We start from the raw sequence: 114,646 nt of genomic DNA on the forward strand, positions 1-114,646 counted from the left end.
GGGGGGGGGGGGGGCCCCCCCCCCCCCCCCGCCCTTGGGCGACAGGGTTGCCCACTTCTCCGGCCCCACTTCCCCGGCCCCTCTCCCCGGGGGAGAGGGGGGCACACCATCGCCAGTCAGAACGGCAATGCCGCCACCGCCGACTGCGGCGGCACGGGCGGGAACGCAATCGCCCCGTTCTGTTTCTGGAGCGCGTACCGCACGTAGACGCCGGCATACCACTGCCGGTAGTCGCGCGCGTTGTCGATGCCCAGCGTGCCGCCGACGAACAGCTGCTGCGCGGCCTGGTATTCGACCGAGCCGACGAGGTTGTACGCGAGCCCCGTCTTGGACTGCCCCGGATACACGGCCGACGTCTGGCTCGTCAGGTTCTGCTGGTTGGCCACGGCCACCGCCGCGTTTGCCGCGGTCTGCTGGCCCGGGTTGGTCGGGAAGTAGTCGGCATCGTCCTCGCGGAACGCCTGGACGCCGAGCGCGCCGCGCACGTGGTACGCCACGCGGCCCGAGCGGCCCGACAGCGCGAGCGGCACGGTGACCGCGAAGTAGGTCTGCGGGCTGAAGTAACCGCCGTGGCCCAGTGTGAAGTAGCGCAGGTTCTCGCTATAGCCCATCGACGTGAAGTTGATGCCCGACGTGAGCCGCTGCACTTCGTCGTCGATCAGCCGCATGTAGAACCCGCCGCCGCCTTCCCACTTGTTGTTGCGCTCGACGTCGTGGCCCGCGAGCACGCTGTAGCCGCCGTACCCGTAGATGCCGAAGAAGCCGTCGTCCCAGCCGAGGTCGGCGCGGCCGCCGCTCTGCATGACGCCGCCCCATGTGGCGCCGGTGCGCTCGTCGCGCGCGCCCGCGTACGACAGCAGGCTGTCCGTGACCGGACGGCGCGAGCCCGAGAGGGCCAGCGTGCTGCGCTGCGTGAGCGGGAAGTTCACGCGGCCGCCCGCGGTGACGTCGGTGTAGCGGAAGCCGAGCGGCGTCGATCCCACGTCGAGGCTGAAGCGATCGCTTTCGTACGCGATGCCGAGGGCCACGCCGAATGCGCTTTGCGATCCTGCCGAAGTGGAGGGCAGGGTCTGGTTGAACAGGTTCCTGCCTGTGGAGGGCAGCGTGTAGGCGAGCGGGCCGCCGCCGAAGCGGCTGGCGGTGTTGTAGTCGCCGCCGAGGTTGCCGGCATCGAGCGCGACCGGCGTGACGCGGCCGATCAGCTTGCCGTCGCCCACGGCCTTCTTGCCTTCGGCCACGACCTGGAGCTCGGTCAGCTGGCTCATGCCCGAGTCGCCATTGCGGCCGCGGAGCATGGGGCCGCCGGCGAGGGTGGTCGTGCGCTGCTGCTCGATCTCGCGCAGCTCGTCGAGTGCGGTCTTGGGGCCGGTGCGCTGCGGCTGGCTGTCGTCGGCGTCGGCGAGCCATGGGAGGCGGGACTGCGCGCCGTAGGGTTGCGGGGCGCTTTGTGCCACGGGCTGCGCGGGTTGCTGGGCCGCGTAGGCCTGCGGCGAACCATAGCCGGGCTGCTGGGCGGGCGCGTTCTGCGCGTACGCCTGCGGTGGCGCATACCCTTGCGCGGCGGGCTGTGCATAGCCAGGCGGCGTTTGGCCCTGCTGTGGATAGCCGGCTTGCGGGTACGCGGACTGCGCATAGGCTTGCTGCGGGTACGGCTGCACCGTGGCTGGCGTCTTGCCGCGCGCCGAGGTGGCACCCGCGCGTGATGTCGTCCGCGCGGTGTTCGTGCCGGGCGGCAGCGCCGCACGCGCGCCGGCGGGATAGTAGGCCGACGGGGCCTGCATGCCGGCTTGCATGCCAGCCTGCATCTGCCCGCCGGTCTGGCCGGCCGAGACGGGCATCGGGATATACGGCTGGCCTGGCATCGCCGCCGCGACGGGCATCATGCCCTGCGGCTGCGCCGCGCTCGGCACCGCCGCGTAAGTGGCGCCCTGCGGCAGCGCGCCGGGACCGCCGGCATAACCGCCGCCGCCTTGCAACGCGGAAGCGGGCACGCCCGCGTAACCCAAGCCCTGCGGCGCGGCCGTCTGGGGCACGGCGGCGTACGGCGCCGCCGAACCCGGGGGTGGGAGCTGCGACGCGCGCCGCTGGCCGGGCATGCCGACGAAGGGGTTCGCGGGAACGCGGTCGAAGCCCGCGCCCGGGGGCCGCGTGCCGTCGGCGAGCGCGTTGCCCGTGGCCGCCTCCGCGGCGACAGCCTGCCGGAAGTACTGCTCGGCCTTCGCATTGCGGCCCTGCGCGCGGTAGAGGCGACCTGCCGCCGTGAGCACGGCGGCCGAGTTCGGCGACTGTTGCAGCGCGGGCTGCAGGGCCTGCTCGGCCCAGCGATACTCCTTCGCGGCCGTCGCGGTGCCGATCGCGGCGAGCCGCAGATCGAGGTTGTTCGGCTCGCGCGAAAGCACGCTCTGGTAGATATCGAGCGCCTGCTTGTTCTCGCCCGCCTGCGCATACATCCGCGCGAGGCTCGCGCGCACGGCGCTGCTGCCGCCGCGCTCTGACAGCGCGGGCGCCAGCATGTCGTAGGCCGCCACGAGGTCGCCCGCTTCGGTCAGCGCGTCGGCCTGCCGCACGATATACGCGACGCGCAGATCGTCGTAGTCGCGCCGCTGCCGCGTGGTCATCTGCGCGCCGGCGAGTTGCCGCAGCAGCCCCGCCAGTTCCATGTCCTGCCGCGTCTTGAGCAGGATGGCCGCATATTGCAGCTGCGTGCCCACGTCGGGCAGCACGGAACGGCTCATCGCGCCGCGCATCAGCGAAAGCGCGCGCTGGTCGTCGCCGGCATCGGCATAGCCCTGCGCCAGCGCGCCGATCAGCTCGGGATCTCCCTGCGCAAAGCGTTCTGCCTGTTGCAATACGCCGAGCGCGGCCGGCTGCTGGCCGGCACTGGCGAGACCGCTCGCGCGTTCCGCTTCGGCGTGCACCCACAGCCGGCGCTGCAGCGTGCCCATCTCGGCCGTGCGCTGCGCGGCGGGGATCTGCTCGAGCAGATCGAGACCGCGCTGCCACGCATTGGTCTCGGTCGCGAGCAGGGCGCTCGCGAAGAGCGCCTCCACGTTGTTCGGCGCGGAGGCGAGCAGATTGTCCATCACGTTCCGCGCCTGCTCGGGCATGCCCATCGCCACGTAGTTGCGCGCCACGTCGAGCCGCACCCATGGATTCATCGGGTCGGCGGCCATCGCGTCCTCGAGCAGGCGCCGCGCGCCGGCCGCATCGCCGGCCTGCAGTGCCTGACGCGCTTCGGCACGTGCCTGATCGGCGCGCAGGCGGCCCACGGAGCCCACCTTGTCGCGCTGCGCGGGCGTCATGCGATCGACGAGCGCGAGCGCCTCGGTGCTCTTGTTCTGCGCCGACAGCACGCTGACGAGGCCGCGCTGCGCATCGGGATTGTCGGGTTGGCGCTGCAGCACGCGGCGGTAGGCGGCCTCCGCCTGCGCGTACTGGCGGTCCTCGGCCAGCAGATCGGCGAGCGCGACCTGCGCGCTTACCTCATTGGCGTCGAGCCGCACCGCGCGCTCGAGCAGCTGGCGTGCCTGGGCACGGTTGCCGGATTCGCGCGCGGCCGTCGCCTGCTGCACGAGCAGCCAGTACTGCGCGCTGTTCTGCGCCTGCCGATAGCGCGTGCCCGCGCCATTGCGCGCCGCGCGTTCGAGCAGGTCGCTGGCCTCGGCGAACTTCTCCTGCTTCAGGCGCAGCACGCCCATGCCCGCGAGCGCATCGGGATCGTTGGGCCGCTGCGCGAGGACGCTCTGGAAGCGTTCCGCGGCACGCACCTGGTCGCCCGCATTGAGCGCGGCAAAGCCCTGCTGCGCCACCGCGCGCAACGGATCCGCGGCGGGCGTGGATGCGCGCTCGGTCTCGCTCTGGCGCGTGATCGCATCGAGCTTCGCGCGAATGGCGGCATCGTCGGCATGCGTGGCGAGCCATGCCTGATAGAACGGTGCGTCGGCGGGGCGGCCGCCGAGCCAGTTCAGCGCGCGGCGCCATGCCTCGGCCGCCTGCGCGCCGACGTCGGGACGCGCGGCCAGCGTCTCGAGCTGGCGAATGCCGTCGCGCCGCGTGGCATCGCGATAGGTCAGGTGTTGCGCGAGCGCGAGCTGCGCGCGCGCATCGGACGGGTTGTTGCGCGCGATCTGCTCGAGCCCACGTCGCGCCTGATCCCAGCCCTGCGCGGTGCCGCCGAGCGTCTGGTAGTACTCGAGCGCGAGGTCGCCCTGCGGCACGGCGCCGCCGGCGGCCTGCTCGTATCGCTTGACCGCTTCCTCGGCCTGGCCGCTGCGCGCGAGCTCGCGCGCCTGTTCCACCTGCTGGCGCGTGCCTGCCGAGCCACGCTGGATGGATTGCGCGAGCTGCCGAGAGAGCGCGGAATTGGGCTGCACGCGGTTGAGGCGGTCGAGGTAGCTGCGCGCGCTGTCCGCGCGGCCCGCCTCGAGTTCCGAGACGCCCATGCCATAGAGCGCCTCCGGCTGGTTCGGATCGAGCCGCAGGATCTTCTGCCACGACTCGGCCGCGCGATCGGCGCGGCCGCGCGCCTGCCAGTACTTGCCCTGATCGACGAGCACCTTGACGGGGTCTTCCTGCGCGCCGGCCGTCGAGGCCAGCGTGGCCAGCAGACCGAACATCAGTGAACGTGCGGGGGCCATCCTTCGTCTTTTCAGGCTGTCTTGCCGCGACATGGGCCCTCCCGTTTTTCCGATGGCTCCCACTCCATCTCCAGTCGCCCAGACGGGCCGAATCGATAGCGGCCTTCGATATGACCGAGGCCGAACAGTCCCAATACCGTGTCGTAGTACGCGGGTGCGGCAGGTCCCGCTGGGGCACCGACCATCGCCTCCGCGCGCGCGCGCTGCGCGGCGAGGGCGGGCGAGTCCGCCAGCTTGAGGAACGGCAGCAGCGCGGCCGAGAATCCCGGCGGGCCATTGCCTTCGAGCGCGCCCGTGTCCGCATGCATCTTCTCGGGCGGCGCTGCGCGGCCATCCATGCGCTGTGCGTTGGGCAGCAGCGCGCGCATCAGCGTGCGGCTCGCGCCATCGGCCGCGGGCGTCATGCCGGCCCACAGATAGACGCGGATGGCGTCGTAGCTGCTCAGGTCGCCCGTGGCCGGATCGGTGATGAAGCCCGACGCATCGCCACCCGTACCCCGCGCACCCCCTGCACGATAGGCGGACCAGTCCGGCACGATGCCCTGCCTGGCCACGGCCTCGATAAATTTCGGCGTCTGCGTCGCGAGCGCGCTCCATGGGCCGTTGCGATCGAACGCGGCAAGGCGGCGGAGCACGGGTACCGGCAGATAGCTGGCGTTGAGGCGCCATGTCCGTTGACCATCGGGCTTGCCCTCGACGAACCCCTGCGGGCCGGGCAGCAGCATCGTGCCGAAATCGGGCAGCGTCACCACTTCCTGCTTCGCGACGAGGGTCAGCAGCGCGCGCGCGGCATCGCCATAGGCCGGTGCTTTCCAGACACGCGCGGCCTCCGCCAGCGCGAACGCGAACCAGAGGTCGGCATCCGATGCCGGATTGGCATCGATCACGCCCCACGAATTGTCATTGCGGCGGCCCCATTGCCAGGCGGGCAGCTTGTCGGCGAGATTGCCGGCGCCGAGATTGGCCACGCTCCATTGCCACAGCCGGTCGAACGTGGCGCGGTCGTTGGCGATCAGCGCGAACACCATGCCGTACGACTGGCCTTCCGACGTGCTGTGCTGCGCGGGCGTGGAGGGATCCACCACGCGGCCGTCGGCCTGCACGAAGCGCGACAGGAACTGCTGATAGAACGGCCAGGGGCAGGGCGCCGCGGCCCGTGCCTTGCCCGCGGGTGCCGCGCAGGCGGCCAGCGGTGCCGCAAGCAGTGCGGCGCCCGCCGCGCCGAGGCGGGCGAGCTGGACGAGGTGGCGCCGTCGCGCGCGATTCGCCATCACGCCTGACCCGCCTTGCGCCGGCGCGCGAGACTGCGCAGCGACAGGAACAGCAGCGCCGCGAGCAGCAGCGTGGCGCCGCCGGCCATCAGCACGAGCGCGAGCGGGCGTTGCGAGAGCCACCATTGCAGCCATGTCCACGGCGACAGGCGTCCCACTTCATAGGTCTGCTGGGCGGCCAGGCTGTCCACTTCCTTGCCGCGCACGAGCACGAGGCTGCCTTGCACTTCCTTCAGGCGATCGGGGTCGAGCAGCGCGTCGGTAACGTTATGGAGACCGTTGGTCGCGTTGCTGGTGACCACGACGACGCTGCGGCCCGATTGCAGCGGCGACTCGAAGCCCGCGAGCGCGGCATCGGTACCCGCGCTGCTGATGGAGAGCTGCGTCTCGGCGCGCGCGTTGCGCGTGCCGTCGGCACCGTTCCACCAGCCGAGGATCGACGAATACACGTCCGTCAGCGTAAAGCGCTTGGCATTGCCCGTGAGCGAGACGGGCATGCGGTCCGCCCATTGCGTGAGCAGCGGCTGCCCCTGCGTGGTGCCGATGACGAGCAGATCCTTCGCCGCGACCTTGGCCACATCGTCGGGGCCGACGACGGATACGCCGGTGGCGGGGTAACCCGTGGACTCGCCCATGCGGCCGAGCAACGTGAGGTACGTCGAGTAATCGTCGGCGGAAGGTTGCGACGGCAGTACGACGGCGCTGTCGGACAGATCCGCCATGCGCGTGAACGGAAAGCCGCTGTTGCCGAACACCGCGAGGTCCGGCAGCGAGATGAAGTGCGGCAGGCCGGAGACGTCGATGGTGGAATCGGGATCGATCGCGCCCTTGACGTTGTCCAGCAGCACGTCCTTGCACGCGCCCTGCTTGAGGTAGTCGTAGTAGAAGTGGAACTGCAGCTGCGTCTGCGCGGGCAGCATGAACAGCGGCAGGTCGAGGCGATGCTGCGCGGGCGCGGAACCGTCGGGCAGCACGCTTTCCAGCAGGCGCGTCGCGCGGCCCTGTTCGTCCTTGAGCGCGCGCAGCGGGTAGGCACGCAGGAACTGCCGGTTCACGTTGATGTTCAGCGTCGATTTGTCGACGGTCGGGCGCGGCGTGTAGCGATACTTCAGATCGACCGGAATGCCCTTGCTGCGCCAGCCGAACAGATCGGGCGGCAGGCGGAAGCCCACGCGCACGAGGTCGGGGTTGTAGCCCGACACGTTGAGGTCCGCCACCGGCGTGAGCTCGCCGAAGCGGACGGGGCGGTCGCTGCGCAGCCAGTTCGGCGCGTCGTACGGCTCGCGCGGCTTGACGTCGTCGAGCTTGGTGATGGTCGCGCGCGGACCGGACAGCGCGCGCGCACCGAGCGTCAGCGCGCGCGCGGCCACCTTGAGGTCCGCGCTGTTGGCGCCCATCACGAGCAGCAGCTTGGCCGACGGATCGGACGGATTCGGCACGATCGCGAGCGACGGGCCGTCGATGGCCGGGAGCTCGACGCCAGCCGGGCGTTCCTGGCTCGTGGCGAACACCACCGCGTTGCCGGACGACGGCACCTGGTTGAGCGCGGCGGGGAACGTCGCGCCGCGATAACCGGCCAGGCCGCCGAACCACGACGATACGGCCCCCGCGGCCTCGAGCGTGGCCGGCGAGGGCGCACCCGCGAACACGAATGGCAGGTTCAGCTGGCGCACGTCGCGGCGGTCGAAGAACGGCAGCGGCAGCAGCGACAGTTCGTTGGCGAGCGCGACCGGCGTGACGGTCAGCTCGAGCACGCTTGCATTGCTGACCGTCGCCCAGAGACTCGAATGGAACGGGTCCTCGCACTCGGTCGTGTAGTGGCCGATCAGCTGCAGGTTCAGGCGGTTGAACTCGCTGATCAGACGCGGCTCGAGCGTGACCTCGCGGTCGAGGCTCGTGCCCGCCGTTTCCTTGGGCACCGGCACCGTGGCCGCGACTTCGCCATTGATGATCACGTTGATATGCGACAGCGCGGGAATCAGCGCCGGCGAATAGTTGTAGCGCAGCTTGAGCTTCGCGCCCGTCACCACTTCGTCGGCGCGCACCGAGAACGGCACGCCGTTGATGCCATCGACGCCGCGCAGCTGGAACGGGCCGTCGGCGCCGAGCTGCTTGAGCGTGACCGCGAGCGTGCGGGACGCGCCGCGCGCGGGTGGCGCGGCGGGAACCGGGGCGTTCGAGAGCGGGGCCATGACCGCGGCCGTCCCCGTGGAGCGCGGCGACGGATCGGGTTGCGGCTGGGATTGCGCGAGCAGCGTCTGCGCATGCGCGGGCATCGTCGCGGGCAGCAGCGTCAGGCAGACGAGGGCGGCGGCCAGTCTCGAAGGCTTGGCGGACTTGGCGGAGGAATCGGTCGTGCTAGACGTATCGGGCGTCATCGATCGGATGAAATCGGGTTTCCGGTTCCGGCGGTCACGGGACATGTGCGGCCGGTCATGCGTGCTGAATGCGAGCGTAACGGGTGTGGGTCAGCGTCCCGCCTGCCCGCCGGACGCGGCGGGCGTGGCGGACTTGCGGCGGAACAGATGCCGCATCTCCCGGCTCAGGTGGAACATCACGTTCTGGAAGCCCATGAGGCCGATGCGGAAGATCTGGCTCGCGGCCATGCGCGGCGCGTCGCGGCGCTTGTTCCCCCACGAGTCGATCCACGCATCGGCGCGCGAGAACGTGCACTGCACGAAGGCCATCTCTTCGCGCGGCGACATTTTCGCGAGCTCGAGCCCCGTGTGCCGCGCGCCATGGAAGACCACGCGCGCGGGGAACGTATGCTCGGCGTTCTGCAGGTAGAGCGAGATCTGTACCGAATCGCCGACGCTGGCCGGCACGCCCTGCGGCAGGCGGATACCGAGGCCGCCTTCGGCGAAGTCCACGGTCTCGCAGACGACCGCGCGGCCATCGGCGAAGCGCAGCGTGGCGGGGAGCTTCATCGCCACGCGATGGGCCACGCGGATCTGGCGCGATTCGCTGGCCACCGCGATGGATGCGCCGAGGATGATCAGGTTGTAGACGGTCCAGATCAGGTTCAGCACGACCGTGGTCGCCTCGTGCGTGTTCCATACCGTCAGCCGCCCGATGCCGATGCCCACGCCGATGAGGTTGGCGAGCAGCAGGATCAGGTAGGGCCGCGAAATGATCCAGTCGAAGTACGCTTCCTCGATCACGCCGCCCTTCGGCGTCACGTTGAACTTGCCCGCCGCGGGGTTGAAGAATGCGACCATCGTCGGCCGCATGATGTACCACGCGAGCACCGACTCGTAGACCTCGTTCCAGAACGAATGGCGGAACTTGCCTTGCACGCGCGAGTTCGTCATGTTCGCGTGCAGCAGGTGCGGCAGCGCGAAGATCGCGATCGTCAGCGCCGGGGCCTGGATCACGTGCGCGCCAAACAGCAGGTAGGCCAGTGGCGCGGTCAGGAACACGAGCCGCGGCAACCCATAGAAGAAGTGCAGCATCGCGTTGAGGTAGCACAGCCGCTGCGGCAGCTTCAGGCCGGGGCCCAGCAGCGGATTGTCGAGCCGGCAGATCTGCGCCATCCCGCGTGCCCAGCGAATACGCTGGCCCACGTGGCCCGACAGGCTTTCCGTGGCGAGGCCGGCCGCCTGCGGAATGGCGAGGTAGGCGGTGCCGTAGCCCTTGCGGTGCAGCTTGAGCGCGGTGTGCGCGTCCTCGGTCACGGTCTCGATGGCAATGCCGCCCACTTCCAGCAGCGGCGCGCGGCGGATGACCGCGCACGAGCCGCAGAAGAACGTGCCGTTCCAGAGGTCGTTGCCGTCCTGCACGAGGCCGTAGAACAACTCGCCTTCGTTCGGCACGTCCTGGAACGTATTGAGGTTCTTCTCGAACGGGTCGGGCGAGAAGAAGTAGTGGGGCGTCTGCAGCATCGCGAGCTTGTGGTCCTTGATGAACCAGCCCATGCAGACCTGCAGGAACGAGCGCGTGGGAATGTGGTCGCAGTCGAAAATCGCCACGTACTCGCCGTTGGTGCTCTTGAGCGCTTCGTTGATATTGCCGGCCTTGGCGTGGCGATTGTGATTGCGGATGACGTGCGTGACACCCACTTCCTCGCAGAACGCGCGGAACTCCTCGCGGCGGCCGTCATCGAGCACGTAGACGTTGATCTTCTCGCGCGGCCAGTCGAGCGACATCGCCGCGAACACGGTCGGCTTCACCACCGACAGCGGTTCGTTATAGGTCGGAATGAAGATATCGACCGTCGGCCACGTCGAGACGTCCCTGGGCATGGCCGCCGGCTTGCGGTTGAGCGGCCATGCGGTCTGGAAGTAGCCGAGCAGCAGCACGAGGAACGCGTAGATTTCCGCGAGCACGAGGCCGAAGCCGAACGCCGCGTCGATCCAGCTCTCGAAACCGACGGTCTCCGTCAGCCGCCAGTACATATAGCGGCTGGACGCGGCGATCGACAGCAGCACGAGCATCAGCGTGGCAAGGTGGCCGCGCACGCGGTTCAGGTAGATCGCGAGTGCGAAGCTGACGGCGGCGAACGCGATCTGCTGGTAGAAGTCCAGCGGCACGCTGATCACGAGCGCGAACATGAACAGCCCGAGCAGCAGCGCGATCGTGCGGACGATCGCGTTGTCCCAGAGGGGGAGCGCGATAAAGCGGTCGATCAGGCGATGGACCACGCCGCTGCCCGAACGCGCGCGGCGCCGGGCCGACGGTTTCGCGCCCGCCTTCGCTTTGCCCGTGTTGGCCTTGCCCGCGTTCGCCTTGTCTTTCGCCGTCGCGCTCACGCGGTCTCTCCCTGGACGGTGCTCAGTCGTTGCCGCAGCCACGCGGCGCATCGCTGGATATCGTTGCCCGCCTGGCTGTGCGGGCTGTACTCGAGCACGCTGCGGTCGTAGGCCAGCGCCTCGGGCACGGCCTGGTCCTGATGCACGACGCCGAGCACGCGGCTGCCGAGCTGGTCGCGCAGCACCTGCACGACGTCCTTGCCGAGCTGGCGGCTGACGTCGACCTGATTGATCACGTGCACCTGGCCGAGGAAGTCGGGGCGGCTCGCGCAATAGGTGTGGATGAGGTCTTCCATCAGCGGCAGCGTGGCGTACGACGCGGCATCGGCCAGCGTCACGGCCACGCAGAGGTGCGCGTTCGTCAGCGCCTGGCGCATATAGGGCGAGGGGCCCGGCGGCGTGTCGATGACGACCACGTCATTGCGGCCCAGGCCCAGTGCGTCCAGCTGGCTGCGCAGCCAGTTCGGATGCGTGGCCAGATGCTGTTCGAAGTTCGCGCGATCGATTTCGGTCAGGCTGCCGAACGGCAGTACGAGCACGCGCGAGCGGCCCTGATAGATACTCTCGACCCACCGCTCGCCGGCGAGCGTCGCGCGCGCATGGCCGGCCACGTCCTGCGGCGGCATGCCGAAGTGCAGGCGCAGCGCGTTCTGCGGGTCGAGGTCGACCGCGAGCACGCGTTCGCCGGCCTGGGCGAGCGACTCCGCGAGATTGGCGGACAGCGTGGTCTTGCCCACGCCGCCCTTGGCGGAAACAACGGCGATGATCTTCACGAGCGATTCAGACGGTCGAGGAAAGAACGGCGAACGGGGGCGCGCTCGGCCGTGGCCGGCGCCTCGGTACGGCCCTCGAGCCGTGCGAAAACGTTCTGCAGGGTGCCCGGCGCCGGGCTTGCCGCGCGCGGTGCGTGTGCGGGGGGCTCGAGCGGCGGCAGGGCGGGCGCGGCGACCGGCGATGCGGGTTGCCACAGCGGCTGCGCGGGGGATGCCGGGGCCACCGCCTGCGGCGCGGCAGCGACCGGTGCGACCGGGGCGGCCGGAGCGACCGATGTGGTAACGGCGTCGGGCGCCGAAGCCGCGAAGCGCGCACCGATCCCGCTATCGGCCTGGGCGGCGGACACGGGCTGGATGCCCGATGTCAGCGACGCTGCCTGCACCGGCGGCGTCGGCATCGACTGGTCCGCGCGCATCGCGGCAAGCAGCGGCCAGCGCTCGCGTGCCTCCTTGGCGGCGTCCTCGCGCACGATCTCGCGGTAGGTATCTTGGCGGCCGCCGAAGCGGTCGAACAGCTTGGTGAGATCGTCTGACTGGCTCATGGCAATTTACTTTCCTGGCGGCTGCCGCCGGATACGCTCCGGCTTGCGGGGCGCGCCAGTCATCGTCCGAAGCGAAACTCCACACTCCCTGTCGCATCCACGGCAGATTGCTGGGAAACCTGAAGCGTTTCCGAAGAGCCGAGCATGCGGAACCAGTGCTGATAGGCGCCTTGCAGAAACGCGCTGCTCCACGCGTCGGATGACTCGCCGAATGCCGTGCGCAGCGGCGCGCAATGGTGGCGGATGACGAGCGCGTCGCCGTTGTCCTCGATGCCGGTCCATCCCCAATCGACGTCGAGCCAGACCTGCGCGATCGCCCGCTCGAGTTCGGCGAGCGTGCCGCACGGGCCGAGGTCGAAGCGCTGGGCGAAACGTGCACCAATACGCGCCATGAATTCACGCGCGCCGTCGGGGCTCATCTGCGCGACGAGTTCTTCGCCGAGCGCACCCAGGAAGTCGCGCCACTGCGTGGCGCAGTGACGCTCGGTCAGGTATTGAAGAGCCGCTTCGTTCACTTGTGAGTTCCCATCTTTAGCCGATCGTTTCGCCACAGACGGGCGTTTTGATGTTGTCCGAATTCATTGCACGAAGCAAAGGAATTGAAATTAATACATAGGGCGTGCACTGGGCTCTGTTTCACGGAAGCAACACTCTCATCGATCATAGGCGGCGGTATCGCCACCCCGCCGTCTGAAACGCTTGTTCGAGCAGGAAACATGCCGTCTGCAGACCGGTCGCGCCGCACGGTTTCAGTGCATTTGCGAAGATTGCGGTCGCGCGAAAAAGGCATGCCGTTTTTGCATGGAGGCGCCCCGCGCGGTGTGGAAGAATCGTGGCATTCCTCCTCCTCGCCTTTACGCGAAATCGCCTCAGCCATGACCGAACCCGTCGTCTATCTCAATGGGGAAATGCTCCCCCTGTCCGAAGCGCGCATCCCCGTCCTCGACCGCGGCTTTATCTTCGGCGACGGCATCTACGAAGTGATTCCGCTGTACGACGCCAAGCCGTTCCGCGCGCAGCAGCATCTGGCGCGCCTGCAGCGCAGCCTGGCGTCGATCGGCATTCCCGATCCGTTCTCGACCGCCGAATGGCTGGCACTGATCACGCGCGTAGTGACTGCTAACGCACTGGGCGATCAGATGGTTTACATCCAGGTCACGCGCGGCGTGGCCAAGCGTGCACATGCGTTCCCGAAGGATGTGACGCCGACCGTACTCGTCATGACCAATCCGCTCGTGCTGCCCTCGGCGGAACTGCGCGAGAAGGGCGTGGCGTGCGTGACGATGGAAGACCGCCGCTGGCTCAACTGCCAGATCAAGTCGACGTCGCTGCTGGGGAATGTGCTGGCGGCGCAGAATGCGGCGAAGCACGGCGTGACCGAAACGATCCAGTTCCGCGACGGCTTTCTGACCGAGGCATCGTCGTCGAACGTCTGGGTGGTGAAGGGCGGCCGTGTCGCGGCACCGCCGAAGGACAACCTGATTCTGGAAGGGATCCGTTACGGCCTGATGGAAGAGCTGTGCGCGGCGATGGATATTTCGCTGGAGGCACGCCGCATCACCCGCGACGAAGTCTTCGCCGCGGATGAAATCATCATCTCGTCGGCCACGAAGGAGATCCTTCCGGTGGTCACGCTCGACGGCAGCACGATCGGCAGCGGCAAGCCGGGCCCCGTGTTCGCGAAGCTGTATGCGGGTTATCAGGCCGCCAAGCTGGCATCGAGCGACGAGCTGACCGCGTCCTGACCGATCGCGGCATGCGTGCTACGATGCCCGCGGACGAACCACCGATTGGAGGCCAGTCATGGCCAAGCGCGGACGTAGCTGCCGTGTCCTGAAGGAAGAAGTCAGCCGGCGCGTGCACCAGATCGACGAGATTGCGGACGACGGCGCGCATATCCGCGTGCCCGATCCCGTCCCCCATGCACGCGATGCGCGCGGCCGAAACTGGGACATGGCGCGCTTTGGCAATGCGCGCGGCTACGAAGCCAGCATCCGCGCCGTGGTGGATGACGTGCGCGACGAGTTCGACCTCGTGGACGAACCCGAGTCGCGCGTGCCGAATCCTTTCGAATAAGCGCGTTCGAATGATCGAACGCGTTCAGTCCACCGTCACGATGATCGCCACGCGCCGGTTCTCGGCGCGTCCCGCGGCGGTCTTGTTATCGGCCACCGGCCGCGACTTGCCGAGTCCGCGCACCTCGATGTGATCGCGCGCGAAACCCGCCTCCACCAGCAGCCTGACCACCGCCAGCGCGCGGCGTAACGACAGTATCCGGTTGTACTCGTCGGTACCGACGTCGTCGGTGTGCCCGTCGACACGCACATGCTCGATACCGGCCCGCGACAGCGCACGCCCGACGTCGAGCACCGAAAACCGGCGGGGGCCGCTGATGGTGTGCTCGTCGAAACCGAACAGCACCTTGTGCGGCATGCCCAGTTCCCAGCCCTGATCCGTCAGCGCGAACCCTTTCTCCTTGAGCACCGTGACCTGTGTCGGGCTCAGTTTCGGCGGTGGCGGTTCGGGCGGCGGCGCGGGCGGCACGGTCTGGCAGCCCGCGATCGCGACGGTGCAGACGAGCAGGGTCACGGCGAGCCGGGCGAGGCGCGCGAGCGGGAGCGGCATCGGCGAAGACTCCTCAGACCAGCGTGTCGGGCGGCGTCGGCTCGGCGCTGCGCCACGTGGCGCCCGAGTGCCGCTTGGCCCCGTACATCGCGACATCGGCCGCATGCAGCAGGCCCTTGGCGCTGCGCGCATGCACCGGGTAGATCGCCAGGCCGATGCTCATCGGCGCGACGATCGTGCCGCCGCTGGGGAGCAGCAGCGGCGATTGCATGGCCTCCAGGATATGTTCGGCGATCTGCGCGGCATCCTCGGGCTGACGCAGCCCCGTTGCAAGCACCGCGAATTCGTCGCCGCCGAGACGCGCCACGAGGTCGGTCTCGCGCATGCAGCCGCGGATGCGCTGCGCGATGCCGATCAGCACGGCATCGCCGGCCGCGTGGCCGTGGCGGTCGTTGATGTTCTTGAAGTCGTCACTGTCTAGATAGAGCACGGCGGTATGCTGGTTACGCGCGGCGGCACTGCGAACCGCGAGTTCCAGTGCCTCTTCGAATGCCGCGCGGTTGAGCAATCCTGTCAGACCGTCGTGCGTCGCACGGTGCGCGAGCGAACGGTTCTCGTGCTGCATCTGGCTCTGCCATGCCTCGAGCTCGTCGAGCAGGCCGTTGAAGTCCTCGCCCAGCGCGTTGAGTTCCGCGATACGCGCGGGCGGCATGCGCTGATCGAACGCGCGTTGGGAACGCACGGCATGGGCCACGCGCATCAGGTTACGCACGGGGTCGATGATATGGACGAGCATGCGGCTGGACATGTAGTGCGCGCCGATGGCCGTGAGCAGCAGGCAGGCGAGCAGTCCCAGCGTGCCCTGCACGAGGAAGTGCAGCAGCGCGACGGGATCGCCCGCCACCTGCACGCTGCCGACCTGCTGCGACTCGTGATAGATCGGCTGCTCTACGGGGCCCGACGTCAGCAGGTCCGTGGCCAGCCGCTGCAGCGCCGGAAAGCGGTGCGAGTCGGCGCGCTGCCAGGCCGCGAGCGGCTGATGGTCGCGATCGAAGATCTTCGCCATCGCCACGTCCTCGGTGGCCGCGATGAGCGAGAGCGTCTCGGTGGCGGCCGCGGTGTCGCGGAACACGACGGGCGCCTCCACCGTATAGGCAATGGATCGCGCGACCAGCCGCAGGTTGTGATCGGCATAGGCACGCAGCGCGGTGAGCCCGAGCGCGGTGAGCGAGATGCCGGCCGTGCAGACGGCGATCAGCGCCACGCTCAGGTGAATGCGTCGCAGCGTGCCATACAGGGTCGGCCGCGCATGCGTCTTTCGGACGGGGCGCGCCTTGGGCGTCGTCACCGGAGACGACTGTGACGAAGACGGCTGTGACGAAGACGGGTTGCGCGGCGCGTTCATGATGCGGGCGCCTTGCGCCGGCCGAGCTGCAGCACGCCGGGATGGACATGGATGCCGCTGCGCGCGATCGAGTCCAGATTCACGCGGAACGACACCTGGTTGTCGCGGATATTGAGGCAGAACATGCTGCCCGCCTCGCACTCGAAATCTTCCTCCGCGATCACGAGCACCGGCTTGCCCGCCAGTTCGTCCGCGAGGCGCTTGCGGCGGGCGTCGGAGACCGTGCCGACGTACAGCGCGTCGCACGCGGGCGCGATGGCTTCGGTCATCAGGTCGATCCGGCGCGACTCGACGAAACGGCCCGTCGTCAGCGCGCCGCCTTCCATGAGCTTGCCCGCGTAGCGCGTGCCGGTGTCGACGCACAGCCGCACGGTATCGCGCTCGGTGGGCCAGCGCGCGTAGCTGAGCAGGCTCAGGACCACGCGCGCCACCGCGTCCTGCCGGGAGCCGGGCGCCGAGGGAGACGCAGAGGGGGGCGCCGGCGGCAGTCCGGTGACGGCGGAGCCCTGCGCGAACGCGATCGGCGACGGCATTGCCGCCTGGGCGGTCACGAGTGCCAGCGCCAGCCCGGCGCGGCAGAAGAAGTGGGCGGCCATGTCGAAGTGAGGGCGCGCGGCGCCGGGGCGAGAAAAGGCGATAGCAGTCAACGAATGATCGACATCGATGATCGACACTAAACGGCACGGCGTGATGGATACGGTAGTCCGCTCTCATGGCGGCGTCGGTGGTCCAGGGCACGCAGGGCCTCACTACTTTTCGGCGCGACTCGCGGGAACTGTAGACCTAAATGTCTGCGCCCGGCATCGGTCAAACGCCTGCGGCTTCGTAATTTCCCGATACCCTTTCTTACATAGAAGCGGCGAAAGGGTGGCTAGACTGCGATCAAATGCTTCCCGCACAAGACAACAACATGAGGGTTTATATGCTTTGTCGCCGTTTCAATCGCCGCATCCTCGCGCTGGCGGGTCCCGTAGTGGCCGCCGCCGCAGCCCTGCTGGCCATCGCGTACGTGCCGTCGGCGCAGGCGCAGGTCAACGTCGCCATCGGCATCAACACGCCGCCGCCGGCGCCGATCTACGAGGTGGTGCCCGGCCCGCGTCCCGGTTACGTCTGGCAGCCCGGTTACTGGGGGTGGGACGACCACCATCACCGCCACCACTGGCGCAAGGGCCGCTGGGCCCATGCGCGGCCCGGGTATGTCTACCAGTCGCCGCACTGGGTGCATGGCGGCAATGGCTGGGTCATGCGGGGCGGCGGCTGGGACCGCGGGCATGGCGGCTACTACGGCGGTCCGCGGCATGGCTACGGGCCGGGATACGGCCATCCGCCGCGCCATCATCCGGGCCATGGTTTCCACGGCGGCCCCGGGCGGGGGCATGGAGGCGGTCATGGGGGCGGCCACGGCCACGGCGGGGGACACCGCGGCGGCGGGCATGGCGGCCATGGTGGGCATGGCGGCGGTCACGGCCATCGCTGACCGCGCCATGGCGCCATGCTAGGATGCCCGCAGCGGTCCGAACATGGAGGCATGACATGGCGAAGCAGGTCTTCTCGCGCGCGCAGTACCTCGATATTCTCAACGACAGCCTGCGCAAGCATCCGGGCTGGCAGCCCGGCATGGCGTTCGTATTCCTGCCCCCGGGCGCGGATGCGAGCCAGGCTTCAGGCGTCGGCTGCACGGGCCCGCTCGAGGCCATGCCCGTTTATTGCGAGATCGAGCGCGTGGCGTCGGGACTCATCGAGGTCCGCGCCGGGTAGAATGGCGCCCTTTATTGGCTCTGCTGGGAATATACGGTCGTGAAAAAGACGGATCTCGAAAAGAACAAGGGTCTCAAGATCAACAACGACATGAAGCACGCGGCAGCCGTGCGCGGTGGCGCCGGTGGGCAGGGCGAGAAGATCGACCGCCGCGAACAGCGCCGGCTCGATCAGGCCGCCGGCCTCGTGCCCTTCGCCTGCAAGCTGGACGGCAAGCTCGTCGCCCGGCTGCAGGAACTGGCCAAGGATCACCCGGGCGGGATCAATGGCCTGATGGGCGAAGTGGTAACAAAAGGTCTCGGAGACTGATCAGTCTTCCTCTTCCTCGTCGAGGAATTCGCGGCGCAGCATCCAGTTGGCGATGGCTTCGTCGCAGACCTTCTTGAGCTTGTTCTTCTCCGGCAGCTTGTCGAACAGCTGGAAGTTCACGAGTGCCATGCCGGCATCGGTGATGTAGAACAGGCGGTCGGGCTCGTCGTAGTGCACCACGCGTCCGTCGATGCCGCTTTCGTCGCTGTCGGCGGGCATGTCCTCGAGTTCGACCACGCGGCACGTGAAGCGCGGGCTGCGCGTGTGCGTGAGGTACTCGAATTCGTCGTGCGTGATGTCGCCGCCCTTGTCGGTGGCGATGGCGAAGCCCCAGATAAAGCGGGGCATCGGCAGATCGGACAGATCGTCAATCTCGTCCATCTCGTCCATGGTGTTCTCCGTGATGCGATAGCCCGCATTATCGCCGAGTTATCTCGCCGCGTGGCAGTTCGCGAACACGGGCGGCGCGTCCTGCGCGGCCATCAGGTCGCGCAGGTTGCCTTCCTCGCCCTTGGTCCACCATTCGTAGCGGCCCGCCGCGTAGCGCGCGCCCGATCCGCTCATCACGTTCACGAACAGCATCGGCTTGTCCTCGATGCGCATCAGCGCCAGCCTGTTGTCGGCGCTGTTGAGATACCGCACGGCCAGGCGCCGGCCGCCGTCGCACTGGTAGGACACGGCCCGGTTGTCCTGGAACCGCAGATTGTCGAGCCGCGGCTGGGCGGCCGCGGGGGCGATTCCCGCGATGGCCAGTGCCGCCAGCATGGCCGGCATGACCGGTTTGAGCGTCGCAAAGCATGGGCGTGCGTGCATGGTATCCCCCCCCTTCTTTCGTTACGACTCGAGCATGTACCCCTTGGCCAGCGCCCCGAACGAGGCCACTTCGGTTTCCTGCCATGCGGCATCGTGGCCCAGCTCCTCCGCGAGGATTTCCGCGACGCGCGGCGCGCCGGCCACGGCCGCGCGGGCATCGAGGAACAGCGCGCGGTTGCGGCGGGCGAGCACATCCTCCACGCGGCGCGCGAGTTCATGGCGCGCGGCAAAGCGCACGTGCGCGGCCGTCAGCCCCGCCGCGGGCACGATGATGTCGTCGTTGCCCGGCAGCGCGCGCAACAGCGGCAGATCGGAACCATAGTAGCGGTCCGGGGAGCCGGAGTTGGCCGCGGGCAGGTCGGCCGGCAGGTCGGTCGCGCCATGCAGCGGCAGCTCGGCCGTCACGCCCGGCGCCGCCTTGAGCAGCTGGCGCTGGATCGCGGTGCCGATCACGTCTTCGGCCATCTTGCGATAGGTCGTCCACTTGCCGCCCGTCACCGTGATCAGGCCGGCCTTGGACACGAGGATCGTATGTTCGCGCGACAGCGAGGCCGTCGACGATTCGCCCGTGGCCTTGACGAGCGGACGCAGGCCCGCCCACACGCTGGTGACGTCCGCGCGCGTGGGGTCGCGCGAGAGATAGCGCGAGGCCGTCTCGAGAATAAAGTCCACGTCGTCGCCGGTCGCGCGCGGCTCCAGCGGCAGGTCCTGTCGCGGAGAATCGGTCGTGCCGACGATCGTGTGGCCGTTCCAGGGCACGATGAACAGCACGCGGCCGTCGTCGGTCTTCGGCACGAGGATCGCGCGATCGCCGGGCAGGAAGCTGCGCGGCAGCGTCAGGTGCACACCCTGGCTCGGCGCGACCATCGTGCGCGCCTGGCCGTCTTCCATCTGGCGGATGGCATCGACCCACACGCCCGTGGCGTTGATCACGCAATCCGCGCGGAGTTCGAACGTGCGGGTTTCGTCGATGGGGCCGATGGCATCCTGCGCGGTCACGCCCGTGATCACGCCGTTCTTCTGCTGCAGGCCCGTCACACGCATGTAGTTGAGCGCCACGCCGCCGACATCGAACAGCGTGCGCATCAGCGCCGTGGCCAGCCGGGAGTCGTCGAACTGCCCGTCGAAATAGAGATTGCCGCCACGCAGCGGCCGGCCGCCGACATGTTCGGCCAGCGTCGGTGCCGCAGCGAGCGCCTCGCGATGGCTGAGCCAGCGGCTGCCCGAGAGGTTGAGCCCGCCCGCGAGCATGTCGTAGACCTTGAGGCCGATGCCGTAGAACGGCTGGTCGAACATCTGGTAGGCCGGCACCACGAATCCGAGCGGCCAGACGAGGTGCGGGGCGTTGCGCGCGAGCAGGCCGCGCTCGTGCAGCGCCTCGCGGACCAGGCTGATATTGCCCTGTGCGAGGTAGCGGACGCCGCCGTGTACGAGCTTGGTGGCCTTGCTCGAGGTGCCCTTGGCGAAGTCGGCCGCTTCGAGCAGCAGCGTGCGATAGCCACGGGATGCGGCATCGACCGCGGTGCCGAGGCCGGTGGCGCCGCCGCCAATGACGATGACGTCCCAGCGCGGTTCGCGCTCGAGCGTGGCGAGCAGCTCGGCGCGCGAAGGTGGCTGGACGGAAGGTACGGGATTCTGCATGACAGTAGGGATCAACGGTATTCAGGAGGGCCGGGCGGCAGGGCGGCTGTCGCCGCTGTCGTGCTCGTCATCGTCGCGGGCCCAGTCGCGTGCGCGCGCCACCGCGCGATGCCAGCGGCGCAGGCGCTGCGCGCGCTCGTCGGCGGAGAGCCGCGGCTCGAAGCGCTGCTCCACCTGCCATTGCTGGCGAATCTCTTCGGTATCGCTCCAGTAGCCGGTGGCGAGGCCGGCCAGGTAGGCGGCGCCGAGGGCCGTGGTTTCGGTCACGCGCGGGCGTACCACGGGGGTGCCGAGCAGGTCGGCCTGCATCTGCATGAGCAGGTCGCTGCGCGACGCGCCACCATCCACGCGGAGCTCGGCCAGCGGCAGGCCCGCGTCTTTCTCCATGGCCTGGAGCACGTCCACGCTCTGGAACGCGATGGACTCGAGCGCCGCGCGCGCGATATGCGGACGGCCCGTGCCGCGCGTGATGCCGACCATCGTGCCGCGCGCGAACGCATCCCAGTGCGGCGCGCCGAGGCCAGCGAAGGCGGGCACCAGCACCACGCCCCCGGTGTCGTCGCACTGGCGCGCGAGCGCTTCCGCCTCGGGCGCGCTCTCGATGATCTTCAGGCCGTCGCGCAGCCACTGGATCGTCGCGCCGCCCATGAACACGCCGCCTTCGAGGCAATACTGGGTATCGCTCCCGATCTGCCAGCCGATGGTCGTGAGCAGACGGTTCTGCGATGCCACGGGTTTGTCGCCCGCGTTCATCAGGATGAAGCAGCCCGTGCCGTAGGTGTTCTTGGCCATGCCCGGCGACAGGCAGACCTGCCCGAACGTCGCCGCCTGCTGGTCGCCCGCGATGCCCGCGATCGGAATCTCGGTGCCGAACAGCCGCGCCGAGGTCCGCGCGACTTCGCCGCTCGATGGCGCCACGTCCGGCAGCAGGCTCTTTGGAATATCGAGCACGGCCAGCAGGTCGTCGTCCCAGCGGAAATCGTTGATATTGAACATCAGCGTGCGCGCCGCGTTGGACACGTCGGTCACGTGGCGGCGGCCCTCGGTCAGCTGCCAGATCAGCCAGCTATCGACGGTGCCGAACGCGAGCTCGCCACGCTCGGCGCGCGCGCGGGCGCCTTCGTAGTTGTCGAGCATCCAGCGCAGCTTGGTGCCCGAGAAATAGGCATCGATGATCAGGCCAGTCTTCTGCTGGAACAGCGGGCCATGGCCGTCGTTCTGCAACTGCTCGCACAGCGGGGCGGTGCGGCGGTCCTGCCAGACCAGCGCGCGGCCGACCGGTTCGCCGGTCTTGCGGTCCCATAGCACCGTGGTCTCGCGCTGGTTCGTGATGCCGATGGCGCGCACCTGCGTGCCGCTGACGTTGGCCGCGGTCAGCACCTCGTGCGCGACGGCGAGCTGCGACTGCCAGATCTCGTACGGATCGTGCTCGACGTGGCCGGGATGCGGATAATATTGCCGGAATTCGCGCTGGGCGATGCGCACCACGTTGCCCGCGTGATCGAACAGGATGGCGCGCGAGCTGCTCGTGCCCTGATCGAGCGCCAGGATGAAAGTTGGCTGTGAAGACGTGGTGCTCATGCGTGCCCCGTCGAAATCGAATCGAACATGTCAGAAATGAATGAAGTCGCCGCGCGAGCGGCACGCGCCGGTCTGGTGGAACGTACGGCGGCCGGCGTGGCCGCGCGCAGTCCATTCGATGCCGATTCGCATCTGCGGCTGATCGTCGAAGGCTGCCACGTCGGCTGGCTGCCGCGCGCGCACGCCATCGTGCTGCGGTCGATGCAGGCCGAGGCGGCCGCCGAGGGCACCGGGGCCATCGAATGGGTGGGGGCGGAAGCCCATGGCACCATCGCGCTGCTGCCCGGCCGCCACGACTTTGCGAGCCGCAGCGCCGCGCTGGCCCGGCTCGCGAAGCGGCTCGCGGACGCGGGCCACGTGCGCGGCTGGCGCAACGAGCTGTTCGCGGTGACGCCCGCGCTCGACGCGCCCGCGTTCGCGACCATCGAGCGCGCCGCGGCCCGGTACCTGGGCCTGCTGACGTTCGCCTCCCATATGAACGGGATCATCGACACGCCGCCCGGGCAGCCGCCCGCGCTGTGGGTGTCGCGGCGCAGCCCGTCCAAGTCGGTGGACCCCGGCATGTGGGACAACCTCGTCGCGGGCGGCATGCCGCATGGCAGCGCGCCGCTGGAAACGCTCGTGCGCGAATGCGACGAGGAATCGGGCATTCCGCAGGCACTGGCCGCGCGGGCCGAGGCCCACGGCATGATCGAGGTCCTGCGCGAGATCCCCGAAGGCGTGCAATGGGAACAGGTCTTCGTGTACGACCTCGTGCTGCCCGCGGACTTCGTGCCCGTGAACCGCGATGGCGAGGTGGCCGAGCATCGGCGGATCGCCCCGGCGGCATTGCTTGCTATCATGGCGGACCGCGCGATGACCGTGGATGCCACGCTGGTGACGCTCGATGCGCTCCGGCGGCGAGGCTGGGCCTGAAATTTCAGGTACCCATCCCAGCCCCGCGTCCCCACGGCCTGCCCTGAACCCAATCGCTTACGATGAGCAACACCGGATTTATTCTCACCATTTCGTGCCCGGACCAGCCGGGCATCGTCCATGCCGTTTCGGGCCTGCTGTTCCAGCACGGCTGCAATATCGTTGACTCCGACCAGTACGGCGACGCCTTTACGGGCCGCTTCTTCATGCGCGTGCATTTCAGCACCGCCGCGGGCGGTCCGGACCTTGCCGCACTGCGCACCGCGTTCGCGCCGGTCGGCGATCAGTTCGGCATGCAGTGGGAAATGTTCGACGATTCGGTCAAGCCGCGCGTCATGATCATGGTGTCCAAGATCGGTCACTGCCTCAACGACCTGCTGTTCCGCGCCAAGGCGGGCGGCCTGCCCGTCGAGATCGCGGCGATCGTCTCGAACCATCGCGATTTCTACCAGCTGGCCGCGTCGTACGACGTGCCGTTCTTCCACCTGCCGCTGATGAACGCCTCGGGCGAGCAGAAGGCCGCGCAGGAAGCCCGCGTGTTCGAGGTCGTGCGCGACCAGAACATCGACCTCGTCGTGCTCGCGCGCTACATGCAGGTGCTGTCGGACGATTTGTGCCGCAAGCTGGCCGGCCGCGCGATCAATATCCACCATTCGTTCCTGCCGAGCTTCAAGGGCGCCAAGCCATACTACCAGGCGCACGACCGCGGCGTGAAACTGATCGGCGCGACGGCCCACTACGTGACCGCGGACCTCGACGAGGGCCCGATCATCGAGCAGGAGATCGAGCGCGTGGACCACAGCATGGACCCCGACCAGCTCACGGCCGTGGGCCGCGACGTCGAGTGCGTGGCCCTTGCGCGTGCCGTCAAGTGGCACGCCGAACACCGCATCCTGCTCAACGGCCACAAGACGGTCGTCTTCAAGTAAGCGGACCGCCGCGGGCCCCATCCCCTTACTCGGGGTCCGCGACCACACAGCTCACTCCACTGTCGCCCAGCATCTGCACGAACGGTTCGCGCAGCGGTTCGTCCGTGAACAGGCGATCGACGCTCGAGAGCGGCGCCAGTTCCACCATGGCCTGGCGATTGAACTTGCTGGCGTCGGCGGCCAGCCAGATCTCGCGCGAATGTTCCATGATCGTGCGCGCGACCTTCACCTCGCGGAAATCGAAATCGCGTAGCGTGCCGTCGGCCTCGATGCCCGAGATGCCGATCAGCCCGATATCCACCTTGAACTGACGGATAAACTCGACCGTGGCCTCGCCGATGATGCCGCGGTCGCGCGAGCGCAGCACGCCGCCCGCGACGATGACCTCGCAATCGGGATTGTCCGCAAGGATATTGGCCACGTGGAGGTTGTTCGTGATGACGCGCAACCCGCGATGGTGGATGAGCGCGCGCGCGATTTCCTCGACCGTGGTCCCGATATTCAGGATCAGCGAGCAGCCATCCGGCACCGCCGCGGCCACCGCGCGGCCGATGCGCGCCTTGCCGTCGGCATTGAGCAGTTGCCGCTGCCGGTAGGCAATGTTCTCCGTCGTGGAGTTCTCCATCCGCACGCCGCCGTGGAAGCGCGTGAGCATGCCATTCTCGGCCAGCAGATTGACGTCGCGGCGCACCGTCTGGAGGGTCACGCCGAACTTGCGCGCGAGCGCGTCGATGGAGGCGAAGCCCTGGCTGCGTACCTCTTCGAGCAGGGCAGTCTGGCGGGGATTGAGGATCATGCGGGCATTCTAGAACAAACAGAAACGAAAACAAATGATGCGCCGCACAGTTGTATTACGTTCGCTTTTTTGCTAAAACGAGCAGGACACAGAAAATAGTGCATTGCAGCGCCCACAGCGGTTACGCGTGAGAGTGCTGAATAAGGCATAAGAACATATTGGAGACTGGATGCAGCTCAGCCTGGAAGGCGTTGCGCAGCAGGTCGGTTCGCAACCCTATCTTTATCCGATGTCGCTCGCGCCGGTACCCGGCGCCGTCACGATTCTGCTTGGCGCCACGCAGGCCGGCAAGACTTCGCTGATGCGCGTGATGGCCGGGCTCGACCGGCCGACCGCGGGCCAGGTGCGCGTCGATGGCACGGACGTGACCGGCGTGCCGGTGCGCGACCGCAACGTGTCGATGGTGTACCAGCAGTTCATCAACTACCCGTCGCTCACGGTCTTCGACAACATCGCTTCGCCGCTGCGCCTGCGCAAGACCGGGCGCGACGAGATCGCGCGGCAGGTGCGCGAACTGGCGGCGCGGCTCCATATCGATCATCTGCTGCAGCGCTATCCGGCCGAGCTGTCGGGCGGCCAGCAGCAGCGCGTGGCCCTCGCACGGGCGCTGGCGAAGAACGCGCCGCTGATGCTGCTGGACGAGCCACTCGTCAACCTCGACTACAAGCTGCGCGAGGAACTGCGCGAGGAACTCACGCAGCTGTTCGCGCATGGCGACGCCACGGTCATCTACGCGACCACCGAGCCCGCCGAAGCGCTGCTGCTGGGCGGCTATACGGCCGTGCTCGATGCGGGCGAACTGCTGCAGTACGGGCCGACGCCGCAGGTCTTCCACTATCCGGACTCGCTGCGCGTGGCGCGCGCGTTCAGCGATCCGCCGATGAATCTGATCGCCGGGACGTTCGCCGCGGGGCGCGTGACGCTGCCCGGCGGGATCTCGCTGCCCGTGCCCGAGGCCGCGGGCTACGAGGGCGCGGTAACGATGGGCGTGCGCGCGGCCGCGCTGCGGCTCAAGCCGACCGCGTCCGCGGACGGCGAGGGCGCGAGCGTCGATGTGCCGGGCCGCGTGGCGCTGGCCGAACTGTCGGGTTCCGATACGTTCGTGCACGTGGACACGGCCGCCGGCAACCTCGTGGCGCAGTTCGCGGGTGTGCTCGACTTCGCGCTCGGCGCGCAGCTGTCGCTGTATCTGGACCCCGCGCAGATCTATCTGTTCGATGCCGCCGGCGCGCGCATCCACGCGCCGCGCCGGCCGGGCGCGCTGGCCGATGCGGTCAGCACGCCGCTGTCCGCCGCGTTGTCACCCACGGCAAGCGGAGGCTGAGATGGCACGTATCGATCTCGACCTCGCCCATGCCTACGGCCCGAACCCGCAGCGCGACGAGGACTATGCGCTGCTGCCGCTGCAATTCACGTTCGAGGACGGCGGCGCCTATGCGCTGCTGGGCCCGTCGGGGTGCGGCAAGACCACGCTGCTCAACTGCGTGTCCGGGCTGCTGCGCCCGTCGCATGGCACGATCCATTTCGATGGCAGGGACGTGACCGCGGCCTCGCCGCAGGCGCGCAATATCGCGCAGGTGTTCCAGTTTCCGGTGATCTACGACACGATGACCGTCGGCGAGAACCTCGCGTTTCCGCTGCGCAATCGCGGCGTGCCCGATGCGCAGGTCAGGGAGCGCGTGGGCCGCGTGGCGGAGATGCTCGACCTCTCGTCGTCGCTGGACCGCCGCGCGAGCGGGCTGGCCGCCGATGCCAAGCAGAAGATCTCGCTCGGGCGCGGCCTCGTGCGGCAGGACGTCTCGGCCATCCTGTTCGACGAACCGCTGACCGTGATCGACCCGCACCTCAAATGGCAGCTGCGGCGCAAGCTCAAGGAAATCCATCACGAGTTCCGGCTCACGCTGATCTACGTCACGCACGACCAGACCGAGGCGCTCACGTTCGCGGACCAGGTGGTCGTGATGTCGCGCGGCAAGGCCGTGCAGGTTGGTTCGGCCGATGCGCTGTTCGAAAAGCCCGCGCACACGTTCGTCGGGCACTTTATCGGCTCGCCGGGCATGAATTTCCTCTCGGCCACGTGGCGCGACGGGGCGATCGAGGTGGAAGGGGGCCATGACGGGCGCCGCTACACGCCGGCACTCGAACCGCATGTCGCGGCCGCGCTGCAGGCCGCGGGCACGTTCCGCATCGGCGTGCGGCCCGAATACCTGGGCCTGTCGGGCGAGGGCGATCCGTTCGCGATGCCGGTGCGCGTGACGCGCGCGCAGGACATCGGCACGTACTGGCTCGTCACGGCGGGCGTGCGCGGCGCGGAAACCGCCACGCTGCGCGCCCGGCTCGGTACCGAAGCCGCGGCGCTGAACGCGGGCGATGTCGCGTGGCTCACCGTGTTCAACCGCCACACCTGCTACTACGTCAACGAGGAACTGGTCCAATGAAGCCCGTCAACCAGAAAGCCTGGCTACTGGTCCTGCCGGTGGTGATCTGCGTGGCGTTCTCCGCCATCCTGCCGCTGATGACCATCGTCAACTACTCGGTGCAGGACATCATCTCCCCCGAGCGCCGCGTGTTCGTCGGCACCGAATGGTTCGCCACCGTGCTGCGCGACGCGGAGCTCCATGACGCGCTGCTGCGTCAGCTCGGGTTCTCGCTCGCCGTGCTGGCCGTGGAGATTCCGCTCGGCATTCTTCTGGCGCTGGCGATGCCGGCCGCGGGCTGGCGCGCGTCGGCGACGCTCGTGGTCATCGCGCTCTCGCTCCTTATTCCGTGGAACGTGGTCGGCACGATCTGGCAGATCTTCGGCCGGACCGATATCGGCCTGCTCGGCGCCTCGCTGGCGGGGCTCGGGTTCGACTACAACTACACGGGCAGCGCCGTCGATGCGTGGGTCACCGTGCTCGTGATGGACGTATGGCACTGGACGCCGCTGGTCGCGCTGCTTTGCTACGCGGGCCTGCGCGCGATTCCCGACGCCTACTACCAGGCCGCGCAGATCGATGGCGCCTCGCGCTTCGCGGTGTTCCGCTTTATCCAGCTGCCCAAGCTGCGCGGCGTGCTGATGATCGCGGTGCTGCTGCGCTTCATGGACAGCTTCATGATCTACACCGAGCCGTTCGTGCTGACCGGCGGCGGGCCCGGCAACGCGACCACGTTCCTGTCGCAGTATCTGACGCAGAAGGCAGTGGGGCAGTTCGACCTCGGCCCCGCCGCGGCGTTCTCCATCGTGTACTTCCTGATCATCCTGCTGACCTGCTTCGTGCTCTATAACTGGATGCAGCGCGCCGGCACGGCCGGCAGCGAGGAGGTGTCCCATGGCTGAGAAGCAACCTGGCCAGCGCACCAGCGTATGGCGTCCGGTGTTCCTCACGATCTACCTGCTGTTCGCGATCGTGCCGATCTACTGGATGGTGAACATGTCGTTCAAGACCAACGAGGAGATCGTGTCCACGCTGTCGCTGTGGCCCGCGAGCTTCACGTTCGAGCATTACGTGACCATCTTCACCGATGCGTCGTGGTACTCGGGCTATATCAACTCGATGATCTACGTCGCGCTGAACACGGTCATCTCGATCTCCGTCGCGCTGCCGGCCGCGTACGCGTTCTCGCGCTACCAGTTCATCGGCGACAAGCACGTGTTCTTCTGGCTGCTGACCAACCGCATGACGCCGCCGGCCGTGTTCCTGCTGCCGTTCTTCCAGCTCTACACGACCATGGGGCTCATGGACACGCACCTCGGCGTGGCGCTGGCGCACCTCGTGTTCAACGTGCCGCTGGCCGTATGGATTCTGGAAGGCTTCATGTCGGGCGTGCCGCGCGAGATCGACGAGACCGCCTACGTGGATGGTTATTCGTTCCCGCGGTTCTTCCTGACCATCTTCCTGCCGCTGATCAAGGCCGGCGTGGGCGTGGCCGCGTTCTTCTGCTTCATGTTCAGCTGGGTGGAACTGCTGCTCGCGCGCACGCTGACGTCGGTGGAAGCCAAGCCGATCGTGGCGACGATGACGCGCACGGTGTCCGCGTCGGGCATGGACTGGGGCGTGCTGGCCGCGGCCGGCGTGCTGACCATCGTGCCGGGCGGCATCGTGATCTGGTTCGTGCGGCACTACATCGCGAAGGGCTTCGCGATGGGTCGCGTCTGAGGGAGGGCGATCGATGCTGAGCTGGATGGTATGGACCACCCCCGTGGCGGTGTTCTTTGCAAGCGTGGTCGTGATGCTCGTCGGCATGACGATCTGGGAAATGCGCGCGCCCACGGTATTGCGCAAGGGGTTCCTGCCGATTGCCACCACGCGTGGGGACCGGCTGTTTATCGGGCTGATGTGCGCGGCCTGGATCAACCTCGCATGGGTGGGTCTCGGCGAAAAGATGCAGGCGTGGTTCTCGCTGGCCGAGGAACCGTCGGTATGGATCAGCGCGGGCATCTCGCTGCTGGTATTGCTGGTGATCATGCGCAAGGGCTGATTCGTTCGTTCTTGCCGCAAGTTGTCCCATTCGATGGGCTGTGCCGCCTGTTCTCTTCCCCGGGGCGCCATCCCAGAAACAGAAATCCGGGGAGGGGGTTCCTGAGGAGACATTGATGAAACAGCACGTAAGGTTGGGGATGTCGGCCCTGGCGTTTGCGGCGGCGCTCGCGTGCGGGCACGCGTCGGCAGGGGAAGCGGAAGCGAAGAAGTGGGTGGACAACGAGTTCCAGCCGTCCTCGCTGAGCAAGGACAAGCAGCTCGCGGAGATGAAGTGGTTCATCGATGCCGCGGCCAAGCTCAAGGCCAAGGGCGTCAACCAGATCAACGTGGTGTCGGAAACCATCACCACGCACGAATACGAGTCCAAGACGCTGGCCAAGGCGTTCGAGGAAATCACGGGCATCAAGGTCAACCACGACCTGATCCAGGAAGGCGACGTCGTCGAGAAGCTGCAGACCTCGATGCAGTCCGGCAAGTCGATCTACGATGGCTGGATCTCCGACTCGGACCTGATCGGCACGCACTACCGCTATGGCGCGATCCTGCCGCTGTCCGACTATATGTCCGGCGCGGGCAAGGAGTTCACGAACCCCGATATCGACCTCAAGGACTTTATCGGCACCAAGTTCACCACGGCCCCGGACGGCAAGCTCTATCAGCTGCCCGACCAGCAATTCGCCAACCTGTACTGGTTCCGCGCGGACTGGTTCGCGCGCAAGGACCTGCAGGACAAGTTCAAGGCCAAGTATGGCTATGACCTCGGCGTGCCGACCAACTGGTCCGCATACGAGGACATCGCCAACTTCTTCTCGAACGACGTGAAGGAGCTCGACGGCAAGAAGGTCTATGGCCACATGGATTACGGCAAGAAGGATCCGTCGCTGGGCTGGCGCTTCACCGACGCGTGGCTCTCGATGGCGGGTACCGCCGACAAGGGCCTGCCGAACGGGATGCCCGTCGACGAATGGGGCATTCGCGTGGGCGCCGACAAGTGCACGCCGGAGGGTGCGTCGGTGTCGCGTGGCGGCGCCACCAACAGCCCGGCCGCGGTCTATGCGCTGACCAAGTACATCGACTGGATGAAGAAGTACGCGCCGCCGCAGGCCATGGGCATGACGTTCTCCGAAGCCGGCCCGGTGCCCGCGCAGGGACAGGTCGCGCAGCAGATCTTCTGGTACACGGCATTCACCGCCGACATGACCAAGAAGGGCCTGCCCGTGGTCAACGCCGATGGCTCGCCCAAGTGGCGCATGGCGCCGTCGCCGTATGGCCCGTACTGGAAGCAGGGCATGCAGAACGGCTATCAGGACGTGGGTTCGTGGACGTTCTTCAAGAACACCGACCCGAACCGCCTGGCCGCCGCGTGGCTCTACGCGCAGTTCGTGACCGCGAAGACCGTGTCGCTGAAGAAGTCGCTGACGGGGCTGACCTTTATCCGCGACAGCGATATCAACAACGAGTACCTGACCAAGAACGCGGCCAAGTACGGCGGCCTGATCGAGTTCTATCGCAGCCCGGCGCGCGTGGCGTGGACGCCGACGGGTAACAACGTGCCCGACTATCCGAAGCTCGCGCAACTGTGGTGGAAGAACGTGGCCACCGCGGTGACGGGCGAGAAGACGCCGCAGGCGGCGATGGACACGCTGGCCGAAGAGATGGATCAGGTGATGGCACGGCTGCAGCGCGCGGGCATGAGCCACTGCGCGCCGAAGCTCAACCCGAAGAGCGATCCGTCGAAGTGGCTGTCGTCGGAACACGCGCCGTGGAAGAAGCTCGACAACGAGAAGCCGAAGGGCGAGACGATCGCGTACGACAAGCTGCTGCAGGCGTGGAAGGAAGGTAAGGTGCGGTAACCTCAGGACATCGTCGCCGGCGCCGGACTGGCCGGCGACGCATGTCGCGCCTTCCCATGGCGCTTGGCCTCGTACAGCGCCATATCCGCCCGCATGAACAGCTCGCTGATCGAGCTCCCCGTATGCGGATGGTGCAGGGCACTCCCCACACTCGCGGTCGCCACGAACGGCTGGTCGCCGATGACGAGCGGCCGCATCGCGGCCTGCACCACGGTGCGGGCCAGCCGATTGACCGTCGCGGGCGTGCCCACGTTCTCCAGAATGATCGCGAACTCGTCGCCGCCGATGCGCGCGACCGCGTCGCCCTTGCGCACGCAATGGGTCAGCCGCTCCGCAAAGGCCACGAGCAGACGGTCGCCGACGGCATGCCCGTAGGTATCGTTGACGGCCTTGAAGTCGTCGAGGTCCACCAGCAGCAGCGCCGCGCGCTGGCCGCCGGCATCGGCGCGCGTCATCACCTCCGCCAGCCGGCGATCGAACCCCTTGCGGTTGAGCAGGCCGGTCAGATGGTCCGATAGCGTCTGCGCCTCGAGTTGCCGCAGCCGCGCGCGCTCGTCGGTCACGTTGCGCGCGAACATATGGAGCCCGGTCAGCGCATCGCGCGCTTCGTTCCACGCCGGCTGGTAGGTGACCTCCACCCATTCCCCATCGGCACACTCGCGCGTCACGGTCACGGCCTCGCCCGCGCGGGCCTGCGCGAGGTAAGGCTCGTTGGCCACGTACTCCGTGGTCCCCCACAGCTCGCGCAGCGTCAGCCCGACGATCTGCTCCGGCGCCACGCCGAAGTGATTCGCGTAGGCCTGGTTGACGTAGGCAAAGCGTTCGGTGGCGTCGATAAAGGACACATAGTCGGGCACATGGTTGGCAATGGCCTCCATGCGCTTCTCGCTCGCATCGGCGCGGTCTTTCGCGGCCTCGAGCGCGCGCTCGCGCTCGGACAGCTGATGCATGACCTCGCGGAACGCCGTGGCCAGCTCGCCGATCTCGTCCTCGCGCCCGATCGGCAGCTCTTCCACCGCGGTGGGCTGCGTCGTCACCTGCCGCACGGCGCGATGCAGGCGTTCGAGGGGCGCAAGCATCTGCCTGATCAGCAGCCACATCAGCACGCCCGCGATCAGCAGCGAGATGACGGCGGCCGCCATCGCGCGCTGGCGAATCTCCATCAGCGGCGCAAACGCTTCCTTTGCCGGCAGCACGGCAACCACCTGCCATCCGTTGGCCTCGAGCAGATGCCGCGCGACGATCGGCTGTCTGGGCGACAGCCATTCCCATGCGGACTCGGGCTGCTCGGCCCCGCACGACTCGCCGGCCGCGCGCGCGGGCTGCAGGACGTTGCTGGCCACGGGATGGAGCGCGTAGCGCGGGCTGGCCGTCGAGGACACCAGGCAGTAGTAGCCGGTGACGCCGACCCGGCTGCGCGCGACCTCGCGCAGGAAGTTATGACCGCTGAGATTCAGCACGCCGCCGACCACGGCGAGCAGTTCGCCGTTCGGCCCGCGCAGCGGTATCGCGAGAATCACGCCGGGCGAGTTCGAATAGCGGCCCTGGATCAGATCGGAGACGACGAACGGCGCGCCTTTCAGAACGGCCTGAAAGTATTCGCGTTCGCCGACGTTGGGCTTGTACCCCTCGGGCACCGCGGTGCTGAAGGCCAGCGTGCCGTCGGGCCAGGCCATGAGCACCGCGTTGAAGCTTTCGGGCATGTCCACGGTGTCCGTGGCAATGCGACGCAGTTCCGAGGTGGGGCGGGAAAGGGCGGGGGCGAGCTGCTTCGCCAGCCGGCGCAGCACGATCTCTCGCGACTCGAGCTTTTCGTCGAGCTGTTCGGCGACCATCTTGACGAGCGTGTCCTGCTGGTCTTGCAGCAGGCCCTTGAGGCTGTCGTACGCGTAGTACTGGGAAAACCCCGCGCGAACCACGAGGACCAGCGTGACCACGAGCGCAGTCGCGACCGCCATCCGGTACTTCAAAGAGTGCCGCATGTTCATGTTCTTTTTCATGCACGCTCGCGTATCGCCTGGGATATCGCAATACTGGCGCGCACTGACCCGTTCTCGGTGCCTGGGCTTTTGTCCGGCAACCCCGCCCATTTTTCGGCAACCGGTTCGCAGCGTAGCAGATGTGCACCCACGTAAACGCGGACTAATCCAAATGGATGTGTTCAGCCGTACGTGATGTGATGCGTACGGAACGGTGAAGCCGCGCGTGAAGTGGATTAGTATCGACGTTTTGACGAAAGGACCCGTTTATCATGTCCGCTCCCTTCACCCTGCTCGACGCCGCCGGCGCGAGCCGCAAGCCCGCTGCCTGGCAGGACGCCGTGCTGGTCGTCGTCGACCACCAGCAGGAGTACGTCGATGGCCGGCTGCCGCTGGTCGGCATGCCATCCGCCATCGCGGCCTGTGCCGAACTGCTCGCGCTCGCGCGCGAACATGGCACCCCCATCGTGCATATCGTCCATCACGGCAAGGCCGGTGGCGCGTTCGACCCCGGCACCCGCTTCGCGCAGATCATCGACGGCCTGACGCCGCAGGGCGACGAGGCGACCGTGGTCAAGCATCTGCCCAACAGCTTTGCCGGGACCGAGCTCGCGGCGCGGCTGGAGGCGCTGGGCCGCAAGGAGCTGATCGTCGCGGGCTTCCAGACGCATATGTGCGTGAGCGCCACCGTGCGGTCCGCGCTCGACCACGGTTACCGCTGCACGGTGGTGGCCGCGGCCTGCGCCACGCGCGATCTGCCCGATCCGCTCGGGGGCGAGCCGGTGCCGGCCGCCGCGCTGCACCGCGTGACGCTGGCGGCGCTGCACGATCGCTTTGCCACGGTGGTGCCGGACGCCTCCGCCTGGCGGTAAGCGTTGCCAGTCCGGAGAGGCTGGAGGTGACGAGTGCGCGCGCGCGCTCAGGCATACTAGCGGCTTCGCCAATTTCACCGGTTCCAGCCGCCGCCCCCGCATGAAGCGCATCCTCGTCATCAAGATCACCTCGCTTGGCGATATGGTCCACACGCTGCCGCTGATCTCCGATCTGCGCCGCGCATATCCGGAAGCGAAGATCGACTGGGTCGCGGATGCTTCCTGCGCGGACATCCCCCGCTGGGCCGTCGGGGTCGATCGCGTGATCTCGCCCCCGCTGCGCGGCTTCAAGAAGCAACGCAGCCTGAAGAACCTCGGCGGCATCCTCAAGGCCATCCGCCAGCTGCGCCGCGAGAAGTACGACGCGGTGGTCGATGTGCACGGCGTGATGAAGAGCGCGATCGTCGCGCGGCTCGCGCGCGCGCCGCGCCGCTACGGCTATGCCGCCGAATTTCTGGGCGAGCCGCAGGCCGAGGTCTTCTACACCGATATCTACGGCCCGCATGGCGACGCCACGTGCCGCCACAAGATGCGCATGGTCGTGGCCAACGCGCTGGGTTACGAGATCGAGCCGCGCGAGACCAACGCGCTGCGCGTGCCGGCGCCCGCGACGCCGCTCAATGCGGACGGCGTGCCGCGCTGCATGCTGTTCCATGCGACGTCCGCCGAGATCAAGAAGTGGCCGCAGGCCAGCTGGGTCCGCGTGGGGCAGGCCCTGACCGCGCGCGGCTACCGCATCCAGCTGCCGTGGGGCTCCGACAAGGAGCGTCAGGAATCGGAGGCGCTGGCCGCCCAGATTCCGGGCGCCGAAGTGCTGCCGCGCATGTCGATCACCGAAGTCGCGCAACGCGTCGATGCCGCCGCGCTCGTCGTGGGCATGGACACGGGCTTCGTGCACCTGGCCGATGCGCTTGGCAAGCCGTCGGTGATGCTGTTCACGGCCACGGACCGGCAGCATTTCGGCATCCATACGGAAGGGCAGTCGCTGTCGATCGGCGATCGCGGCGCGCCGCCGACGGTCGAGGACGTGATGGCCGCGGTCGATAAGGTGACGGCGCCTCATGACGCCAGCCCGGCCCTCCATCAGGCGGCCGGCGCAAGCGCGATGCAATCCCCCGCGTAGTGCCAGTATTCGAAGCGCAGCACCGTCAGGCCGTCCGCGCTCGTCATCACGTCCAGCACATGCGGCACCTGCCGCAGCCACATCAGCGATGAGAATCGGGCCACGCCGGTCAGCCCCGCCGGCGGCGGCAGCCGTTCGCCATGCCGCAGCGCCAGCCGCAGGATATGCACGGGCACGAAGTGCGCGCGGTCCTGCATGCGGGCGATGGCGGGTTCGGTAAAGAACAGCGGTTCCTGCGCCATGGCCATGAAGTGCCGGCGCAGCGCGCCCACCGCGTCGGGCCCGACCGGCGCGCCGCTGCCGATTGTGCCCAGCGGCGTCATGCCGCGTACCCGCGGCGTCCAGAGCCCGCCCGTGACCAGCACCGTGTCGGCGATATCGGGTTCGGGCAGGAACGCATTGCAGGCCCATACCGCAATGACGTCGCCATCGAGGTTCATCAGCTGCACGCGCCGCGCGTGCGCGCGCAGGTAGCCGACCATGCAGCCAAGTTCGTCGTCGTAGACGGGCAGCGCATCGCGAGGCAGCCGCGGGGGCCGTACCTCGAAGGGACCCGCCGACGCGGGATATCGCCCCGCCCAAGCGCGCGCGTGCGCGCAGGCAACATCGATCGCCCACATCCGGTCACCACTCCGTGGCCATTGGAAAGCTCGTACGCTATACCGGCGCGGCGGCGCTGACGATCGCTGTCTTCTTATTTCGGGCGAATCATCTCGAACTTGTCCCCGGTCTGTGCATACTCGGCGCGATAGCCGGCGCGCATGATCGGCTGGGCGCGGAACGTATCGAACAAGCCGTCCGTGAGGAATTCGTCGCGGATATGCACGCCGACCACCTGCCCGAGCACGAGCCAGTTGGACATGGGCTCGCCGTCGATATTGGTTAGCCGGATCACCTGCATGACCTTGCATTCGAGCGCGGCGGGAGACTCGGCCACGTGCGGCACATCGACGGCCTGGCCGGGCACGGGCGTCAGGCCCGCAAGCGCGAACTCATCGACGTCGCTCGGCACGCTGGCCGAGGTCGCGTTCATCTTCTCGGCCAGCGACAGGCTCGCCATGTTCCAGACGAATTCCCCGGTGGCCTCGACATTGCGCACGGAGTCCTTGTAGCCCTCGCTGGAGAATCCGATAACGGGCGGATTGCCCGCGAACGCGCCGAAGAAGCTGTACGGCGCCAGATTGAAGCGGCCCTCCGCGTCGCGGCTGGAGATCCAGCCGATCATGCGCGGCGCCACGATGGCCTTGAACGGGTCGTGCGCGAGCCGATGGCCCGCTTCGGGGCGATAAAAATGCACACCCGCGGTGCGTGTGGAATCTGTCATGGAGATCTGCCGAAGCGGCGGCCCGAGTGAATAAACCGCTAGTCTCGCATGGCGCGCGAAGGCCTGCTTGACGAGTCAACGGCCGCAGTCGACACTCACGCAACCCGAGGGCGGTTACTTCAAGAAAATCAGGCAGCGTCTCATGCCGGAGATGGCGATGAACAAACATAGGAGTTATCCGCTTCATGTCTATCTGTGGGCGCTGTTCGGCTCGCTCGTGCTGCTGGTCTGCGCGCTGACCTCCGGCATCAATTTCCTGATGACCAAATCCGCGCTCGAGGCGTCGGCTTCGGAGGCGCGGCACCGGCTGAGCCGCGAGACGCTCGACGACGTCGAAGCGCTGCTCGGGCCGGCCCAGCTCGCGGTCCGGCTCATCGCGCACAGCTCGCTCGCGGAGGCGACGACCGTGACCGAACGCCTTGGCCGGCTGCCGCTCGTGCGCGATGCGCTGGAGACATCGCCGGTGCTGCAGGCGCTCTACGTCGGCTATGGCGACGGCGGGTTCTTCTTCGTGCGGCCGCTGCGCGATGACGCGGAACGCGCGCTGTACCAGGCGCCGCGCGAGGCGGCTTATGTCGTGCGCAGTGTCGAGCGGACTGGGTCGGGGGAGGGCGCGCGCCGGGTCGGTCAGCTCTACTTTCTCGCCGACGACCTGTCCGTGATCCACACGGCCGCGATTCCCGAATTCGCCGAGCGTTACGACCCGCGCACGCGCCCCTGGTACCGCTCGGCCATGGCCGCAGGCGCGATGGTACGGACCGAGCCCTACACGTTCTTCTCCGATCAGGATTCGGGCGCCTCGCTGGCCATGCCCGTTGGCGGCAACGCGGTAGTGGGCGGTGACTTCCGGCTCAATGCGCTTGGGCAGATGCTGGCCATCAAGAAGACCACGCCGCGGTCGATGCTCGCGCTCGTGGACCAGCAGGGCAGGTTGATCGCGATCGACCGCAAGGTCGACAGCGTCGGCGGCTCGTCGCCGGGCGAGGTCGGAGATTACGCGCTGCCGGTGCTGGCGCAGCTCGTGGCGCGCGTCGGTCAGCTCGGCACCGCCACCGGCCTGCAGGAGACGCTCTCCGCCGGCGGCGAGTCGTGGTACACGACCATCGACCGGCTGACGCCGAACGGCGGCAAGTCGCTTTACCTGCTGTCGGCGATTCCGCAGGACGAACTGCTGCAGGCGGCCATGCGGCAGGCGCTGACCGAGATCGGCGTTTCGGCCGTCATCCTGCTGCTATCGCTGCCGCTGATCTGGTTTGCGGCGCGCGCGGTGGCCCGGCCGCTGCAGTCGCTCGCGCGCGAGGCCGATGCCACGCGGCGCTTCGATTTCGTGCAGCCCTTCGTTATCCGCTCGCGCGTGCGCGAGCTCAACGAGCTCGGCGTTCGCATGAACGAGATGCGCAGCACGATCCAGCGCTTTCTGTCCGTCATGCAGACCGTGTCCGCGGAGACGCGCCTCGAAGACCTGCTGCCCAAGCTGCTGCGCGAGATGCTGACGGCCGCGGGCAGCCACTCGGGCGTGCTGTATCTCGTCGATGACACCGACATGCGCGCGGAGGTGGCGTTCGATCGCGAAGGCCGCGAAGTGGCCGGCACCATCGCGCGCACGACGCTCGCGCGGACCGTGCCGCTGATCCGCACCGCGGCGGGGGATGGCACGGCGCACGCGCAATGGCTCACGCAGGACGTGCTGGAGGAAGCGGCGCTCGGTGGCCTGACGCCATCGGCCGCCTGCCATGCGGCGGCCATTCCGCTGATCAACCATCAGCGGGAACTGCTCGGCATGATCCTGATCTTCCGCGACACGCCGATGGAAGATGCGCAGCTCGCGTTCGTCAGCACGCTGGCCAATCTCTGCGCGGGCGCGCTCGAGGTCCAGGCGCTCACGCGCGCCCAGCACGATCTGTTCGATGCGTTCATCAAGCTGCTGGCGGGTGCGATCGATGCCAAGAGCCCGCACACCGGCGGGCACTGCGCGCGCGTGCCGGAGCTCACCAAGATGCTGGCGCGCGCGGCCTGCGATGCGCGCGAGGGGCCGTACGGCACGTTTGCGCTCGACGAATCGCAATGGGAGGCCCTGCACGTGGCCGCGTGGCTCCATGACTGCGGCAAGGTCACGACGCCCGAGTACGTCATCGACAAGGCGACCAAGCTGGAGACGCTGTACGACCGCATCCACGAGGTGCGCATGCGCTTCGAGGTGCTCAAGCGCGATGCGGAGATCGCGTATCTGCGCGGCGTGGCGGCCGGCGACGACGCGCAGTCCGCGCGCGAGCGCCGCGATGCCTTGCTGCGCGAACTCGACGACGATTTTGCATTCGTCGCGGCGTGCAATCTCGGGGTCGAGAAGATGGAAGAGGCGGACCGGGACCGTCTGCGCGCGATCGGCGCGCGCACATGGCTGCGCACGCTCGACGACCGGCTCGGCGTCTCCTACGAGGAACGCGCGCGCAAGGGGCGTACGCCGCCCGCGCCGTTGCCGGTCGTGGAGCCGCTGCTTGCGGATCGTCCCGACCATATCATCGAGCGCGGCCCGCGCGACGTGATTCCGCGCGACAACCCGTGGGGCTTCCGCCTCGATACGCCGGCCAACCTGTATGATCGCGGCGAACTGCACAATCTGCTGGTCTCGCGCGGCACGCTGAGCGAGGAGGAGCGGTTCAAGATCGAGGACCATATCGTCCAGACGCAGATCATGCTGTCGCGGCTGCCGTTTCCCAAGCATCTGCGGCAGGTCCCGGAGATCGCGGGCGGCCATCACGAGAAGATGGATGGCACGGGATATCCGCGCGGCCTGCGCCGCGAGGAAATGAGCCCGCTCGCGCGCATGATGGCGATTGCCGATATCTTCGAGGCGCTGACGGCGGTGGACCGGCCCTACAAGCGGCCGAAGTCGCTGTCCGCGTCCGTGGAGATCCTGTACCAGCTCAAGCTGAAGCAGCATATCGATCCGGAACTGTTCGACCTGTTCATGACGTCGGGCGTGTACCGGCAGTATGCGGAACGTTTTATGGCGCCCGAGCAGATCGACGAGGTCGATGTCGGACGCTACGTAGGAGAAGGTGTTGTCATCTGAAGCAGGACCGCCGGGCGGCGCATTCAACGAATCCGAGCGCGACGCGCTGTATCGGATTATCGCGGCACGACGCGACTGCCGCCATTTCACGCCGGGCCCGCGGCTGCCCGACGCGCAGCTGGAACGCCTGCTTCATGCCGCGAACCAGGCACCGTCGGTCGGCCTGATGCAGCCCTGGCGCTTTATGCGGCTGAGCACCGCCGCATGGCGCGAACGCCTGCTGCCGATCGTGGAGGCGGAACGCCTCGCCACTGCACAGGCGCTCGGCGAACGCGAGGCCGAATTCCTGCGGATCAAGGTGGAGGGCATCCGCGACTGCGCGGAACTGCTCGCCATCGTACTGCCGCCCGACGACGGCACGATCTTCGGCCGCCGCACCATGCCACAAGACATGGCGCTCGCTTCCGCATCCTGCGCGGTCCAGAACCTCTGGCTCGCCGCCCGCGCCGAAAACCTCGGCCTCGGCTGGGTCTCGATGTTCGACCCCGCGGCCCTCGCGCGGGCGCTGCAACTCCCCGAAGGCGCAAGACCCCTCGGCCTGCTGTGCCTGGGGCCGGTGCCATCGTTCTACGACGCCCCGATGCTGGAACAGATCGGCTGGCGCGAACGGAGGCCTCTGGGGGAGATGCTGTGGGACCGCCACGGCGACGCGCCTTGATCTCGAGCGCTGCGGCAAGCTTCGGGTACGAACGCAAAAAAGCCAGCGCGAGGCTGGCTTTTTTATCGAATTCTGGTGGGCGGTGCAGGGTTCGAACCTGCGACCCCTGCCGTGTGAAGGCAGTGCTCTACCACTGAGCTAACCGCCCAATCGGATGCTGCAAGACTGGTTGCAGACCGGTTGGGTTTCCCCGGGTCGTTCGCCGCGGCGCTGCGTTTGACCGCTGTGCGTGCTGCGAAGAAACGAGATTATGCAGACCGGACAGTATCTTGTAAAGCCCTTTTTCGAACTTTTTTACTCGAATCTGTCACTGCACCGAGGCAGGTGCGGTCATTGGTGCGCCCATTTCGCCGGGCATGTCTTTCCACACGGTCTTGCCGCCGCTGGCCTTGTCCAGTTCCTTCAGCACCGACGCATGCGCGGTGAGCTCGTCGTCGGTAGCCAGCAGGACCGGCAGCGTCAGCACGGAGAGGTCGGCCGTGGAAGCCGCCACGCCTGCGCCCGCGTTCGTGTCGATCATGTCGATGACCAGCGAGTTCTGGCCGCGGGTCATGGCCAGGTAGACCTCGGCCAGCAGTTCCGCATCGAGCAATGCGCCGTGCAGCGTGCGGTGCGCATTGCTCACGCCGAGCCGGTCGCACAGCGCATCGAGCGAGTTCCGCTTGCCGGGGAACATCTGGCGCGCTTCGCGCAGCGTGTCCACCACGCCGCCCACGCACTGGCGGAACGACGGCAGGCCCGCCAGCTGGAATTCCATTTCCAGGAAGCCCATATCGAACGCGGCGTTGTGGATGATCAGCTCGGCGTCCTGCACGAACTCGCGAATCTCGTGCGCGATCTCGGCGAATTTCGGTTTCCCGATCAGGGACTCGAGCGTGATGCCGTGCACGGCGATCGCTTCCTCCGGAATATCGCGTTCCGGATGCACGTAGTAGTGCAGGCGGCGCCCCGTCAGGCGCCGGTTGACCATTTCGACGCAGCCGATTTCGATCAGGCGGTCGCCGGCGTTGGCATTGAGGCCGGTGGTTTCGGTATCGAGAATGATCTGTCGCATGGGCGGCATTCTACTGGATGGGTCAGCTGCCGATGGACGCCACGCCGCGATTGGCGAGCGCGTCCGCGCGTTCGTTGCCCGGGTGGCCGTTGTGGCCCCGGACCCAGTGCCAGCTGATCTCGTGCGGCTGCACGAGCTCGTCCAGCTGCTGCCAGAGGTCGGCATTCTTGACCGGTTTCTTCTCGGCGGTCAGCCAGCCGCGCGCCTTCCAGCCGCGGATCCACTCACTGATGCCTTTCTGCACGTACTGCGAATCGGTATAGACCTTGACCACGCACGGCCGCTTGAGCGCGCGCAGCGCCTCGATGACCGCGGTGAGCTCCATGCGGTTGTTCGTGGTCGGGTTTTCACCGCCAAACAGTTCCTTTTCGTTGCCGCCGGCAACGAGCACGGCGCCCCAGCCGCCGGGGCCGGGGTTGCCCTTGCAGGCGCCATCTGAATAGATCGTGACTTCTTGCATGAATTCTCGAATAAGACGCGGACACCGCGATCAGCGGTCCTCGCCGGGGGTCTTGCCATGGGTGCCGGTGGGCGTGGCCACCGGCGCGGAGACGGGCGCCAGCGCGGGCTTGGAGGTCTTCCAGGCCGGGCCCACCAGCCGGATATTGCGCACGCGCTTGACGGCCGAGATCATGTAGACCGAGCCGAAGATCGGCCACCAGCGGTCGCCGGCCTTCTCGAGGAAGGCCATGCGCTGGAGCCAGCGGTCGGTCCGGTAGGGCGGGCAGTAACAGCCGAAGCGGCCGCGGATGATATCGAAGCCGAGCAGCTTGAGCCAGTCCTTGATCCGGACGAAGCCGATCGTCTGGGCATCGCTGGGCAAGAAGGGCGACGCGCCGAGCCGGTTCAGGCCCTGCCGCGCGCCCCACAGGCTCATCGGATTGAAGCAGGTGACCACCACGCGGCCCTCGGGCATCAGCACCCGCGATACCTCGCGCAGCACTTCGTGCGGGTCTTCCGAGAACTCGAGGATGTGCGGCAGTGTCATCAGGTCGATACTCTGGGTATCGAACGGCAATTCGTCGAAGCGGCACAATAGCTGGCGCGCGTCGATATGACCCTCGCGCGGGCCGTGCGGCCCCGCGCGGCCGTCGAGCGCGAGCGCGGAGAACGGCATGCGGTTCTCGCGGAGCGTGTCGATCGCCGGCAGGCCCATCTGGACCGCGTGGTAGCCGAAGATGTCCGCCACGGTCCGGTCATACTGCCGGCTTTCCCAGTCGAGCATGTACTGCCCGGGAGGCGAGGCCAGCCAATCTTCCCAATTTATAATCGGACGGTTGGACATAAGGAGCACACATGTTGAAGGTGGAGCCAATCCCCGCATTCCAGGACAACTATATCTGGGCGATCCACGATGGGCATAGCGCCGCGATCGTGGACCCGGGTGAAGCCGCGCCCGTCGAGCGATTTCTCGCGGATCGGGGCCTGGCCCTGGGCGCTATTGTAATCACCCATCACCATGGGGATCACCAGGGCGGGGTCGCGGACCTGCTGGCCGCGCATCCGGACGGTCCCGATGGCGCCCCCGTTCCCGTGGTCGGCCCGGCCGGCGAACGCATCGGCGGCCGCACGCAGGCGGTGCGGGAAGGCGATACCGTCGCATTGCGGCATCCGGCGCTGACGCTGCGCGTGCTCGACGTGCCGGGCCACACGGCCGGCCACGTCGCGTACGTCGGCGAGGCGGACGGCCCCGCGCTGTTCTGCGGCGACACGATGTTCGCGAGCGGCTGCGGGCGGCTGTTCGAGGGCACGCCGGCCCAGATGCTGGACTCGCTGGACAAGTTCGCCGCGCTGCCGGGCGACACGCGCGTTTATTGCGCGCACGAATACACGCGCAGCAACGTGAAGTTCGCGCGCGCCGTGGAACCGGGCAACGCCGCGCTGGCCGCGTGGTCCGATCGCGTGGAGGCGCTGCGCGAGGCGGGGCAGCCGACGCTGCCGACGACCGTGGCGCACGAGCGCGCGGTCAATCCGTTCCTGCGATCGCGCGAGGCGTCGGTGCGGCAGGCCGTGCAGGCGCAGGGCGGCCAGATCGCCGATGACGCGTCCGCGTTTGGCGCGTTGCGGGCCTGGAAGGACTGCTTCCGCTAAGCGGCGGCCAGCAAAAAACGGGGTCTGGCGGGCGTCGATGGGGAAAATCTCATTGACGCGTCCCCGTCATTTCCATAGCATCATGCAAACTTTTTGGCGTCACTTTCCGAGAACTTAATGAAATTTGGTCGTCTTCTGGCGGTTTTTGCATGTGCCGCGCTGTTAGCAGCCTGCGCCAGCACACCGACCCCGCCCACCGGCAGCAGCGCCGGCGCTTCGACCGCCCTGGTGGACAGCAGCAAGAAGGATCCGCTCAACACGCTCAACAGCACCGGCACTGCGGGCAGCCTGTCGAGCAGCACCGTGATCAATGTCGATGAGGTCAGCGTGGACTGGATGCGCGGCCCGTCGACCGATATCTGGGACCGCATCCGCCGTGGCTTCGCGATGCAGGACCTCGAAGGCACGCTCGTTGACGATCGCACGCAATGGTATGCGGCGCGGCCCGAGTACATGGAGCGCATGGTCGGCCGGTCCAGCCGGTACCTGTACCACATCGTCGAGGAGCTCGAGCGGCGCAAGATGCCGACCGAGCTTGCTCTGCTGCCGTTCGTCGAAAGCGCGTTCAATCCGCAGGCGGAGTCCACGGCCAAGGCGGCCGGCATGTGGCAGTTCATCCCGAGCACGGGCAAGACGTACAACCTCAAGCAGAACATGTTCCGCGACGAGCGGCGCGACGTGCTCGCGTCCACGGACGCGGCGCTCGACTACCTCGGGCGGCTCTACGACATGTTCGGCGACTGGCACCTCGCGCTGGCGGCGTACAACTGGGGCGAGGGCGCGGTCTCGCGCGCGATCGCGCGCAACCAGGCGCGCGGCCTGCCCACGGACTACGCCAGCCTGACGATGCCGAACGAGACGCGCTATTACGTGCCGAAGCTGCAGGCGGTGAAGAACATCATCGCCAACCCGGCCGCGTACGGCGTGAAGCTGCCCGATATCCCGGACCATCCGTACTTCGTCACGGTGACCACGTCGCGCGATATCGACGTGGCGCTGGCGGCCAAGCTCGCGAACATGCCGATCGAGGAATTCAAGGCGCTGAACCCGTCGTTCAACAAGCCCGTGATCCTTGGCGCGGCGAATCCGCAGATCCTGTTGCCGTTCGATAACGCGGAACGCTTCCAGTACAACCTCAATACGTACCGGGGCGGCCTCTCCAGCTGGACTGCGGTGACCGTGGACAGCCGCGAGCGCGTCGAATCGCTGGCCGCGCGGCTCAACGTGGATGCCGACACGCTGCGCGAGATCAACCGGATTCCGAAGGGCATGCGCCTGAAGGCCGGCTCGACCGTGATGATTCCGCGCACGGGCCCGCACGATCAGGACATCAGCGCCACGCTGGCGGAGTCCGCGATGATGCTCGTGGAACCGGATGTGCCCGACGCGCAGCGCATCGTCGTCAAGGCGGGACGCCGCGATACCGTGTCCAGCGTCGCGCGCCGGTACGGCGTGTCGGTGCGCCAGGTGCAGTCGTGGAACAAGCTGTCCGGCAGCAAGCTCGTATCGGGGCAGAGCCTCGTGCTGATGGTGCGGCCGTCGGTGGCCGCGCGCGCGGCGGCCGAGCCCGATCCGCCCCCGCGCGTCGATGCACCGGCGGCAAAGGGCCGCTCCGCGCGCGCCGCGCACGAGGTGCAGGCCCATGGCAAGGCGCGCGCCGAGCCCGTGCGCCGCGTCGCCGCGGAACCCGCCGCGCGCAAGTCGGCCAAGCCGACCGGCAGCGCCAAATCGGGCGCGACCAAAGCGGCCGCGCCCGCGCCGGCCAAGCCCGCGCCGAAGGCGAGCGCGAGCAAGCGCGCGCATTGAATTTCGGCGAACGACGATCTGAAAAGCTGCACGATATGCGCCGCGCTTGATTGGGATCAAGCAAGTGCGGCGCGCCGGGGCGAAACCGGGCACCGCCGCACGGGGTTGCACTCTGACGAAGACCTCGTCAACGGAGTCAACCATGTCGCGCAGACGTTTCACCACGTTGTTGCTGATGTCCACGAGTGTCACGATGGCGGCGTCCTGTTCGCCCACCGTGGTGCTGCCGGCAGCGGTGCCTTCCACCGTGCCTTCCACCGCGCCTTCGACTGCAGCGGGATCTCCGGCGCCGTCCGGCAAGACGTCCGTGTCCCCCGACACTTCTGCCAACGCGAGTCCCCCGGCCCCACCAAGCTTCCCCCGGCTCGTCGCCCACCGCGGCGGCACGCAGGACCGGCCCGAGAACACGCTCCTGGCCATCGAGACCGCGCTGGCCAATGGCGCCGACATGATCTGGCTCACGGTGCAGCTGAGCGCGGACGATGTGCCCGTGCTCTACCGTCCCGCCGACCTGTCCAGCCTGACCGAGGGCAAGGGCCCCGTGGCCGGCATGACGTTCGCGCAGCTGCAGCAGCTGAACGCCGGCTGGAACTTCACGGGCCCCGTTGCCACACAGCCCCCCATCTATCCCTATCGCACGCGTCCGGTCCGCATCCCGTCGCTGCGCGAGGCCTTGCAGCGCATTCCCGACGCGGTGCCCGTGGTGCTCGACATGAAGGCGCTGCCGGCCGCCGCGCAGACGGTGGCCGTGGCCAAGGTGCTCGATGCGGAGCGCGCCTGGGGGCGGGTGCTCATCTACTCGACGGAAGCCGACTATCAGCGCACGTTCGGGTCGTATCCCAGGGCGCGCCTGTTCGAGTCGCGCGACGCCACGCGGCAGCGGCTCGTCGATATGACGCTGGGCGGGCGCTGCGATGCGCCGGGCAACGGCACCTGGGCCGGGTTCGAGTTGCGGCGCAAGGTCACGGTCACCGAGACGTTCACGCTCGGCAAGGGCGAGACGACGACGAACGCGGCGTTCTGGAATGCGCGGACCGTTGCCTGCTACCGTTCGCGCAGCGCGGTGAATCTGGTTGCCTTCGGGGTAAACGACGAGGCCGGATATTGCGAGGCGATGCGTCTCGGCGTGGATGCAGTCATGGTAGATTCTCCGACACGAATGCGCGCGATACGCGCCAGGCTCAAGACGTTGCCCGCACCCTGCGTGCGGGACGCGGCGAGTGCCCTGAATACCCCTGGCGCCCCGGTCACACCGAACAAGTAGCCGGCCGGCCCGCCATCCCTCGGGCGTTGGCAGGCACGTGCCGGCAGGATTTGCAGGCAACGCAGGAGGAGACGACATCATGACGGCAAGCCGTGCCATGCACGCGCGGTCGCTCGCCGACCCCCAGGGGTTCTGGGCCGAGCAGGCGGCGCGTATCGAGTGGGAAACACCGTTCGAGCGCGTGCTCGACGACAGCCGCGCGCCGTTCGCGCGCTGGTTCGTCGGCGGGCGCACCAATATCTGCCACAACGCGATCGACCGGCACCTGCCCGAGCGGGCGCAGTCGCGCGCGCTGGTCTACGTATCGACGGAGACCGGCGACGAGCGTGTCTACACGTACGCGCAGCTGCACGACGAGGTGCAGCGCATGGCCGCGATACTTCAGGCGCTCGGTGTGCACAAGGGCGATCGCGTGCTCGTCTATATGCCGATGATTCCCGAGGCGCTCTTTGCGATGCTCGCCTGCACGCGCATCGGCGCGATCCATTCGGTCGTGTTCGGCGGGTTTGCCTCGGTCAGCCTGGCCGCACGCATCGACGATGCGCGGCCGGCCGTGATCGTCAGTGCCGACGCGGGCTCGCGCGCGGGCAAGGTCGTGCCCTACAAGCCGTTGCTGGACGAGGCCATTCGGCTGGCATCGCACAAGCCCGAAAAGGTGCTGCTCGTGGATCGCAAGCTGGCGGACATGCCGCGCGAGGCGGGCCGCGACGAGGACTACGCAGGCTGGCGCGAGCGTGTGGCCGGCACCGAGGTGCCGTGTGTCTGGCTCGAATCCAGCGAGCCGTCGTATGTGCTCTACACCTCGGGCACCACGGGCAAGCCCAAGGGTGTGCAGCGCGATACCGGCGGCTATGCGGTGGCGCTCGCGACGTCGATGGAATACATCTTCTGCGGGAAGCCTGGCGACACGATGTTCACGGCGTCCGATGTCGGCTGGGTGGTCGGCCACAGCTATATCGTCTATGCGCCGCTGCTCGCGGGCATGAGCACGGTCATGTACGAGGGCACCCCGGTCCGGCCCGATGGCGGCATTCTGTGGAAGCTCGTGGAGCAGTACGGCGTGAACATGCTGTTCACCGCGCCGACCGCGATCCGCGTGCTCAAGAAGCAGGACCCGGCGCTGCTGCGCAAGTACGACCTGTCGAGCCTGCGGCTGCTGTTTCTGGCCGGCGAGCCGCTCGACGAGCCGACCGCCCGGTGGATTCAGGATGGCATCGGCAAGCCCGTGGTGGACAACTACTGGCAGACCGAATCGGGGTGGCCGATCATCGCGATCCAGCGCGGGGTGGAGGCACTGCCCGCCAAGCTCGGTTCGCCCGGGGTGCCGGCCTATGGATATGACCTGCGCATCGTCGACGAGACCACCGGCGAGGAGTGCCCGCCGGGGCAGAAGGGCGTGGTGGCGATCGACTATCCGTTGCCGCCGGGTTGCATGAGCACGCTATGGGGCGATGACGACCGCTTCGTGCGCACGTACTGGACCGCGGTGCCCAATCGCCGCTGCTATTCCACGTTCGACTGGGGTGTGCGGGACGAGGATGGCTATGTGTTCATCCTTGGCCGGACCGACGACGTGATCAACGTGGCGGGGCACCGGCTCGGCACGCGCGAGATCGAGGAGAGCCTGTCCTCGCACGCGGGCGTGGCCGAGGTGGCGGTGGTGGGCGTGCAGGACGCGCTCAAGGGGCAGGTGGCGATGGGCTTCTGCATCGCGCGCGATGCCGGGCGCACGGCAACGACCGCGGACCGGATGGCGCTCGAGGGCGAACTGATGAAGACCGTAGACCAGCAACTGGGTGCCGTCGCACGGCCGTCGCGCGTGTATTTCGTGAATGCGCTGCCGAAAACGCGCTCGGGCAAGCTGCTGCGGCGCGCGATCCAGGCGGTGGCCGAAGGGCGCGACCCCGGCGATCTGACGACGATCGAGGATCCGACGGCGCTGGAGCAGATCAAGGCGGCGATGGCAGAGTAACGCCGCTTGGGGGGGGGGCAAGGGGGAGGGGAGATCCCCCTTGCCACGCGCCGAACCCTGTCCTAATATTTTAGGCATCAACTATTTAACCCTAATAAAAACAGCGGCAGGAGGCGGAGCAATGCGCGTGCTGTGCATCGGCGGTGGCCCGGCCGGCCTGTATTTCGGGCTGCTGATGAAACTGCGGAACCCCGCCAGCGAGGTGGTGGTGGTCGAGCGCAACCGCCCGTACGACACGTTTGGCTGGGGCGTCGTGTTCTCCGATGCCACGGTGGACAACCTCCGGCAGGCCGATGCCGCCAGCGCGCGCGATATCGATGCCGCGCTCAACCAATGGGACGATATCGATATCCATATCGCGGGCCGCACGATCCGCTCCGGCGGCCACGGCTTTATCGGTATCGGCCGCAGGAAGCTGCTCAATATCCTGCAGGCGCGCTGCGAGGCGCTTGGCGTGCGGCTGGTGTTCGAAACCGACGTCGCCGACGACCAGGCGCTGGCCAGGCAGTACGGCGCGGACATCGTGATTGCCGCCGACGGTATCAACAGCCGCATCCGCGCGCGTTATGCCGAAACGTTCGCGCCCGATATCGATACGCGCCGGTGCCGCTTCGTCTGGCTTGGCACGCACAAGCGCTTCGACGCGTTCACGTTCGCGTTCGAACGTACCGAACACGGCTGGTTTCAGGCCCACGCCTATCGCTTCGACGACGACACCTCGACGTTTATCGTCGAGGCACCCGAGGCGGTCTGGCAGGCGGCAGGCATCGACCGCATGAGTCAGGAAGAGGGCGTGGCGTACTGCGAGCGTCTGTTCGCGCGCTACCTCGACGGGCATCGTCTCATCAGCAACGCCACGCATCTGCGCGGCTCCGCCAACTGGATCCGCTTTCCGCGCGTGATCTGCAAGCGCTGGGTGCACTGGCATACGTTCGACGACGGCCGTCGTGTGCCGGTGGTCCTGATGGGCGATGCCGCCCATACCGCGCATTTCTCGATCGGGTCCGGTACCAAACTCGCGCTCGAAGATGCCATCGACCTTGCGGCCGAGATCGCGCGCGAGGGCGGTGACGTGACGGGACTTGCCGCGGCGCTCGCGCGCTATGAGGCCACGCGCGGTGTCGAGGTGCTCAAGATCCAGAACGCCGCGCGCAACTCCACCGAATGGTTCGAGAACGTCGAACGCTACGCGGGGCTGGCGCCCGAGCAGTTCGCCTACTCGCTGCTGACGCGTTCGCAGCGCATTTCGCACGAGAACCTGCGCGTGCGCGATGCCGCCTACGTCGGCGGCTACGAGCAGTGGCTCGCGGGCCGCGCGGGCGTGGACGGCCGCGTGCCGCCGATGTTCACGCCGTATCGCGTGCGCGCGCTGACGCTGAAGAACCGTGTGGTGGTGAGCCCGATGGCGATGTATTCGGCCGTGGATGGGGTGCCCGGCGATTTCCACCTCGTGCACCTCGGCGCCCGCGCGCTCGGCGGTGCCGCGATGGTCATGGCGGAGATGACGTGCGTGTCGCCCGATGCGCGCATCACGCCCGGGTGTCCGGGTTTGTGGAACGACGCGCAGCGCGATGCATGGCGACGGATCGTGGATTTCGTGCATGGCGGTAGCGACGCGCGCATGGCGATCCAGCTGGGGCACGCGGGGCGCAAGGGATCCACGCAGGTGGGGTGGGAGCGCATGGACCATCCGCTGGCGCATGGCAACTGGCCGTTGATATCGGCCTCGGCACTGCCGTATCTGCCGGGCATCTCGCAGACGCCGCGTGCGATGACGCGCGCGGACATGGACCGCGTGCGGGACGACTTCGTGGCCAGTGCGCGGCGCGCGGCGGAGGCGGGATTCGACTGGCTCGAGCTGCATTGCGCGCACGGATACCTGCTGTCGAGCTTTATCTCGCCGCTGACGAACCGGCGCGACGATTCGTACGGTGGATCGCTGGCCAACCGGTTGCGGTATCCGCTCGAGGTATTTGCCGCGGTGCGGGCCGTGTGGCCCGAGGCGCGGCCGATGTCGGTGCGGATCTCCGCGCACGACTGGGTGGAGGGCGGCATGACGGCCGACGATGCGGTGGAGATCGCGCGCGCGTTTCGGCTTGCGGGGGCGGACATGATCGACTGCTCTTCGGGGCAGGTGAGTCCGGATCAGGCACCCGTGTATGGGCGCATGTACCAGACACCGTTCGCGGACCGGATTCGCAACGAGGCGGGCATCCCGACGATCGCGGTCGGGGCGATCTTCGAGGCCGATCACGTGAACGGCATCATCGCGGCGGGCCGCGCGGACCTGTGCGCGATCGCGCGGCCGCACCTCGCCGATCCCGCGTGGACGCTGCACGAAGCGGCCCGCGCCGGCGTGCGCGACGTCGCGTGGCCCCGGCAGTATCTGGCCGGCAAGCAGCAGCTGGAAACCAACCTCGCGCGGGCGTCGGCGCCCACGCCGGATCATTGAGCGTGACGATGGACTCGCCAAGGGAAGCTTCCACTCTGGCCGGCCGCCACGCCCTCGTCACCGGCGGCAGTCGCGGGATCGGTGCCGCGATTGCGCGGCGGTTGCTGGCCGATGGCGCGGTCGTCACGCTGCTCGGCCGCAATGCGAGCGCGGCAGCCACGCTCGAGGCGACCGCACACGCATTGCGCGCCGACACCGGTGGCCGCGTGCATACGGTGACGGCCGACGTGACCGATGCCGACAGCATCGTCACGGCGATGGCGCACGCCGCGCGGCAGGCGGGCCCCGTGCAATTGCTCGTCAACAACGCCGGGCAGGCCGCCAGCGCGCCATTCGGCAAGACCGGCCTCGACACCTGGCGCCGCATGCTCGACGTCAACCTCACCGGCACCTTCGTCTGCACGCAGGCCGCGCTGCCCGCCATGCTCGAAGCCGGCTGGGGCCGCATCGTCAACGTGGCGAGCACGGCCGGCCTCGTCGGCTACAGCTACGTCAGCGCGTACTGCGCGGCCAAGCATGGCGTGATCGGCCTGACGCGCGCGCTCGCGCTCGAACTGGCCACGAAAGGGGTGACCGTCAACGCGGTCTGCCCCGGCTTTACGGAAACCGACATCGTGCGCGATGCCGTCGCGACGATCGTCGGCAAGACCGGCCGCACGGCAACGGAGGCCCGCGCCGAGCTCGCCGCCCGCAATCCGCAGCGGCGCCTCGTGCAGCCCGAGGAAGTCGCCGACGCCGTCGCGTGGCTATGCCAGCCCGCCGCCGCCGCGATCACGGGGCAGGCCATTCCGGTGGCCGGCGGCGAAGTGATGAGCGGCTGAACATTCGAAAAAACGAGCGAGACCCGACATGAGCGACCTCCCATCCCTCGCGAAAGCGGACACGGATCCCCCGATGCACCATCACAAGCGCGACCTCGCCGCCTATCGCGCCACCCACTTCCTGTGGTCCGCGTCCCCCGACGGCAAGATCGGCACGATCACGCTGAACCGCCCCGAGCGCAAGAACCCGCTGACGTTCGACGCCTACGCGGAATTGCGCGACCTGTTCCGCGCGCTGGCTTACGCGCGCGATATCAAGGCCGTGGTGGTGACCGGCGCGGGCGGCAACTTCTGCTCGGGCGGCGACGTGCACGAGATCATCGGCCCGCTCACGCGCATGACGATGCCCGAGTTGCTCGACTTCACGCGCATGACGGGCGACCTCGTCAAGGCCATGCGTGCCTGTCCGCAACCGGTGATCGCCGCGGTCGATGGCGTCTGCGCGGGCGCCGGCGCGATGATGGCGCTCGCATCGGACCTGCGCCTCGGCACGGCGCGGGCCAGGACCGCATTCCTGTTCGTGCGTGTCGGCCTGGCCGGCGCGGACATGGGCGCCTGCTCGCTGCTGCCCCGCGTGATCGGGCAGGGACGCGCGGGCGAGTTGCTCTACACGGGCCGATCGATGTCGGCGGAGGAGGGCCTGGCATGGGGCTTCTTCAATGCGCTGCACACGCCCGACACGCTGCAGGAGGCCGCCTGCACGCTGGCCGCGCAAATCGCGTCCGGCCCGACCTTCGCGCATGGCGTCACCAAGAAGCTGCTCCATCAGGAATGGAACATGGGACTCGACGAAGCCATCGAAGCGGAGGCCGAAGCGCAGGCCATCTGCATGCAGACGCGCGACTTCCGGCGCGCCTACGATGCATTCGTCGCGAAGCGGCAGCCCGTGTTCGAAGGCGATTGACCCACCGAGGCGCATCGATGGCTGACCGAACCTATCTCGACCTGCCGTTTCTCGACGACGCCCACCGCGCGCTCGAGCGTGACCTCGATGCATGGTGCGAGCACGCGCTGCGGGATATCGATCATGCGGACACCGATCGTGCCTGTCGCGCGCTCGTGCGCGCGCTCGGGGAAGCGGGATGGCTGCGCTACTGTGTACCCGCCGCGCACGGCGGCGCGCTGCCCGCGCTCGATTCGCGCGCGCTGTGCATCGTTCGCGAAACGCTCGCGCGGCACGACGGGCTTGCCGATTTCGCATTTGCGATGCAGGGTCTGGGCTCGGGGGCGATCACGCTTGCGGGCGACGACGCGCTGCGCGCGCGCTATCTGCCACGCGTCGCGCGCGGGGAGGCCATCGCCGCGTTTGCGCTGTCCGAGCCCGATGCGGGTTCCGATGTGGCCGCCATGCGGTGTCAGGCCACGCTGTCGGCCGACGGCAGCCACTATGTGCTCGACGGCGCCAAGACGTGGATCTCCAACGGCGGGATTGCCGACTTCTACTGCGTGTTCGCGCGTACCGGTGAAGCGCCGGGCGCGCGCGGTATCACGGCCTTTGTCGTCGACGCCGATACGCCGGGACTGACGATCGCCGAACGCATCGCGGTGATCGCGCCGCATCCGCTTGCCACGCTGCGGTTCGACCGGTGCCGCGTGCCGGTCTCGCAGCGGCTCGGCGAGGCGGGGCAGGGGTTCAAGGTCGCGATGATGACGCTCGATATCTTTCGCGCGTCGGTGGCCGCCGCCGCGCTGGGCTTCGGGCGTGCAGCGCTCGACGATGGGCTGGCGCGCGCGACATCGCGCGAGATGTTCGGCGGCAAGCTGGCCGACCTGCAGCTGACGCAGGCTGCCATCGGCGAGATGGCCACCGCGATCGATGCGGCGGCGCTGCTCACCTATCGCGCGGCGTGGCTGCGCGACGTGCGGCAGGTGCGCACGTCGCGCGAGGCCGCGATGGCCAAGATGGTCGCGACCGAGAACGCGCAGCAGGTCATCGACCGCGCGGTGCAGATCTTCGGCGGGCTCGGCGTCAAGGTTGGCACGCGGGTGGAACGGCTATACCGCGAGATTCGCGCGCTGCGCATCTACGAAGGCGCGACCGAGGTCCAGAAGCTGATCATCGCGCGCGAGACGCTGCGCGCGTTCGCCGACCCACGTGCCGCGGCGGCAGCCCGCCCGCGCGCCGGGGCGCAGACCGAAGCGCCAGTCCCCACCGGGAGGCCCGCATGAGCGCCACCACCGACACCGCCCACTACGACACGTTCGCGCGCGACCGGCTGCCGCCGCGCGACGCGTGGCCTGCGTTCCGGTTCAATGCCGACACCGGCTATCCCTCGCGCCTCAACTGCGTAACCGAACTGCTCGACCGCCACATCGCGGAAGGGCGCGGCGCGCGCGTCGCCATACGGCATGCGCAAGGCACCGTCACCTATGCCGAGCTCGCCGCGCGCGTCGACCGCATCGCACACGTGCTCGTCGGCGAGATGGGGCTCGTGCCCGGCAACCGCGTGCTGCTCCGCGGCCCGAACAACCTGATGATGGCCGCAAGCTGGCTCGCCGCGGTCAAGGCCGGCATGATCGTCGTGCCGACCATGCCGCTGCTGCGCGCGAAGGAACTCAGGCAGATCATCGACAAGGCCCGGGTCTCGGCGGCTCTGTGCGACGCCCGCCTGCGCGAGGAGCTCGAAGCCAACCTCCGGCCCGACAGCGAGTTCCACTGCCCAACCCTCACGGCCGCGCCCGGCAAGGTGCGCTACTTCAACGGCGAGGGCGAGGGCGCGCTCGAAACCTCGATGGCCCGCGCGGCGCAACAGGGCCCGTTTCCCGCATGCGACACCGCCGCCGACGATATCTGCCTGATCGCGTTCACCAGCGGCACCACGGGCCAGCCCAAGGGCTGCATGCATTTCCATCGCGATGTGCTCGCGATGTGCGACACGTTCCCGCGCCACGTCCTGAAGCCCACCCCCGACGACGTGTTCTGCGGCACGCCGCCGCTGGCCTTCACGTTCGGCCTCGGCGGCATGCTGTGCTTCCCGTTGCGTATCGGCGCGAGCGCGGTGCTGGCCGAGCGCCTCACACCCGAGACGCTGCTCGCACTGATTCAGACGCACCGCGCGACGATCGTCTTCACCGCGCCCACCTTCTATCGCCAGATGGCGGCACTCGCCCCGACATTCGACCTGCGTAGCCTGCGCAGGAGCGTGTCCGCCGGCGAGGCGCTGCCCGATGCCACGCGGACCGCATGGCGCGCGGCCACCGGCATCGAGATGACCGACGGCATCGGCGGCACGGAGATGATGCATATCTTCATCTCGAGCGCGGACGCCGACGTGCGCCCCGGCGCCATCGGCCGCGTGGTGCCCGGCTACGAGGCACGCATCGTCGATGAGGACATGCAGCCCGTGGCGCCCGGCACGCCGGGCCGGCTCGCGGTGCGCGGCCCCACAGGCTGCCGCTATCTGGACGACCCGCGCCAGCAGGCCTATGTGCGCGACGGCTGGAACCTGCCCGGCGACACGTTCGTCGCCGACGCCGACGGTTACTACTTCTATCAGGCGCGCTCGGACGACATGATCATCTCGGCCGGCTACAACATCGCGGGCCCGGAAGTGGAGGGCACGCTGATGCAGCATCCGTCCGTCGCCGAGTGCGGCGTGGTCGGCGGGCCCGACGCGGAACGCGGCCAGGTGGTAACGGCCTATGTGGTGCTGCGCGAAGGCGTGCCCGCGAACGAGGAGACGCGCGCCGCGCTGCAGGACTACGTAAAGCGGCATATCGCGCCGTACAAGTATCCGCGCCGGCTCGAGTTCGTGAGCGCGCTGCCGCGCACCGAAACCGGCAAGCTGCAACGATTCCGGCTGCGCCAGATGGCGCAGGGGCAGGCATGAGCGCCGTCGTGGGCAATGCTTTCCGCAGCACGGTGCGCGTGCGCTTCGGCCACTGCGACCCCGCGGGCATCGTGTTCTACCCGCGCTACTTCGAGATGCTCAACGATTTCGTCGAGGACTGGTTCGCGCAGGCGCTGCACTGGCCGTTCGACGTCATGCACGCGACGGACCGCGCGGGCGTGCCCACCGCGAGCCTCGAGTGCCGCTTTCACGCGCCGAGCCGGCTCGGCGAACCGCTGACGCGCGAACTGCGCGTCGCGCACGTCGGGCAGTCGAGCTGCGTGCTCGATATCCGCTTTGCCGGTCCCGCCGGCGATATCCGATTGACCGCGGCGCCGCGGCTGGTCTGCGTGGACCTCGACAGCCTCGCGCCACGGCCGCTGCCCGCAACCGTCCGTGCCGCCATGGACGCCTTTCATATGACGGAGACCCGCGCATGAAGACGCTGCAACCGCCCGGCTGGGCGCCCCCGCGTGGCTACGCCAACGGCATCATGGCCGAGATGCAGGCCGGCAGCCGGTTACTGTTCGTCGGCGGCCAGATCGGCTGGAATGCCGACCACGTGTTCGAGACCGACGATTTCGCGCAGCAGGTCGCGCAGGCGCTGCGCAATGTCGTGGCCGTGCTGGCCGCGGGCGGCGGCAGGCCCGAGCACATCGCGCGCATGACGTGGTACGTGACGGACCGTGACGAATACGTGGAAGCCTACAAGGCCGTCGGCGCGCATTACCGCGAGATCATCGGTCCGCATTACCCGGCCATGACCGCCGTGGAGGTGTCGGCACTGGTCGAGCCGCGCGCGCGGGTGGAGATCGAAGTGACTGCTATCGTGCCGCCCCCAGCCGCGCCATGAGCGCCGCCAAGTCCTTGAAAACTTGAGAAATTGGGCGGCGCAGGATATAATTCGAAAGTTTCGCTTTCAGAACCCTTCACCCTAGCGCCTACCGCCAACTACCGGAACTCCAACCTTCCGCCGTCCTCGGTCGCCCGTGACTCAGGCGAGCATTTTCCACATCGCACGATTCGGTTATTCGATATGTGCCAATGTGACGAAAACGCTGCCCACCGTCGCGACCCCGGGCAGGATGCGTTGAGCAGGTCGGTCACGGGGTGAATCCAGCAGGAGCCTACCCGTGTTACCGTCTTTTCCGTCCGCCATCCTCGCGCTTGCAGACGGCACGGTCTTTCGTGGCTATTCCATTGGCGCTTCCGGCCATACCATCGGCGAAGTGGTGTTCAACACCGCCATCACCGGTTATCAGGAAATCCTCACCGATCCCAGCTATTCCCGGCAGATCGTCACGCTGACGTATCCGCATATCGGCAATTACGGCGTGAACGTTGAGGATGTCGAAGCCACGAAAGTCCATGCCGCCGGCCTGATCATCAAGGATCTGCCGATCCTGGCCTCCAATTTCCGCAAGCAGCACACGCTCGGCCATTACCTCAAGCAGGAGAAGGTCGTTGCCATCGCCGGCATCGACACGCGCAAGCTCACGCGTATCCTGCGCGAGAAGGGCGCCCAGAACGGCTGCATCCTGGCCGGCGAGGACAATGTCCAGAAGGCCATCGACCTCGCGCGCTCGTTCCCCGGCCTGGCCGGCATGGACCTGGCCAAGGTCGTGTCCGTGCGCGAGCCGTACGAGTGGACGCAGTCGGAATGGTCCATCGAGTCGGGATACGGTACGCAGGACAAGCCGCAGTTCCACGTGGTCGCCTATGACTACGGCGTCAAGTTCAACATCCTGCGCATGCTCGCCGCGCGTGGCTGCAAGGTAACCGTGCTGCCCGCACAGGCCACCGCCGCCGACGCGCTCGCGCTGAATCCGGACGGCATCTTCCTGTCGAACGGCCCCGGCGATCCGGAGCCTTGCGACTACGCGATTGCCGCGACGCGCGAGTTCATCGCGCGCGGCATTCCGACGTTCGGCATCTGCCTGGGCCACCAGATCATGGCCCTCGCGGTGGGCGCCAAGACGCTGAAGATGAAGTTCGGCCACCACGGTGCGAACCATCCGGTCAAGGACATGGACGACGGTCGCGTCGTGATCACCTCGCAGAACCATGGCTTTGCCGTGGATGCGGACACGCTGCCGTCCAACGTGCGCGTCACGCACACGTCGCTGTTCGACGGTTCGCTGCAGGGTTTCGCGCTGACCGACAAGCCCGCGTTCTGCTTCCAGGGTCACCCGGAAGCCTCGCCGGGCCCGCACGACGTGGCGTACCTGTTCGACCGCTTCATCAAGCTGATGAAGGACGCGAAGCAGTAAGCCACCGGACGAGAACGAGACGAAAAGAGACGCGATGAACGCCTTCATGCACGCCAGCCTCGGCATTACCGATTTCTGGACCTTCCTGCTCGGCACGATCTTTATCGTGCTGCTGCCGGGGCCGAATTCGATGTATGTCCTGTCGGTCGCGGCCCAGCGCGGTATCCGCGCCGGCTATCGCGGCGCGTGCGGCGTGTTTCTCGGCGATGCGATCCTGATGGTGCTGTCCGCCGCGGGCGTCGCGTCGCTGCTGAAGGCGAGCCCGGGCCTGTTCCACGTCGTCAAGTACGTGGGCGCGGGCTACCTCGCGTGGATCGGCCTGCAGATGCTGCGCGGCGCGGTGCGCGCGTGGCTGCGCCGCGGGGAGCCCGCGGAGGCTGCGGTGGAGCAGGTGCCGGCGGTGGGTGCATCGCCAAGCCCGTTCCGCAAGGCACTCGTCATCAGCCTGCTCAATCCGAAGGCGATCCTGTTCTTTATCTCGTTCTTCATCCAGTTCGTCGATCCGCAATTCGGCTACCCCGCGCTGTCGTTCGTCGCGCTGGGGCTCGTGTGCCAGGTCTGCAGCTTCGCGTACCTGACCACGATCATCCTCGTGGGCGCGCGGCTTGCCGACGCGTTCCGCCGGCGGCGCCGCCTTTCGGCGGGCATGACGAGCGGCGTCGGGGCGATGTTCCTGGGCTTCAGCGCCAAGCTGGCCACGGCCACCCTGAACTGACGAGCGGCCATATCCTGATATCCGGCGCGGTGCGCGACAGTTTCGCGCCACCGGCCAACAAAGAGAGCGTGCAATGCCAAAGCGCACAGACATTCAAACCATCCTCATCATCGGCGCGGGCCCGATCATCATCGGCCAGGCGTGCGAATTCGACTATTCGGGCGCACAGGCCTGCAAGGCGCTGCGCGAGGAAGGCTTCCGCGTGGTGCTGGTCAACTCGAACCCGGCCACGATCATGACGGACCCGAACACGGCCGACGTGACCTATATCGAGCCCATCACGTGGGAAGTCGTGGAACGCATCATCGCCAAGGAGCGCCCCGACGCGATCCTGCCGACGATGGGCGGCCAGACCGCGCTGAACTGCGCGCTGGACCTGCATCGCCATGGCGTGCTGGACAAGTACAAGGTGGAGCTCATCGGCGCGTCGCCCGAGGCGATCGACAAGGCCGAGGACCGCCAGAAGTTCAAGGACGCGATGACCAAGATCGGTCTCGGCTCGGCCAAGTCCGGCATCGCGCATTCGATGGACGAGGCGATGGCCGTGCAGGGCCGCATCGCGCAGGAAACCGGCACCGGCGGCTACCCGATCGTGATTCGCCCGTCGTTCACACTGGGCGGCACGGGCGGCGGTATCGCCTACAACCGCGAAGAGTTCGAAGAGATCTGCAAGCGCGGCCTGGACCTGTCGCCGACGCGCGAACTGCTGATCGAGGAATCGCTGCTCGGCTGGAAAGAGTACGAGATGGAAGTCGTGCGCGACCGCAACGACAACTGCATCATCATCTGCTCGATCGAAAACCTGGACCCGATGGGTATCCACACGGGCGACTCGATCACCGTCGCGCCGGCCCAGACGCTGACCGACAAGGAATACCAGATCCTGCGTAACGCCTCGCTGGCCGTGCTGCGCGAGATCGGCGTCGATACCGGCGGCTCGAACGTGCAGTTCTCGATCAACCCGGTCGATGGCCGCATGATCGTCATCGAGATGAACCCGCGCGTGTCGCGCTCGTCGGCACTGGCCTCCAAGGCCACGGGCTTCCCGATCGCGAAGGTCGCGGCGAAGCTGGCCGTCGGCTACACGCTCGACGAGCTCAAGAACGAGATCACCGGCGGCCAGACCCCGGCATCGTTCGAGCCGTCGATCGACTACGTGGTGACCAAGATCCCGCGTTTCGCGTTCGAGAAGTTCCCGCAGGCCGACAGCCACCTGACCACCCAGATGAAGTCGGTGGGCGAGGTGATGGCCATGGGCCGCACGTTCCAGGAGTCGTTCCAGAAGGCGCTGCGCGGCCTCGAGGTCGGCGTGGACGGCCTGGACGAGAAGTCCACCGACCGCGACGAAGTGATCGAGGAAATCGGCGAAGCCGGTCCGGACCGTATCTGGTACGTCGGCGACGCGTTCCGCCTGGGCATGTCGCTGGAAGAGGTGTATGCCGAGACCGCGATCGACCCGTGGTTCCTGGCCCAGATCGAAGACCTGGTCAAGACCGAAGGCGCGGTGCGCGCGCGCACGCTGGAAAGCCTGTCGGCCGCCGAGCTGCGCCACCTGAAGCAGAAGGGCTTCTCGGACCGCCGCCTGGCCCGCCTGCTCAAGACCGACGCCAAGGCCGTGCGCGAAGCGCGTATCGCCAGCAACGTGCGTCCGGTCTACAAGCGCGTGGACACCTGCGCCGCCGAATTCGCGACCAACACCGCGTACATGTACTCGACCTACGAGGCCGAGCATGGCGAGTGCGAAGCGGATCCGACCGGCAACCGCAAGATCATGGTGCTGGGCGGTGGCCCGAACCGGATCGGCCAGGGCATCGAGTTCGACTACTGCTGCGTGCACGCGGCGCTCGCGCTGCGCGAGGATGGCTATGAAACCATCATGGTCAACTGCAACCCGGAAACGGTTTCCACCGACTACGACACCTCGGACCGCCTGTACTTCGAGCCGCTGACGCTCGAGGACGTGCTCGAGATCGTGGACAAGGAAAAGCCCGTCGGCGTGATCGTCCAGTACGGCGGCCAGACCCCGCTGAAGCTCGCGCTGGATCTGGAAGCCAACGGCGTGCCCATCATCGGCACGAGCCCGGACATGATCGATGCTGCCGAAGACCGCGAGCGCTTCCAGAAGCTGCTCAACGAGCTCGGCCTGCGCCAGCCGCCCAACCGCACCGCGCGTGCCGAGGACGAAGCGCTGCGCCTGGCCGAGGAAATCGGCTACCCGCTCGTGGTGCGTCCATCGTACGTGCTGGGCGGCCGCGCGATGGAAATCGTGCACGAGCCGCGCGACCTCGAGCGCTACATGCGCGAGGCCGTCAAGGTATCGAACGACTCGCCGGTGCTGCTGGACCGCTTCCTGAACGACGCGATCGAGTGCGACGTCGATGCGCTGAGCGATGGCCAGCGCGTGTTCATCGGCGGCGTGATGGAGCATATCGAGCAGGCCGGCGTCCACTCGGGCGACTCCGCGTGCTCGCTGCCCCCGTACTCGCTGTCGCAGGAGACCGTGGACGAGCTCAAGCGCCAGACCGCCGCGATGGCCAAGGCGCTGAACGTGATCGGCCTGATGAACGTGCAGTTCGCGATCCAGCAGGCCGACGGCAAGGACACCGTCTACGTGCTGGAAGTGAATCCGCGCGCCTCGCGTACCGTGCCGTACGTGTCCAAGGCCACGGGCCTGTCGCTGGCCAAGATCGCCGCGCGCTGCATGGCCGGCCAGACGCTGGACTCGCAGGGCGTCGGCGCCGAGGTGGTGCCGCCGTATTTCAGCGTCAAGGAAGCGGTGTTCCCGTTCAACAAGTTCCCGGGCGTCGATCCGGTGCTTGGACCCGAAATGCGCTCGACCGGCGAAGTCATGGGCGTGGGCAAGGTGTTCGGCGAGGCGCTGTTCAAGAGCCAGCTCGCGGCCGGTTCGCGCCTGCCCGAGAAGGGCACCGTGCTGATCACGGTCAAGGACAGCGACAAGCCGCGCGCGGTGGGCGTGGCCCGCATGCTGCACGACCTGGGCTACCCGATCGTGGCGACGCGCGGCACGGCTTCGGCGATCGAGGCGGCCGGCATTCCGGTACGCACGGTCAACAAGGTCAAGGACGGCCGTCCGCATATCGTGGACATGATCAAGAACGGCGAACTCGCGCTGGTCTTCACGACCGTCGATGAGACGCGCACGGCCATCGCCGATTCGCGTTCGATCCGGATCGCCGCGCTGGCCAACCGCGTGCCTTACTACACCACGATCGCCGGCGCCCGCGCCGCGGTCGAGGGGCTCAAGCACATGCAGAGCCTCGAGGTGTACGACCTGCAAAGCCTGCACGCGTCGCTCGCCTGACGGGGCCTTCCCGCCGGTTCCCATTGCAACCCAACGTTGCACCGGGTTGATACCGGCGGGCGTAATGGCCTACACTACGTCGAATTCGCCGTTCGGTGAGTGTTGCGCCTGCGCATCACCCCGAACCTTCATCTGAAAGCCGCGGTCGAGCGGAAGTGCCTCTGGGGGAGCATCCCGGATGCATGGTTCCAGCTCCGCTGCGGCTCATTTTTTTGTTGAACGAGACATGAGCACCATTCCGATTACCAAGCGTGGCGCGGAACTCCTGAAGGAAGAGCTGCAGCGCCTCAAGGCCGTCGAACGCCCCGCGGTGATCAACGCCATCTCCGAAGCGCGCGCACAGGGCGACCTGTCCGAAAACGCCGAGTACGATGCCGCCAAGGAAAAGCAGGCGTTCATCGAGGGCCGGATCCTGGAAGTGGAAGCCAAGCTGTCCGCCGCGCAGGTCATCGACCCGACCCAGCTGGACACCGACGGCCGCATCGTCTTCGGCGCGACCGTGGACCTCGAAGACCTCGAGTCCGGCAAGAACGTGAGCTACCAGATCGTCGGCGACGACGAGGCCGATATCGACTCGGGCAAGATCTCGGTGAGCTCGCCCATCGCGCGCGCGCTGATCGGCAAGTTCGAGGGCGATGTGGCGACCGTGCTGGCCCCGGGTGGCGAGCGCGAATACGAAGTCGTGACCGTCCGCTACGTCTGACGGGCGCCCGGCTGTGTTCTCGTCTTCCTATTCGAACCTGCCCCCGCTACCGCATCGCATCTTCCTGCTGTTGACGGTGGTCTGGGCGGGCAGCCTGTGGACCGTCGGGTACATGGTCGCGCCGACGCTGTTTTCGGTGCTGCCCAGCCGGGAGACCGCCGGCATGATTGCCGGCCATCTGTTCCGTACCGAGGCGATTCTCGGCGTGACGATCGGCGTGCTCCAGCTCGTGCTGTGCAACGTGATGATCCGCCGCGGCGCGGCACGCTACCGCGCGCTGCGCTGGATCGTGCTGGCGATGCTGGTGTGCGTGCTGGCGGGGTATTTCGGCGTGCAGCCGTTTATGGAAAGCCTGCGCGCGAAGGCCCAGGCTGCCGGCGTGGGCGTCTCCGAATCGCAGTACAAGTCGCAGTTCGGCATGCTGCACGGCGTGTCGAGCGTGATCTACCTCGTGCACAGCGTGCTGGCGCTGGTGCTGGTGTGGCGCGCCTCGGCGCCGCGCTCGGCAGGGGAGTAGTGCATGCCCCTCTCCCGTGGGGAGAGGGCGAGAAGCATCGGTCCGGCGGAATCAGCCGAGCGACTTCTTCTTCTGGCTGGCGGGACGGGCGCGCGAGCGCTTGACCGTGCCGCCCGCGGTAACGCGTTCGTTGCCCAGTACGGTGACTTCCTTGCGCGTCGGGCGGCGATTCGGTGCCGCGCTGGGCTTGCGGATGGTCACGGTACGCGGCGCGGAGCCGCCCGAGCGCTTGAGCAGGCGGCGGCCGGTATCGTCGGCCTGGTTTTCCTTCAGGCGGGCCGGACCCGGACGCCAGACGACCAGCAGCTTGCCGATGTGCTGGATCGGGGCGGCGTCGAGCTCGTCGCAGATCGCTTCGTAAATGGCGATACGCGCGTCGCGTTCGTCGCCGAACACGCGGATCTTGATGAGATCATGTGCCGCCAGGCTGCGGTCGATCTCGGCCAGGACCGCGCGCGTGAGGCCTTCGCCGCCGACCATCACGACGGGATTGAGGCCGTGGGCACGGGAGCGGAGTTCGGAACGCTGGGCGGGAATCAGTTGTAGTGCGGGCATGGGATCTGCAAAGGCAAAGTGGCGCGTATTATCCGCCAAAACCGCGTCCGCAGGCGGTAAACATCAGGAAAAAGGGACAGATTCCTGCGCGAGATCATGAAACCTCGCACGGGGAACGGCACAGCATGGCCAAGAACAAGTTCAACCAGTCGTGGCTGCACGACCATATCAACGACCCTTACGTGAAGATGGCCCAGCGCGAGGGCTATCGCGCCCGGGCCGCCTACAAGCTCAAGGAAATCGACGAGCAGGACAAGCTGATCAAGCCGGGCAGCGTGGTCGTCGACCTCGGCGCCGCGCCGGGCAGCTGGAGCCAGTACGCCCGTAACCGGCTTGCGGCCTCGCCGCGCGCCAGGGACGGGAAAATCGACGGCGCCGTGGTGGCCATCGATATCCTGCCCATGGACCCGGTGGCCGACGTCACATTCATTCAGGGCGATTTTCGGGAGGAGTCGGTTTTCCGGCAGCTCGAATCGGTCGTGCTGGAAGCGTCCGGCGGGTCGAGAATCGACCTTGTTATCTCGGACATGGCCCCCAATTTGTCCGGTGTGGCCTCGGCCGATTCGGCGCGCATCGAGTATTTATGCGACCTGGCGCTGGAATTTGCCCAGGCGCACCTGAAGCCTGATGGTGCTTTGCTGGTAAAGTGTTTCCACGGTAGCGGCTACAGCCAGATCGTGGAAAAGTTCAAACGCCAGTTCAAGGTGGTCGCAAAGCGCAAGCCCAAGGCGTCGCGCGACAAATCGTCGGAAACCTTTATTCTTGGGCGGCATCTGAAATCGGTTGATTGAGGGGTCGATTGCGCCTATCCAGGCACTATCGCCCCGATAGTTTTGCGTTTCACCCCCAGGAACGGGCACTGCATTACAATGCAATGCAGCTATCCCGTTGGCAAGGCAATTGCAAAGGAGTTCGGCCTTGAATAACAACCTGTTTCAAAAGGCGGCAATCTGGCTCGTGATCGCGCTGGTATTGTTCACCGTCTTCAAGCAGTTCGACAAACCTCGCGCCCAGGACGGCGTCACCTATTCGCAGTTCATGGATGACGCAAAGAATGGCAAGGTGAGCCGCGTCGACGTGCAGGGCCGGAATCTGGTGGTGACACCGAAGGAAGGCACCAAGTACACCATCATCTCGCCGGGCGACATCTGGATGGTCGGCGATCTGATGAAGTACGGCGTGCAGGTCACCGGCAAGGCAGACGACGAGCCGAATGTCCTCGTACAGGCGCTCTATTATCTCGGGCCCACCCTGCTCATCATCGTGTTCTGGTTCTACATGATGCGGCAGATGCAGGGCGGCGGGAAAGGCGGTGCCTTCTCGTTCGGCAAGTCGCGCGCGCGCCTGATCGACGAGAACCAGAATGCGGTCACTTTCCAGGACGTTGCCGGGTGCGACGAATCCAAGGAAGAAGTGGTCGAGCTGGTCGACTTCCTGAAAGATCCGCAGAAATTCCAGAAGCTGGGCGGCCGTATCCCGCGCGGCGTGCTGCTGGTGGGCCCTCCGGGTACCGGCAAGACGCTGCTGGCGCGTGCCATCGCCGGCGAAGCCAAGGTGCCGTTCTTCAGCATCTCGGGTTCGGACTTCGTTGAAATGTTCGTCGGTGTGGGCGCCGCCCGCGTCCGCGACATGTTCGAAAACGCGAAGAAGCAGGCCCCCTGCATCGTGTTCATCGACGAAATCGACGCGGTCGGCCGCCATCGTGGCGCCGGCATGGGCGGCGGTAACGACGAGCGCGAACAGACGCTGAACCAGATGCTGGTCGAGATGGACGGCTTCGAGGCGAACTCGGGTGTGATCGTGATCGCCGCGACCAACCGTTCGGACGTTCTCGACAAGGCGCTGCTGCGTCCGGGCCGTTTCGACCGCCAGGTCTACGTCGGTCTGCCGGATATCCGCGGCCGCGAGCAGATCCTGAAGGTCCATATGCGCAAGGTGCCGATCGGCAACGACGTGGACGCATCGGTGATCGCGCGCGGTACCCCGGGCTTCTCGGGCGCCGACCTGGCCAACCTGGTCAACGAGGCCGCGCTGTTTGCCGCCCGCCGCAGCAAGCGTGTGGTGGACATGCAGGACTTCGAGGACGCGAAGGACAAGATCTACATGGGTCCGGAGCGCAAGTCGACGGTCATGCGCGAGGAAGAGCGCAAGGCCACGGCTTACCACGAGTCCGGCCACGCGGTGGTGGCAAAGCTGCTGCCGAAGGCCGATCCGGTGCACAAGGTCACGATCATGCCGCGCGGCTGGGCGCTGGGCGTGACCTGGCAGCTGCCGGAGCATGACAAGTATTCGAAGTACAAGGACAACATGCTCGAGGAGATCGCGATTCTCTTCGGCGGCCGTGCGGCGGAAGAGGTGTTCCTCAACGCCATGAGCACGGGGGCGTCCAACGACTTCGAGCGCGCCACCAAGATCGCCCGCGACATGGTGACCCGCTTCGGCATGAGCGACTCGCTCGGCGCGATGGTCTACGTCGATACCGAGCAGGACGGCATGTTCGGCAAGCTGTCGTCGAAGACCGTGTCCGAAGCCACGCAGGTGAAGGTCGATAGCGAGATCCGCCGCATCATCGACGAGCAATATGCGCTGGCCAAGCGCCTGCTCGAAGAGAACCGCGACAAGGTCGAAGCGATGACCAACGCGCTGATGGAGTGGGAAACGATCGACGCCGACCAGGTCAACGACATCATGGCCGGCAAGCCGCCGCGCCCGCCGCGTGGCGTGTCGGGTCCGAACGGTGGCGGCAACACGCCTTCGGGCGGTTCGCCGGTGACCCCGCCGAGCAACGCGCCCGCGACGGCCTGATCGTCCGCGACGCTGGAAAAAAAGCCGGTGCCTTTGGCACCGGCTTTTTTTCTTTTCGTTTTTTGGTACTCTCCCGTCGATGAGCACTTCCGTATTCCAGTGCGGGCGCTATCGCTTCGCCCGCGACCGCCGCCCGCTCGTGATGGGCATTCTCAACGTCACGCCCGATTCGTTTTCCGATGGCGGCCGCCATGCCTCGCGCGACGCCGCGCTGCGCCATGCGGAGCAGATGATCGCCGAGGGCGTGGACATCATCGATATCGGCGGCGAATCGAGCCGGCCCGGCTCCGCGGCGCTGCCGCTGGACGAGGAGCTCGCGCGCGTGATGCCGATCGTCGAGGCGCTGGCCGACTGCGGCAAGCCGCTGTCGATCGATACCTACAAGCCCGAGGTCATGCGTGCCGCGCTGGCGGGCGGAGCCGATCTGATCAACGATATCTGGGGGTTCCGCATGCCGGGCGCGGTGGAGGCCGTGGCCGGGGGCGACGCAGGGTTGTGCGTCATGCACATGCAGCGCGATCCGCAGACCATGCAGGAAGACCCGCAGTACACGGACGTGGTGGGGGAGGTGGCCGATTTCCTGCGGGAACGCGTGTCAACCCTGCGGACGGCGGGCGTGAGCGAGGCGCGCCTCTTGCTCGATCCGGGCTTTGGCTTTGGCAAGACACCGGATCATAATCTGCGTCTGCTCGCACAGTTGCCGCGGCTCGCGATCGATGACCTGCCGATTCTGGCGGGATTGTCGCGCAAGTCGACGCTCGGTGCGATCATCGGGGGCAAGCCGCCGATGCAGCGCGTGGCGGCGAGCCTGGCGGCCGCGGTCTGCGCCGCGGAGCGCGGCGCCTTTATCGTGCGCGTGCACGATGTAGAACAAACGGTGGACGCCCTCAGGACGTGGTGGGCGATCCGTCACGAATCGGTTGCCGCCGCACGCTGAGTGGCCTTGCACGGCGGTGGCACTGGGAGAACGAGAACACATGACACGTAAATATTTCGGGACCGATGGAGTACGTGGCCGGGTCGGCGAGTCGCCGATCACGCCGGATTTCGTGATGCGCCTCGGCTATGCCGCGGGCAAGGTGCTGGCGCTGAGCCAGAAGACCACGCAGGGCAAGCCGACGGTGCTGATCGGCAAGGACACGCGGATCTCGGGCTATATGCTCGAAGCCGCGCTGGAGGCGGGCTTCACGTCCGCCGGCGTCAACGTGCTGCTGACGGGGCCGCTGCCCACGCCGGGCATCGCGTATCTGACGCGCGCGCTGCGCCTTGCGGCGGGCGTGGTCATTTCGGCCAGCCACAATCCGTACTACGACAACGGCATCAAGTTCTTCTCGTCGAACGGCGACAAGCTGCCCGATGCCGTCGAGTCCCAGATCGAGGCCGCGCTCGAGGAGCCCATGGTCTGCGTGCGCTCGGACGACCTGGGCCGCGCGCGGCGCATCGACGATGCCGCCGGCCGCTATATCGAATTCTGCAAGAGCACGTTCCCGTACGAACAGGACCTGCATGGCCTCAAGATCGTGGTGGACTGCGCCCATGGCGCCGCCTATCACATCGCCCCGCACGTGTTCCATGAACTCGGCGCGGACGTGGTATCCATCGGCAACCAGCCCGACGGCCGCAATATCAACGCCGGTTACGGTGCCACCGCGCCGGACAAGCTCGTGGAAGCGGTCAAGACGCATGGGGCGGACCTCGGCCTCGCGTTCGACGGCGATGCCGACCGCCTGCAGGTGGTCGATGCCACGGGCCGCCTCTACAACGGCGACGAGCTGCTGTACGTGATCGTGCGCGATCGCCAGGCCGCGGGACAGAAGGTGGAAGGTGCGGTGGGCACGCTGATGACGAACATGGCCGTGGAGCTCGCGCTCAAGCGGCTGGGCGTGGCGTTCGTGCGCGCGAACGTCGGCGACCGCTATGTGCTGGAAGAGCTGAACCGCAACAAGTGGACGCTCGGCGGCGAAGGCTCCGGCCATCTGCTCTGCCTGGACCGGCATACCACGGGCGACGGCATCGTCTCCGCGCTGCAGGTGCTGGCGGCGCTGCGCCGCAGCGGCAAGACGCTGGCGCAGATGCTCGAGGGCGTGAGCCTGTTCCCGCAGACGCTGATCAACGTGCGCGTGGAGAAGGGTTTCGACTGGAAGACCCACGCGGGCCTCGCGGCCGCGCGCGCGACCGTGGAGCCCGAACTGGAAGGCCGGGGCCGCGTGCTGATTCGCGCGTCGGGCACCGAGCCCGTGGTGCGGGTGATGGTGGAAGCGGAGCAGGTGGAGACCGCCGAGCGGGCGGCACAGACGCTCGCCAAGGCGTTGCAGTCGTGATGCGCTGATTTTCCGCTCCCTCCCGAAAAGGCCAGCCTTGCGCTGGCCTTTTTATTTGCCAGTTTATCAATTAACCGCCTCCATATGGCACCCAACCGCGGGGTTGCGCCTGGGACACTGGCTACCCGCAAACGGCCAGCTGAAGCCACTTTCAAAGAACATTGCGTGATGTCACGGAACTGTCATACAGACCGCATACAGTTCGACTTGTCAAAAATTTGTCATTCCCCAACCATGTTCTCTGGAGGACATATGAAGCTGGTCAAGACTGCCGTGGCAGGCATCGTTTCGATGGTGGTAGCGGGCACTGCGTTCGCGGCGGAAATTACCGGTGCAGGCGCCTCGTTCCCGGCGCCCGTGTATTCCAAATGGGCAGACGCCTATCAAAAAGCAACGGGTAACAAGGTCAACTATCAATCCATCGGTTCGTCGGGCGGCCTGAAGCAGATCGGCGCCAAGACGGTCGATTTCGGTGCTTCGGACGCGCCGCTGAAGGACGACGAACTGGCCAAGCAGGGCCTCGTCCAGTTTCCGACGGTGATCGGCGGCGTGGTGCCCGTGATCAACCTGCAAGGCGTGAAGCCAGGCGAGCTCGTGATTACCGGCGAAGTGCTGGCGAACATCTACCTGGGCAAGATCAAGAAGTGGGACGATCCCGCCATTGCCTCGCTGAACCCGAAGGTCAAGCTGCCGAACCAGGACATCCTGCCGGTGCGCCGCGCCGACGGTTCGGGCACGACCTTCATCTTCACGAACTACCTGGCCAAGGCCAGCGCCGACTGGAAGAACACGGTGGGCGAGGGCACGACCGTGAACTGGCCGGGTGGCGGCACGGGCGGCAAGGGTAACGAAGGCGTCGCCGCGTTCGTGCAGCGTCTGAATGGCGCGATCGGCTACGTCGAGTACGCGTACGCCAAGCAGAACAAGATGACCCACCTGAACATGAAGAACACGGCTGGCGAAACCGTGCAGCCGAGCGACGACGCGTTCCGCGCGGCCGCCGCCGGTGCGGACTGGAGCAAGACGTATTACCAGATCCTGACCAACCAGCCGGGCAAGGGTGCGTGGCCGATCGCCGGCGCGACCTTCATCCTGGTCCACAAGAGCCAGGAGAAGGCCGCGCAGGGTACGGAAGTGCTGAAGTTCTTCGACTGGGCCTACAAGAGCGGTGGCGCCATGGCCACGGACCTCGACTATGTGCCGCTGCCCGAGTCGGTCGTGACGCAGATTCGCAATACGTGGAAGACGTCCGTGAAGGACGCTTCGGGCAAGGCGCTGTACTAAGCCCTGTCCAACGGCCGGGCCGCGGCGGTATCGCGGCCCGGCCGGGTTCCTCCGGGTCTCATCGCTTCATCGGTTTCAACGCAACCCCAATTCCACCATGGCGACTTCGTCCGATCTACCGGCCGTACGGCCACCAAGCCGCACCGGCGACATTCTGTTCGGCGGGCTGACACGCGGCGCCGCCATCGTGACGCTGCTGCTGCTGGGCGGCATCATCGTTTCGCTGGCCATCAGCGCGTGGCCGTCGATCAAGCAGTTCGGCATCGGCTTCCTGTGGAACGCCGAGTGGGATCCACCCGCGGACGTGTACGGTGCACTGGTGCCCATCTACGGCACGATCGTGACTTCGCTGATCGCCCTCATCATCGCCGTGCCGGTCAGTTTCGGCATCGCCCTGTTTCTTACCGAGCTGTCCCCGGCGTGGCTGCGCCGACCGCTCGGTACCGCCATCGAGCTGCTCGCGGCCGTGCCGTCGATCGTGTACGGCATGTGGGGCCTGCTCGTGTTCGCGCCGCTCTTCGGCGAATATTTCCAGAAGCCGCTGGCCGCGACCATCGGCCAGGTGCCGGTGATCGGCAAGCTGTTCCAGGGCGCGCCGCTGGGCATCGGCCTGCTGTGCGCGGGCGTGATCCTCGCGATCATGATCATCCCGTATATCGCGTCCGTGATGCGCGACGTGTTCGAAGTCACGCCGACGCTGCTCAAGGAGTCCGCGTACGGCGTGGGTTGCACGACGTGGGAAGTGATGTGGCGCGTGGTGCTGCCCTACACCCGCGCCGGTGTCATCGGTGGCGTGATGCTCGGCCTGGGCCGCGCGCTCGGTGAAACGATGGCCGTCACCTTCGTCATCGGCAATACCAACCTGATCGACAGCGTCTCGCTGTTCGCGCCGGGCAACAGCATTACCTCGGCACTCGCCAACGAGTTCGCCGAAGCCGGCGCCGGCCTGCATACCGCGGCGCTGATGGAACTGGGCCTGATCCTTTTCTTCATCACGTTCGTGGTGCTGGCCCTGTCGAAACTGCTGCTGCTGCGCCTTGCCAAGAACGAGGGGGGCAAATGAACCAAGCTAGCAACGCCATGGCGACGTCTTCCATTCCCGCAGTCCGGCCCGATGCCGACGCAGTGCGCATGCGCCTGCAGGGCTCGCGCCGCCGCATGAACCTGTATGCGCTGACCGCCTCGCTGGCCGCGATGGGGTTCGGCCTTTTCTGGCTGATGTGGATCCTCTGGACCACGATCTCGCTCGGTATCGGCGGCCTGTCGCTCGATCTGTTCACGCAGATGACGCCGGCCCCGAACACCGCCGGCGGCGGTCTGGCCAACGCGATCTTCGGCAGCTTCGTGATGGTGGGAATCGCCACGCTGATCGGCACGCCGCTGGGCGTGCTGGCGGGCATCTACCTCGCCGAGTACGGCCAGAAGAACATGCTGGCCAGCTTTATCCGCTTTATCAACGACATCCTGCTCTCGGCGCCGTCGATCGTGATCGGCCTGTTCGTCTACGCGCTCGTGGTGACCCGGATGGGCCATTTCTCGGCCTGGGCCGGCATCTGCGCGCTGGCGCTGCTCCAGGTGCCGATCGTCGTGCGGACCACCGAGAACATGCTGAACCTGGTGCCGAACGCGCTGCGTGAGGCGGCCGTGGCCCTCGGCACGCCGAAGTGGAAGATGATCATGTCGATCACGGTCAAGTCCTCGTACGCGGGCATCATCACCGGCGTGCTGCTGGCGGTGGCGCGTATCGCGGGCGAGACCGCGCCGCTGCTGTTCACGGCGCTCTCCAATCAGTTCTGGAGCACGGACCTCGACAAGCCGATGGCCAACCTCCCCGTGACGATCTTCCGCTTTGCGATGAGCCCGTTCACGGAATGGCAGCAACTGGCGTGGGCTGGCGTTTTCCTGATCACCGTCGGTGTGCTGGCGCTGAACATCGTCGCGCGCATGCTGTTCAAGAAATAACCGAATTCAAGCGAGACATGAGCATGACCTCTACCGTCATCGACATTCCCGATACCGTCCGCGCCAAGATCGATGTGCGCGACCTGAACTTCTACTACGGCCAGTTCCACGCGCTCAAGCACATCAACATGTCGATCCCGGACCGCAAGGTCACGGCGTTCATCGGCCCGTCGGGCTGCGGCAAGTCCACGCTGCTGCGCACGTTCAACAAGATGTTCGCGCTGTACCCGGAGCAACGCGCCGAGGGCGAGATCAACATGGACGGCGAGAACCTGCTGACGAGCAAGCAGGACATCGCGCTGCTGCGCGCGAAGGTCGGCATGGTATTCCAGAAGCCGACGCCGTTCCCGATGTCGATCTACGACAACATCGCATTCGGCGTGCGCCTGTTCGAGAAGCTGTCGCGCTCGGAGATGGACGACCGCGTGGAGTGGGCGCTCTCCAAGGCCGCGCTGTGGAACGAGGCCAAGGACAAGCTGCACCAGTCGGGCTACGGCCTGTCCGGCGGCCAGCAGCAGCGGCTGTGCATCGCGCGCGGTATCGCCATCCGCCCCGAAGTGCTGCTGCTGGACGAGCCGTGCTCGGCGCTGGACCCGATTTCCACGGGCCGTATCGAGGAACTGATCGCCGAACTCAAGGACGAGTACACCGTGGTGATCGTGACCCACAACATGCAGCAGGCCGCGCGCTGCTCGGACTACACGGCGTACATGTACCTGGGCGAGCTGATCGAGTTCGGTGAAACCGAGAAGATCTTCATCAAGCCGCACCGCAAGGAAACGGAAGACTACATCACCGGCCGCTTCGGCTGACGCAACCGACGGCGCAACTGCCGACGCAACATCGCGCGTAACATACGCATAGCGGCCAGGAGAACACCATGACTGACAAGCACCTGTCGACGCAGTTCGACGCCGACCTCAACGCGATCAACACCAAACTGCTGCAGATGGGCGGCCTGGTGGAGTCGCAGATCGAATCGGCTATGCGCGCGCTGGCAGATTTCGACGGCGAAGTCGCTGATCGCGTGATCGCGCGCGAGCTGCAGCTCAACGCGCTGGAAGTGGAAATCGACGCGGATTGCGGCAATATCATCGCGCGCCGCCAGCCGACGGCGCGCGACCTGCGCCTCGTGATGGCGATTTCCAAGACGATCACGAACCTCGAACGCGCGGGCGACGAGGCCGAGAAGATCGCCAAGCGCACCAAGCACATCATGGAAGACGCCGCCGCGCACACGATCAACTATTCCGAGGTGAAGCTGTCCGGCGAGATGGCCATCTCCTTGCTGCGCCAGGCGCTGGACGCGTTCGCGCGGCTCGATACCGTGGCCGCCGCCCGCATCGTCAAGGACGACAAGGCGATCGACGACGAATTCCGTGCGTTCGTGCGCAAGCTGATTACGTACATGATGGAAGATCCGCGATCCATCTCGGTGGCGCTCGATTTCCTGTTCATCGCCAAGGCGGTGGAGCGGATCGGCGATCATGCCAAGAACATCGCGGAGTTCATCATCTATATCGTGAAGGGTACCGACGTCCGCCACGCCTCCCGTGAAGACATGGAGCGGGAAGCGCTGAGCTGACGCGGTACTGGACTGACGAAGAGCGGAGAAAAATTACATGCCAAGCAGTATTCTCGTTGTCGAGGACGAACCGGCGATCGCGGAACTGATCGCCGTCAACCTGCAGCACGCGGGACATTATCCGATCCGGGCATACAACGCCGAGCAGGCCCTGTCGCTGATGAGCGACGTATTGCCGGACCTCGTGCTCCTGGACTGGATGCTCCCGGGCAAATCGGGTGCGACCTTCGCCAAGGAGCTGCGGTCCAACGACCGCACCAAGCAGATTCCGATCATCATGCTCACCGCGCGCAGCGAGGAGCAGGACAAGGTCATGGGTCTCGAGGCGGGGGCCGACGACTACGTGACCAAGCCCTTCTCGCCGAAGGAGCTGCTCGCGCGCATCAAGGCCGTGCTGCGCCGCCGCGCGCCGCAGCTGACCGATGACGTGGTGGCGATCAACGGCCTGCGCCTGGACCCGGCCACGCATCGCGTGACGGGCCAGGACGACGCGGGTCCGCTGAAGCTCGACCTCGGTCCCACCGAGTTCCGGCTGCTGCACTTCCTGATGACGCATCCGGAGCGCGTGCATAGCCGCTCGCAGCTGCTGGACCAGGTGTGGGGCGATCACGTGTTTGTCGAGGAACGCACGGTGGACGTCCATATCAAGCGCCTGCGCGCGGCGCTCACGCCGGGCGGCTACAGCAACATGATCGAGACCGTGCGCGGCAGCGGGTACCGTCTGGCCCGCTCGCCGAGCCACTGAGATGCATCCGGTGCCATCGCATCCGCCCGGCGGCGATGGCATCTGCGGGGAATCCGCCATGTGCCACCGGTTTGATTCCGTGGCACACTCCGTCGCAAACGCGGTCCAATCTCGCATGAGCGCCGTCTGAAGCCGTTCGATTCCCTTACCTCCGCATGAATATCATCTGGGCCCGATCCGCGGCCGCCCTGATCAGCCTTGCCGTCATCGCCGCCGGAATCTACCTGTTTGCCGGCGCATTGGCCGCACTGCTCGCGCTGTGCGCGATGCTGTTCCTGCTGCTGGGGTACTACCTGTTCCAGATCAACCGGCTGTGGAAGGTGCTCGACGCGCCGGCCTACGGCGAGATTCCGAGCGCGCTGGGTATCTGGGGCGAGGTCTATTACCGCCTGCACCGGCTGGTCAAGCGCTGGCGCACGCAGGTGCTGCAGGTGGAGCAGCAGCACACGCGCTTTATCCAGGCCATTCAGGCATCGCCTTACGGCGTGCTGATGCTCGACGATGCCGACCAGATCGAATGGTGCAACGGCGTGGCCGAGCATCATTTCGGGCTCAATGCGCGGCGCGATGTGCGCCAGCGCATCACGCACCTGATTCGCCGGCCCGAGTTCGTCCATTACCTGACGCGCGAGCGCTACGACGAGCCGCTCGTCATGCGCGACATGGGCGAGCACAAGCGCAACGTGACGGCCGTGCAGATCCTTCCCTATGGCGAGAACCGAAAGCTCGTGCTGACCCAGGACATCACCAAGGTGGAAAACACCGAAGCCATGCGGCGCGATTTCGTGGCAAACGTCTCGCACGAACTCAAGACGCCGCTGACCGTGCTGACCGGCTTTCTGGAAACGGTGCGGGACCTGCCGGTCTCCGAGGAGGATCGCCATCGCTATATCGACATGATGCTCGTGCAGTCGATGCGCATGCAGCGCATCGTCGAGGATCTGCTGGCGCTGGCCAAGCTCGAGAGCGATGCGCAGGCGCCGACGTTCGACCGCATCAACGTGGCCGCGCTGGCCGCGCACCTCGTGCACGACGCGGAGGCGCTGTCGCAGCAGCGCCATCGCATCGAGGTGGAGATCGATCCCGCCGTGGTGCTGCGCGGTGCCGAGCAGGAACTGCTGTCGGCGCTCGGCAATCTCGTCTCCAACGCGGTGCGCTACACGCCGGACGGCGGCCGTATTGCCATCCGCATGAAGTTCACCGACGGCCATTCGGTGTTCTCGGTCAGCGATACGGGGCTGGGCATCGCGCCCGAGCATATCCCGCGGCTGACCGAGCGGTTCTATCGCGTCGATCGCAGCCGCTCGCGCGACACGGGCGGCACGGGCCTGGGCCTCGCCATCGTCAAGCACGTGCTGTCGCGCCACCACGCCGATCTGCGCGTGACCAGCGAGCTCGGCCGTGGCAGCACGTTCCGCATCATCTTCCCCGCGGACCGCAGCGGCTACGAGCCCGAGGACGCCGCGCGCCAGGTCGCCTAGCGGTAGTCGAGCGTCACGGTCACCTCCGCGCGCACGGCCCCGGCCGTGACCACGCTCCCGGTCTGGTAGAGGCGCGCACCGAGCGGAATCGCGTAGTCGGCGTCGCGGCGCGTGTCGTAACCGGGCACGTCGATCGGCGTGCCGAGCCGCATGGGGTCGCCCGCGGCATCCAGCAGCTGCACACCGACGCCGGTGGCGCCGGACGCGGCATTGAGCGCGACCACGGCCTTGTCGGCGGCCACGATGGCGGAGCGCGCATCGATCCGGTATGTGATGCCGTTCAGGCCGGCCGGGCAATCGTTGAGCGCGAACTGAAACAGCCTGGGTGGCGTCGTGGATCCGGGGCCCGTGAAGCGGTGCGTCATATGCGTGCCGAGGTCGACGACCACATCGGGCGTGCGACACGTGGATGGCTGCACCGCGGTGGCCGATATCCGGAAGGTGACCGGTGGCGGCGTCGTCTGCGCGACGTCGCCGATCACGGCGGCGCCTTCCGCGACGAGCTCGGACGGCAGCGTGCCCGCCGTGACGGGGCCGGTCTTGACCAGCATCACGCCGAACCGCACCCCGGTCGTTTCCATGCCGCCTGGCTGTGTCGCTGTGCCCTGTGTGCGCGTGCGGTCGACCTGCCATGACGCGGCATTGCCCGGCGTGCCGGCGCGGTGCCAGCCCGCATAGACCCGGTCGCCGATCTTCACGTCGCGGCGGATGGCCATGCCCACGCCCGCAAGCCCCGTCCGATAGACGGCATATGTGACACCGTCCGACTGGATATCGAGGCCAGCTTCGCGCACGCCGGGCAGGCGCGAGCCGATGCCGGCGTCGGCGCCTGCCGCGCAGGTGTAGTGGTCGTTCACGGCGGGCGAATCGATCCAGCCCGTCAGCGCGGTGCCGACCGACGCCGTAGGCAGGACGCGGATCGTGGCGGGCAGCATCAGCACGTAGGTCTGCCCGCCGCCTGTGCATGCGGCGGACCACGCGACGCCCGGCAGGGACAGCAGCCCGGCCAGCATGGCCACGGCGCGCGCGCGCATGTCCGGTGGGCCCGGCGATCTCATAGCGGCGCGGCACATCGGCCTTCTCCGACGGCGAGGTCGCTGGTGGCGCGCGTCAGCGCGGCATCGCGCGTGCATTGCCTATGCGGATCGCCGTCCGGCGGGGATATCATGGCCACGACGCGCGCGCGCATGTCCGGTGGGCCCGGCGATCTCATAGCGGCGCGGCACATCGGCCTTCTCCGACGGCGAGGTCGCTGGTGCCCCCCGTCAGCGCGACATCGAGCGCGCATTGCTGATGCGGATCGGCGCCCCACGTCACGGTGAGCGTTCTGGCGTCCGCCGGCAATCCGCGTACGAGCGCGCGTCCGCCCTGCGCGACAGTACCGATCCGGCGGCCGTCGGCGGCGAAGACCTCGGCGCCGAAGGGCAGCGGCTGGCCGTCCGCCATGCGCGCGCGGATCAGCGCCGCGCGGCCCATGCGATGGGTCTCGAAGCGCGCGCGGACCACGGCGCCTTGGGTCGGCGCCACATGACGGGTGTCCTCCCCGAGTTCCACGCTCAACGGCAGTCCGCGCGGATCGATCTCGATAGCATTACGCGCGAACGGCTGCAGGTTCGAGACCACCGCGCGTCCCCATGGACCGATGCGCGTGCCGCTTGCCGAGGCAATGCGCGCGCCGGGAATATCGTCCGCTTCCACCACGGCCAGCGTGTCGCCCTGCGCGGGCGACGCGGCCACGCCACCGGCGTAGCCGACGATCACCCCCGAGACGCCGCCGCCTGCCTGGCGATAGCCCGATGCCGCGCCCGCGTTGCCATTGACCGTCGCCATGGTACCGAAATAGGTGGCGTTGGCGCTGGCGCCATACGCTTCGCCGGGGTCGTTGCCGTCGGCCGTGCGGCTCGCGCGGGTCGCGTTCGCGGTCAGCCCATAGGTCAGCGTCGGCGCGTCGCCGATGCTGCCGGTCAGGCTCTGCTGCGCGATCGTGCGGCCGCGCGGATCGTAGGTCAGTGCGGCCGCCGCGCTCGCCGTCGTCGCGCCCTGGCCGAGCGGCATGCCGAGCGTCAGCATGATGCGGTGGTTCCATCGGCCGGTGTCCACGCTGAAATCGCGCGATGCCGCGAGGCTGTAGCGCAGTCGGCCGAACGCATGGGTGTAGCCGAGCTGGAACTGCGTGCCGAGGCCACCGCGATGCCGCTGGGCCTGTACCGCCGCGGAGACATACAACGCGCCGAAGCGGTCGCCCAGCGGCTGATTGACGAGCGCCTGCAGGCGCCGGACCGGCCTCGGCGACGGGGCTTCGCGACCCGCGGGGACATGCCGAAGCATGACGGCATCCGCGAGCGAGAGATAGTTACCGCCCATCTGGTGATCGCCGGACACCGACACGCTCGTGCCGATGCCGGGGAACAGGCGCTGATAGGCCAGCCGCAGGCGCTGGCCGCGTACGGACCCCGCGAACGTCTGCACGAGATCGGCGGAGAGCGCGCCATACGCGGTGTTGAGCGCGATGCCGCCCGCGAGGGCCGCATAGTCTCGCGAGGCTGCCACGCCGCCCTCGAGCGTCACGACGTTGTTCAGCCCATGCCGCAGCACGCCCTGCGCGAGCCAGGGCGTGTCGGCGACCGATGGATGGCGATACTGGCCGGCGGTGACCGAGAAGCGCGTGACGCCCGGCCGCAGCGCCTTGACCGTGGCGGAAAACGGCACGCGCCAGGTTCGCACGCTGCCGTCCGCCTCGGTGGCGATGACCTCGAGGTCGCCACCGTAGCCCGTGGGGTACAGGTCGTCGATCTCGAATTCGCCCGGCGCGACGGTGGTCTCGAGAAGCAGGTTGCCACCCTGGCGGATCTGCACGCGCGCATTGGTATTGACAATGCCGCGCACGATGGGAGCAAAGCCGCGGCGCGAGTCGGGCAGCATGCGGTCGTCGCTCGTCAGCTGCACACCGCGGAAGCCCGCGCTATCGAACAGCGTGCCTTCGGTAAAGCCGTCGCCGAGTATCAGCAGGCTGTCGAGCGGCGCGATGGCGCGTTGTACGTAGGTCAGCGTGGGCGTGTAGCGCGCGCTCGCACCCGCGTGCGTGCTCGTGCTCAGGTTGCCGACATGGCGCAGGCGCCAGGGGCCCAGGTTGATGCCGCCGCGAAGGCCGAGGTAAGCCTGCATGGCGGAGCCGGCGGCGGAGGCCTGTGTCGTCCGCGTGGCGAAGACACTGCCGTCATAGCGCAGGATGGCCGCGGGCACTCCATCATCCCAGTACGCCGGATCGGTGTAGCCCCGCGCGTGCCGCGCGAGCGCGATCTGCGGAACGCCGACATCGAGGCGGAAGTCGCTCATGTCGTAATGCGCGGTGGCGCCCTCGACCAGCGCGCCCACGGGATCGCAGCGGTCGTCTGCGCTGACGAGGGCGGCGCTCGCAGCCGCGGACAGGCGGGCCAGATCGACACCGATCCGCTGCAGCAACGCGCGATCGAAACACGGCAGCGGGAGGGCACCGTGGTCCGCGACGGTCGCGAGCCGGATGGCCGCGCGGCCCACGCGCTGGCCATTCACGTAGAGCGTGAGCGTGTGGACACCGGGCTGGACGGGATTGCCGTACGCAAATCGCGAGCCGTCGATGGGCGGTCCGTCACCATGCAGGAATCCCATGTTGAACTCGACCGCGGCAAGCGTCGTGGTGGCGTCGCCTGCCGCGAGTGACGGCGCGGATGCGGCGATCGCGACGAGCGCGGCGGGTGCGAGGGTCAGTGCCGCGGCGCGGCTCACGGCAACACTTGCGCAGGCAACACCAATCGTCCCGATGCGCCTACTGTGCCTATTGCACCGACGCTTCGCCGTACCATGTGCCGCCCTGATCGTTGATGGCACCGAACCTGACGCGCGTTCCCGCAGCGGGATCGACCCCGTTCCGCACGACACCCTCCAGCCGGAATTGCCGGGATGCACCGGGGCCGAGCATGCCGCCGACGCGGTGGGGCGCCGGGGCGGCGTGCTTCGGTTCGGCAAGCGAAATGTCGATGAGCGTCACGTGGTAGGGCGTGGGATTCGTGGCCTCGAGCGTCAGCCCGCGGTCGCCGTCCACCGCGCGGCCGGTCACGCGCCATGTCACGCGCGTGGGGGCCTCCGCGGCAGCGTCGGGAAGCGATGCGGGGCGAAAGAACAGCTTCAGGCGCGTGCGGAACGCCATCTGCAGCAGATTGCCCTGTGCCGCTTCGCCCGTGGGCCTGGGGGGCACTTCGAGGACGTTGAGATAGAACAGGGACTCGCGATCGTCCGGCAGCGGTTCGCCCGTGTACACGATACGTAGCGTCTGCCCCTTGTCCGGGTCGATACGCGCGATGGGTGGCGTCACGACGAACGGCGCATCGGCCGAGGCGGGCGACGCGGTGGCGTCGCCATCGTCGATCCAGACCTGCGCGAGCGAGGGGTGCCTGCCGCTGTTGGTGAGGCGGACCGTCGCCTCCGCCTCCGCCGCGCGATAAACCACGCGCGTGTTGTCGATGACGATGGAGGCGTGCGTGAGCCCGCTGGCGAGAAAGCCCGCGACGGCCGTGGCAACCTTCGCTACTCGCGCGAATCGGAACGACATGACTGCGATGGATGTCCGCGCTTACTGGTAGACGATCGTAAAGTTCACGCGTGCCGTGGCCTTGCCACCCTGGGCCTTGCCCGTGGCCACGTATTGCGCGGCGTAATGCAGCGTGGCCGAGCCGTCGGTACCGATCGGCACCGCGGTGGGAATGGGGGCGTTGCCATTCAGGGGAATGGAGTTGCCGCTGGCATCAAGGAGGGCGATCTGTACATTCTTGGCGCCGGCGGTGGACTCCAGTTTCAGATGGCCGGACTGCGGATCCGCATCGTTGCTGCCTTCGAAATGCACATACGCGCTGCCGGCAGGATCTGTATTGCAGTCCGAAAGACGGATATCGAATCGCGTACGCCCGGCCGTCGCGCCGCTGGTGGAAAGCGCATCGGCCGAGACATGCGGGAGTGGCACCGTGAAGTTCGCGGCGCTATCCTTCAGGTCGTTGATCTTGCAGGTGTTCGTCTTGACCTCGCCGCTGAACGTGATCGTGCCGCTGACGGCATGGGCCCGCGTGGCGAGGAGTGCGCTACCGGCGACGAGCAACAACGGAATGAGCTTGGCTTTCATGAGATGGCAATCGCTGATGAGGATTGCGCCAGTCTAGGAACGTGAGCGCTCCCGCTGGCCGATCCCAACACATCTTTGCCATCTCCGCGCCGCCGGCGCGCGCCGCGAAACTAGCCGCCAAACATGCCGAGCAGTTCCACCTGGCTCACGTACGCCTTCTTCGCGCGGGAAGGCTTCCGCGCATACTCGCCGTCGGGCTGCATGATCCACGCCGACGCGTTGTCGCGAAGATGGACCTGCAGGCTTTCCTTGATGACGCGGGCCTTGAGCGCGCGGTCGAGAATCGGGAACGCGACCTCGACGCGGCGGAACAGGTTGCGGTCCATCCAGTCGGCGCTGGACAGGTACAGCACGTCCTCGCCGCCCGCGCGGAAGTAGTAGACGCGGTGGTGCTCGAGAAAGCGGCCGACGATCGAGCGCACCGTGATGTTCTCGGACATATCGGGCACGCCGGGCCGCAGCGCGCAGACGCCGCGCACGATCAGGTCGATCTTCACGCCCGCGCGCGACGCCTTGTAGAGTTCCTCGATGATCGAAGGCTCCAGCAGCGCGTTCATCTTGGCGATGATGCGCGCGGACTTGCCGGCGCGCGCGTTGCGGGCCTCGTTGCGGATATGCTCGACGAGGTTGCTGTGCATCGTGAACGGCGACTGCCACAGATGATTCAGCCGGATCGTGCCCGCGGTGCCGGTCAGCAGCTGGAACACGTGATGCACGTCCTCGCAGACCTTCTCGTTGGCCGTGAGCAGGCCGAAGTCCGTATAGAGCCGCGCCGTGCGCGGGTGATAGTTGCCCGTGCCCAGATGGGCGTAGCGGCGCAGCTGAACGGACTTCCCCTTGACCATGCTCTTGCCGTCGCTGGGCTCGCGCCGCACGATCAGCAGCATCTTGGCGTGGCACTTGTGGCCGACCACGCCGTACACCACGTGCGCCCCCGCCGATTCCAGCCGCTCGGCCCAGTTGATATTGGTCTCTTCGTCGAAACGCGCGAGCAGTTCCACCACGACCGTGACTTCCTTGCCGTTGCGCGCGGCGGACATCAACGCTTCCATTACCGCGGACTCGTTGCCCGTGCGGTAGACGGTCTGCTTGATGGCCACGACGTTCGGATCGGCCGCCGCCAGCTGCAGCAGGTCCAGCACCGAGCTGAAGCTTTCGTACGGGTGGTGCAGCAGCACGTCCTGATGGCGGATCACGTCGAACATCGGCGCGCCGGGCGGAAACGCCTTGACCGGCGCGGCCACGTGCGGCGGATACTTGAGCAGCGGCCGGTCGATCAGGTCGGGAATCTGCATCAGCCGGACGAGGTTCACCGGCCCGCTCACGCGATACAGGTCCTGCTCGCCCAGTCCCGATTCCAGCAGCAGCCGGCGCGCGAGCGGGGCGGGGGTGTCGGACGAGACCTCGAGCCGCACCGTGTCGCCGAAATGGCGCGCGGGCAGCTCGCCCTGCAGCGCTTCGCGAAGGTCGGTGATGTCGTCCTCGGAAACGAACAGGTCCGAATTGCGCGTGACGCGGAACTGGTAGCATCCCTGCACGTCGATGGCGGGAAACAGCTCGTGCACGAACGCCTGCATGAACGACGAGAGCATCACGAAGCCGTAGGGGTAGCCCGACAGCTTCTCCGGCATCTTGACCACGCGCGGCAGCGCGCGGGGCGCCTGCACGATGGCGAGGTCCGCGTCGCGGCCGAAGGCGTCCTTGCCGGACAGTTCGACCACGAAGTTCAGGCTCTTGTTGAGCACGCGCGGGAACGGATGCGCGGGATCCAGGGCGATCGGGGTGAGGACCGGCCCGAGTTCGCGCACGAAGAAGTCGCGCGCCCAGCCGCGCTGCGCGTCCGTCCACGTGCCCATGAGGTGGAAGTAGACGCCTTCCCGCTCGAGCGCGGGGAATATGACGTTCTGCAGCATGTCATACTGCGAGGCCACGAGGCGCTGCGTGCGCTCGGTGACCAGGTGATAGGTCTGCAGGAACGAGAGGCCGTCGGGCGTCGTGCCCGATGCATTGTCGCGGATCTGCTCCTTGAGACCCGCCATCCGAATTTCGAAGAACTCATCGAGGTTGCTGGAAACGATGCAGATGAACTTGAGCCTTTCCAGCAGCGGGACGTTGGGGTCGGCGGCTTGCGCCAGGACGCGCGCGTTGAATTCTAGGATGCCCAGCTCGCGGTTAAGCAGGGTGCCGGGCGCAGTCGTCGACATGGTCATGAATGTTCTTTTTCGGAATGTGGCGACTTTTCCATAGTTGTGTGTCATTTACATGACACTGTGGATTTGTCATGCTCCGGACATGACGAAGACATAATTTACGGGGTTTGATGCGGTGGCGCCACCCGGTCGATCCCGCCACCCCCGTGCTTCACACTAGCAATGACACAGACACCACGCCTGCTGGCCGCCGTAGACATGGGCTCGAACAGCTTCCGCCTGATGATCGGGCGCGTTGACGAGACCCCGACGGCGTCCGGCCCAGCCAGCCAGATCTTTCAGGTCGATGCCCTGCGCGAACCCGTGCGCCTCGCGGCCGGCCTGACCCCCGACAAGTACCTCGACCAGCCCGCGCGCCGCCGCGGCATCGACGCGCTGCGCCGGTTCGGCGACCGGCTGCGCGACTTCGCGCCCGAGCACGTGCGCGCGGTGGCCACCAATACGCTGCGCGTCGCGCGCAATGCCCCCGAGTTCCTGATCGAAGCGGAGCATGCGCTCGGCTTCCCGATCGAAGTGATCGCGGGCCGCGAGGAAGCGCGCCTGATCTACCTCGGTGCCTCGCACGATGCGCCGGCATGCCAGGGCAATCGCCTCGTCGTCGATATCGGCGGCGGTTCGACGGAATTCATCATCGGCAGCGGCTATCAGTCGAAGCTGATGGAAAGCCTGTATATCGGCTGCGTCTCGCACAGCCGCCAGTTCTTCCCGAGCGGCAATGTCGACGAGTACGCGATGAAGCAGGCCGAACTGGCCGCGCGCCGCGAGATCCAGGTGCTCGTGCGCCAGTACCGCGCCGCGGGCTGGCAACAGGCCGTGGGGTCGTCGGGCACCGCGCGCGCGCTGGCGGAGCTCATCGAGCTCAATGGCATGAACGACAATCCCGCCGAGCATGGCATCACGCGCGAAGGGCTCGAGCGACTCAAGCGCGCGCTGATCAAGGCGGAGAACGCGAATCGCGTCAAGCTTGCGGGGCTCAAGGCCGATCGCATCCCGGTGCTGCCGGGCGGGTTGTCGATCATGCTCGGCGTATTCGCCGAACTCGATATCGACCGCATGGACGTTACCGACGGCGCGCTGCGTCTCGGCGTGCTGTACGACCTGCTGGGCCGCAGTCATCACGAGGACATGCGCACGGTCACGGTCGATCAGTTCATGCGGCGCTACGCGGTGGATCGCGCGCAGGCGGACCGCGTGGGCGCGGCCGCGCGCGAACTGCTGGCGCAGTTTCCGGAGCCGGCGCACGAGCGCCGCGAGGACAACCTGGCGCTGCTCGGCTGGGCGGCGAGCCTGCACGAGATCGGCATGTCGATCTCGCACGGCGGCTATCACAAGCACTCGGCCTATATCGCGACGCACGCGGACATGCCGGGCTTCTCGAAGACCGATCAGGCGCGGCTGGCCACGCTGTTGCTCGGCCATGCGGGCAAGCTCGGCAAGCTGTCCGGCAGCGGCAAGTTCCTCGACTGGCGCATGCTGTTCAGCCTGCGGCTGGCGTTCGTGCTGTGCCGCCGCCGTTCGGATGCGAAGCTGCCGGACATCCGCGTGAGCCAGCGTTCGGAAGCGCTCGACGAGGGCTTCGAGGTGCGCCTGCCGAAGAACTGGATCGACGCGAACCCGCTGGTCGAGTACAGCCTCGCGCAGGAAGCCGACGAGTGGGAGCGCATCGGCAAGCGCTACAAGGTCGTGTACGTGTAAAGAAAAAAGCCGCGCGACGCGCGGCTTTTTTTACTTCAGACCCAGAAAGTGCCGCGCATAGCGCGGGTTCATGTCGCGCACGCGCAGCAGCGTCAGGAAGTCCGCGACGTTGAAGTCCGGATCCCACGCGGGCAGGCCGCAGATCTTCGCGCCAAGGCGCAGATAGCCCTTGATCAGCGCGGGCGGATCCACATCCAGCGTCTGGTTCAGGTCGTCCACGGGCAACGGCACGCGCGGGAACGCGTGGTACTCGATGGGGGCCAGCGAACGCTCCGCGAACTGGCGGTAGAGGCTCGCGGCGTAGTGGCCGCCATCGCTCATCGGCACGCTCGCGCAGCCGAGCAGCGACTCGAGGCCGTAACGCTGCAGGTATTCGCCCAGACCGCCCCACAGGGCCATGATCACGCTGCCGCTGCGAAAGTCGCGGTGCACGCACGAGCGGCCGACTTCCAGCATCTTGGGGCGCAGGTGGTTCAGGCGCACGAGGTCGAACTCGGATTCCGCATAGAGGCAGCCGATGCGCTTGGCCTGATGCGGCGGCAGGGCGCGGTAGGTGCCCACCACCTTGAGCGTTTCCTGGTCGCGGACGATCAGGTGGTCGCAATAGGCGTCGAACATGTCCACGTCCATGTCCGGCGTCGAGGTCTGGAGGCGTGCTCCCATCTCCTCGGCAAACACCTTGTAGCGCAGGCGCTGCGCTTCTTCTACTTCGTCCTGATGGCGTGCCCACGCCACGCTGAAAGCAGGCGCTGCATTTGTTGCATCTTGCTGACGAGGAAGACGCCTCCGCGCCGATTGGCCGGTCTGGCCAGTCGGCAAAGAGTCGAAGAGCGGCTGAGTAGGCGTCGGAAGGTCTCGCATTGTGTGTCCTTTCGGTGTCCTTTCGGTGACGAAACGGCTTCGAAACAATGTAGGCAATGTAGGGACGCCCAGTGACAACGCCGTGGCACGAACATGACGATTCCGTGACCAGAACGGTGTTGCGTGGGTGCTGGAAATGACTCTAACCGGCTTGGAAGCCACGCGCCATAAGCTTTACGTGAAATGTGAAGCTTACGATACAGATTTATGACACGTGCAACGTGCGAAGTCGAACACTGCGTGGCAGTCAGAGAAAATCGGGATGGATGACGGCGCGCAGGGCGACTTGCGCGTCCGAGTCGCGCGTCCGTCCGGTGAGCCACCAGACGCCGCTCTTGCGCACGCTCCAGGGCATTTCGCGGCCGGCCAGCACGCGGCTGGCCACGCGGCCGAGCCACGGCTGGTGGCCCACGACTACGACGGTCTGGGTGGCCACGTCCTCCGTGCCGGGCCAGCCGACCGTGGCCAGCACCTCGGTGACGCTGGCGCCGAGCCCGAGCACGTCCAGCACCTCGGCATCGCTGCAGAGCGCGGCGGCGGTTTCGCGTGCGCGCACGGCGGGGCTGCAGACCACGCGATAGGGGGCGGGGAGGTGGTTGCGCAGCCATTTGGCCGTGGCTTCGGCTTGCTTGTGCCCGCGCGGGGTCAGCACGCGCTGGAGGTCCGCGTTGCGGGACAGGCTCATTGCCGAAGGCAGGTCTTCCGCTTCGGCGTGGCGCCACAGGATGAGATTCATGAGCGGACGGTGGCTGGTCGAGTCCCGAGTATGGTCAGGCACCCAGCGGGGCGCAAGAGGGGAGACCATGAGGGACCCGGCGGGTGGAGGCCAAAAAACAAAACGGGCTGCCGGAGGCTCGAAGAGCCTGCGGGCAGCCCGTCAGTCTGCGGCGCGGGGATGACACCACTGTGGTCACATCGGTGACATCCCCGCCCGAAGGGCGGACAACTCAGGACAACTCAGGACTTGTGGCGGAAATTGATGCGACCCTTCGTCAGATCGTAGGGCGACATTTCCAGCGTCACACGGTCGCCGGCCAGGATCCGGATGCGGTGCTTCTGCATCTTGCCCGAAGCGTATGCCCAGATTTCCACGCCGTTTTCCAGCGTCACGCGATAACGGTTGTCGGGGAGGGCTTCCGACACCACGCCGCCAAATTCGATGAGTTCTTCCTTAGCCAATCTTGTAGTCCTTTGCTTGCAGCCAAAGGCTGCACGAGTTGAGTGAGATCCTGCGACGCGCGCACCGGACGTGAAAACGCGGTGTCGCGCGGGTTCAGGCATCGCCGAGGGAATCGTGGAGGGGAGGTCTTGATGGCCGCCGATCTTGACGTGCCTGGCTTCCGGGAGTGCTCACGTACCCCGGAACTGACCTCCGTATTGTATCACGACGGGGGCAAACACGCCGTGGCGGCGTCGTGCGGCGGGCACAGCGCGCGTGCCGGCGCGCGTCCCAAAGAAAAAGGGCTCACGTCGCTCGACGCAAGCCCTTGTCCGGTCTGGCTTTACTACTGCAAAACTGGTCGGAGCGATAGGATTCGAACCTACGACCCTCTGATCCCAAATCAGATGCGCTACCAGGCTGCGCTACGCTCCGAAGCCGGCGATTGTAGCGCCTTGTTACCGCGTGGGTCAAATGCGACGGTGAGGGCGGGCGGAGTGCGGGCTTCGCCGCTGGGAGGCACCCTGCTTCAGACGGGGTGGGATTCGGCTTGACTTGGGGCGTCGCGCTGACATAATCCGCACACCGCCAGGGTCCGACGCTCCGTTCGCCACGGGGCCAGGGCAGATCTCTTCCGGACCCGGTCCCGACAATCACAACAATGGCACGCCAGTCTTCGCGAGCGACGCGGGGGCACGGCTGTAGCCTGAGCATCGTTCGCTCGCGCGCCGCCCGGCGCGTTCGGCGGACCGCATCCGGAACCTGCGGAACAACAATAGGACGGCCCATCGCAGGCCGCAACATCAGGGCATCATGGCCGTGCGGAGCCATGCAGGGCCCTTGTGAACGGGAAAGAAGATGTTTCAGTCGCAGGTGGTGGTGCTGATCGCAGGCTTGTTCGCGCTGCAGATGGCGGTCGTCTGCGCCGTTCTGCGGCGCTCGCCGGGGATGGATCGCAGTGGCCTGAGTTCGTGGGCCGCCGGCGATCTGATCGTGGCCCTGGCAGTCGTGCTGCTCGCGGCCCACACGATGCGTCCGGCCTTGCCGCTCGAGGCGGTGCCCGAGCTCGTGCTCACGGCCGGCCTCTCCATGATGGTCTATGGCATGCGCCATTTCGTCGGCCGGCCCGGGCGCGGCCTGGTGCTGCTCGCGCTCAATGTGCCCGGCCTCGCGGCCCGCGGCGCGCATGCGCTGGAGCATGGTTTCACGCCGGCGGCCCACGGCATCGCCGTGCTGAATGCCACCGCCGAGCCCGCGGTGGCGTCGCTCACGCTTGCCGCGTCCGTCGTGCAGATCCTGCTGTTGCTCGAACTCGTGCGCATCACGGTGCCGTGCGTGCCGATGAAGCGCGGCACGGGCCGGCTTGCCGCGTTGTCGCTGGTCCTGGTGGCGCTGGCGTGCACGGCGCTGATCGGCATGCTGATCGCGCCCGCGGTCGTCATGCTCGTGGATCTGCGCCATCTGCCGGCCCTCGCGCAGAGCGCGCCGCATGACGGCATCCTCGTGCTGCTCGTCTTCGGCATGGTCGGCCTGTCGGTCAGCTTCGCGCTGATGGCGCACGATCGCCTGCGCCGCATGCTCGAGCGCCGCGCGCGCCATGACGACCTGACCGACGTGCTCTCGCGCGGCGCGTTCTGGGAGGAACTCGAGGCCGCGTGCAGGAAGGCCGAGCGCGCGCAGCAGCCGCTGACGGTCGCGTTCATCGATCTCGATCACTTCAAGGCCATCAACGACGTGTACGGCCATCTGGCCGGGGACAGCGTGCTACGCCATTTCGCGGGACTGCTGCGCCGGAACGCGCCGCCGGGCGCGATCGTCGGGCGCCTGGGCGGCGAGGAGTTCGCGGTCGTGATGCCCGCCACCACGATGGAAGCGGGGCGCGCCGCCAGCCTGCGCCTGAACACGCTCGTGCGCGCCACGCCGTGCCCGTCGGAGCCCGATCCGATTTCCTACACGGTCAGTATCGGCATGGCGGAGCGCCAGCCCGGCGAGAACGCCGATGCCGTGATGCGCCGCGCGGATCGCGCGCTCTACGACGCCAAGCTGATGGGCCGCAACTGCGTGTCGTCGCACGACAGCGGCGATGCGCCCGGCATGCCGCGCCGCCCGCGCGTGCGCGAGGACGAGCGGTCCGCGCCCGATGGCGCGGGCAAGCCGCAACCGTCCGCGCGGCCGTAAGCCACGCCGCGGACCGCCGGGTCTTCTTGCGCGGCGGCGTGTGCGGTAGAATGCGGGCCTCTTCTCCAGGCCGCCCTTAGCTCAGTTGGATAGAGCACTCGCCTTCTAAGCGAGCGGTCACACGTTCGAATCGTGTAGGGCGGGCCAACTCAATTCCGGGACCGGTGGCGCGATGACCAAGGGTGGCGCGACGAAGGTTGTCGCAACGAAACGGCTGACCAGTATCGACATCGCCCGGCTGGCCGGTGTGTCCCAGACTACCGTGTCTCGCGTGCTGCAGGATCTGCCGTCGGTCAAGCCCGAGACGAAGGCGCGCGTCCTGAAGGTGATTCAGGACCAGGAATATTCGCCGAGCGCCGCCGCGCGCCAGATGAAGACCCGCCGCAGCGGCACCGTCGCGGTGGTCGTCGCCAGTCTTTCCAATCCGCTGTATCCGCTGTTGCTGCAACTGCTGGTCGAGCGTCTGGCGCTGCGCGGCTTCCGCACCACCGTGTGGGAAGTCGACGGCAAGATGGACGAAGCCACGGTGCGCGCGCTCGCCGAGAGTGCGACCGATGGCGTCATCTTTGCCGCGGCGCTCGACGAATCGCGCGAGATGCTTGCGCGCGTCGCCGCGGACAAGCCCATCATCCTGATCAACCGTTCCGTGGGAACGGACCTGTTCGACACGATCGTCAGCGACAACTACGCGGGCGGCCGGCGCGTGGCGGAGTATTTCCGCTCCGCGGGGCGCAAGTCCGTGGGGCTGATTTCTGCGGCACCGGGCAGGGGATCGAAGGCCAGCACGATTCGCGAACGCGAGCGCGGGTTCATCGAGGGGCTTGGCGACCTCGTCGATACGGATGCCTTCGTGCGGGCCGATGCCACCGACTTCGGCTACGAGCACGGCATGCGCGCGATGCAGACGCTGCTTGCCGAACGTCCGGCACTGGACGCGGTGTTCTGCACCAACGATATCGTGGCGATCGGGGTCCTCGATGCGGCGCGGCGTTGCGGCAGGCAGGTGCCGGACGACCTCTGGATCGTCGGCTACGACGACATTCCGATGGCGCGCTGGGATTGCATCAGCCTGAGCACCGTGCAACAGCCGCTGCCGGCGATGGTCGAGCAGGTGGTGGAACGGCTCGAAGATCGGATGGGGAAGCCGGATCTTCCGCCGCGCGCGTTCGTGCTGCCGAACGACCTCGTGCTGCGGCGCACGACGTCCTGAGGTTGGCGGCCAGATTTTTTTGCGTATAATGACTACGTAACCATTTAGGTTCAAGCGCGTAAAAGTGGGAACGGCAACGGATCGCGCATTTTTTGGAGAAAAAATGACTACGTATTCATACGGCATGGTGTCCGAACCCGCTCGGTCCACGCCGGTCTTCCGCGCCGCCGACGTCTGCGTGGTGGGCGGCGGCGCGGCGGGCGTGGCGGCCGCGATATCGGCCGCGCGCGCGGGCGCCAGGGTCGTGCTGCTGGAACGGGAGGGCTTTCTCGGCGGCACGCTGACCTCGGTCAGCCTCGGCAGTATCTGCGGGCTCTATGCCGTGACCGAATCGCAAGTCACGCAGATCGTGAGCGGTTTCTGCGACGAGGTGATCGAGCGCCTGCGCTGGCTCGACGGCCTGGGCACGCCCACGCGATGGCTGGAGACGGCGTCGCTGCCGTACGACCTGTTCGCGATGAAGGTCGCGCTCGATCAGTTGATTCAGGAAGCGAAGGTCGAGGTGCTGTTCCATGCGATGGTGGTCGGCGTGGCCACGCGCGACCGCGAGGTCGATGCGGTGCTGATCGAGACCAAGGAAGGGCGTCTTGCCATTCGGGCGAAGGCGTTCATCGATTGTTCGGGCGATGCGGACCTCGTGAGCTTTGCCGGCGCGCCGTGCGAGATCTCCGAAGGCGACCTGCAGTTTCCGACCACGATGGTGCGATTCGGCGGCGTCGATACCGACGCGCTGGCCACGCTGAGCCGCCCCGCGCTGCGCGAGCGGCTGGAGCAGGCCGTGGCCGACGGCTACGAGCTGCCGCGCACCGCGGGCGGGGTATTCGCCGAACGTCCCGGCCTGGCGCACCTGAACATCACGAAGGTGGCGGTGGACGGCAAATCTCCGAATCCGTTCGACCTCAGCGTGATGTCGCGCGCGGAGATGGCGGGACGCGAGCAGGTGTGCACGTACCTGAAGGCCTTTCGCAATTACGTGCCCGGATTCGCATCCGCGTTCGTGATGGACACGGGCGCCGTGATCGGTATCCGGGAAAGCCGCCGCACCGTGGGCAGTTACGTACTGACCGACCGGGACGTGCTGGAAGGCGCGCGCTTCGACGACGCCATCGCGTGCTGCGCATGGCCGATGGAGGACCACGCGGCGGGCCGCGCCACCAAATGGATCTGGCTGCCGCCGGGGACGTACTTCCAGATTCCGCTGCGCTCGCTCCTGCTCGAGGACTTCGACAACCTGATGGTGGCGGGCCGCTGCGCATCGGCCACGCACGGTGCGCAGGCATCCATCCGTGTGACCGCGCAATGCTTCGCGATGGGCGAGGCGGCAGGCCTGACCGTCGCGGCCGCCGTCGATCGCGAAACGAGCGTGCACCGCGTACCCGCTACCGACGTCCAGCAGATGCTGGAGAAGAACGGCGCCTTTCTTGGAGACTTGCAATGACCGCCCGCAACTACCGCAGCAATTTCACCCCGGGCACCACGCGCTGGGCCCTTCGCAAGGCGCAATGGCAGGCGCTCGGACTGAGCGACGCGGATCTCGACAAGCCGAAGATCGCAGTGGTGAACACCTCGTCCGAACTGTCGAGCTGCTTCAGCCACCTCGATGGCGTGGCCGAGCACGTGAAGACCGCGATCCGCGCGGCGGGCGGCGTGCCCTTCGAGGTGCGCACGGCCGCGCCGAGCGACTTCATCACGAGCGCGGGGAAGCAGGGCCGCTATATCCTGCCGTCGCGCGATCTGATCGTGAACGACATCGAGGTGCAGGTCGAGGGCGCGCAGCTCGACGGGATGGTGTGCCTGGCCTCGTGCGACAAGACGACGCCGGGGCAGATGATGGCGGCGGCGCGGCTCGATATCCCGACGCTCGTCGTGATCTGCGGCTATCAGGCCAGCGGCCAGTACAAGGGCGAGCACGTGGATATCGAGGACGTGTTCGAGAAAGTCGGCATGCATGTGACGGGGCAGCTCTCGTTCGAAGACCTCGACGGCATGTGCAAGCGCGCGGTGCGCAGTCCGGGCGTGTGCGCGGGCCTCGGCACGGCAAACTCGATGCATATCGTCTGCGAGGCGCTCGGCCTGACGCTGCCCGGCGCGAGCCCCGTGCTCGCCAATTCGCCGGCGATGGTCGATCAGGCGCGCGCGGCCGGCGCGCGCATCGTCGAGATGGTCAACGAGGGCCTGAACCCGCGCAGCATCCTGACGCCCGCGGCGTTCCGCAATGCCGTGCGCGTGGCGCTGGCGCTGTCGACGTCGATCAACGTGCTGCGGCATCTGCAGGGCGTGGCGGAAGAAGCGGGCACGGACGTGGATCTCTACGAGCTGTTCGATCGCCTCGGTCGCGAGGTGCCGCTGCTGGCGACGGTCAAGCCGAATGGCCCGCATCGCACGGAAGAGCTCGAGGCGGCGGGCGGCACGCTGGGGACCATCAAGCGGCTTGCGCCGATGATCGAGCAGTCGTGCATGACCGTATCGGGCAAGACGTGGCAGGCGATCCTCGACGCCTACGAGGCGCCGTCGCCATCGATTCTCCGCACGCTCGACGATCCGGTGTCGACGAAGCCCTCGCTGGTGATCCTCCGGGGCTCGCTCGCCCCCGAGGGCAGCATTCTCAAGCTCGGTAACGCGGGCGAGAAGGCCGAAAGCTTTCGCGGCAAGGCCCTCGTATTCCACTCGCAGGAAGAAGCGATCGAAGCGCTGGCCAGCGGCCGTATTACCGAAGGGACGGTCGCGTGCCTGCGCGGCATGGGGCCCATCGGCGGGCCGGGCGTGGCGCTCGCCTCGTCGTTCGTCGCCGCGGTCGAGGGTGCCGGGTTCAACGGCAAGGTCGCGGTCGTGACCGACGGCCAGCTGTCGGGCCTCAATCGCGGCGTCGCGGTGGGACAGGTGTGTCCCGAAGCGGCGGCCGGCGGTCCGCTCGCGCTCGTGCAGGACGGCGACGAGATCGAGATCGACATTCCGGGCCGCCAGATCAACCTGCTGATCGATGCCGCGGAGATGGAAGCTCGCCGCGCATCGGCAACCCCGATCCGCGGTGCCAGCGAGCAGGGCTGGCTCAATATCTACAGCAGGACAGTCAAGCCGCTCGCCAGAGGCGCTGTGCTGATTCCCATCCAACCCCGATAATCAGAACGTGGAGGAGACAACCATGAAAACCATCAACCGACGCACGATCGTCCAAGGCTTGCGCATGACGCTCGGGCTGGCCACGCTGCTCTCGGGCGTGGCCTTTGCCGCGTATCCCGACAAGCCCGTGCGCATCGTCGTGCCTTACCCGCCGGGCGGCGCATCCGATACCACCGCGCGCGTGCTCAGCGAGAAGCTCAAGGACGTCACGGGCGGCACGTTCGTCGTCGAGAACCGGCCCGGTGCCAATGGCAATATCGCGGCGGAACTGGTCGCGAAATCGCCGGCCGACGGCTATACGCTGCTGATGGCGAACGTCGGTCCCAATGCGATCAGCCAGACGATCTATCCGAACCTGAACTACGACGTCAACAAGAGCTTTGCACCGATCGGCCAGACCACGACCGTGCCGATCGTGCTGGTGGCGGGGCCGAAGGTCAGCGCGACGGACATCAAGGGACTGGTGGCGGAGGTCAAGGCGAATCCGGGCAAGTACACGTTCGCCTCCGCGGGCAACGGTTCGTCGAATCACCTCGTGGGCGAGATGTTCAAGTCGGGTCTCAAGCTCGACATGATGCACGTGCCGTACAAGGGCGACGGCCCCGCGATGACCGATGTGATGGCGGGGCAGGTGTCGATGATGTTCACGACGGCCGTGGCCGCGCGGCCGTATGTGACCGGCGGCAAGCTCAAGCTGATCGCCGTGGCCAGCAAGAAGCGCGTGCCGGCGTTTCCGAATGCGCCCACGATCGACGAGTCGGTGCTGAAGGGGTTCGACGCCTCGTCGTGGGGCGGGCTCGTCGCGCCGGCCGGCACGTCGCCCGAGATCGTGAAGCAGTTGAACGAGGCCATGGTGAAGGTGCTCGCGATGCCGGAGGTGAAGAGCAAGCTCGCCACGCTCGGCGCGGAAGTGGTGGCGACGAAGCCCGACGAGTTCGCCGGTTATATCCGGAGCGAGACGGACAAGTGGGGTGCCGTCGCGAAGGCGGCCAACGTCGTGGCGGAGTAAGGCAGGGTGGGCCGGGCGGCATGGTGTCGAGACGCGTACAGGCCGAGCTGACGGGCACGGCAGCCGACTGCATCCGACTGCCGCGTACGGCAGCCGATATCAGCCGACCATGTCGTGCCGCAGCCGTTCGATCAGCGCCGCGGCCTGCCGCAGGTCGGCTGTGCCGTGGCCTTCGGTGAAGCGCGACAGCACGCCGTCCAGCGCGGTGGCGGCTTCCGCCCCGCGCCCATGCGCGCCGAGCAGCTGGCTGTAGCTCGTCATCGCCCGCAACTCCCACGACAGCGCATGGCTCTCGCGCGCGGTGCTGATGGACCGCAGGAAGCAGGTTTCCGCATGCGCATCGCGCGATTCCGTACGCCACAGCTCGCCCTTGATGCGCAGCAGTTCCGCCATGCACCAGCACTCGCCGCTGGTGACGGCCGCACTGATGGCGGCATCGATCGTGGCGTGGGCACCCGACAGGTTGCCCTCGGCGCCGAGGCCCTGGGCCAGCGCGCCGAGAAACGCCGGAAAGCGCAGCCGGAATCCGCAGTCGTCGAGCGCGTCCAGCGATTCGCGCAGCATCGCGATGCCGCTGCGATCGCCGAGCGCGATCCGCAGCAGCCCGTCCAGCGCGACGCTCAGCGCATTCCAGTAGCCGATGGGATGCAGCGCAAGGTGTTCGCGCAACAGCGTGAGGCCCTGGCGCGCGCCCGCGTAGTCGCCCACATGCAATGCAATGGAACAGGTGGCGTGCACGAGCGCGTTGGAGATGGACAGCGCGTGCGCGGTCATTTGCGCATGCGTGAATGCGTTCCTGGCCGTATCGACCGCGCGATCGGGATAGCCGCGCAGCCACAATACGTTGGAGAGCGTGCCGTAGGCGGCCGCGCGCTGGTCGAGCTGAAAGCGCGCGATATGCGAGCCGCGCGCGGGCGCCACGTAGGCGGACAACATGCGTTCCAGATGGCTCTGGGCCTGTGTCTGGTCGCCGAGATAGCGCAACGACGTCGCCATCATGCGATCGACGCTCGATTGCGCGGACGCGTCGCCCGCCGCATCCGCGAGCGCGCGGAAACGTGCCTCGAGTTCGAGCGCGGTGCGGTGCTCGCCGCGATAGGTGTGATAGACCGACAGTCCCCACAGCGCGCGCAGGCGATGTTCGGCATCGTCGTTGTGCTCGGCGAGGGCGAGTGTGCGCTGCCAGGCGCTACCGGCCTCCGGCGTGGAGCCCGTGGCGTAGAGCAGGGCCGCGGCCAGGGCGCCCGTGAGCTTCATCGCCACCACGGACTCACGTTTTGCATCGACGATCCGCAGTGCGCGGCGGACGAACTGCTGGCACTCGTCGTAGAGAGACAGATGCATCCAGAGCGGAATGGCGGCCAGCGTCAGCGAGAGCGCCATGTCCTTCGTGGCCGCGTCCATCGCGCCGTCCGCGCCGTCCGCGCTCCGGGACGTGAACGCCCATTTCAGCGCGGCGCGCACGTCGTCGATCTTGTCGTGATGGTCGCGGAGCCATTCGTCGGCGGGCCGCGCGTCCCATTCGGATTCGGCCTTCGCCAGCCGCTGCATGGTCAGCTGCGCATGGTGGTGCAGCCACAGGTCGAGTTCGCGCGCTTCCTGCAGCTTGCGTTGCCCGTACGCGCGCGTGGTGTCGAGCAGCCGGTAGCGCACGGCATTTCCGCCGAGATCCGCGACGACGAGGGACTTGGCTACCAGTCGCGCCAGCTCGTCGACGATGCATGCGGAATTCGGCATGTCGCGCGCGCCGTGCTGCCGGTGCAGCGCGATGGCGGACTCCAGCGTGAACGGCGCGACGAAGACCGACAGACTGCGCAGCAGCGCCTGTTCGTCGGGCGGCAGCGCGTTGTAGCTCCAGTCGAGCGCGGCGCCGAGCGTGCGGTGCCGGGGCAGGGCGCCGCGGCGATCCTGCATCAGGATGCGGAAGCGATCGTCGAGCAGCAGCTGGAGTTCGCGGATGCCGAATGCATCGACGCGCGTGGCGGCCAGTTCGATGGCGAGCGCGATACCGTCGAGCCGTCGGCAGATATCGGCGACGATGGGCGCATCGTCGTCGCGCAGGCGAAATTCGTCCACGCATTCGGACGCGCGCCGCACGAACAATTCCACGGCGGCATAGGCGAGCGCCTGTTTCGCGGTCAGCGTGGGCGCGGGTGGCGGGAGTTCGAGCGGCTGGAGCCGATAGACGCATTCGCCACGGACGCGAAGCGTCTCGCGGCTCGTCGCGAGGATGCACAACTCGGGTATCGCGCTCAGCATCCGGTCCGCATGGGCGGCCACTTCCTCGATGACGAGTTCGCAGCTGTCGAGCACCATCAGCGTGGGACGGCCGCGGAGGGCCTGCGCAAATGCTTCCACCAGCGCGGGGATGGAATCGCCGCCCTGCGGCGTGAGGCCGGCCGCCGCGGCAATCGCATTGCCGACGAACCGGCTGTCGCCCAGCGCGCCGAGATCCGCGAAACAGACATGGGTATCCTGCCGCCGCGCAACGGCCGTTGCCACGCCGAGCGCGACGGTCGTCTTGCCGATACCGCCCGACCCCAGCACCGTCACCAGACGATGCTGTTTCAACTGGTGTCCGATGGCCTCGATGGCATCGGCGCGGCCCACGACGCAGGTAGTCAGTGCCGGCAGCCGCGACGCCAGTTGCGGCGGCATGGGCGACTGCATCGGGGAATGCCCGCTCACCACCGGCGAGACGAATCGATAGCCGCGACCCACCACGGTCGCGATATAGCGCTGGCCCTCCTGGCCGTCGCCAAGCGCGCGCCGCAGCGCGGTCATATGCACCTTGAGGTTGCTCTCCTCCACGACGGTGTTGGGCCACGCGCGGCCCATCAGTTCGGTCTTGGACACGAGTTCGCCGCTGCGTTCCGCGAGCGCGGCCAGCAGCTCGATCGCGCGCGCGCCCATATGCACGGGGGTATCGTGTTTCAGCAGCAACTGCTGCGCGGGAAAGAGGCGGAACGGGCCAAAGGAGAGGACCGACGCGCTGGCAACGTCCTGCGCCGGTGGAGAACAAGGTGGCTTGCCAGTTTCAGGCTTCACGATGCGCTGGGACAGTGGAGGGTCTGTCAACGCCACGCAGGGTGGTGCGTGTATCCCAGGAGTATAGGAGAACGCTGCTACGGCAGCGTCTGACGATGGGCGTCGCGGGCGCCTGCTCTTCTCCTTTACTACTCGTCTGCCCACTGCGCGCTTCCGCCTTGCCCGCGCGCCCACGGATGCGCGGGCTGCGGGCGGCCGCAGAGTTCGATGCCCGCATGGCGTGGCCAATAGGGATCGTCGAGAATCGCCTGGTCGATGGCGACGAGATCGGCATCGCCGGTCCCGATGATCGCCTCGGCCTGTGCGAAACCCGTGATCGCGCCGGTGGCGATGACGGGCAGACCGGTCTCCTGCTTCAGCGCGCGGGCGAGGGGCACCAGATAGCCCGTGCCGTACGGCGCGTCTTCCGACGCGAGCAGGCCGCCCGCGCTGACGTAGAACACGTCGCAGCCCTGCGCCGCGAGGCAGCGCACGAACACCGAGGCCTGCTCGAGATCCCACCCCTGGCTCATCCAGTCCTGCGCGGGAATGCGGCAGGCGAGGGGGCGCCCGGCGGGCACCGCCTCGCGTACCGCGGAGAAGACCTCGAGCGGAAACCGGAGCCGGTTCTGGAGCGTGCCGCCGTACAGGTCGTTGCGGCAATTGGAGAGAGGGGAAAGGAACTGATGCAGCAGGTGGCCGCCGGCGGCATCGATGAACACGGTGTCCACGCCCACGCTCACGGCGCGGCGCGCGGCGGCCACGAACGCTTCGCGAATGACGCGCAGGTCCTGATGGTCGAGCGCTTCCGGGAGGACCTGGCCGGGCTCGTAGGCCAGTGCCGACGGTGCCACGGTCTGCCAGCCGAGCGCTTCCGTCGGCGCGATCTGCGCGTGGGCGCCGAGATTTCCGGGGACATCGGTCGATGCCCGGCGCCCCGCGTGGCTCAGCAGGATGCCGATCGGCATGTCCGACCATCGGCGCAGGCTCTCGATCGTGAGACCCATCGCGGCCTCGGTCATGCTGTTCCACAGGCCGAGGTCCGCATGCGTCGATCGGCCCTCGGGCAGCACCGCCGTGTGCTCGATCGAGAGCAACGCCGCGCCCGATAGCGCGAGCCGGCCCAGATGGATCAGGTGCCAGTCGCTCATGCAGCCGTCGTTCGCCGCGTACTGCCGCATCGGCGCGATGACGACGCGATTGAGCAGTTCGAGTCCCTCGATCACCACGGGGCGCAGCAGGCGTGGCCGGCGCGGCGCGCGGCCGCGTCGGCACGCCTGCCGTGGCGACACCGCGGGCGCCAGTGTTGCGGTGGCGAGCGCGGACGTGCCGAGGGCGGATGCGGCGAAAGCGGAAAGTCCCAGTACGGGCGATCCGTTGCAAGGCTTGGCGGTCATGGGGACCCCTCGTTCATGTCCGGCCTTCATGTTCGGGATTACGCTGCGCAGATTGCCGCCGCGATCACTTTCTTCAGCCTAGGGGAGTACGGCGGGCCGCATGGGTTAAACGTTGTGAATTACCGTGACGCGCGCGTTCCGGTTACAGACGGGTCGCCGCGTATAGCCGCGTGGTGTCGAGCAGTCGCAGCGTGGTGCTGCCATCGATCGCATGCACCGCGATCAGCGATTTCTCGATCAAATCCGCAATGGACTGGGTGACCGCGGTGGTGCCGAATTCCGGCGCCGCGGCGGCCACGGCCGCGTCGATCGTGAACTCGCTCGGAAAGGCCGCCAGGCAGCGCAGCACCCTGCGATCGCGCGCGGGCAGCAGATTGCAGCTCCAGTCGAGCGTCGCCTCGACGGTGCCCTGCCGCGCGGGCGCGTCGCGGCGCCCGCGCCATGACAGCGCAAGCTGGTTGCCGAGCAGTTCGGCCACGCCGTCGATGCCATAGAGCGCGACGCGGCTCGCCACGAGTTCGATCGCGAGCGGATTGCCATCGAGCCGGCGGCAGATCGTCGCGACGGTCGGCGCGTGTTCGTCCTCGAGCGGCGCGTCGTAACCGCCTGCCGTGGCACGGTCCATGAACAGCTGGATCGACGGAAACACCATGGCCTGGTCCGCCGTGAGCGCGCCAGCCATCGGCGGCATGCCCAGGGGCGGTATCGGATAGAGGCGCTCGCCGCGCACGCGTAGCGGCTCGCGGCTCGTGGCCAGCACCTGCAGGTTCGGCGCGCTGGACAAAAGCCGCTCGACCAGGCGCGCCACCTCGTGCACGACGTGTTCGCAATTGTCCAGCACGAGCAGCGTCCGGCGCGATGCAATCGTTTTCAGTACCTCGCCGACGAGCGCTTCGTCCAGGCGCCGGCCGGGTCCTTCGCATTCGCTGTCGCCGGTGTCGAGGCCGAACGCCGTGGCGAGCGCGCCGCCCACACGCTCGTCATTCGCACGCGCGATATCGATGGCCCCGAGGTCCACGAAGCAGACGGCACCGGACAATTCGCGCAGCGTATGGCAGAGCAGCGTGGCCAGCGTGGTCTTGCCGGCACCGCCGGGACCGACGATGGTCACCGCGCGTGCGCCATACAGTGCGCGCGACAGTTCGACCAGATGCTCGCATCGGCCGATGGGCGGGCTCAGCGGTGCCGGCGCGGGCCGCCAGCCGTCATGCGGGCGACGCGGGACTTCCGCGCGATCGTCGGAGGCGGCCGGCAGATTTTGCAGGGGAGCGACGAAGCAGTAGCCGCGTCCGGAAATGCTCGCGATGTACTGCATGCCGTTCTGCCCGCAGCCGAGGATGCGCCGCAGCTTGGCCATCTGCACGCGGACGTTGGATTCCTCGACGACCAGTTCCGGCCACGCGAGGGCCATGAGCTCGCGGTGCGACACCACTTCGCCCGGCCGCTGGACCATGGCCACGAGTATGTCGAAGGCGCGGCTGCCCATTGCGATCACCGCGCCCCCACGTTCGAGGACGCGCGACTGCGTATAGAGCTGGAAGGGCCCAAACGAATAAGTTTCGCTCATTGATTATTCCTGTACGACTGGCCCGGAGGTAAGTGAAAGGCAAGAGACAGAACGTTCCTCCCCACAGGCTTTGTTGTAAACGCAGTCGCCGGAAGACGTGGTTAAGCTGGGTTAATTTCAGTAAAGCCGGCTGGCCGGATCGCCGCCGTTCACAGGTGTTCACCAGCATTAACGGGCCATGGCAGGGGGCGCGTGTCACATTGGAATCGGCCCGGTGCCGATGGGGCGCCGGACGCGCAGTCATTGCAGTCAATTCCCTGGAGAGTGAAATGAGCATCCGCGACACGCTTCCCAATGGTCCGCTAGGCTTCGGCGCCGCGCCGCTCGGCAACATGTTCCGCCAGATTCCGGACGCCGAGGCCGAGGCGACCGTCGATGCGGCATGGGATCTGGGCACACGCTATTTCGATTCGGCACCGTTCTATGGCGCGGGGCTATCGGAGATTCGCCTCGGCAAGGTGCTGTCGAAGCACAAGCGGGACGATTACGTGCTGAGCACCAAGGTGGGCCGGCTGATCCTCGACGAGATCGAGACCGGCAAGCGCGAGTTCGGCGAGAAGGGCGGCCTGTTCGAACATGGGCGACCCAACAAGATCGTCTACGACTACACCGAGCGCGGCGCCATGCAGTCCATCGAGGACAGCCTGAAACGCATGGGTGTCGATCGGCTCGACTATGTGTGGATCCACGATATCGCCAAGGATTTCCATGGCGATGCCTGGCTGCAGCAGTTCGAGACGGCACGCACGGGTGCGTTCCGCGCGCTCAGCCGGCTGCAGGAGCAGGGCGTGATCAAGGCCTGGGGCCTCGGCGTCAATCGCGTCGAACCCTGCGAGCTGGCCGTCGATCTCGACGAGCACTGCCCGACGGCGCTGCTCGTGGCCGGGCGCTATTCGCTGCTCGATCATGCCTCGGCGTTGCAGCGCCTGATGCCGCTCTGCGAGAAGAAGCACGTCGAGGTCGTGGTCGGCGGACCCTATAGCTCGGGCGTCCTCGCGGGCGGCACCCATTTCGAATACCAGAAGGCGCCGCCCGAGATCCTGGCAAAGGTCGAGCGCATTCGCGCGCTTGCGGACAAGCACAAGGTGCCCATCAAGGCGGCCGCGCTGCAGTTCTCGCTCGCGCATCCGGCGTCGGTGGCGGTGATTCCCGGCGCGAGCAAGCCCGAGCGCATCGCGGAGGACCATGCGGCGCTGAAGGCATCCATTCCCGCCGAATTCTGGCGCGATCTGCGCGCGCAGGGGCTGGTGTCGCCCGAGGCGCCGCTGCCGATCGATCGCTGATGGGCCCGCAACAGGAGAGATGACATGGCAACAGCATCCACGAGCATCGAGGTCGCCGTCGCGCCCGATACCGTCTGGAACCTGATCGGCGGATTCGATTCGCTGCCCGACTGGCTTCCGTATATCCCGAAGAGCGAGCTGTCGGAGGGCGGCCGCGTGCGCCACCTCGCCAATCCGAACGGCGAGGCGATCGTCGAACGGCTGATGGCGTTCGACCAGAACCAGCGCAGCTACAGCTACGCGATCCTGAAGGCGCCGTTCCCCGTGACCGACTACCTGTCGACATTGCGCGTGATTCCCATCGACGGTGGCAAATCGTCGCGCGTGGAGTGGTCGGGAGAATTCACGCCAAACGGCGTGAGCGACCAGGAGGCCACCGCGATCTTCCAGAAGATCTACGAGGATGGCCTGAAGGCGCTGGCGGACGGCCTGGCCCGCTAGTCCCATCGCCGGCCGACGGCAGCATCGCTGCTGTCGGCTGCCGCCGTTACTGCGTCATCGGCTTGGTCATCTGCTTCTTCTGGGGCTTTTGCTTCTTGGCCGCCTTCGACTTGTCATCGACGAGCGCGCTGCCGGTGCTCGACCGTGCGCCCTGCGTGTACGGGTCGAACTTGTCGCCCGCGCGATTGGCGTCGGGCGTGTAGCCGTCCCGGTTGCTGATGCGCTGCGGATCCGAGCCGCCCGTGCTGCTGTCGGAGCGGTTGTAGCGGTCGTGGGGCGTGCCCGCGAGGGCGGTGCCCGCGGCACCCGCGGTGAGGGCGGCGACCGCCGCCAGCGTGATGAAAGTTTTCATTTGTGACTCCTGCCGGTTTGGGTGGATGCACCGCCCGGGCGATGGCCCGTTTGGCGCGAGGTGGGAATCCGTACGAAAAAGCATGAAGGTTCAGGACGCCGCGGGCAGGGCCGGCGCCGCTGTCCGGTGCAGCAGTACCGGGATGGACTTCGACGTGGGCGTATTGCAGACGTCGGCGACGCTGTCGAGCGGGACCAGCGGATTCGTCTCTGGATAGTAGGCGCCAATGCAGCCGCGTGGAATGTTGTACTCCACCAGCAGGAAGCCAGGCGCGCGCCGTTCCACGTCGTCATCCCATACCGTCGTGATATCGACCCATTCTCCGGCCCGCAGGCCGAGCATGGCCAGGTCGTCACGGTGGATGAACACGACTCGGCGCTGGCCGAAGACGCCACGGTAGCGGTCGTCGAGCGCATAGATCGTGGTGTTGTACTGGTCGTGGGAGCGCGTGGTCATCAGCACCATCACGCGTTCACCAAAGCGGGCCTGCGCGCGGCGGATCGGCGTATCGACCACCAGCGGGTTGACGAGGAACTCGGCCTTGCCCGACGCGGTATCCCATTCCCGCTCGCGCGCCGCCACGCGCATATGGAACCCACCCGGATGGGCGACGCGCTCGTTGTACTGCTCGAAGCCATCGACCACCGCCTCGATCTTGTCGCGAATGCGGCTGTAGTCCTGCGCGTACCAGCGCCATGGAATCTTGTCTTCGCCAAGCGTCGCGCTGGCCATATTGGCCACGATCGCGGTCTCCGACATCAGCATCGGCGTCGCTGGCTGCTTCATGCCGTACGAGATATGCACCATCGCCACCGAATCCTCGACCGTCACGCCCTGCGCGACGCCGTTCTGCATGTCGATCTCCGTGCGGCCGAGCGTGGGCAGGATCAGGGCCGCCTTGCCGTGGATCAGGTGGCTGCGGTTGAGCTTGGTCGCGATATGCACGGTCAGGTCGCACGATCGGAGGGCATCCCACGTGATCTCCGAATCGGGCGTGGCCATCGCGAAGTTGCCGCCGAGCGCGATGAATACCTTGACCTTGCCTTCGCGCATCGCTTCGATGCTCTCGACCACGTCATAGCCGTGCTCGCGCGGCGGCTCGAAGTCGAACACGCTGCCCAGCCGGTCCAGAAAGGCCTGCGTCGGCTTCTCCTCGATGCCGACCGTGCGGTTGCCCTGCACGTTCGAATGCCCACGAATGGGGCATAGTCCCGCGCCTTCGCGGCCGATATTGCCGCGCATCATCATCAGGTTCGACAGCAGCTGGATGGTCTGCACCGAATGCTTGTGCTGTGTCAGGCCCATGCCCCAGGTGCAGATCACGCGCTTGCCGCGCGCGTAGATGAGCGCCAGGCCCTCGATGTCCTCGCGCGCCACGCCGGACTCGGTCTCGATGGTTTCCCACGTTTCCCTGCGCAGGTCGTCGGCAAACGATTCGAAACCGTGGGTATGCGTCGCAATGAATTCGACATCCAGCACGCGCTCGGCATTCGCCGCGACGGCTTCGTCGTCGAGTTCCAGCACGCGCTTGGCCACGCCCTTGATCAGTGCGAAGTCGCCGCCGAGCTTCGGCTGGACGAAGACGGAGCAGATATTGGTGCTGGACAGCGTCAGCATCTCCACCGGGCTCTGCGGGTTCGTAAAGCGCTCGAGCCCGCGCTCGCGCAGCGGATTGATCGACACGAGCGTGGCGCCGCGCTTCGCGCATTCGCGCAGCTCGCCCAGCATGCGCGGATGGTTCGTGGCCGGGTTCTGGCCGAACAGCAGCAGCGTGTCCGCGCTTTCGAAGTCGCGCAGCGTGACCGTGCCCTTGCCGACGCCGACCGAGAACGGCAGTCCGCGGCTGGTCGCTTCGTGGCACATGTTGGAACAATCGGGGAAATTGTTGGTGCCATAGGCGCGCGCGAACAATTGATAGAGGAACGCCGCCTCGTTGCTCGCGCGGCCGGACGTGTAGAACGCCGCCTCGTCGGGGGAGGGGAGCGCGCGCAGGTGCGCCGCAATCAGATCGAAGGCCGCCTGCCACGCAATCGGGCGGTAGGTGTCCGTCATCGGATCGTAGGCCATCGGCTCGGACAGCCTGCCGTGCTGCTCCAGTTCGAAGTCCGACTGCTTCATCAGCGCCTCGACGGTATTGGCCGCGAGGAATTCGCGCGTGACGCGCTTGCTCGTGGTCTCCGCCGCGACGGCCTTGACGCCGTTCTCGCAGAACTCGAACGTGGACGCATGCTCGCGATCGGGCCATGCGCAGCCGGGACAGTCGAAGCCGTGGGGCTGGTTCTGATAGAAGAGCGCGCGGTAGTTGAGCCCGTTGACCCGTTCGCGGAGCAGACTGAGCGCAACGTACTTGATGGCGCCCCAGCCTGCGGCGGCATGCGTGTAAGGGGCAATGCGTGGCTTCTCTTGGCTCATCGTTCGCTCCGGGGGCTGCGGCTGGCGGGCTCGTGCCCGCTGATGTGGCCCATCATGCGTCCACCCTCACGCCGAGCCTGTCGTGCATCCGCGCGCGATTTCAAGAACGCACGCTTTCGATACGTCACTAGCTGCTGAAACGATAGCGCAGCGGCACATCGGCCGCGAGCCCGGTTTGCATCTTTTCACGGGGCTTAACCGACGGCTGGGCGCGCGGCGTTGCGAAGCCCGCGTTCGCCGCCTACGCTGAGTACGCCAATCACGCGAAGAAGGGAAGCTCGGCATGCTATCGACCGAACACCAGCACATCGTCAAATCGACGGTCCCGCTGCTCGAAGCGGGAGGGGAGGCGCTGACCTCGCACTTCTATGACCTGCTGCTGACCGAACGCGCCGATCTGCGCGGCATGTTCAACAGCGCGCACCAGGCCACCGGCGCGCAGGCGCGCGCGCTGGCGGGCGGCGTGCTGATGTATGCGAAGCATATCGACGAGCTCGACGCGCTCGGGGAGCTGGCAGGGCGCGTCGTCAACAAGCATGTCTCGCTGCAGGTGCAGCCCGAACACTATCCGGTCGTGGGCGAGTACCTGCTGCGTTCGATCCGGGAAGTGCTGGGTCCCGATGTGGCCACGCCCGTCGTCATCGAGGCATGGGGCGCGGCGTATGGCCAGCTGGCCGACATGCTGATCGCCGCCGAGCACGATATGTACGGTACGCAGGCCGCGACCGAAGGCGGCTGGCGTGGCTTTCGGCGGTTTCGCGTGGCGGAGCGCGTCGTCGAGTCGGAAGAGATCGTGTCGTTCCATCTGGTACCGGAGGACGGCGGGCCGGTCATGGTCAATGCGCCGGGGCAGTACATCGCGATACAGGTGATCGTGGATGGCGCGCCGCTGCGCAGAAACTATTCGCTCTCGGCGGTTTCGGATGGCACGCGCTATCGCATCAGCGTCAAGCGCGACCCCGGTGGCGTGGTGTCGGGCTTCCTGCACGACCACGTGAAGGCGGGCGATATCGTCGAGCTCACGGCGCCCGCGGGCGTGTTCCAGCTTGCGGAAACGACGCGGCCGCTGGTGCTGATCGGCGGTGGCGTCGGTCAGACGCCGCTGATGGCGATGCTCGAAGCCGCGGCGGCGCAGGGGACGCGCGATATCCGCTACCTGCATTTCGCGCGCAGTCCGGCGGTGCAGGCGTTCCGCATGCGCGTGGAGCAGCTGGCTGCCGAGTATCCGCGGGTGACATTCGCGTTCTTCTACGACCACGATCCGTCGGTGCCGGGCGGCCTGCCGCCGGGGCGCGTGTCTCGCGACCTGCTGGGTGCGTCCCTGCCGGCCGATCGCGACGTGGATGTCTATATCGTGGGTCCGGCACCGTTCATGACGACCGTGGTCCAGTCATTGCGGGAACTCGGCGTGCCGCCCGAGCGGTGCATCACCGAGTTCTTCGGGCCGCATCAGGCGATGGCCATCGACTGATCGCGCGCCGTGCAGGAACGCGCCGCTGCGGCCGAACACGTGAAACCTCTTCTGCATGTCGGAACTGCGGCCATTTGTTCCGCCGCGTATCAATTCATGTTCTCCTGCGGCCGTTTATCCGCGCGGCGCTGCTCCCTATAGTTCGAGCCACATGCAACCGAGAGGTATCGATCATGAATGGCATAGCGAGGCAGGCAGGCGTATGGATGGGCATGATGGCGGGCCTGGCGGGCGCATTGCCCGCGCCGGGCCACGCGGCGGGGCTGTCGCCGAAGGAGAACGGCGCCATCCGTCAGGAAGACATCAAGTGGTCGGCTTTCCCGGCATTTCCGAAGGGCGCGCAACTCTCGGTCCTCGTCGGCGACCCCGCGCGGCTGGGACCCTACGTCGTGCGCGTGAGCGTGCCGGCGGGCGTGAAGCTGATGCCGCACGTGCATCCGGAAGACCGCATCTATACCGTGATCTCGGGCGTGTTCTATATCGGCCTCGGCGGCGAGTTCGATCCGCAGAAGCTCGTGGCCTATCCCCCGGGCAGCGTGATCGTGCTGCCGGGCGGCACGCCGCATTTCCACTGGGCGCGCTCCGGCGGCTACGTGACGCAGGTCACGGGTACCGGTCCGCTCGGCATCGACTACGTCCATGCCGACGACGACCCGCGCAACAAATGATCGAAGGACACGTCATGACGCAGGAACTCGAACTGATCTATATCGGCGACCCGATGTGCTCGTGGTGCTACGGATTCGGCAAGGAGATGACGGCCCTGCAGGCCAAGCTGGGCGAGCGGTATCCCGGCCTGCCGCTGCGCATACTCGTCGGCGGCATCCGCGCGGGCGCCACCGACTTGCTCGACGACGCGGGCAAGCGCTTTCGTCTGCAGCACTGGGCGCGCGTGGAACAGGCCAGCGGCCTGCCGTTCAACCGCGAGGCATTCCTCGCGCGCGAGGGCTTCGTCTACGATACCGAGCCGATCTGCCGCGCGGTGGTGGCGGCGCGTGGCCTTGTGCCCGACGCCGATCTGCTGGCCGTCTTCCGCGCGCTCCAGCGGGCGTTCTACGTCGAGGGACGGGATACGACGGACGGCGCGGTGCTGGCCGAGGCCGCGGTCGCGGCGCTGACCGCGCAAGGGCACGATGTGACGGCCGAGGCGTTCCTCGCGGCATGGCGAAGCGACGCCGTGATGGCCGAGACCGCGCAGGATTTCCGCACGGTACGGCAGTGGGGCGTCAACAGCTTTCCCGTCGTCGCCCTGCGCGCCGGGCAGAACCTATATCAGGTGGCGGCCGGCTATACGCCCGTGGAAGCGCTCGTGAACCAGTTCGAGCGGGTCGTGGAGAGCGCCCGATCTTCCAGCGCAGCCGCATGACGTTTTCACGATCGCCGCATGATCTTTCCAGATAGAACGAAATATGATGTCGATGGCCGCCACGTTGCCCAAATGCACGGGGCGAATGCCATCGAACACATTTCGACTGTCTGGAGAGCGTAATGAAATACCGGAAGCTTGGCAGGACCGGGCTCGACGTTTCCGCCGTATGCCTCGGCTGCATGACCTATGGCGTGCCCGAGCGCGGCGCGCACCCGTGGACGCTGGATGAAGAACAGAGCCGCCCGCTGATCCGGCAGGCGGTGGAAGCCGGCATCAACTTCTTCGACACGGCCAATGTGTACTCGGATGGCACGTCGGAAGAGATCGTCGGACGTGCGCTCAAAGACTTCACGCGCCGCGAGGAAGTGGTCATCGCGACCAAGGTCAACGGCCGCATGCACAAGGGCCCGAATGGCGCCGGGCTGAGCCGCAAGGCGATCCTGCAGGAGGCCGACAACTCGCTGCGGCGGCTCGGCGTCGACTACATCGACCTGTACCAGATCCATCGCTTCGATTATTCGGTGCCGATCGAGGAAACGCTCGAAGCGCTGCACGACCTCGTCAAGGCCGGCAAGGTCCGCTATATCGGCGCATCGTCGATGTTCGCGTGGCAGTTCGCGACGATGCTGCATACGTCGAAGGCCAATGGCTGGACGCGCTTCTCCACCATGCAGAACTACGTGAACCTGCTCTATCGCGAGGAAGAGCGCGAAATGCTGCCGCTGTGCCAGGCGGAAGGCATTGGCGTGATTCCATGGAGCCCGCTCGCGCGCGGCCGCCTCACGCGCCCGTGGGACGAGAAGACGAGCCGTACCGAGACCGACGAGTTCGGCAAGAACCTCTACGCCCACACCGCCGATGCGGACCGCAAGGTCGTGGAAGCGGTCGCACAGGTGGCCCGCGCACGCGGCGTGCCGCCCGCGCAGGTGGCGCTCGCCTGGGTGCTGTCCAAAAGCGGGATCTCGGCCCCGATCGTCGGCGCGTCGAAGCCGGGCCACCTCGAAGACGCCGTGGCCGCGCTGGAACTGACGCTGACGAACGAAGAGCTCGCGCAACTCGAGGCGCCCTACGTTCCGCACGCGGTGGTGGGCTTCTCCTGATCCGCCCAGTGCTGTACGCTCAGTCGCGCGAGAATTTCGCGCCGCTCCCCGGCCGGATATAACGCGGCACCGGCAATCCCATCGCCCTGGCCGCATTGAGAATGCCGTCTTCGATCGCGCCCGCGTCGCGCACGCCCTGGAACTCGCCATCTTTGAAGATGACGTTCGCGCCGTACACGACCATAAAGCCCTCCGCGGGCTCCTTCGCGTCGGCCGGTACCGAGAACGTATGGATCGAGCCGCCCGGTTCGTAGAGATAACTCCCGGCGGTCTGCCGGTCGTCGGGATACTCGACGTAGTTCCATTCGCCGCGCGTCGTGAAGAAATGCACGGTTCCCGTGTGGAAGTGGGGCGGCAGCGTGGTGCCGGGATCGAACTTGCCGTAGAGCACCCAGACGCCGTTCTCGCGATCGAGAAACAGCGGGATGATGGTCGAGCCGGCCTCGGAGCCGGGGAACGGCGTGGCGTCTCCGATATTGACCGAGAGCAGGCGTTCCTGATGCGTAAAGGACTTGGGCAGTGCCATGATGGGTCTCCCGGGATTAGAGCAAGCCGAGCGCGCGCAGCTTGGCGTCGGGCGCCGAGTATGGACGTTCGCAGACGATCTTGTCGGAGCCCGGCGCGAACTCGAAAGTCGCCGCCATGCGCACGCGGAACGTGCGGCCGGTCGGCGCGAAGACCTTGCCATTGGCGCGCAGCGGTCCAAGATGGGTGCCCTGCAGCCAGAACTCCACGAGCACGGTTTCGTCGGCCGCGGCAATCGCGATGATCTCGTTCTTCAGGTCGGGAAAGGGCTCGCGCGAGGCATCGAAGTAGCCGCGTACCTCCGCTTCGCCGTCGAAGATCGCGCCGGTGCCGTGCATCTCGTAGCGCGGATGCGCGAACGTGCCGATGACCGCGTCCCAGTCGTGCACGCATTCGAGCGCCATATGATCGCGCACGGTCTGGATGCGTGCGGCGTCGAGTGTGGTCGTCATGAGGATTCCTGTGGTGACTTGTGTAGAGGGTGTCGAGGGTGCGGACAGGTTTCAGTCGAGGCTGATATTGGCCTGCCGGGCGATCTCCTTCCATATCGGGATATCGCGCGCGTTGATGGCCTGCTGCTCGGCGCCGGAGAGGTAGCGCGCGGAGATGCCGAGCGACAGCAGCTTGTTCACGACCTCGGGCTCCTTGAGCGTGCCCTCCAGCGCCGCGGACAGCTTGTCGACGATCGGCTTCGGCGTCTTGGCCGGCACATACGCGGCCCAGTTGAGCTCGCGGTCGAAGTCCACGCCCTGTTCCTTGTAGCTCGGCACCTGGGGCAGGCTCGGCGAACGGCGCGTGCAGACGGCCAGGGCCTTGACCTTGCCTTCCTTCACGAAAGGCGTGGCGGTGACCATATCGACGAAGCCCACGGCAATATGGTTGCCAAGGATGTCGGTGATGATCTGCGACGTGCCCTTGTACGGCACATGCTGCATGGCGATGCCCGTCTTCTGGCGCAGCACTTCGCCGCAGAAGTGGCCGGTGGAGCCCGCGCCCCAGCTTGCATACTGGATCGGCGCGGCCTGGCCCTGCGCCATCTGCCTGCGCGCCATCGCGATCGTCTCCGCGAGGTTGTTCGCGGGATAGCTGTTCGACGCCACCATCACGATCGAGGAACTGCCGATCGCGCCCAGGCTCTGGAAATCGCGCAGGGGATCGTAGGGGAGCTTTGCATAAGTCGCCGGCGCAAGCTGATGCGTCGACATGCCGCCGATCATGATCGTGTAGCCATCGGCCGCGGCCGTGGCCACCGCGTGGGTGCCGATGGTGCCCGCCGCGCCAGGCTTGTTCTCGACCACGACGGGCTGCCGCAGCCGCGCGGACAGCCGCTCGGCCAGCAGGCGCCCGAGGATGTCGCCGCCGCCGCCGGCCGAGAACGGCAGCAGCATGCGGATCGGGCGGTCGGGATAGTCGGCGGCGTTATCGGGCGCCGCGATCGACGCGGTGGATATCGCCAGCAGCAGGGCGGCGGCGAGCGTGGTCTTCATGCGGGGTCTCCATGAGTCGTCGCCCGTCGTCGGTCGCTGCGCGGGCGTTCTTGATTTCGCAAACGTGTGGAAACGTTTCCATAAAGTTTCGATCGAGGCGTCAGCAACGGCAATCATGGTTAACGCTATATGCTTGAACCGCCGCTGCTGCTCTACACTCTGAGATTGGAAACGTTTCCACAAATATTGCAGAGAACAGGGAGACCGGCATGAGCCAGCAGTTCGGCGGCGTGCGCCAGATCGGCTACGTCGTCCACGACATCGAACGCGCCATGCGCCACTGGAGCGAAGTCCTCGGCGTCGGCCCGTGGTTCTACAAGGAAGCGGTGGGCACCACCGAGTTCCGCTACTACGGCAAGCCATCGGCACTGCCGGACCTGTCCATCGCGCTGGCCAACTCCGGCGGGGTGCAGATCGAACTGATCCAGCAGCGCAACGACGCGCCGTCGTTGTATCTGGACTCGCTGGCACGCGGGGGCGAGGGCATGCAGCACATCGCCTACTGGACCGGCGACCGGTTCGACGTGTATGCCGAATGGCTGTGCGCGCGGGGCTATGTCGAGGGGCACGGCGGCCGCATGGGCATGCGCGGCCGTTTCGCGTACTACCTGCATCCGGACCTGCCCGGCAATATCGTCGAGATCTCGGAGATGGCGGGCGGCAAGGGCGAGTATTTCGCCACGATCGCCGCCGCCGCGCAGGCATGGGACGGCACGGACCCGATCCGGCGGATCGCGGTCCCGGCACCGGCGGTGAACGTATGAGCACGCTCGCCATCGACCCGCCGGCCTCCCGCGTTGCCGTGATCACGGGCGCCGCGCGCGGCATCGGCCTTGCGATCGGCCAGCGGCTGGCGGCCGAGGGCAGCGCGGTAGCGCTATGGGACCGCGATGCCGCGGCGCTCGATGCCGCCGCGGCGGCATTGCGCGAACGGGGCGCGCGCGTTCATGCGGTCGCCGTCGATATCACCGCCCGCGCGCAGGTGGAGCAGGCGTTCGCGCAATCGGTGGCGGGACTCGGCACGCCGACCGCGCTCGTCAACAATGCCGCGATCCTTGCGCGCAGCGGCCCCACGCTCGAGGCTTCGCTCGACGACTGGAAGCGCGCGTTCGACGTCAACGTGTTCGGCGCGCTGACGTGCGCGCAGGTGGTCGTGCCGTCGATGGTGGCGGCCGGCTGGGGACGCGTGGTCAATATGGCCTCGGTCGCCGGCAAGGACGGCAACGCGTTCGCGGGTGCCTACGCGGCCTCGAAGGCGGCGCTGATCTCGCTGACCAAGAGCCTCGGCAAGGAACTCGCGGAGCACGGCGTGCTGGTCAACTGCATCACGCCGAGTGCGGCCGATACCGAGATCTTCGGCATGTATCGCGAGGAAGAGCGCGAGCCGTTGCGCGAACGCCTGCTTGCGCGCGTGCCGATGAAACGCTTCGTGCGCGTGGAGGAAGTCGCGGAGATGGCCGCGTGGCTGTGCTCCGCGCAGTGCAGCTTCAGCACGGGCGCGGTGTTCGATATCAGCGGCGGCCGCGCGGTCTACTGATCGGTGCCCGACCCGATCGGCGATAATCCCACGCACCACTGCCCACCACGCTCACTCGTTCATGCGCCGCACGCGACCGCCCGATTCGGACAAGCCCGCTGACAAGGCCATCGCCAAGGCTGCAACGCGGCCCGTCGTGTCCCCCCGCGTCACGATCCGTGACGTGGCGCGCGCGGCCGGCGTATCGCTGGGCACCGCCTCGCGCGCGCTCAATCGCAGCGGTCCCGTGAGCGAAGCGGCGCTGCAGGCCGTCGAGCGCGCGGCCAGGGAACTGGCTTACGCGCCCGATCCCATCGCGCAAAGCCTGCGCACGGGGACGTCGGGGGTCGTGGGCCTGCTGGTATCCGACCTCGCCAACCCGCTCTATGCGCGCATCATCACCGCCGTGGAGATGCGTCTGCAGCGCGAAGGGTATGCGATGGTCGTCGGTAACACGCACAACAGCAATGCGCGCGAGGACATGATGGTGGAGCTGTTTCGCCGCCGTCGCGTGGATGGCCTGATCCTCGGCCCGTGCGAGGTCGAGCGTCCGGACCATTTGCGGCAGCTTGCGCGCGACCTGCCCGTGGTGGCGCTCGACCGCGACTTCGGCGACGAAGGTGCCGGCGTCCATGTGGACCACTTCGGCGGGGCCCGCGACGCCACGCAGTATCTGCTCGACCTTGGCCATACGCGCATCGCGCTGATGACCTCCGACGGCGCGCTGCGTCCCGGCCGCGAGCGCATCAACGGCTATCGGCACGCGCTCGCGGGTCGCGGCGTCGCGGTCGATGACACGCTCGTGCGGTCGAGCCGCTCGGCCATGGACTTCTCGTTCAGCGATGCGCTGGCGTTGCTGTCGGCCCCGGATCGTCCCACGGCGTTTGTCTGCCTCGGCACGCGCATTCTGTCCGGCGTGCTGCAGGCCATGAAGCAGACCGGCCTGCGTGTCCCGCACGATGTCAGCCTGATCTGCGTGGGCGATGGCGATCTGCCGCAGCTGTACTCGCCCGCGATCACGGCGGTGAGCTGGGATCTGGAAGCCGTGGGCACCGCCGCGGCCGAGGTGCTGATGGGAGCGATCGGCGGCAGCGGGGCGGCAGCTACGGCGACCGAGGCAGCCGATACCGCGGCCTCCGCCACGATCGATCCCCGCGCGCGCCGGGAGATCCGGCTGACCACGCACGTGATCGTGCGCGAGTCGTGCGCGCCGCCGCCCGCGCGGGCGTAGCGTACAGGCAGACGCCAGCGGCGGCCATCACATCACCGCCTGCCAGATCAGCAGGCCGTTCAGCGCGACGATCAGCACCGCCGCGGCCGACGCCGCCACCAGCACCCGGCGCTTCATCGCGAACTCGCCCATCACGCGGCGGCGCGCGCCGAGCACGAGCAGCGCGATCATCGGCAACGGCAGGGCCATGCTCAGTACCACCTGGCTCGCGATCATCGCGTTCGTGACGTTGCAGCCCAGCGCGACGATCGCGAATGCCGGGGCGATCGTCACCACGCGCCGCACCCACATCGGAATGCGCACGCGCACGAAGCCCTGCATGATGATCTGGCCGGCCATCGTGCCGACCACGGAACTCGATACACCCGAGGCCAGCAGCCCGATCAGGAAAATCACCGCGGCACCGCCGCCGAGGATCGGAATCAGCGTGTGATAGGCCACGCCGATGTCGTCGATGGCCGGCGCGCTCTTGTGGAAGACGGTAGCCGACATGACGACCATCGCCATATTGACGAGCGCCGCCGCGCCCAGCGCGAGCACGACCTCGCGGTTCGAGAAGCCGATCAGCCGTCGCCGCTCGTGCACGTTCGCCGTGACCGCGCGGTGCTGGGTAAGACCGGAGTGGAGGTACAGCGTATGGGGCATGATCGTCGCGCCGACGATACCGACCGCGAGCATCAGCGCATCCTTGTCGCGCAGATGCGGGACGATGGCATGCACGGCCACGGCAGACCAGTCGGGCGGGGCGATCAGCAGTTCGCATACGTACGTGCCGCCGATCACGGTCACGAGCAGCGCGATGGCGATCTCCAGCGGCCGAAAGCCGCGGGACTCGAGCGACAGCAGCGCGAAGGTGACCACGGCGACGATGCCCATCGCCGCGAGCATCGGCAGATGGCACAGCAGCGATAGCGCGAGCGCGCCGCCGAGAAACTCGGCAAGATCGGTGGCGATCGCCGCGATCTCCGACGCGACCCACATCGCGAGCGATACCGGCCGCGGGAAGTGTTCACGGCAGAGCTCCGCGAGATTGCTGCCCGTCACGATGCCCACCTGCGCCGACAGCGCCTGGAAGAACATCGCGATCAGGCTCGACAGCAGCACCACCCACAGCAGCTCGTAGCCATAGCGCGAGCCTGCCTCGATATTGGTGGCGAAGTTGCCGGGATCCATATAGCCGACCGAGGCGACCAACGCCGGGCCGACGAACGGCAGGAACGCGCGCAGGCCGTTGCGGCGCCCCTCGAGCGCCGCGCGCATCGAGCGCGACGTCCGGTCGGTCAGCGAAAGA

The 114,646-nt window shown here is 67.3% G+C and carries 98 protein-coding genes, 3 tRNA genes and 1 pseudogene (1 of these 102 cut by a window edge); 60 read left to right on the forward strand and 42 right to left on the reverse strand.

From position 1 onward, the window contains the following. Nucleotides 1-116: 116 nt before the first annotated feature. The 7 genes from AAHB16_RS23095 to bcsD are packed head-to-tail and all read right to left on the reverse strand — an operon-like array spanning nt 117 to nt 12,486. Nucleotides 117-4,637: a cellulose biosynthesis protein BcsC gene (locus tag AAHB16_RS23095; protein WP_342052088.1), complete on the reverse strand. Its 4,521-nt coding sequence runs from the start codon at nt 4,635-4,637 to the stop codon at nt 117-119. 11 nt (nt 4,638-4,648) lie between these two features. Then, complete coding sequence (gene bcsZ, locus AAHB16_RS23100; protein ID WP_342052133.1) at nt 4,649-5,908, reverse strand: cellulose synthase complex periplasmic endoglucanase BcsZ; 1,260 nt, start codon at nt 5,906-5,908, stop codon at nt 4,649-4,651. Next, nucleotides 5,908-8,331 (reverse strand): cellulose biosynthesis cyclic di-GMP-binding regulatory protein BcsB, encoded by a 2,424-nt coding sequence (gene bcsB / locus AAHB16_RS23105; RefSeq protein WP_223851397.1) that lies wholly within the window; start codon nt 8,329-8,331, stop codon nt 5,908-5,910. The genes bcsZ and bcsB overlap by 1 nt, the downstream gene beginning before the upstream one ends. A gap of 45 nt (nt 8,332-8,376) precedes the next feature. Then, entirely contained in the window at nt 8,377-10,707 is a 2,331-nt protein-coding gene (gene bcsA, locus AAHB16_RS23110) for a UDP-forming cellulose synthase catalytic subunit (RefSeq protein ID WP_150371197.1), read from the reverse strand. Continuing rightward, on the reverse strand, nt 10,653-11,429 hold the full coding sequence (gene bcsQ, locus AAHB16_RS23115) for a cellulose biosynthesis protein BcsQ (RefSeq protein ID WP_150371198.1): 777 nt from the start codon (nt 11,427-11,429) through the stop codon (nt 10,653-10,655). Before bcsQ ends, bcsA begins: the two co-directional genes overlap by 55 nt. Beyond that, nucleotides 11,426-11,971: a cellulose biosynthesis protein BcsP gene (gene bcsP / locus AAHB16_RS23120; RefSeq protein WP_342052089.1), complete on the reverse strand. Its 546-nt coding sequence runs from the start codon at nt 11,969-11,971 to the stop codon at nt 11,426-11,428. The genes bcsQ and bcsP overlap by 4 nt, the downstream gene beginning before the upstream one ends. A 59-nt stretch (nt 11,972-12,030) precedes the next feature. After that, complete coding sequence (gene bcsD, locus AAHB16_RS23125; RefSeq protein WP_150371200.1) at nt 12,031-12,486, reverse strand: cellulose biosynthesis protein BcsD; 456 nt, start codon at nt 12,484-12,486, stop codon at nt 12,031-12,033. Nucleotides 12,487-12,846: 360 nt separating this feature from the next. Here bcsD and AAHB16_RS23130 point away from each other — a divergent pair, with 360 nt between their 5' ends. Beyond that, the gene (locus AAHB16_RS23130) at nt 12,847-13,716 is read left to right on the forward strand and encodes a D-amino acid aminotransferase (protein ID WP_150371201.1); all 870 of its coding nucleotides are present in this window, start codon (nt 12,847-12,849) and stop codon (nt 13,714-13,716) included. Nucleotides 13,717-13,774: 58 nt separating this feature from the next. Next, on the forward strand, nt 13,775-14,047 hold the full coding sequence (locus tag AAHB16_RS23135) for a hypothetical protein (protein ID WP_150371202.1): 273 nt from the start codon (nt 13,775-13,777) through the stop codon (nt 14,045-14,047). A gap of 24 nt (nt 14,048-14,071) precedes the next feature. On the opposite strand, the gene AAHB16_RS23140 is transcribed toward AAHB16_RS23135, so the two are convergent. From AAHB16_RS23140 to AAHB16_RS23150, 3 genes are read right to left on the reverse strand one after another with little or no spacing between them, the layout of a single operon-like run. Next, nucleotides 14,072-14,596, reverse strand: coding sequence for an OmpA family protein (locus tag AAHB16_RS23140; RefSeq protein WP_342052090.1), 525 nt, complete (start codon nt 14,594-14,596; stop codon nt 14,072-14,074). A gap of 13 nt (nt 14,597-14,609) precedes the next feature. Then, nucleotides 14,610-15,884, reverse strand: coding sequence for a diguanylate cyclase domain-containing protein (locus tag AAHB16_RS23145; RefSeq protein WP_342052091.1), 1,275 nt, complete (start codon nt 15,882-15,884; stop codon nt 14,610-14,612). Nucleotides 15,885-15,937: 53 nt separating this feature from the next. Then, nucleotides 15,938-16,537, reverse strand: a complete 600-nt coding sequence (locus AAHB16_RS23150) for a YfiR family protein (protein WP_446718126.1) — start codon at nt 16,535-16,537, stop codon at nt 15,938-15,940. A gap of 326 nt (nt 16,538-16,863) precedes the next feature. On the opposite strand from AAHB16_RS23150, the gene AAHB16_RS23155 reads away from it, so the two are divergent. The 3 genes from AAHB16_RS23155 to AAHB16_RS23165 are packed head-to-tail and all read left to right on the forward strand — an operon-like array spanning nt 16,864 to nt 18,008. After that, the gene (locus tag AAHB16_RS23155; protein ID WP_191002180.1) at nt 16,864-17,418 is read left to right on the forward strand and encodes a YXWGXW repeat-containing protein; all 555 of its coding nucleotides are present in this window, start codon (nt 16,864-16,866) and stop codon (nt 17,416-17,418) included. 56 nt (nt 17,419-17,474) lie between these two features. After that, nucleotides 17,475-17,699 (forward strand): hypothetical protein, encoded by a 225-nt coding sequence (locus AAHB16_RS23160; protein ID WP_150371205.1) that lies wholly within the window; start codon nt 17,475-17,477, stop codon nt 17,697-17,699. Nucleotides 17,700-17,738: 39 nt separating this feature from the next. After that, entirely contained in the window at nt 17,739-18,008 is a 270-nt protein-coding gene (locus AAHB16_RS23165; protein WP_150371206.1) for a hypothetical protein, read from the forward strand. Here the strand turns inward: AAHB16_RS23165 and AAHB16_RS23170 are convergent, their stop codons facing one another. From AAHB16_RS23170 to glpK, 4 genes are read right to left on the reverse strand one after another with little or no spacing between them, the layout of a single operon-like run. Beyond that, nucleotides 18,009-18,389: a hypothetical protein gene (locus tag AAHB16_RS23170; protein WP_191002226.1), complete on the reverse strand. Its 381-nt coding sequence runs from the start codon at nt 18,387-18,389 to the stop codon at nt 18,009-18,011. 48 nt (nt 18,390-18,437) lie between these two features. Next, complete coding sequence (locus AAHB16_RS23175) at nt 18,438-18,821, reverse strand: MliC family protein (protein WP_150371208.1); 384 nt, start codon at nt 18,819-18,821, stop codon at nt 18,438-18,440. Between the two features lie 21 nt (nt 18,822-18,842). After that, nucleotides 18,843-20,462: a glycerol-3-phosphate dehydrogenase/oxidase gene (locus AAHB16_RS23180; protein WP_342052092.1), complete on the reverse strand. Its 1,620-nt coding sequence runs from the start codon at nt 20,460-20,462 to the stop codon at nt 18,843-18,845. 21 nt (nt 20,463-20,483) lie between these two features. Beyond that, entirely contained in the window at nt 20,484-22,043 is a 1,560-nt protein-coding gene (gene glpK / locus AAHB16_RS23185; protein ID WP_150371210.1) for a glycerol kinase GlpK, read from the reverse strand. 27 nt (nt 22,044-22,070) lie between these two features. Between glpK and AAHB16_RS23190 the strand changes: the two genes are divergently transcribed. Together AAHB16_RS23190 and purU are read left to right on the forward strand one after the other, a co-directional pair. Continuing rightward, a complete protein-coding gene (locus tag AAHB16_RS23190; protein ID WP_411859808.1) occupies nt 22,071-22,958 on the forward strand; it encodes an NUDIX hydrolase in 888 nt (295 codons plus the stop codon). 62 nt (nt 22,959-23,020) lie between these two features. Further along, on the forward strand, nt 23,021-23,887 hold the full coding sequence (purU, locus tag AAHB16_RS23195) for a formyltetrahydrofolate deformylase (protein ID WP_342052093.1): 867 nt from the start codon (nt 23,021-23,023) through the stop codon (nt 23,885-23,887). Nucleotides 23,888-23,912: 25 nt separating this feature from the next. Here the strand turns inward: purU and AAHB16_RS23200 are convergent, their stop codons facing one another. Continuing rightward, nucleotides 23,913-24,683, reverse strand: a complete 771-nt coding sequence (locus AAHB16_RS23200) for a DeoR/GlpR family DNA-binding transcription regulator (RefSeq protein WP_150371212.1) — start codon at nt 24,681-24,683, stop codon at nt 23,913-23,915. A gap of 169 nt (nt 24,684-24,852) precedes the next feature. Between AAHB16_RS23200 and AAHB16_RS23205 the strand changes: the two genes are divergently transcribed. The 6 genes from AAHB16_RS23205 (at nt 24,853) to AAHB16_RS23230 (ending at nt 30,999) form a co-directional block, all read left to right on the forward strand. After that, complete coding sequence (locus AAHB16_RS23205) at nt 24,853-26,007, forward strand: ABC transporter ATP-binding protein (RefSeq protein WP_150371213.1); 1,155 nt, start codon at nt 24,853-24,855, stop codon at nt 26,005-26,007. Between the two features lies 1 nt (nt 26,008). Further along, a complete protein-coding gene (locus AAHB16_RS23210) occupies nt 26,009-27,121 on the forward strand; it encodes an ABC transporter ATP-binding protein (protein WP_342052094.1) in 1,113 nt (370 codons plus the stop codon). Then, a complete protein-coding gene (locus tag AAHB16_RS23215; protein ID WP_150371215.1) occupies nt 27,118-28,002 on the forward strand; it encodes a carbohydrate ABC transporter permease in 885 nt (294 codons plus the stop codon). Before AAHB16_RS23210 ends, AAHB16_RS23215 begins: the two co-directional genes overlap by 4 nt. Then, nucleotides 27,995-28,822, forward strand: coding sequence for a carbohydrate ABC transporter permease (locus tag AAHB16_RS23220; RefSeq protein ID WP_342052095.1), 828 nt, complete (start codon nt 27,995-27,997; stop codon nt 28,820-28,822). The genes AAHB16_RS23215 and AAHB16_RS23220 overlap by 8 nt, the downstream gene beginning before the upstream one ends. Nucleotides 28,823-28,835: 13 nt before the next feature. Next, entirely contained in the window at nt 28,836-29,144 is a 309-nt protein-coding gene (locus tag AAHB16_RS23225; protein ID WP_342052096.1) for a DUF2160 domain-containing protein, read from the forward strand. A 115-nt stretch (nt 29,145-29,259) separates the two neighbouring features. Continuing rightward, nucleotides 29,260-30,999, forward strand: a complete 1,740-nt coding sequence (locus AAHB16_RS23230) for an ABC transporter substrate-binding protein (RefSeq protein WP_150371218.1) — start codon at nt 29,260-29,262, stop codon at nt 30,997-30,999. A gap of 2 nt (nt 31,000-31,001) precedes the next feature. On the opposite strand, the gene AAHB16_RS23235 is transcribed toward AAHB16_RS23230, so the two are convergent. Further along, nucleotides 31,002-32,957 carry a diguanylate cyclase domain-containing protein gene (locus AAHB16_RS23235; protein ID WP_342052097.1) on the reverse strand — a complete coding sequence of 652 codons (1,956 nt, stop codon included), beginning with the start codon at nt 32,955-32,957 and terminating at the stop codon, nt 31,002-31,004. Nucleotides 32,958-33,250: 293 nt separating this feature from the next. Here AAHB16_RS23235 and AAHB16_RS23240 point away from each other — a divergent pair, with 293 nt between their 5' ends. Beyond that, nucleotides 33,251-33,850, forward strand: coding sequence for a cysteine hydrolase family protein (locus AAHB16_RS23240; protein WP_342052098.1), 600 nt, complete (start codon nt 33,251-33,253; stop codon nt 33,848-33,850). A 100-nt stretch (nt 33,851-33,950) separates the two neighbouring features. After that, nucleotides 33,951-34,973 carry a lipopolysaccharide heptosyltransferase I gene (gene waaC, locus AAHB16_RS23245; RefSeq protein ID WP_150371221.1) on the forward strand — a complete coding sequence of 341 codons (1,023 nt, stop codon included), beginning with the start codon at nt 33,951-33,953 and terminating at the stop codon, nt 34,971-34,973. On the opposite strand, the gene AAHB16_RS23250 is transcribed toward waaC, so the two are convergent. Continuing rightward, nucleotides 34,934-35,593: a hypothetical protein gene (locus AAHB16_RS23250; RefSeq protein WP_342052099.1), complete on the reverse strand. Its 660-nt coding sequence runs from the start codon at nt 35,591-35,593 to the stop codon at nt 34,934-34,936. The genes waaC and AAHB16_RS23250 overlap by 40 nt on opposite strands. Before the next feature lie 74 nt (nt 35,594-35,667). After that, nucleotides 35,668-36,297 (reverse strand): flavin reductase family protein, encoded by a 630-nt coding sequence (locus AAHB16_RS23255; RefSeq protein ID WP_150371223.1) that lies wholly within the window; start codon nt 36,295-36,297, stop codon nt 35,668-35,670. Nucleotides 36,298-36,454: 157 nt separating this feature from the next. Here AAHB16_RS23255 and AAHB16_RS23260 point away from each other — a divergent pair, with 157 nt between their 5' ends. Next, a complete protein-coding gene (locus AAHB16_RS23260; protein WP_342052100.1) occupies nt 36,455-39,370 on the forward strand; it encodes an HD domain-containing phosphohydrolase in 2,916 nt (971 codons plus the stop codon). Then, nucleotides 39,360-40,028, forward strand: a complete 669-nt coding sequence (gene bluB, locus AAHB16_RS23265) for a 5,6-dimethylbenzimidazole synthase (RefSeq protein WP_342052101.1) — start codon at nt 39,360-39,362, stop codon at nt 40,026-40,028. The genes AAHB16_RS23260 and bluB overlap by 11 nt, the downstream gene beginning before the upstream one ends. Nucleotides 40,029-40,101: 73 nt before the next feature. Here bluB and AAHB16_RS23270 read toward each other — a convergent pair. The 4 genes from AAHB16_RS23270 to AAHB16_RS23285 all read right to left on the reverse strand — a co-directional run bounded on the left by AAHB16_RS23270 (nt 40,102) and on the right by AAHB16_RS23285 (nt 42,367). Next, a tRNA-Val gene (locus AAHB16_RS23270) sits at nt 40,102-40,176 on the reverse strand. A gap of 159 nt (nt 40,177-40,335) precedes the next feature. After that, complete coding sequence (gene dnaQ / locus AAHB16_RS23275) at nt 40,336-41,082, reverse strand: DNA polymerase III subunit epsilon (protein ID WP_150371225.1); 747 nt, start codon at nt 41,080-41,082, stop codon at nt 40,336-40,338. Between the two features lie 22 nt (nt 41,083-41,104). Continuing rightward, nucleotides 41,105-41,542 (reverse strand): ribonuclease HI, encoded by a 438-nt coding sequence (gene rnhA, locus AAHB16_RS23280; protein ID WP_150371226.1) that lies wholly within the window; start codon nt 41,540-41,542, stop codon nt 41,105-41,107. Nucleotides 41,543-41,572: 30 nt separating this feature from the next. After that, on the reverse strand, nt 41,573-42,367 hold the full coding sequence (locus tag AAHB16_RS23285; RefSeq protein WP_150371227.1) for a class I SAM-dependent methyltransferase: 795 nt from the start codon (nt 42,365-42,367) through the stop codon (nt 41,573-41,575). Between the two features lie 11 nt (nt 42,368-42,378). Here AAHB16_RS23285 and gloB point away from each other — a divergent pair, with 11 nt between their 5' ends. Further along, nucleotides 42,379-43,173 (forward strand): hydroxyacylglutathione hydrolase, encoded by a 795-nt coding sequence (gene gloB, locus AAHB16_RS23290; RefSeq protein WP_342052102.1) that lies wholly within the window; start codon nt 42,379-42,381, stop codon nt 43,171-43,173. A gap of 80 nt (nt 43,174-43,253) precedes the next feature. Here gloB and AAHB16_RS23295 read toward each other — a convergent pair whose 3' ends face one another. Next, nucleotides 43,254-43,415, reverse strand: a complete 162-nt coding sequence (locus AAHB16_RS23295; RefSeq protein WP_223851401.1) for a hypothetical protein — start codon at nt 43,413-43,415, stop codon at nt 43,254-43,256. On the opposite strand from AAHB16_RS23295, the gene AAHB16_RS23300 reads away from it, so the two are divergent. The 15 genes and pseudogenes from AAHB16_RS23300 to AAHB16_RS23370 all read left to right on the forward strand — a co-directional run bounded on the left by AAHB16_RS23300 (nt 43,402) and on the right by AAHB16_RS23370 (nt 62,845). Beyond that, nucleotides 43,402-44,979: a transglycosylase SLT domain-containing protein gene (locus AAHB16_RS23300; RefSeq protein ID WP_223851402.1), complete on the forward strand. Its 1,578-nt coding sequence runs from the start codon at nt 43,402-43,404 to the stop codon at nt 44,977-44,979. The genes AAHB16_RS23295 and AAHB16_RS23300 overlap by 14 nt on opposite strands. A 142-nt stretch (nt 44,980-45,121) precedes the next feature. Then, on the forward strand, nt 45,122-46,243 hold the full coding sequence (locus AAHB16_RS23305) for a glycerophosphodiester phosphodiesterase family protein (RefSeq protein ID WP_342052103.1): 1,122 nt from the start codon (nt 45,122-45,124) through the stop codon (nt 46,241-46,243). 79 nt (nt 46,244-46,322) lie between these two features. Next, nucleotides 46,323-48,215: a propionate--CoA ligase gene (locus tag AAHB16_RS23310; protein WP_342052104.1), complete on the forward strand. Its 1,893-nt coding sequence runs from the start codon at nt 46,323-46,325 to the stop codon at nt 48,213-48,215. Between the two features lie 121 nt (nt 48,216-48,336). Continuing rightward, nucleotides 48,337-50,667, forward strand: coding sequence for a bifunctional salicylyl-CoA 5-hydroxylase/oxidoreductase (locus AAHB16_RS23315; protein ID WP_342052105.1), 2,331 nt, complete (start codon nt 48,337-48,339; stop codon nt 50,665-50,667). Nucleotides 50,668-50,675: 8 nt separating this feature from the next. After that, nucleotides 50,676-51,488: an SDR family NAD(P)-dependent oxidoreductase gene (locus AAHB16_RS23320; RefSeq protein ID WP_342052106.1), complete on the forward strand. Its 813-nt coding sequence runs from the start codon at nt 50,676-50,678 to the stop codon at nt 51,486-51,488. A gap of 28 nt (nt 51,489-51,516) precedes the next feature. Further along, a complete protein-coding gene (locus AAHB16_RS23325) occupies nt 51,517-52,392 on the forward strand; it encodes an enoyl-CoA hydratase family protein (protein WP_446718127.1) in 876 nt (291 codons plus the stop codon). A gap of 17 nt (nt 52,393-52,409) precedes the next feature. Further along, nucleotides 52,410-53,570, forward strand: a pseudogene (locus AAHB16_RS23330) (acyl-CoA dehydrogenase family protein); the annotation flags it as partial. Between the two features lie 83 nt (nt 53,571-53,653). Beyond that, complete coding sequence (locus AAHB16_RS23335) at nt 53,654-55,318, forward strand: AMP-binding protein (protein ID WP_342052107.1); 1,665 nt, start codon at nt 53,654-53,656, stop codon at nt 55,316-55,318. Then, nucleotides 55,315-55,758 (forward strand): acyl-CoA thioesterase, encoded by a 444-nt coding sequence (locus tag AAHB16_RS23340; RefSeq protein ID WP_223851404.1) that lies wholly within the window; start codon nt 55,315-55,317, stop codon nt 55,756-55,758. Before AAHB16_RS23335 ends, AAHB16_RS23340 begins: the two co-directional genes overlap by 4 nt. Beyond that, complete coding sequence (locus tag AAHB16_RS23345; RefSeq protein ID WP_150371235.1) at nt 55,755-56,171, forward strand: RidA family protein; 417 nt, start codon at nt 55,755-55,757, stop codon at nt 56,169-56,171. The genes AAHB16_RS23340 and AAHB16_RS23345 overlap by 4 nt, the downstream gene beginning before the upstream one ends. A 280-nt stretch (nt 56,172-56,451) precedes the next feature. Further along, a complete protein-coding gene (gene carA, locus AAHB16_RS23350; protein WP_150371236.1) occupies nt 56,452-57,588 on the forward strand; it encodes a glutamine-hydrolyzing carbamoyl-phosphate synthase small subunit in 1,137 nt (378 codons plus the stop codon). A gap of 34 nt (nt 57,589-57,622) precedes the next feature. Then, nucleotides 57,623-58,303 (forward strand): leucine efflux protein LeuE, encoded by a 681-nt coding sequence (leuE, locus tag AAHB16_RS23355; protein ID WP_342052108.1) that lies wholly within the window; start codon nt 57,623-57,625, stop codon nt 58,301-58,303. A gap of 73 nt (nt 58,304-58,376) precedes the next feature. After that, nucleotides 58,377-61,625, forward strand: coding sequence for a carbamoyl-phosphate synthase large subunit (gene carB / locus AAHB16_RS23360; protein ID WP_150371238.1), 3,249 nt, complete (start codon nt 58,377-58,379; stop codon nt 61,623-61,625). 226 nt (nt 61,626-61,851) lie between these two features. After that, on the forward strand, nt 61,852-62,328 hold the full coding sequence (gene greA, locus AAHB16_RS23365) for a transcription elongation factor GreA (protein ID WP_109580648.1): 477 nt from the start codon (nt 61,852-61,854) through the stop codon (nt 62,326-62,328). A 13-nt stretch (nt 62,329-62,341) separates the two neighbouring features. Then, complete coding sequence (locus AAHB16_RS23370; RefSeq protein ID WP_150371239.1) at nt 62,342-62,845, forward strand: DUF4149 domain-containing protein; 504 nt, start codon at nt 62,342-62,344, stop codon at nt 62,843-62,845. Nucleotides 62,846-62,896: 51 nt separating this feature from the next. Here AAHB16_RS23370 and AAHB16_RS23375 read toward each other — a convergent pair whose 3' ends face one another. Then, nucleotides 62,897-63,400, reverse strand: a complete 504-nt coding sequence (locus tag AAHB16_RS23375; protein ID WP_150371240.1) for a YhbY family RNA-binding protein — start codon at nt 63,398-63,400, stop codon at nt 62,897-62,899. Nucleotides 63,401-63,525: 125 nt separating this feature from the next. Between AAHB16_RS23375 and AAHB16_RS23380 the strand changes: the two genes are divergently transcribed. The 11 genes from AAHB16_RS23380 to phoR all read left to right on the forward strand — a co-directional run bounded on the left by AAHB16_RS23380 (nt 63,526) and on the right by phoR (nt 75,583). Continuing rightward, the gene (locus tag AAHB16_RS23380) at nt 63,526-64,191 is read left to right on the forward strand and encodes an RlmE family RNA methyltransferase (RefSeq protein ID WP_150371241.1); all 666 of its coding nucleotides are present in this window, start codon (nt 63,526-63,528) and stop codon (nt 64,189-64,191) included. Nucleotides 64,192-64,318: 127 nt separating this feature from the next. Then, nucleotides 64,319-66,205: an ATP-dependent zinc metalloprotease FtsH gene (gene ftsH / locus AAHB16_RS23385; RefSeq protein ID WP_150371242.1), complete on the forward strand. Its 1,887-nt coding sequence runs from the start codon at nt 64,319-64,321 to the stop codon at nt 66,203-66,205. Between the two features lie 79 nt (nt 66,206-66,284). Continuing rightward, entirely contained in the window at nt 66,285-67,142 is an 858-nt protein-coding gene (folP, locus tag AAHB16_RS23390) for a dihydropteroate synthase (protein ID WP_342052109.1), read from the forward strand. Nucleotides 67,143-67,182: 40 nt separating this feature from the next. After that, the gene (gene glmM, locus AAHB16_RS23395) at nt 67,183-68,526 is read left to right on the forward strand and encodes a phosphoglucosamine mutase (protein WP_150371244.1); all 1,344 of its coding nucleotides are present in this window, start codon (nt 67,183-67,185) and stop codon (nt 68,524-68,526) included. 252 nt (nt 68,527-68,778) lie between these two features. Then, a complete protein-coding gene (gene pstS / locus AAHB16_RS23400) occupies nt 68,779-69,810 on the forward strand; it encodes a phosphate ABC transporter substrate-binding protein PstS (protein WP_150371245.1) in 1,032 nt (343 codons plus the stop codon). 97 nt (nt 69,811-69,907) lie between these two features. Beyond that, entirely contained in the window at nt 69,908-70,873 is a 966-nt protein-coding gene (pstC, locus tag AAHB16_RS23405) for a phosphate ABC transporter permease PstC (protein ID WP_150371246.1), read from the forward strand. Beyond that, on the forward strand, nt 70,870-71,772 hold the full coding sequence (gene pstA, locus AAHB16_RS23410) for a phosphate ABC transporter permease PstA (RefSeq protein WP_150371247.1): 903 nt from the start codon (nt 70,870-70,872) through the stop codon (nt 71,770-71,772). The genes pstC and pstA overlap by 4 nt, the downstream gene beginning before the upstream one ends. Nucleotides 71,773-71,795: 23 nt before the next feature. After that, on the forward strand, nt 71,796-72,584 hold the full coding sequence (gene pstB / locus AAHB16_RS23415; protein WP_109582615.1) for a phosphate ABC transporter ATP-binding protein PstB: 789 nt from the start codon (nt 71,796-71,798) through the stop codon (nt 72,582-72,584). A 68-nt stretch (nt 72,585-72,652) separates the two neighbouring features. Next, entirely contained in the window at nt 72,653-73,357 is a 705-nt protein-coding gene (gene phoU / locus AAHB16_RS23420; protein ID WP_150371248.1) for a phosphate signaling complex protein PhoU, read from the forward strand. A 37-nt stretch (nt 73,358-73,394) separates the two neighbouring features. Further along, a complete protein-coding gene (gene phoB, locus AAHB16_RS23425) occupies nt 73,395-74,102 on the forward strand; it encodes a phosphate regulon transcriptional regulator PhoB (protein WP_150371249.1) in 708 nt (235 codons plus the stop codon). 155 nt (nt 74,103-74,257) lie between these two features. Continuing rightward, complete coding sequence (gene phoR / locus AAHB16_RS23430) at nt 74,258-75,583, forward strand: phosphate regulon sensor histidine kinase PhoR (protein WP_150371250.1); 1,326 nt, start codon at nt 74,258-74,260, stop codon at nt 75,581-75,583. Here the strand turns inward: phoR and AAHB16_RS23435 are convergent. The 5 genes from AAHB16_RS23435 to ppk1 form a co-directional block, all read right to left on the reverse strand. Further along, the gene (locus AAHB16_RS23435; protein ID WP_342052110.1) at nt 75,580-76,641 is read right to left on the reverse strand and encodes a fimbrial protein; all 1,062 of its coding nucleotides are present in this window, start codon (nt 76,639-76,641) and stop codon (nt 75,580-75,582) included. The genes phoR and AAHB16_RS23435 overlap by 4 nt on opposite strands. A 151-nt stretch (nt 76,642-76,792) precedes the next feature. Then, on the reverse strand, nt 76,793-79,348 hold the full coding sequence (locus tag AAHB16_RS23440) for a fimbria/pilus outer membrane usher protein (RefSeq protein WP_342052111.1): 2,556 nt from the start codon (nt 79,346-79,348) through the stop codon (nt 76,793-76,795). Between the two features lie 49 nt (nt 79,349-79,397). Then, entirely contained in the window at nt 79,398-80,171 is a 774-nt protein-coding gene (locus AAHB16_RS23445) for a fimbrial biogenesis chaperone (RefSeq protein WP_150371254.1), read from the reverse strand. A gap of 21 nt (nt 80,172-80,192) precedes the next feature. Further along, the gene (locus tag AAHB16_RS23450) at nt 80,193-80,735 is read right to left on the reverse strand and encodes a fimbrial protein (RefSeq protein WP_150371255.1); all 543 of its coding nucleotides are present in this window, start codon (nt 80,733-80,735) and stop codon (nt 80,193-80,195) included. A 110-nt stretch (nt 80,736-80,845) separates the two neighbouring features. Next, nucleotides 80,846-82,939 (reverse strand): polyphosphate kinase 1, encoded by a 2,094-nt coding sequence (ppk1, locus tag AAHB16_RS23455; protein ID WP_263364770.1) that lies wholly within the window; start codon nt 82,937-82,939, stop codon nt 80,846-80,848. Nucleotides 82,940-83,107: 168 nt separating this feature from the next. Between ppk1 and ppx the strand changes: the two genes are divergently transcribed. Further along, a complete protein-coding gene (gene ppx, locus AAHB16_RS23460; protein WP_150371257.1) occupies nt 83,108-84,640 on the forward strand; it encodes an exopolyphosphatase in 1,533 nt (510 codons plus the stop codon). A gap of 30 nt (nt 84,641-84,670) precedes the next feature. On the opposite strand, the gene AAHB16_RS23465 is transcribed toward ppx, so the two are convergent. The 4 genes from AAHB16_RS23465 to AAHB16_RS23480 form a co-directional block, all read right to left on the reverse strand. Then, complete coding sequence (locus AAHB16_RS23465) at nt 84,671-85,501, reverse strand: GNAT family N-acetyltransferase (RefSeq protein WP_150371258.1); 831 nt, start codon at nt 85,499-85,501, stop codon at nt 84,671-84,673. A 247-nt stretch (nt 85,502-85,748) separates the two neighbouring features. Beyond that, nucleotides 85,749-86,237: a SixA phosphatase family protein gene (locus AAHB16_RS23470; RefSeq protein WP_342052112.1), complete on the reverse strand. Its 489-nt coding sequence runs from the start codon at nt 86,235-86,237 to the stop codon at nt 85,749-85,751. Nucleotides 86,238-86,458: 221 nt separating this feature from the next. Then, on the reverse strand, nt 86,459-86,680 hold the full coding sequence (gene infA, locus AAHB16_RS23475; RefSeq protein WP_008641674.1) for a translation initiation factor IF-1: 222 nt from the start codon (nt 86,678-86,680) through the stop codon (nt 86,459-86,461). A gap of 338 nt (nt 86,681-87,018) precedes the next feature. Then, a tRNA-Pro gene (locus AAHB16_RS23480) sits at nt 87,019-87,095 on the reverse strand. A gap of 423 nt (nt 87,096-87,518) precedes the next feature. On the opposite strand from AAHB16_RS23480, the gene AAHB16_RS23485 reads away from it, so the two are divergent. The 6 genes from AAHB16_RS23485 to AAHB16_RS23510 all read left to right on the forward strand — a co-directional run bounded on the left by AAHB16_RS23485 (nt 87,519) and on the right by AAHB16_RS23510 (nt 94,177). Continuing rightward, nucleotides 87,519-88,838, forward strand: a complete 1,320-nt coding sequence (locus AAHB16_RS23485; RefSeq protein WP_150371260.1) for a GGDEF domain-containing protein — start codon at nt 87,519-87,521, stop codon at nt 88,836-88,838. 70 nt (nt 88,839-88,908) lie between these two features. Next, nucleotides 88,909-88,985 (forward strand) — tRNA-Arg (locus AAHB16_RS23490). Nucleotides 88,986-89,010: 25 nt separating this feature from the next. After that, nucleotides 89,011-90,048 carry a LacI family DNA-binding transcriptional regulator gene (locus tag AAHB16_RS23495; RefSeq protein WP_342052113.1) on the forward strand — a complete coding sequence of 346 codons (1,038 nt, stop codon included), beginning with the start codon at nt 89,011-89,013 and terminating at the stop codon, nt 90,046-90,048. Between the two features lie 103 nt (nt 90,049-90,151). Next, the gene (locus tag AAHB16_RS23500; protein ID WP_342052114.1) at nt 90,152-91,486 is read left to right on the forward strand and encodes an FAD-dependent oxidoreductase; all 1,335 of its coding nucleotides are present in this window, start codon (nt 90,152-90,154) and stop codon (nt 91,484-91,486) included. Further along, nucleotides 91,483-93,168 carry a dihydroxy-acid dehydratase gene (ilvD, locus tag AAHB16_RS23505; protein WP_342052115.1) on the forward strand — a complete coding sequence of 562 codons (1,686 nt, stop codon included), beginning with the start codon at nt 91,483-91,485 and terminating at the stop codon, nt 93,166-93,168. The genes AAHB16_RS23500 and ilvD overlap by 4 nt, the downstream gene beginning before the upstream one ends. 22 nt (nt 93,169-93,190) lie before the next feature. Next, on the forward strand, nt 93,191-94,177 hold the full coding sequence (locus tag AAHB16_RS23510) for a Bug family tripartite tricarboxylate transporter substrate binding protein (RefSeq protein WP_342052116.1): 987 nt from the start codon (nt 93,191-93,193) through the stop codon (nt 94,175-94,177). A 99-nt stretch (nt 94,178-94,276) separates the two neighbouring features. Here the strand turns inward: AAHB16_RS23510 and AAHB16_RS23515 are convergent, their stop codons facing one another. The 3 genes from AAHB16_RS23515 to AAHB16_RS23525 all read right to left on the reverse strand — a co-directional run bounded on the left by AAHB16_RS23515 (nt 94,277) and on the right by AAHB16_RS23525 (nt 100,168). Continuing rightward, a complete protein-coding gene (locus AAHB16_RS23515) occupies nt 94,277-97,225 on the reverse strand; it encodes an ATP-binding protein (protein ID WP_342052117.1) in 2,949 nt (982 codons plus the stop codon). 128 nt (nt 97,226-97,353) lie between these two features. Continuing rightward, nucleotides 97,354-98,601 (reverse strand): oxidoreductase, encoded by a 1,248-nt coding sequence (locus AAHB16_RS23520; protein WP_342052118.1) that lies wholly within the window; start codon nt 98,599-98,601, stop codon nt 97,354-97,356. A 142-nt stretch (nt 98,602-98,743) separates the two neighbouring features. Next, the gene (locus AAHB16_RS23525) at nt 98,744-100,168 is read right to left on the reverse strand and encodes an ATP-binding protein (protein WP_342052119.1); all 1,425 of its coding nucleotides are present in this window, start codon (nt 100,166-100,168) and stop codon (nt 98,744-98,746) included. A gap of 269 nt (nt 100,169-100,437) precedes the next feature. Between AAHB16_RS23525 and AAHB16_RS23530 the strand changes: the two genes are divergently transcribed. Both AAHB16_RS23530 and AAHB16_RS23535 read left to right on the forward strand, forming a co-directional pair. After that, on the forward strand, nt 100,438-101,451 hold the full coding sequence (locus tag AAHB16_RS23530; protein ID WP_342052120.1) for an aldo/keto reductase: 1,014 nt from the start codon (nt 100,438-100,440) through the stop codon (nt 101,449-101,451). Between the two features lie 24 nt (nt 101,452-101,475). Further along, nucleotides 101,476-101,892, forward strand: a complete 417-nt coding sequence (locus tag AAHB16_RS23535) for an SRPBCC family protein (protein ID WP_150371268.1) — start codon at nt 101,476-101,478, stop codon at nt 101,890-101,892. Between the two features lie 46 nt (nt 101,893-101,938). Here AAHB16_RS23535 and AAHB16_RS23540 read toward each other — a convergent pair whose 3' ends face one another. Together AAHB16_RS23540 and AAHB16_RS23545 are read right to left on the reverse strand one after the other, a co-directional pair. Then, nucleotides 101,939-102,244 carry a hypothetical protein gene (locus tag AAHB16_RS23540; RefSeq protein WP_150371269.1) on the reverse strand — a complete coding sequence of 102 codons (306 nt, stop codon included), beginning with the start codon at nt 102,242-102,244 and terminating at the stop codon, nt 101,939-101,941. 90 nt (nt 102,245-102,334) lie between these two features. After that, on the reverse strand, nt 102,335-104,656 hold the full coding sequence (locus AAHB16_RS23545) for an FdhF/YdeP family oxidoreductase (RefSeq protein ID WP_150371270.1): 2,322 nt from the start codon (nt 104,654-104,656) through the stop codon (nt 102,335-102,337). Between the two features lie 283 nt (nt 104,657-104,939). On the opposite strand from AAHB16_RS23545, the gene hmpA reads away from it, so the two are divergent. From hmpA to AAHB16_RS23565, 4 genes are all read left to right on the forward strand, one after another. Beyond that, nucleotides 104,940-106,127 (forward strand): NO-inducible flavohemoprotein, encoded by a 1,188-nt coding sequence (gene hmpA / locus AAHB16_RS23550; protein WP_150371271.1) that lies wholly within the window; start codon nt 104,940-104,942, stop codon nt 106,125-106,127. A 173-nt stretch (nt 106,128-106,300) separates the two neighbouring features. Then, entirely contained in the window at nt 106,301-106,795 is a 495-nt protein-coding gene (locus AAHB16_RS23555) for a cupin domain-containing protein (protein WP_342052121.1), read from the forward strand. 14 nt (nt 106,796-106,809) lie between these two features. Beyond that, entirely contained in the window at nt 106,810-107,493 is a 684-nt protein-coding gene (locus AAHB16_RS23560; protein WP_342052122.1) for a DsbA family protein, read from the forward strand. A gap of 122 nt (nt 107,494-107,615) precedes the next feature. Then, complete coding sequence (locus tag AAHB16_RS23565; protein WP_150371273.1) at nt 107,616-108,596, forward strand: aldo/keto reductase; 981 nt, start codon at nt 107,616-107,618, stop codon at nt 108,594-108,596. A 19-nt stretch (nt 108,597-108,615) separates the two neighbouring features. Here AAHB16_RS23565 and AAHB16_RS23570 read toward each other — a convergent pair whose 3' ends face one another. Genes AAHB16_RS23570 through AAHB16_RS23580 form a run of 3 tightly spaced genes read right to left on the reverse strand, consistent with a single transcriptional unit; the run spans nt 108,616 to nt 110,608 of the window. Continuing rightward, a complete protein-coding gene (locus tag AAHB16_RS23570) occupies nt 108,616-109,122 on the reverse strand; it encodes a 2,4'-dihydroxyacetophenone dioxygenase family protein (RefSeq protein WP_150371274.1) in 507 nt (168 codons plus the stop codon). Nucleotides 109,123-109,138: 16 nt separating this feature from the next. After that, nucleotides 109,139-109,573: an ester cyclase gene (locus AAHB16_RS23575; protein ID WP_150371275.1), complete on the reverse strand. Its 435-nt coding sequence runs from the start codon at nt 109,571-109,573 to the stop codon at nt 109,139-109,141. Nucleotides 109,574-109,624: 51 nt separating this feature from the next. Next, a complete protein-coding gene (locus AAHB16_RS23580) occupies nt 109,625-110,608 on the reverse strand; it encodes a Bug family tripartite tricarboxylate transporter substrate binding protein (RefSeq protein WP_150371276.1) in 984 nt (327 codons plus the stop codon). Between the two features lie 209 nt (nt 110,609-110,817). Between AAHB16_RS23580 and AAHB16_RS23585 the strand changes: the two genes are divergently transcribed. The 3 genes from AAHB16_RS23585 (at nt 110,818) to AAHB16_RS23595 (ending at nt 113,355) form a co-directional block, all read left to right on the forward strand. Further along, nucleotides 110,818-111,372, forward strand: a complete 555-nt coding sequence (locus AAHB16_RS23585; RefSeq protein WP_150371277.1) for a VOC family protein — start codon at nt 110,818-110,820, stop codon at nt 111,370-111,372. After that, the gene (locus tag AAHB16_RS23590) at nt 111,369-112,145 is read left to right on the forward strand and encodes an SDR family NAD(P)-dependent oxidoreductase (protein WP_342052123.1); all 777 of its coding nucleotides are present in this window, start codon (nt 111,369-111,371) and stop codon (nt 112,143-112,145) included. Before AAHB16_RS23585 ends, AAHB16_RS23590 begins: the two co-directional genes overlap by 4 nt. Before the next feature lie 61 nt (nt 112,146-112,206). Continuing rightward, nucleotides 112,207-113,355 (forward strand): LacI family DNA-binding transcriptional regulator, encoded by a 1,149-nt coding sequence (locus tag AAHB16_RS23595; RefSeq protein ID WP_342052124.1) that lies wholly within the window; start codon nt 112,207-112,209, stop codon nt 113,353-113,355. Nucleotides 113,356-113,382: 27 nt separating this feature from the next. Here AAHB16_RS23595 and AAHB16_RS23600 read toward each other — a convergent pair whose 3' ends face one another. After that, on the reverse strand, nt 113,383-114,646 hold the 3' portion of the coding sequence (locus AAHB16_RS23600; RefSeq protein WP_342052125.1) for an Nramp family divalent metal transporter. 20 nt of this gene lie beyond the right edge of the window; only the last 1,264 of its 1,284 coding nucleotides appear in the window; its start codon lies off the right edge, out of view; the stop codon is at nt 113,383-113,385.

Source organism: Cupriavidus sp. OTU4054 (assembly GCF_038440175.1).
Classification (GTDB): domain Bacteria; phylum Pseudomonadota; class Gammaproteobacteria; order Burkholderiales; family Burkholderiaceae; genus Cupriavidus; species Cupriavidus pauculus_D.

What these genes read in the sequence shown, in the direction of transcription:
- AAHB16_RS23560 (WP_342052122.1), top strand. Translation starts at nt 106,810, where the DNA reads ATGACGCAGGAACTCGAACTGATCTATATCGGCGACCCGATGTGCTCG.
- pstS (WP_150371245.1), top strand. Translation starts at nt 68,779, where the DNA reads ATGAAGCTGGTCAAGACTGCCGTGGCAGGCATCGTTTCGATGGTGGTA.
- AAHB16_RS23250 (WP_342052099.1), bottom strand. Translation starts at nt 35,593, where the DNA reads ATGTGGGCGATCGATGTTGCCTGCGCGCACGCGCGCGCTTGGGCGGGG.
- purU (WP_342052093.1), top strand. Translation starts at nt 23,021, where the DNA reads ATGAGCAACACCGGATTTATTCTCACCATTTCGTGCCCGGACCAGCCG.
- AAHB16_RS23200 (WP_150371212.1), bottom strand. Translation starts at nt 24,683, where the DNA reads ATGATCCTCAATCCCCGCCAGACTGCCCTGCTCGAAGAGGTACGCAGC.
- AAHB16_RS23565 (WP_150371273.1), top strand. Translation starts at nt 107,616, where the DNA reads ATGAAATACCGGAAGCTTGGCAGGACCGGGCTCGACGTTTCCGCCGTA.
- AAHB16_RS23470 (WP_342052112.1), bottom strand. Translation starts at nt 86,237, where the DNA reads ATGAATCTCATCCTGTGGCGCCACGCCGAAGCGGAAGACCTGCCTTCG.
- AAHB16_RS23540 (WP_150371269.1), bottom strand. Translation starts at nt 102,244, where the DNA reads ATGAAAACTTTCATCACGCTGGCGGCGGTCGCCGCCCTCACCGCGGGT.
- waaC (WP_150371221.1), top strand. Translation starts at nt 33,951, where the DNA reads ATGAAGCGCATCCTCGTCATCAAGATCACCTCGCTTGGCGATATGGTC.
- phoR (WP_150371250.1), top strand. Translation starts at nt 74,258, where the DNA reads ATGAATATCATCTGGGCCCGATCCGCGGCCGCCCTGATCAGCCTTGCC.
- AAHB16_RS23285 (WP_150371227.1), bottom strand. Translation starts at nt 42,367, where the DNA reads ATGTCCAACCGTCCGATTATAAATTGGGAAGATTGGCTGGCCTCGCCT.
- carB (WP_150371238.1), top strand. Translation starts at nt 58,377, where the DNA reads ATGCCAAAGCGCACAGACATTCAAACCATCCTCATCATCGGCGCGGGC.
- AAHB16_RS23155 (WP_191002180.1), top strand. Translation starts at nt 16,864, where the DNA reads ATGCTTTGTCGCCGTTTCAATCGCCGCATCCTCGCGCTGGCGGGTCCC.
- bcsB (WP_223851397.1), bottom strand. Translation starts at nt 8,331, where the DNA reads ATGTCCCGTGACCGCCGGAACCGGAAACCCGATTTCATCCGATCGATG.
- AAHB16_RS23575 (WP_150371275.1), bottom strand. Translation starts at nt 109,573, where the DNA reads ATGACGACCACACTCGACGCCGCACGCATCCAGACCGTGCGCGATCAT.
- dnaQ (WP_150371225.1), bottom strand. Translation starts at nt 41,082, where the DNA reads ATGCGACAGATCATTCTCGATACCGAAACCACCGGCCTCAATGCCAAC.
- AAHB16_RS23210 (WP_342052094.1), top strand. Translation starts at nt 26,009, where the DNA reads ATGGCACGTATCGATCTCGACCTCGCCCATGCCTACGGCCCGAACCCG.
- AAHB16_RS23510 (WP_342052116.1), top strand. Translation starts at nt 93,191, where the DNA reads ATGAAAACCATCAACCGACGCACGATCGTCCAAGGCTTGCGCATGACG.
- bcsP (WP_342052089.1), bottom strand. Translation starts at nt 11,971, where the DNA reads ATGAGCCAGTCAGACGATCTCACCAAGCTGTTCGACCGCTTCGGCGGC.
- AAHB16_RS23240 (WP_342052098.1), top strand. Translation starts at nt 33,251, where the DNA reads ATGTCCGCTCCCTTCACCCTGCTCGACGCCGCCGGCGCGAGCCGCAAG.
- AAHB16_RS23225 (WP_342052096.1), top strand. Translation starts at nt 28,836, where the DNA reads ATGCTGAGCTGGATGGTATGGACCACCCCCGTGGCGGTGTTCTTTGCA.
- AAHB16_RS23315 (WP_342052105.1), top strand. Translation starts at nt 48,337, where the DNA reads ATGCGCGTGCTGTGCATCGGCGGTGGCCCGGCCGGCCTGTATTTCGGG.
- AAHB16_RS23500 (WP_342052114.1), top strand. Translation starts at nt 90,152, where the DNA reads ATGACTACGTATTCATACGGCATGGTGTCCGAACCCGCTCGGTCCACG.
- AAHB16_RS23235 (WP_342052097.1), bottom strand. Translation starts at nt 32,957, where the DNA reads ATGGCGGTCGCGACTGCGCTCGTGGTCACGCTGGTCCTCGTGGTTCGC.
- AAHB16_RS23130 (WP_150371201.1), top strand. Translation starts at nt 12,847, where the DNA reads ATGACCGAACCCGTCGTCTATCTCAATGGGGAAATGCTCCCCCTGTCC.
- AAHB16_RS23435 (WP_342052110.1), bottom strand. Translation starts at nt 76,641, where the DNA reads ATGAGATCGCCGGGCCCACCGGACATGCGCGCGCGCGCCGTGGCCATG.
- AAHB16_RS23375 (WP_150371240.1), bottom strand. Translation starts at nt 63,400, where the DNA reads ATGCCCGCACTACAACTGATTCCCGCCCAGCGTTCCGAACTCCGCTCC.
- AAHB16_RS23520 (WP_342052118.1), bottom strand. Translation starts at nt 98,601, where the DNA reads ATGACCGCCAAGCCTTGCAACGGATCGCCCGTACTGGGACTTTCCGCT.
- AAHB16_RS23320 (WP_342052106.1), top strand. Translation starts at nt 50,676, where the DNA reads ATGGACTCGCCAAGGGAAGCTTCCACTCTGGCCGGCCGCCACGCCCTC.
- AAHB16_RS23335 (WP_342052107.1), top strand. Translation starts at nt 53,654, where the DNA reads ATGAGCGCCACCACCGACACCGCCCACTACGACACGTTCGCGCGCGAC.
- AAHB16_RS23445 (WP_150371254.1), bottom strand. Translation starts at nt 80,171, where the DNA reads ATGTCGTTCCGATTCGCGCGAGTAGCGAAGGTTGCCACGGCCGTCGCG.
- AAHB16_RS23175 (WP_150371208.1), bottom strand. Translation starts at nt 18,821, where the DNA reads ATGCACGCACGCCCATGCTTTGCGACGCTCAAACCGGTCATGCCGGCC.
- bcsA (WP_150371197.1), bottom strand. Translation starts at nt 10,707, where the DNA reads ATGCGCCGCGTGGCTGCGGCAACGACTGAGCACCGTCCAGGGAGAGAC.
- AAHB16_RS23150 (WP_446718126.1), bottom strand. Translation starts at nt 16,537, where the DNA reads ATGGCCGCCCACTTCTTCTGCCGCGCCGGGCTGGCGCTGGCACTCGTG.
- AAHB16_RS23325 (WP_446718127.1), top strand. Translation starts at nt 51,517, where the DNA reads ATGAGCGACCTCCCATCCCTCGCGAAAGCGGACACGGATCCCCCGATG.
- AAHB16_RS23535 (WP_150371268.1), top strand. Translation starts at nt 101,476, where the DNA reads ATGGCAACAGCATCCACGAGCATCGAGGTCGCCGTCGCGCCCGATACC.
- AAHB16_RS23495 (WP_342052113.1), top strand. Translation starts at nt 89,011, where the DNA reads ATGACCAAGGGTGGCGCGACGAAGGTTGTCGCAACGAAACGGCTGACC.
- AAHB16_RS23260 (WP_342052100.1), top strand. Translation starts at nt 36,455, where the DNA reads ATGAACAAACATAGGAGTTATCCGCTTCATGTCTATCTGTGGGCGCTG.
- pstC (WP_150371246.1), top strand. Translation starts at nt 69,908, where the DNA reads ATGGCGACTTCGTCCGATCTACCGGCCGTACGGCCACCAAGCCGCACC.
- AAHB16_RS23220 (WP_342052095.1), top strand. Translation starts at nt 27,995, where the DNA reads ATGGCTGAGAAGCAACCTGGCCAGCGCACCAGCGTATGGCGTCCGGTG.
- AAHB16_RS23160 (WP_150371205.1), top strand. Translation starts at nt 17,475, where the DNA reads ATGGCGAAGCAGGTCTTCTCGCGCGCGCAGTACCTCGATATTCTCAAC.
- ppk1 (WP_263364770.1), bottom strand. Translation starts at nt 82,939, where the DNA reads ATGTCGACGACTGCGCCCGGCACCCTGCTTAACCGCGAGCTGGGCATC.
- AAHB16_RS23205 (WP_150371213.1), top strand. Translation starts at nt 24,853, where the DNA reads ATGCAGCTCAGCCTGGAAGGCGTTGCGCAGCAGGTCGGTTCGCAACCC.
- glmM (WP_150371244.1), top strand. Translation starts at nt 67,183, where the DNA reads ATGACACGTAAATATTTCGGGACCGATGGAGTACGTGGCCGGGTCGGC.
- AAHB16_RS23345 (WP_150371235.1), top strand. Translation starts at nt 55,755, where the DNA reads ATGAAGACGCTGCAACCGCCCGGCTGGGCGCCCCCGCGTGGCTACGCC.
- AAHB16_RS23340 (WP_223851404.1), top strand. Translation starts at nt 55,315, where the DNA reads ATGAGCGCCGTCGTGGGCAATGCTTTCCGCAGCACGGTGCGCGTGCGC.
- hmpA (WP_150371271.1), top strand. Translation starts at nt 104,940, where the DNA reads ATGCTATCGACCGAACACCAGCACATCGTCAAATCGACGGTCCCGCTG.
- phoB (WP_150371249.1), top strand. Translation starts at nt 73,395, where the DNA reads ATGCCAAGCAGTATTCTCGTTGTCGAGGACGAACCGGCGATCGCGGAA.
- AAHB16_RS23305 (WP_342052103.1), top strand. Translation starts at nt 45,122, where the DNA reads ATGTCGCGCAGACGTTTCACCACGTTGTTGCTGATGTCCACGAGTGTC.
- greA (WP_109580648.1), top strand. Translation starts at nt 61,852, where the DNA reads ATGAGCACCATTCCGATTACCAAGCGTGGCGCGGAACTCCTGAAGGAA.
- glpK (WP_150371210.1), bottom strand. Translation starts at nt 22,043, where the DNA reads ATGAGCACCACGTCTTCACAGCCAACTTTCATCCTGGCGCTCGATCAG.
- rnhA (WP_150371226.1), bottom strand. Translation starts at nt 41,542, where the DNA reads ATGCAAGAAGTCACGATCTATTCAGATGGCGCCTGCAAGGGCAACCCC.
- AAHB16_RS23525 (WP_342052119.1), bottom strand. Translation starts at nt 100,168, where the DNA reads ATGAGCGAAACTTATTCGTTTGGGCCCTTCCAGCTCTATACGCAGTCG.
- folP (WP_342052109.1), top strand. Translation starts at nt 66,285, where the DNA reads ATGAGCACTTCCGTATTCCAGTGCGGGCGCTATCGCTTCGCCCGCGAC.
- phoU (WP_150371248.1), top strand. Translation starts at nt 72,653, where the DNA reads ATGACTGACAAGCACCTGTCGACGCAGTTCGACGCCGACCTCAACGCG.
- AAHB16_RS23530 (WP_342052120.1), top strand. Translation starts at nt 100,438, where the DNA reads ATGAGCATCCGCGACACGCTTCCCAATGGTCCGCTAGGCTTCGGCGCC.
- AAHB16_RS23485 (WP_150371260.1), top strand. Translation starts at nt 87,519, where the DNA reads ATGTTTCAGTCGCAGGTGGTGGTGCTGATCGCAGGCTTGTTCGCGCTG.
- AAHB16_RS23095 (WP_342052088.1), bottom strand. Translation starts at nt 4,637, where the DNA reads ATGGCCCCCGCACGTTCACTGATGTTCGGTCTGCTGGCCACGCTGGCC.
- bcsZ (WP_342052133.1), bottom strand. Translation starts at nt 5,908, where the DNA reads ATGGCGAATCGCGCGCGACGGCGCCACCTCGTCCAGCTCGCCCGCCTC.
- AAHB16_RS23180 (WP_342052092.1), bottom strand. Translation starts at nt 20,462, where the DNA reads ATGCAGAATCCCGTACCTTCCGTCCAGCCACCTTCGCGCGCCGAGCTG.
- AAHB16_RS23215 (WP_150371215.1), top strand. Translation starts at nt 27,118, where the DNA reads ATGAAGCCCGTCAACCAGAAAGCCTGGCTACTGGTCCTGCCGGTGGTG.
- leuE (WP_342052108.1), top strand. Translation starts at nt 57,623, where the DNA reads ATGAACGCCTTCATGCACGCCAGCCTCGGCATTACCGATTTCTGGACC.
- AAHB16_RS23585 (WP_150371277.1), top strand. Translation starts at nt 110,818, where the DNA reads ATGAGCCAGCAGTTCGGCGGCGTGCGCCAGATCGGCTACGTCGTCCAC.
- AAHB16_RS23450 (WP_150371255.1), bottom strand. Translation starts at nt 80,735, where the DNA reads ATGAAAGCCAAGCTCATTCCGTTGTTGCTCGTCGCCGGTAGCGCACTC.
- pstA (WP_150371247.1), top strand. Translation starts at nt 70,870, where the DNA reads ATGAACCAAGCTAGCAACGCCATGGCGACGTCTTCCATTCCCGCAGTC.
- AAHB16_RS23255 (WP_150371223.1), bottom strand. Translation starts at nt 36,297, where the DNA reads ATGACAGATTCCACACGCACCGCGGGTGTGCATTTTTATCGCCCCGAA.
- AAHB16_RS23465 (WP_150371258.1), bottom strand. Translation starts at nt 85,501, where the DNA reads ATGCGAGACCTTCCGACGCCTACTCAGCCGCTCTTCGACTCTTTGCCG.
- AAHB16_RS23595 (WP_342052124.1), top strand. Translation starts at nt 112,207, where the DNA reads ATGCGCCGCACGCGACCGCCCGATTCGGACAAGCCCGCTGACAAGGCC.
- AAHB16_RS23555 (WP_342052121.1), top strand. Translation starts at nt 106,301, where the DNA reads ATGAATGGCATAGCGAGGCAGGCAGGCGTATGGATGGGCATGATGGCG.
- AAHB16_RS23545 (WP_150371270.1), bottom strand. Translation starts at nt 104,656, where the DNA reads ATGAGCCAAGAGAAGCCACGCATTGCCCCTTACACGCATGCCGCCGCA.
- AAHB16_RS23170 (WP_191002226.1), bottom strand. Translation starts at nt 18,389, where the DNA reads ATGGACGAGATTGACGATCTGTCCGATCTGCCGATGCCCCGCTTTATC.
- AAHB16_RS23190 (WP_411859808.1), top strand. Translation starts at nt 22,071, where the DNA reads ATGTCAGAAATGAATGAAGTCGCCGCGCGAGCGGCACGCGCCGGTCTG.
- AAHB16_RS23570 (WP_150371274.1), bottom strand. Translation starts at nt 109,122, where the DNA reads ATGGCACTGCCCAAGTCCTTTACGCATCAGGAACGCCTGCTCTCGGTC.
- AAHB16_RS23230 (WP_150371218.1), top strand. Translation starts at nt 29,260, where the DNA reads ATGAAACAGCACGTAAGGTTGGGGATGTCGGCCCTGGCGTTTGCGGCG.
- gloB (WP_342052102.1), top strand. Translation starts at nt 42,379, where the DNA reads ATGTTGAAGGTGGAGCCAATCCCCGCATTCCAGGACAACTATATCTGG.
- AAHB16_RS23380 (WP_150371241.1), top strand. Translation starts at nt 63,526, where the DNA reads ATGGCCAAGAACAAGTTCAACCAGTCGTGGCTGCACGACCATATCAAC.
- pstB (WP_109582615.1), top strand. Translation starts at nt 71,796, where the DNA reads ATGACCTCTACCGTCATCGACATTCCCGATACCGTCCGCGCCAAGATC.
- AAHB16_RS23310 (WP_342052104.1), top strand. Translation starts at nt 46,323, where the DNA reads ATGACGGCAAGCCGTGCCATGCACGCGCGGTCGCTCGCCGACCCCCAG.
- AAHB16_RS23140 (WP_342052090.1), bottom strand. Translation starts at nt 14,596, where the DNA reads ATGCCGCTCCCGCTCGCGCGCCTCGCCCGGCTCGCCGTGACCCTGCTC.
- AAHB16_RS23590 (WP_342052123.1), top strand. Translation starts at nt 111,369, where the DNA reads ATGAGCACGCTCGCCATCGACCCGCCGGCCTCCCGCGTTGCCGTGATC.
- AAHB16_RS23580 (WP_150371276.1), bottom strand. Translation starts at nt 110,608, where the DNA reads ATGAAGACCACGCTCGCCGCCGCCCTGCTGCTGGCGATATCCACCGCG.
- ppx (WP_150371257.1), top strand. Translation starts at nt 83,108, where the DNA reads ATGACACAGACACCACGCCTGCTGGCCGCCGTAGACATGGGCTCGAAC.
- AAHB16_RS23135 (WP_150371202.1), top strand. Translation starts at nt 13,775, where the DNA reads ATGGCCAAGCGCGGACGTAGCTGCCGTGTCCTGAAGGAAGAAGTCAGC.
- ilvD (WP_342052115.1), top strand. Translation starts at nt 91,483, where the DNA reads ATGACCGCCCGCAACTACCGCAGCAATTTCACCCCGGGCACCACGCGC.